Here is a 115,343-nt window from a genome sequence, read left to right as displayed (position 1 = left end):
ACACGCTTAACGCGAAGAATCTGCAGCCGCTGTATCCGCGTTGGCGCGAATTTGTCGACGTACGTCAGGCGCTGGATCCGAGCGGACGCTTTCTCAATGCGCATCTGTCGTCAATTCTGGGGGTGAGCTGATGGCGGTCAATCGACGCAATTTCATGCTGGGCACGTTGGGCGTCGGCGCTTTACTGGTGGGCGTGGGCGCCTGGCTGCGACCGGGTGATCGAGGTGCGCCGTACAGTGAATATTTCCGCGCGCTGAATAATGAACTGAAAGACAAAGGCCCGATGCGCCCGGTGCTGTTGATCGATCTGGATCGCCTCGATCACAACATCGACGTGGTGATGCAGTCGGCCAAACGCGGCGGCAAGCAATTGCGTCTGGTGGAAAAGTCCCTGCCGTCGCCGGGGCTGTTGAGCTACATCGCGCAACGGGCCGGGACGCAAAAACTCATGTCGTTTCACCAGCCGTTTCTCAATCACGATGCGGTCACGTTTCCGCAGTCCGACATCCTGCTCGGCAAGCCGTTGCCGGTGCGTTCAGCCGAGCTGTTTTATCAAAACCACAAAGGCTCGTTCGATCCTTCCAGGCAACTGCAATGGCTGCTCGACGGGCCTGTGCGGCTGCAGCAATACCTGGCGTTGGCGCAAGGGCTGGGCACGCGGATGCGCATCAACATCGAACTGGATGTCGGCCTGCATCGCGGCGGGGTCAGTGATGTGAATGTGTTGGGGCAGATGCTCACGCTGATCAGCGCCAATCCACAGCATCTGCAGTTCGCCGGGTTCATGGGCTACGACCCGTTCGTGGGCATGGGCGTGCCGGGGATTCTCGGTACGCCCGAGGAACTGTTCGCCAAGGTGATGGTGATTTATCAGCGCTGCGTCGATTTCACCCGCCTGCAGTATCCGACGTTGTGGAATGACAACCTGTGTCTGAACACCGCCGGCAGCCCGAGTTACCGCATCCATGAAAACGAGCAGATGAGCACCGAGGTTTCGGTGGGCACGGCGATGCTCAAACCGACGCACTACGACCTGCCGTCGCTGGTCGATCACGTGCCGGCGACCTACATCGCCACGCCTGTGTTGAAGAGTACAGGGGCGGTCAACATTCCGGCGCTGGATGACAAGTCCAAATTGTTTTCGTGGTGGGACCCGAATCAGCGGCAGACTTATTTCATCTACGGCGGCAACTGGATGGCCGAGTTCGAATCGCCGCCAGGGTTGCTGAGCAATGGGGTGTACGGGCGCAGTTCGAATCAGGAGATGGTCAACGGCTCCAACGCCGTGGGCCTGACCATCGAAGATCAAGTGTTCCTGCGCCCGACCCAGACTGAAGCCGTCCTCCTGCAATTCGGTGATCTGCTGGCGGTGCGTGGCGGCAAGATTGTCGACACCTGGCCGGTCTACACCTGACCCAAAAACACCTCAGATACCCCTGTGGGAGCGGGCTTGCTCGCGAAAGCGTCCTGTCAGTCAGCATCTATTTGACTGGCACACCGCATTCGCGAGCAAGCCCGCTCCCACAGGGTTTTGTGTTGTCTGTCAAATCCCGATCAATTTCTGTAATGAAGCTTTTATGACAAAAGTTCGGTAGCACATAGCCAGTCCGGTCATGCCTATGTAACGCGCTTGAGGGGCCCAACGGGGCGCTTTTCACAAGCCGAGGCGGGACGCCGGGAGTGAGGCAATGGGGACTATGGAACGCTACTCGAAAGTGGGCATGCAGGAGCTCGATCAGCGCCTGTCGAAGATCGTCGAGGCCGCGCGCAAGAAGCCGGTTTCGGTATATCGCTACGGCGCGCCGTGGGTCTGGATCGTGTCGCAGGATGACTGGCAGGGCGCCTTGAAAGAGGTCTCCAGCTACATTCCGCCCGGCCATTCGCTGGTGTTGCTGCGCCCGCAGATTGATGACTTGCTCGACGCCCACCAAGGCCTGCTGCACGAGCTCAATGTCGAGCCGGGCATGCTCATCCCCGCGCAAACCGTCATGCACATCCTGCTCCTGCAACTGCTGTATTCGGTGCCCAGCGAGCAGCAACTGTATGAGCAACTCAATTACAACCTGCTGTTCCGCTGGTTCGTCGGTCTTGGCCTGAACCAGAAAGTCTGGAGCTTCAACGTCCTCAGTCGCGACATCGCCACGCTGCTCAACAACCCGCGTGCGGTGCAGCTCATCCAGAAAATCATCGGCGAAGTGTTCTGCGGTGCCTTGCTGCAAATGCCCGAGTTCTCGTTGAACTTCGCGCTGCTGCACACCTGGCTCGGCAAGCACAGCGGTGTCTCGACAGTCAGCAACTGACGCAACACACAAGGCGCGCAACAGCGCCAACAGGTCATCGCGAATTCAGGGGGTAGTGTGGATCAGATTTTCACGTCACGGCTGGCGCTGTGGGGCTGGCTGCTGGTGACGGCCGGCGCGCAACCGGCATTCGCCGAAGAGGCCGCCCAAGGCGCCGCGCCGCAACGTCTGGTGGACGTCAACGAATACTTCGTGCGCGGCAACACCGTGCTCGACGCCAGGGCCATCGAAGAAGCGGTGTACCCGTTTCTCGGCCCGCAAAAAGCCATGACTGACATCGAAGGCGCCCGCGATGCCCTGCAGAAGGCCTATCAGGAGCGTGGCTACCAATCGGTGTTCGTCGAGTTGCCGGAGCAATCGGTGGCGGACGGCATCGTCTATCTGCAAGTCAGCGAAACCAAGGTCGGCCGGGTGCGCGTGGTCGGCGCCAAACACTATTCGCCGCTGGACATCCGCGACAACGTCCCGGCGCTGAAAGAAGGCGAGGTGCCGGACTTCGCCAAGGTTCAGGGCGAACTGGCGCAGCTCAATAAAACCCCGGGCCGCCAGGTCATGCCGCTGGTGCGCGAAGGTCAACGCCCCGGCACCATGGACGTCGATTTGCAGGTCGAAGACCAGAACCCGTGGAGCGCCAGCGTCGGCCTCAACAACGATTACAGCGCCGACACCGAGAAGCTGCGCGCCGTGACCAGTCTCGGCTACAACAACCTCTGGCAGCTCGGCCACAGCATCAACCTGACATTCTTCACCGCGCCGCAAGACACCGACAACGCCAAGGTCTGGTCGGCTTCCTACACAGCGCCGTTGAGCGAGCGCTGGAGCGTGCAGTTCTCCGGTTATCAGTCCGACAGCAACGTCGCCACCATCGGCGGCAGTAACGTGTTGGGCAAGGGGCACTCCTACGGCGTGTCGGCGATCTACACGTTGCCGTCCAGTGGCAACTGGTCGAACTCGCTGTCGGCCGGTATCGACTTCAAGGACTTCGACGAGCGCCTGACCCTGTCCGGCGAGAGCGACAAGGTGCCGCTGAAATACGCGCCGTTCACCTTCGCCTACAACGGTTTCCGCTACACCGAAAAGAGCCAGCTCGGCCTCGGTCTGAGCCTGGTTGCGGCCACCCGCAGCATCTTCGGTTACGGCAGCTCCGACGAAGACTTCGACTACAAACGCTACCGGGCCAACCCGAGTTTCGCCGTGCTCAAGGGCGACAGCAACTTCACCTGGACCTTCGACAACGACTGGCAGAGCGCGAGCAAAGGCGCGTTCCAGCTGGCGTCGGGGCCACTGGTGTCCAACGAACAGTTTTCCGCTGGCGGCGCGACCTCGGTGCGCGGCTATCTGGCCGCCGAGCGCACCGGTGATGACGGCGTGCTGCTCAGTCAGGAGCTGCGCACGCCGTCGCTGGCGAAATACGCCGGCAGCTGGATGCAGGAATGGCGCTTCTACGCCTTCGCCGAAGGCGCGCAACTGTATCTGCGTGACGAGTTGCCGGACCAGGACGCCAGTTACGCCCTGGCCAGCGTCGGCCTCGGCACCCGCGCCAGCCTGAGCAAATGGCTGTCCGGCAGCCTCGACTGGGGCTACCCGTTACTCGAAGGGCCGAACACCTCGAAGCAGGAGTCGCGCCTGCACTTCAACCTTCAAGCCACTTTCTAAAGGAGCACGTTCATGCAGCGCCTCATTCTTTCGTTGTTGATCTGCCTGGGCTTCGTGCTCCCGGCCACGGCGCAGGCCTGGTGGCAGGACGACTGGCATTACCGCAAACAGATCGCCGTCGACACCACGCCGCAGGGCGCCGGGATTAATCAGGCGCTCGGCCGCACCGCGCTGCTGGTGCGCCTGCACACCGGCAACTTCACCTTCGACGGGGTCAAGGAAGACGGCGCGGATTTGCGCTTCGTCGCCGCCGATGACAAGACCGTGCTTAACCACCAGATCGAAAGCTTCGATGCGCTGATGGGCATGGCGCTGATCTGGGTCGATGTGCCGAATGTCGAGGGCGGCCAGCGTCAGGACATCTGGATGTACTACGGCAATCAGAAGGCGCCGGCGACCGGCAACGGCCAGTTGACCTTCGATCCGAATTACACCGCGCTGTACCACTTCGACGGCACCACCGGCACCCCGGCCAAGGACACCACCGCTTACGGCAACACCGCACAAAGCGCCACCGGCGCGGCGATTGACGGCGTGGTCGGGCGCGCCTTGCAGTTCAGCGGCCAGCCGTTGCTGCTGCCGGCCAGCCCATCGTTGCAGCACAACGCGGGCAGCGCGTTCACCTTCAGCGTCTGGCTGCGTCTGGATCAGGCCAATGGCGAGCAACTGATCCTTGCCCGCCGCGAAGGCGCCAACAGCCTGCTGGTCGGGGTCAATCAGGGTGTGCCGTTTGTGGAGATCGACGGCCAGCGCGCCGTGGCCACTCAGCCGCTGAATCCAGGCCAATGGCAGCACGTCGCGCTGACCGCCGAAGGTTCGAAAGTCAGCTTGTACATTAACGGTCGTGAGGGCGCGTCCCTCGCTCAAGCGATGCCGGCGTTCAATTCGGTGATGGCGATTGGCGGCGATCTGACCGCTGGCCCGTTCCAACCGTTCGTGGGCGCCATCGACGAACTGCGCCTGTCGAAAGTCGCGCGTCCGGCGCCGTTGCTGCTGGCTGACGCCACCGCGCAAGGCGCCGAGTCGAAACTGGTGGCCTACGGCGTCGACGAAGAACAGTCCGGTTTCGGCTTCGGCAGCCTCGGTTTCCTGCTCAACGCGGTACCGGTGGACGCCTGGGTGATCATCGCCGTGCTGGTGCTGATGATGTTCCAGTCGTGGATCATCATGCTGCGCAAGAACCGCACCCTCAGCCGCGTGAGCAAGGCCAACGAGGATTTCCGCGAGCAGTTCGCCAAGGTCGGTACCCGTCTGGAGATGTTCGCCGACGACGCGCAACTCGCTCAGCGTCTGCAGCACTCGCCGCTGTGGCGCCTGTACTCGGTGGCGGTCAAGGAAATCCGTACTCGCCGCGAGCAGGGCGCCGATACCTCTTCGGTGTCGGCGGCAACCATCGAAGCGATCCGCTGCTCGATGGACGGCGTGCGTACCCGTGAGAACCAGGCGCTCAGCTCGAAACTTTCGACCCTGTCCAACGCCATCGCCGGCGGCCCGTACATCGGCCTGCTCGGCACCGTGCTGGGGATCATGGTGGTGTTCCTCGGCACCGCCATGGCCGGCGACGTCAATATCAACGCCATCGCGCCCGGCATGGCCGCCGCATTGCTGGCCACCGCCATGGGCCTGTTCGTCGCGATCCCGGCGCTGTTTGGCTACAACCGCCTGATCACCCGCAACAAGGAAGTCAGCGCCGACATGCGCGTGTTCGTCGACGAGTTCATCACGCGTCTGGCGGAGATGCACGGCGAGAGCCAGTTCAGTGAGTCGTCGCATCAGCGCGGTCATCACGCCAACCACTCCGTACCGGCCTGAGGAGCACTGCCATGGCGTCCGTAAATGCCTCCCACGACGATGACGAAGATGCAGCGGTGGACAGCATCAACATCACCCCGCTGGTCGACGTGCTGATGGTGGTGCTGGTGATGTTTATCCTCACCGCCACCGCGCAGGTCTCCGGGATCCAGATCAACCTGCCCAAGGCCAGCGCCTCGGTGTCGCTGTCGGAGGCCAAGACCAAAGCGATTTCGGTCAACGACGGCGGTCAGGTGTTCCTCGACGCCTACCCGGTGACCCTTGCGGAGCTGGAAGAGCGCCTGCGTATCGAGAAGGCGCAGAGCCCGGACTTCCCGGTGATCGTGCGCGGCGACGCCACGGTGCAGTACCAGAAGGTCATTGAAGTGCTGGATCTGTTGCGCCGGCTCGAACTGTCTCAGGTCGGTCTGGTGACCGGCAAACCGACGCAGGGCTGAGTGATGACCGCACAACTTCCGATCGAGCCCTTGCCGGTGAAGAAATCACCACTGCGCTACGTGAAGTGGGGCGCCGGGCTGCTGCTCGGCGCGCTCGCCGCGTGGTTTCTGTGGCAGTGGGCCAATGACATGAGCGGCGTGCGCCGTGAAGCGCCGAAGTTGCCGACGATCATTCCGTTGCCGCCACCGCCGCCGCCACCTCCGGAAAAACCACCGGAGCCGGAAACCCCGGTGGAAGAAAAAGTCGTCGAGCCCGAACCCACGCCCGAGCCGCAAGAGGTCAAGCCCGAGGAAGAGGCGCCGCCATCGCCGGCGGACGATCTGGCCAACCCGATGCAAATGGACGGTGACGCGCAGAGTGGCAACGACGCTTTCAACATCGGCGCCGGCAAGGGTGGCGGCATGGCCGGTGCGGGTGGCGGACGCCTGGGCACCGGCACTTACAGCCAGTTCCTCGCGTTCACTTTTCAGCGCTTGCTGCGCGAGAACTCCGATCTGCGCAACCTCGCATTCTCGCTGCAGGCCGATGTGTGGCTGAGCAGCGTCGGCGAAATCACCCGGGTCGAGCTGGTCAAGTCCAGCGGCAAGCCCGAGATCGACACTCAGGTGCTGGCCGCATTGCGTAACGCGCCCCATCTGAGCGAACGGCCACCGGCCTCCATCACTTTGCCTGTGCGCCTGTCCCTGCAAGGGCGGCGTCCGGGTTAACCCACTTATTCATTGCCAAGCATTCAAGCTTTGCCAAAAGGAGTTGTGTGCAGATGATTTCCAACGTGAATCGATTGTCCCTGGCGGTCGGCATGGTCATTGCGACCCTGGTCGGTCAGGCCGCGGCAGCGCCTGCGCCCTCGGAGAACGCCACGATCAATCTGATCCGCTTGCTGGTCGAGCAGGGCATTCTGAAACAGGACAAGGCTGACGCGCTGATCGCCCAGGCGCAGAACGAAGCCGCCCAGGCCAAGCAGGCAGCGGCTTCGACAGCCGTAGCGGCCGGACCGGTGGCGGCACCGGGCGATGTGCGCGTGCAGTACGTGCCAGCGGCAGTGCGCGACCAGATCCGCGATCAGGTCAAAGCCGAAGTCATGGCCACCGCCAAGCAGGAAAACTGGGCGGCGCCCAACACCTTCCCGGACTGGGCTTCGCGCATCAGCTTCGATGGCGACATCCGCCTGCGCGACGAATCGCGCTACTACTCGGGCAGCAACAGCAACGAAATCGTCGACTTCGCCAAACTCAACAACAACGGCCCGTACGACGTGAACCCCAACAGCAGCACCAGCCTGCCGCCGTTGCTCAACACCCGTGAAGACCGCACCAACCAATTCCGCCTGCGCGCACGGCTGGGCATGAAAGCGGTGATCTCGCCGGAATGGACCGCCGGCATCCGCATCGGCACCGGCTCGGACAACAACCCGGTGTCGACCACGCAGAACCTCGGCGGCGGCTTCGCCAAGAAAGACATCTGGCTCGATCAGGGCTACCTGAACTGGAAGCCGACCGATGAGCTGACCCTGACCGGCGGGCGTTTCGCCAACCCGTTCATGTCCACCGACATGCTCTATTCCAACGACCTGAATTTCGACGGCGTGGCGGCGATTTTCGACCACAAGCTCAACCGCGACTGGGGTGTGTTCGGCACCGTCGGCGCGTTCCCGGTGGATTACACCAACGACACCACCACCAGCAACGGTTTCGACAAGGAAGAAAGCGACAACAAGTGGCTGTACGGCGCGCAGCTCGGCGCCAAGTGGGCGATCAACAGCAACAACCGCCTCAAGGGTGCGTTGGCCTACTACCGCTTCGACGACATTCAAGGCCAACGCTCCAGCCCTTGCGAACCGTGGGCCGGCGCCCCGGGCTGCGACACCGATGGCACCCGTGCGGCGTTCATGCAGAAGGGCAACAGCGTGTTCCTGCTGCGCGACATCACGCCGAACCCGGCCAACCCGACCACCACGCCGCAGCCGCAATTCGTCGGCCTGGCGTCGGAGTTCAACCTGCTCGACCTGAACCTGGTGTGGGATGCCGATCTGCCAGAGGACTTCAAGCTGCGCAGCCAGGGCAACTACATCCACAACCTCGGTTACGACGAAGGCGACATGCGCAAGCGCGCCGAGGGGCAGATCGTCAACAACCTCAACAGCAACGGCGAGATCGAAAGCGGCGCCGATGCGTGGATGGTGCAGTTCACCCTCGGCAACGCGCTGGACCTGAAGAAGCAGGGCGACTGGAATATGTTCGCCGGCTACAAGTACATCCAGCCGGACGCCTTGCCCGACGGCTTCAACGATTCCTCGTTCCACCTCGGCGGCACCAACGCCAAGGGCTATTTCCTCGGTGGCAATTACGGTCTGGCGAAGAACGTCTACGCCACCGGCCGCTGGCTGAGCACCGAGGCGGTGTACGGCGCGCCGTTCGACATCGATGTCTTGCAGCTTGAGATCAACACGCGCTTCTAAGGCGCCGGGAGTACGGTCATGCACGCACGAGTTTTACTGTTGGGGCTGAGTTTTTTCATTGCACATGGCGCGCACGCCGAAGGCATGGAGGAGCGTCTGCGTACCCAGTTGCGCAGCACCACTCAGCAGTTGCAGGCCCTGCAAAGTCAGCAGGCCCAGGCCAGCGCCGCGCAACTGGCGGCGCAGAACGAGGCCAAGGCTGCGCAGGCGCAGATCAAGCAATTGACCGCTGAACTGGCCAAGGCCAAAGGCGTCGCCGAGCAGTTGGCCGGCCAGCAGCAAAGCCTGCACAGCCAGGCGCAAGCGCAAGTCGCCGCCAGCAGCGAACAGGTCGGCAAATTCAAGAAGGCCTACGACGAGTTGCTGGTCATGGCCCGTGCCAAAGAGGCAGAACGGTCTAAGCTTCAAGCGCAATTGGCTGAACGTGACACACAAGTGCAGCAATGTTCAGTCAAGAATCAGCAGATGTACGGCGTCGCCAAGCAGATTCTCAGCGCTTACGAAAACATCGATGTCGCCGAGGTGATGAAGATCCGCCAGCCCTTTGCGGGCAGCGCCCGGGTCAAGTTCGATGAGCTGGCCCAGGGGTTTGGTGACGAGCTTTACAAGACTCAATTCGACGCGCCGCAAGCCGCGCTCTCGCACCGATAAACAAGGAAGAAGTCATGACTCAATTGATCAGCCATGTGTCCCCACAATCCCTGACCGACGTCCTGCAAGCGGCCGGTTATCGCGTCAACCAGACCGAACAGAACGGCATCGTACAGTTGCTCAGCGCCAGTCAGGGGATCGGTTATGCCGTGCGTTTCGGCAACCCGGCGGTGGAGCAGGGCAGCTACGTCGATTTCACTTTCAGCTGCGCGCTGCGGGTGCAAGGTGAGTTGCCACAGGGCGTGGCCGAACAGTGGAACGCCACCCGGCGTTTTGCGCGGTTGTCGTTGCAGGGCGAGTTTCTGGTGATGGAGATGGACGTGGTGCTGGCGGCCGGTGTGAGCCACGATCACCTGCGCGGCAATCTGGAATTGTGGGATCGCCTGTTGCAGGAGTTCATCGTCTACCTGCGTGATTTCAGCCAGGCCGCACAAGCTTCGACAGCAAAAGTCGCCACCGCTGAGCAAGAGGAAGTCGCGCTGTGAAAAAGCCTGCCATGGTGATCGGCGCCGGGGCAGTGGCGCTGTTGGTGGTAGCCGTGGCGCTGGTGCTGCGACCGGGTGCTGACCCGGTCGCAGCCCAGCAATCGTCGCCGTTGGCGGCGGTTGCTGCGGGGCCTGCGGTAGCGCGGTTGGGCAATCAGCAGGTGACGCCGCAGGAATTGCAGGCGCTGCTGGCGACCGTCCCGCCGGCGACTCGCGAGCAATTGCGCGGCAACCGTGAAGCGCTGGAGCGCTGGATTCGTACGCGATTGGCGGAGAAAGCCGTGCTGGAACAGGCCGATGCCCAGGGCTGGGCGCAGCGTCCGGACGTGGTGCGGCAAACCCGCGCGGCCACTGAGCAGATCGTCTTTCGCGATTACTTGCGCTCGGTCAGCACGGTGCCGGCGGACTACCCGAGTGCGGCCGAGTTGCAGCAGGCGTATGGCGCCGGCAAGGGCAACTGGCAGACTCCGGCGCTGTACCGGGTGAGCCAGATTTTCCTCGCTGTGCCGGATGCCCAGAGCCTGGAAGCCGTGCGCAAGCAGGCCACCGAGCTAAGCAAGAAGGCCCAGAGCACGCCGGGGGATTTTGCCGCGCTGGCGACTCAGTATTCGCAGGACCGGCAGACTGCCGAAGGTGGCGGCGACACCGGGCTGCAACCGTTGCAGCAACTGGTGCCGGAGGTAAGGGGTGCGGTGGCGAAATTGAAGGTCGGTGCGGTGTCCGATCCAGTGCAGAGCGCGGCCGGCTTCCATGTGATCAAACTCACTGAACAGCAACCGGCACGTACTGCGACCCTCGACGAACTGCGCGACCAATTGACTCAAGCCTTGCGTGCGCAACGTCAGGAGCAGATTGCCCAGGCGTATCTGGACGGGATGCTCAATACCGCGACGTTGAGTATCGATGGGGCCGAGCTGAACAAGGTCCTCGAAGAGAAACGCTGATGGTGATTCACCGCAGATCCCGGGTGGGAGCGGGCTTGCTCGCGAAAGCGGTGGGTCATTCAACAAACAAGTTGGCTGGCATGGCCCCTTCGCGAGCAAGCCCGCTCCCATATTAGAACCGTGGCGTTTTCCAAAATACAAAGATCGACAGGGAGTCATCGATGTCATTCACCGAACCCGCAGGACGACAGGGTAGCCCCGACTATCGCTGGGCACAGGGCGAGCGCGAACCATGGCTGGCGCAAGCCGCGACCATCGATGCCGAGGTCGCGCAATATTTTCTGGTCAGTGCCCGCTGCGGTTGCTTCATGCAGGCCGCGCGCAGCCTCAACGTGCGCTCGACCTTGCTGCGCAAGCAGTTGGCGCAGCTTGAGCAGGAACTGCAGCACTCGCTGTTCAGCTTTCAGGGCAGCGCCCTGAGCCTGACCCGTGAAGGTCAGCAGTTGCAGGCGCAACTGGTGGCGCTGGCCCACGAACGCAAACTGCCGGTGGTCGAGCAGCCACTGGTGCGTTTGGCGGTAGCCGAATCGATCCTGCATGACATCCTCGGTCGCGACCTGATCGCGTTGCTGCGGCGCAATGCCAGCGTGCGCCTGGAGATCATTGCGCTGGACAGCGAACTGGCGCTGCGAGCGGTCAGTGCCGACGTGGTGCTGTGGCTGGCCCACGGCGAAACCTCCAGCCCCGGCCCGACCTTCGCCACCAGTCAGCCGCAGGCCCTGGCGCGTCTGGATTACCTGCCGCACATCGCCAAACGCTATTCCCGCGTCACCGCGCGCCCGGCGAGTGCCGACGACCTCAGCGATTTCATGCTGGTGCAATGGCAGCACGACCGCCAGATCGACAGCTTCCGGCCGTGGAATGAACTGGTCGAACAACGTTTGGCCGGCGTGGTGCAGATGCAATCCTATGAGCTGATGCTGGAAATGATCCGCTGCAGCGCTTGCATCGGGTTGCTGCCGGCGTACATGAGCCGTTTCGATCGCGGGCTGATTGCGCTGCCGGGGTTGTTTGACGAGCCGATGCAGTTGCAGGCATGGCTGGCGGTCAACGCTGATTCCCGGGACGTCGCCGAAGTGCAAACCCTGGTCGAACTGATCCAGCACACCTTCAACGAACGCCAGGAATGGTTCCAGACCTGATCTTCCCAACACCCCCAATCCACTGTGGGAGCGGGCTTGCTCGCGAAGGCGGTGTGTGAGGCAACAGAAGTGCTGAATTTCAGACCGTATTCGCGAGCAAGCCCGCTCCCACAGTTTGAAACCTCGCCAAATTGATAACCGGCAGTTTAGAGTGATCAGCCACACATCGATCCAGGAAGGATCCGCCATGCCCGACCACAACCCCGCCATCACCCTCGAACGCTTCAACGAATCCCATATCGAGGCCGTTACCGCGCTGTACAACGATCCGGCCGTGACCCGGCAGGTGTTGCAGATGCCGTTTCAGTCCACCGAGATCTGGCGCCAACGGCTGCTGGCGGAGAACGAGCGGATGGTCAAACTGGTGGCGCTGCATCAGGGCGCGGTGGTCGGTCATCTCGGGCTGGAAAACTATTCGCGGATTCGCCGCGCGCACGCCGGCAGTGTCGGTATGGCGGTCGCCGTGGCCTGGCAGGGCAAGGGTGTCGGGTCGAAACTGCTGGCGTCGGCGCTGGACGTCGCCGACAACTGGATGAACCTGCACCGGGTCGAACTCTCGGTGTACGCCGACAACGAGGCGGCTATCGGTCTGTACCGCAAGTTCGGCTTCGAGAACGAAGGCCTGTTTCGTGACTACGCCGTGCGCGACGGGCAATGGGTCGACACCCTGAGCATGGCCCGTCTGCGTCGTCGATAAGCCAAAAAATCCTGTGGGAGTCAGTTGCCCAGAGCGAACGCCACCGCCGACTGCGCATGCAGCTCGGTGGTGTCGAGCAGGGGCAGGGCGCTGTGTTCGGGTTTGACCAGCAGGCCGATTTCCGTGCAGCCGAGGATGATCGCCTGGGCGCCGCGCGCGGTCAGCGCTTCGATCACCCGTTGATAGATTTTGCGTGATTCGTCACTGATCACCCCGACGCACAGTTCGTCATAGATGATCCGGTGCACGTCCTTGCGTTCGGCGTCGTCCGGCACCAGTACCGTCAGACCCTGCGCAATCAGGCGCTGCTTGAGAAAATCCTGCTCCATGGTGAACGCCGTGCCGAGCAGACCGACCGTGCGCGCATCGATGGCCAATGCTGCCTGCGCCGCCGGTTCGGCGATGTGCAGGAACGGAATGCTGATCGCTGCCTGAATCTGCGCCGCGACCTTGTGCATGGTGTTGGTACACAGCACCACGCATTCGGCGCCGCCGGCCTCGAGCCTGCGCGCGGCATCCACCAGAATCGCCGCCGCATCGTCCCAGCGCCCGGCGTGCTGCGCCTGTTCGACCGGGCCGAAGTCGACGCTGTACATCAGGATTTGCGCCGAGCGCAGCGAGCCGAGCCGGTCACGAACCTGTTGATTGATGAGACGATAATATTCCGCGCTGGATTCCCAGCTCATGCCGCCGATCAGGCCGATGGTGCGCATTGAAATTCCTCGAACAATGGCCCGTATTGGAAAAGTCGGGCTCCGGCCGAGTGTCCATCGGTTCAATGACGGATGCCAGTACAAAGCAACTGTACCGTTGATCCTGTTGCCAAGTGTCCCGGTGCCGGCGATCGAGGTTTAACGTACGCCGGCGCCTCGATCTGTCACTATCGACTATCGCAGGCTCTCCCCGAGGAACGTACCGATGAACGACGTACAACAACTGGGCGAAATGCTTCGTCACTATGCCGAGAGTGAAGCGCACAAGAAGCAATTGTTCGAAACCCAGTCACAGGCGTGGGCCAGCCGCATCACCGAGCTGTTCGGCCAGATCCGGCAATGGCTGGAACCGGTGCAGGCACCGAACCTGCTGGAGGTGAGCCGCGAGGCTTACGTCGCATTCGGGCCGAGCACGCCGGTGGAAACCTCGACCTTCAAGACTGAAAAACTGAGCATCGTGATCGCCGGCAAAGCGGTGGAGTTCGTGCCAGACGTGATGGGCAGCACCGGGCAGATTTCCCTGGCGGTGATGGGGCTGACGGCGGCGCGCTATGGCAGCATTTCGCTGGTCGGGCTGCCGAACGGCGAGTGGCAATGGCGCAAGACCAATGGCCTGAAGGATCCCGACACCTTTGTGTTTGATGCGGATTTTCTCGCGCAGCAGTTGCAGAGCCTGATTCCACGCGATCGCAGCTGATATCAGGGCTTCACCCATTTCCCATTGTGGGAGCGGGCTTGCTCGCGAAGGCGGCAGCCCATTCGACATTGATGGCGACTGATAGACCGCTTTCGCGAGCAAGCCCGCTCCCACAGTGGATTGAGGGTGATTCTACATCTTGAGGTTGACCCAGCCCGGCTTCGCCTCTTCCGGCGCCACGGCTTTCACGGTTTTACCGGTGGCCAACTCAACCCGCCGTGCCACCTCCGGATCATCAGCAAACGGCACCATGCTCGCATCGTCGAGGCTCTCTGAAGTCTGATGGCGCAGGCAGTACTCTACCGCCAGCCACAGAAACACCACCCCCAGCACATTCAAGAAAATATCCATCCTCTGCGGCTCCCTGCCTCAGGCGATCTGCGCCTGGCTGCGTGCCAGCGCCACGTCGGCGACCCGCACCGTGCGCCAGACGTTGTAGGCCATCAGCAGCATGCCGCTGAGGAAGAACACCCCGCCGGCAAAGCGCACGATGAACCCAGGATGACTGGCCTGCAGTGCTTCGACGAAGGAGTAGGTCAGCGTGCCGTCCTCGTTGATCGCTCGCCACATCAGGCCCTGAGTGATGCCGTTGACCCACATCGAGGCGATGTACAACACGGTGCCGATGGTCGCCAGCCAGAAGTGCAGGTTGATCAGCGGCGTGCTGTACATCTGCTCGCGGCCAAAGACTTTCGGCACCATGTGATACGTCGCGCCGAAGGTGATCATCGCCACCCAGCCCAAAGCCCCGGCGTGAACGTGGCCGATGGTCCAGTCGGTGTAGTGGGAGAGAGCGTTGACCGTCTTGATCGCCATCATCGGGCCTTCGAAGGTCGACATGCCGTAGAACGCCAGCGACAGCACCAGGAAGCGCAAAATCGGGTCGGTGCGCAACTTATGCCAGGCACCGGACAAGGTCATCATGCCGTTGATCATGCCGCCCCAGCTCGGCGCCAGCAGGATCAGTGACATGGCCATGCCCAGCGACTGCGCCCAGTCCGGCAGTGCGGTGTAGTGCAAGTGGTGCGGGCCGGCCCAGATGTACAGGGTGATCAGCGCCCAGAAATGCACGATCGACAACCGATACGAATACACCGGGCGATTCACCTGTTTTGGCACGAAGTAATACATCATTCCGAGGAAGCCGGTGGTCAGGAAGAAACCCACCGCGTTATGGCCGTACCACCACTGCACCATGGCATCGGTGGCCCCGGAATACACCGGATAGGATTTGAACCAGTCCACCGGGATCGACAGGTGATTGACCACGTGCAGCATGGCGATCACCAGAATGAACGCGCCGAAGAACCAGTTGCCGACATAGATGTGTTTGGTCTTGCGCTGCACCACGGTGGTGAAAAACACGATGGCGTACGCGACCCAGACCACCGCCATCCACACCGCGCCGGAGAATTCGATCTCGGCGTATTCCTTGGTGGTGGTGTAGCCCAGCGGCAGGGTGATCAGCATGATCACGATCACCGATTGCCAGCCCCAGAAGGTGAAGGCCGCGAGCTTGTCCGAATACAGCCGCACCTGGCAGGTGCGCTGCACCGCGTAGTAACTGGCGGCGAATTGCGCGCTGCCGGCGAAACCGAAAATCACCAGGCTGGTGTGCAATGGCCGCAAGCGGCCGAAGGTGGTCCAGGGCAGGTCGAGGTTCATGTCCGGCCACACCAGTTGCGAGGCGATCCAGACCCCCATCGCCATGCCGACAACACCCCAGAAAACCGTCGCGATAACGAATTGGCGGACGACCTTGTAGTTATAAGCCTGTCCGATTGTTGCTGTGCTCATGGTCAGTTCATCCACGGTTGCAAAGTCTTGCCAGGCCACCCTGGTCTGGCACGAGCTGCACTGTAGGAACAGCGTCGGAAACAAAACAGGCTCAGGAATCTTTCATTTGTACGGATCAGATTGAAGTGCTGCCTGCGGCGTTCTGCCGCGCCCTGATATGGTTTTTATGACTTCAGGTGAATCTGTCGCGTGCTGCGCTGCTCGTCCATAGTCGGGGAAAATCCTGTGGGAGCGGGCTTGCTCGCGAAAGCGGTGTGTCAGTCAACAAGTCAGTTGCCTGACACACCGCTTTCGCGAGCAAGCCCGCTCCCACAGTTTTGAATTTGTGTTCAAACCTGATGAGGTGGCTGCTGCATGTATCAATACGATGATTACGACCGCGCACTGGTGTTCGAGCGCGTTGCGCAGTTTCGCGATCAGGTCGAGCGCTTCATGGCCGGAGAGTTGAGCGAGGAGGAGTTCCTGCCGCTGCGCCTGCAAAACGGCCTGTACCTGCAGAAGCACGCCTACATGCTGCGAGTGGCGATTCCTTACGGCACCCTGAGTGCCGAACAGATGCGTACGCTGGCGAGCATTGCCGCCGATTATGATCGCGGCTACGGCCACTTCACCACGCGGCAAAACCTGCAATTCAACTGGATCGAACTGGCGCAGGTGCCGGACATCCTTGAACGCCTGGCGCAGGTCAACATGCACGCGATCCAGACCTCCGGCAACTGCGTGCGCAACATCACCACCGAGGCGTTTGCCGGGGTCGCGGCGGACGAGTTGATCGACCCGCGCCCGCTGGCCGAGATCTTGCGGCAATGGTCGACGATCAACCCGGAGTTCCTCTTCCTGCCACGCAAGTTCAAGATCGCCATCTGCTCGGCGAAGCAGGATCGCGCGGCGATCATGATGCATGACATCGGCCTGTATCTTTATCCGGGGCGCGACGGGCAGATGCTGCTGCGGGTGATCGTCGGTGGCGGGTTGGGGCGCACGCCGATCCTCGGTCTGCAGATCCGCGAAGGCTTGCCGTGGCAGCATCTGCTGTCCTACGTCGAAGCGATCCTGCGGGTCTACAACCGCCATGGCCGGCGCGACAACAAGTACAAGGCGCGGATCAAGATTCTGGTCAAGGCGCTGGGCATCGAGGCGTTCGCCAAAGAGGTCGAGGAAGAATGGCAACACCTCAAGGACGGCCCGGCGCAGCTGACCGAGGCTGAATATGAGCGGGTCGCCAGTGCCTTCGTGCCGCCGATCTATCACACCCTGGCCGACACCGATCTGGACTTCGGCACGCGTCTGGCCGAAAGCCCGGCGTTCGCCCGCTGGGTTGCGCGTAACGTGCAGCCGCACAAGAAACCCGGTTACACCAGCGTGGTGCTATCGACCAAACCGGGGCTGAGCGCGCCGCCTGGTGATGTCACCGGGTTGCAGATGCTGGCGGTGGCCGACTGGTCGGAGCGTTTCGGTTTTGGCGAAATTCGCATTGCCCACGAGCAGAATATCGTCCTGCCCGATGTACGAAAGTCTGACCTGTACGAACTCTGGCAGCTTGCCTGCGAGCGCAATCTGGGCAGCCCCAACGTCGGCCTGCTGACCGACATCATCGCCTGCCCGGGCGGCGATTTCTGTGCGCTGGCCAACGCCAAGTCGATCCCGATTGCCCAGGCGATTCAGGCGCGTTTCGACAACCTCGACTACCTGCACGACCTGGGCGACATCAGCCTGAACATCTCCGGCTGCATCAACGCCTGCGGCCACCACCACATCGGCAATATCGGCATCCTCGGCGTCGATAAGAACGGCAGCGAGTGGTACCAGATCACCCTTGGCGGCGCGCAGGGCAAAAACAGCGCGTTGGGCAAAGTCATCGGCCCATCGTTCAGCGCGGCCGAAGTGCCGCAGGTGATCGAGCGGATCATCGGTACGTTTGTGCGTTACCGCGAAAGCGAGGAGTTGTTTGTCGACACCGTGGCGCGCATTGGTCTGGAGCCGTTCAAGGAACGCGTCTACCCGAAAGTGCTGGAGGCGTCGGCATGAACAATCTGCTGCGTCTGGAGCAAGGTGTCGCACGCCTGATCGAGGACGACCCATGGACGCTGGTTCGCGAGCCGGAGCAGGGCAGGCCGCAAGGATTGTTGATCCTGCCGCTGGCGCACTGGCTGCAATCGCCCTCGACCCACGCGGTGTGGCTGGGGCCGGACGATGAAGTTGAAAGCGTGGTGCCGTGGCTGGCCTCGCTGCCGCTGATTGCCCTGGACTTCCCGAGCTTTCGCGACGGTCGCGCCTACAGTCAGGCGTATCTGCTGCGCAGCCGGTTTGGCTGGGCCGGCGAGTTGCGGGCGATTGGCGATGTGTTGCGCGATCAGCTCAGCCATATGCGTCAGTGCGGGTTCGACAGTTTTGCGGTGCGCGAGGACAAATCGGCTGAAGATGCATTGAAGGGCCTAGCCGGCATGAGCGTGCTGTACGGCCGCTCGGTGATCGAGCCACGCCCGCTGTTTCGTAGACGCTGAATATCCATTGCTTGATAGATACTTTGTGGTGAGGGGATTTATCCCCGATGGGCTGCGAAGCAGACCTAAAATCTGCCGAAGCATTTCTTCAGCTAAAACCTGTTGGCTGGTTCTGCGGCCGCCGCGCAGCCGGTCGGGGATAAATCCCCTCACCACAATTGCCTAGCGGCCCCTTCTCTACAGGGGAAACCCTTACATCCCGCACCATTCCCGGATTTTTCCTTGGGTCGATGCTGGCCTTTTGGTAGAGTCCCCGTCGCCAGCGGGTTTTCGGCTGGACGACGGAACGAAGAAGGGAGTCTGGGTAGTGAGTGCGGGCAAAAAGATTTTGGGCCTCACGGCGTTGCTGTTGATGCTGACGCTGTGGGCCAGTTACTTCTATGTGTTCAAGGAAAACCGCGACGGCCAGTTGGGCGGCGCCGGTGAAAGCACCGCGTGGTGCGGCGCGCCGCCGTCCACCGAAGCGGCGCTGTTGGGCAAGGATCAACTGACCTTGCGCGTCACCAACAACCTGCGCGGCGAGTTCATGCTCAGTGGCTCGCTGGTGGTCTCCGAACGCACCTTCAACCGTTACGATCTGGGCCGCAACGAACTGCGTCTGCGCCTGGAACCGTTGCAGTGGTCGTACGGCGTGACGCCGATCTTCCTCGAACAGGTCAAGGTTCAGCCGCTGAGCCGCAACCTCGCGTCTCCAACGAAAAGCGCCTACGCCGAGCTTGAGCCACGGCCGATCGGCGTCCAGGGCCAGGTCACCGACTTCCCCTTCGACACCTATCGCTACGGCTACAAACCGGTGCTGTATTACCTCAAGGGCAGCGAGCGCATCGACCTGCGCTTCAAGAACATCACCACGCTGATGGAGATGTCCAACACCTTCACGCCGATCCAGAAGTACAACCGCGTCGAGTACATCAACGAGAAAAACTCGATGATCCGCGACGAGGATTACAAGGCCTACGGCCCGCACGAATGCGCGTTCAGCGTCGAGCGCAAAGGCTCGTTCAAGGTCGTGGTGCTGTTGTTCCTGCTGGTGCTGTGCCTGCCGCTGTTGCACGTGTTCTATCGTGACGAGCCGGGGATCGACTTCCTCGCCACGCTGGTGACGATTGCCGTGGTGCGGGTGCTGCTGGTCGGGCCGGTGCAGGACTTCCAGCTGTACAACATCGACTTCCTGTTCGGCGCTGCGATTCTGCTGGTGGGCTCGGTGTCGCTGATCAAGGCGATGCGCGCCAACAGCCGGCGCGAGATGGCGTTGAAGAGCGGGGCGACGTCTTCCTGGTAATACTCAGTGTTCGAGACCAACACTGACCCTGTGGGAGCGGGCTTGCTCGCGAATGCGGTACATCAGTCACCCTTGATGTTGGCTGAGGGAATGCATTCGCGAGCAAGCCCGCTCCCACAAGGGATCAGCGATCACTTCAACGCCGGATCGCTCATGTTCATTTTCTTCCAGCCTTAAGTGGTATCTGCATCTGTGGCTTAAATGAGGTTTGCCAAGCCGCGCGGGGTCTCGTATGAATTTTGTGGTTTTGCAACGCAATCGCCGCGCTTTTAGCTATACCTGTAACTCCCCCATACGCACATTCAGGCCTTCTGACAGGAGTTACAGCATGAAGCTAGCAGTAATGATGGGCGCCCTTTGCATCGCCACCCTTGGGGTGGTGGGTTGCTCCAGCAAAACCGTCGCTCCCGATGAGTATTCCGGCTTTCTCAAGGACTACAGCCAGCTCAAGGAGGCCAAATCGCCGTCCGGCGCCGAGGTGATGCGCTGGATCGATCCGAAGGTCGACATCAGCAAGTTCACCAGCGTGTACATCGAGCCAACCCAGCTCTATCCAAAGCCGCAACCGACCGCGAAGATTTCGCAGCAGACCCTCAACGGCATCACCTCCTATTACGATCAGGCGCTCAAGCGTGAAATCAGCAAGGATCTGCCGTTGGCCAACGGCCCCGGCCCAGGAGTGATTGTGGTGCGGGCGGCGATCACTGCCGTGAGCAGCAAGACCGAAGGCCTGCACGCGTATGAAGTGATCCCGGTCGCTCTGGTCGCGGCAGCGGTCAGCACTGCCAGCGGTATCCGCGATCAGGAAACCACCCTGGCCACCGAAGCGGTGTTCCTCGACGGTGCGAGCAACAAGGTGGTGGCGCAAGTGGTGCGCAAAGGCACCGGTAAACCGTTGGAAAATGAAACTCAAGCGATGAAGGCCTCCGACGTCAAACCTGTCATCGACGGCTGGGCCAATGACATGCGTCAGATGTATGTGAAGCTCAAGTCCAAATAAGCTGGGGCCTTTGTAGGAGCAGCCGCAGGCTCGGGCCGCGATCGGACGATCTTTTGACTTTGATTTTTTAAAAGCCAGATCAAAAGATCGCAGCCTTTGGCAGCTCCTACAGGGGGCAGGGATTACAGGTTTTTCTTCGCTTGCTCGCGAACACGTTCTTCCTGCGCCCGCGCCTCAGGCGTGAATTCGGCACCGAAATCCTCGGCGGAGAATATCTGCCGTATCTCGATATCAGAGTCGCCCGGCATCGGGTTCGGGCAGCGCTTGACCCATTCGATGGCTTCTTCCTTCGATTTGACTTCCCAGATCCAGTACCCGGCCACCAGCTCCTTGGTCTCGATGAACGGGCCGTCGATGACGCTGCGCTGGGCGCCGGAGAAATGCACGCGGACGCCTTTGCTGCTCGGGTGCAGGCCATTGCCGTCGATGAGGATGCCGGCCTTGACCAGTTCTTCGTTGAAGTTGCCCATGGCGGTGATCAGTTCTTCGCTGGGCATGATGCCGGCTTCGGAGTCGACGCTGGCTTTGACAAGGATCATGAATCGCATGGTGGTTTCTCCAGGGAATGGGGTTGATTCACTGCTTAGTCGAACGGGCACCTCACGAATCGACAGAACTCCTAAGTAAATGATGCAAACTCGAGCTCCGCGAAGATCACTGTGGGAGCGAGCTTGCTCGCGAAGACGGCGGCACATTCAGCATAGCGTTGACTGGCAGATTGCTTTCGCGAGCAAGCTCGCTCCCACAGGATTTGCGGTTGTATACAATTTTTTGCGCAGGCCCCTGACAATTTTCATGCAGGGCATAGGTCGTCGGACAATTTCGTGGTTAACTTCGGCCTCTTGCATGCTCAATCACCACGTTAAGAAGGACTAAAGTCATGGCTCAAGTCACCCTCAAAGGCAACCCGGTTCAAGTCAACGGCCAGTTGCCACAAGCCGGTTCCAAGGCGCCAGCCTTTTCTCTGGTTGCCGGCAATCTGTCCGACGTTACCCTGAAAGACTTTGCCGGCAAGCGCAAAGTGCTGAACATCTTCCCAAGCGTCGACACTCCGACCTGCGCCACTTCGGTACGCAAGTTCAACGCTCAGGCCAACGAACTGGCCAACACCGTGGTGCTGTGCATCTCGGCTGACCTGCCATTCGCCCAGGCCCGCTTCTGCGGCGCCGAAGGTCTGGAAAACGTGCAGAACCTGTCGACCCTGCGCGGTGCCGAATTCATCGAAAACTACGGCGTAGCCATCGCTGACGGCCCGCTCAAAGGCCTGACCGCCCGTGCCGTGGTGGTGCTGGACGAGAACGACAACGTCCTGCACAGCGAACTGGTCAAGGAAATCGCTGAAGAGCCGAACTACGACGCAGCACTCGCCGTTCTGAAATAAGCGCTTTTACAATTGTTAACGGCCTGGCCCTGTCCAGGCCGTTTTCATTTGTGTATCAGTGTTTTGCCTCACACCTTGAAACGTAAGTTGAAGGTAAATTGCCGGTAAAGCTGCTTTGCTTAAATCCGATCAGTGCTTATCGTTCAGCCTCCCGTAAAAGAAGCCCACGCGCCCAATGGTTAATCAATCCATGCAATCGTCCCCTCGCAACTCCCGTCGCTGGCTGATCAGCCTGCTCGTCCTGTTGGTCATCGCCGTCCTGTGCTGGAAATTCTGGCCCGCCGGTTCGGCCCACAAGGAGGGCGCCGACAAGGCGGCGAGCGGCCATGCCGGACGTTCGGGGATGATGCGGCCAGGCTTCGGCGGTGCGGCCGGGCCGATTCCGGTGCGTGTGGCGCCGGCGGTCACGGGCGACTTCCCGCTGTATTACAAGGCACTGGGCACGGTGACTGCGCTCAACACCATCAACGTGCGCAGCCGGGTCGGCGGTGAACTGGTGAAGATCAATTTCGAGGAAGGGCAGATGGTCAAGGCCGGCGACCTGCTGGCAGAGATCGATCCGCGTCCGTACCAGAACGCCTTGCTCCAGGCTGAAGGCACCTTGCTGCAGAATCAGGCGCAGTTGAAAAACGCACAGGTCGACGTCGAGCGTTATCGCGGCCTGTACAAGGAAGACAGCATCGCCAAGCAGACCCTGGACACCGCCGAAGCACTGGTCGGCCAGTACCTGGGCACGGTCAAGACCAATCAGGCGGCGGTCAACGACGCCAAGCTCAATCTCGAATTCACCAAGATCCGCGCACCGATTGCCGGTCGCGTCGGTCTGCGTCAGGTCGACGTCGGCAACCTCGTCGCGGCCAACGACACCACGTTCCTTGCGGTCATCACTCAGACCCAACCGATCAGCGTGGTCTTCACCCTGCCGGAAAACAGTCTCGAAACCGTATTGGCGCGCTACCACAGCGGCGCGAAACTGCCGGCCGAGGCATGGGATCGCGGCGATACCAAGATCCAGGCCAGCGGCGTGCTGCAAAGCCTCGACAACCAGATCGACGTCGCCACCGGCACCCTGAAATTCAAGGCCCGTTACGATAACCGCGACCAGTCGCTGTTCCCCAATCAGTTCGTCAACGTCCATCTGCTGGCCGATACCTTGAAAGGCGTGGTACTCGCACCGTCGGCGGCGATTCAGTTCGGCACCAACGGCACGTTCGTTTACGCATTGGACGGCGACAAGAAAGTCACCATCCGCCAACTGAAGATCGGCGCCAGTGACGGTACCAACACCGTGGTCACCGAAGGCCTCGCCGCGGGCGACCGCGTGGTGCTGGAAGGCACCGACCGCCTGAAGGAAGGCAGCGAAGTGGAAGTGGTCAACGACAGCAATGACGTGCCGACCACCCCGACCGGCCACCTGCAGGGCAAACCCGCCGCCAGTGCGCCGGACGCCGCCACGGCTGACAAGGCCAAGAAGGGCGCATGAACATTTCGCGGCTGTTCATCCTCCGTCCGGTAGCCACCACCCTGAGCATGCTGGCCATTGTTCTGGCCGGCCTGATTGCCTATCGCCTGCTGCCGGTCTCGGCCTTGCCGCAGGTCGATTATCCGACCATTCGCGTCATGACCCTGTACCCCGGCGCCAGTCCGGACGTGATGACCAGTGCTGTTACCGCGCCGCTCGAACGCCAGTTCGGGCAGATGCCGGGCCTGACGCAAATGGCCTCGACCAGCTCCGGCGGCGCTTCGGTGCTGACCCTGCGTTTCAGCCTCGACATCAACATGGACGTCGCCGAACAGCAGGTGCAAGCCGCGATCAACGCCGCGACCAACCTGCTGCCGACCGACCTGCCGGCGCCGCCGGTGTACAACAAGGTCAACCCGGCGGATACCCCGGTGCTGACCTTGGCGATCACCTCGAAAACCATGCTTCTGCCCAAGCTTAATGATCTGGTCGATACGCGCATGGCGCAGAAGATCGCCCAGATCAGCGGCGTCGGCATGGTCAGCATTGCCGGCGGTCAGCGGCAGGCGGTGCGGATCAAGGTCAACCCGGAAGCCCTCGCGGCGAACAGCCTGAACCTTGAAGACGTGCGCACCCTGATCGGCGCGTCCAACGTCAACCAGCCGAAAGGTAACTTCGACGGCCCGACCCGGGTCTCGATGCTCGACGCCAACGACCAGCTGACGTCGCCCAAGGATTACGCCAACCTGATTCTCGCCTACAAGAATGGCGCGCCGCTGCGCCTGAAGGATGTGGCGGAAATCGTCGACGGTGCGGAGAACGAACGTCTCGCCGCGTGGGCCAACCAGAATCAGGCAGTGCTGCTGAACATCCAGCGTCAACCGGGCGCCAACGTGATCGAGGTGGTCGACCGGATCAAGGCCTTGCTGCCGAGCATCACCGACAACCTGCCGGCCGGCCTCGACGTTACCGTGCTCACCGACCGCACCCAGACCATCCGCGCCTCGGTCACCGACGTACAACACGAACTGCTAATCGCCATTGCGTTGGTGGTGATGGTGACGTTCCTGTTTCTGCGGCGTGCCAGTGCGACGATCATCCCGTCGGTTGCGGTGCCGCTGTCGCTGATCGGTACGTTTGGCGTGATGTACCTGGCCGGCTTCTCGGTCAACAACCTGACCTTGATGGCGCTGACCATCGCCACCGGTTTTGTGGTCGATGATGCGATCGTGATGCTGGAGAACATCGCGCGTTTCATCGAGGAGGGTGATAGCCCGATGCAGGCGGCGCTGAAAGGCGCCAAACAGATCGGTTTCACTTTGATTTCGCTGACCCTGTCGCTGATCGCGGTACTGATTCCGCTGCTGTTCATGGCTGACGTGGTCGGGCGGCTGTTCCGTGAGTTCGCCATCACCCTGGCGGTGGCGATCCTGATTTCCCTCGTAGTCTCTCTGACCTTGACGCCGATGATGTGCGCGCGCTTGCTCAAGCGTGAGCCGCAAGCGCACGAGCAGGGCCGCTTCTACCGGGCCAGTGGCGCGGTCATCGACTGGATGATCGCCGCGTACGGGCGCAAGTTGCAGTGGGTGCTCAAACACCAGCCGCTGACCCTGTTGGTGGCTATCGGTACGCTGGCGCTGACGGTGTTCCTTTATATGGTGGTGCCCAAGGGCTTTTTCCCGGTGCAGGACACCGGGGTGATCCAGGGCATTTCCGAGGCGCCGCAGTCGATTTCCTTCGCGGCCATGGGCGAGCGTCAGCAGGCGCTGGCCAAGGTGATTCTCGAAGATCCGGCGGTGGAGAGCCTGTCGTCCTACATCGGTGTCGACGGCGACAACGCCACGCTCAACAGCGGTCGCTTGCTGATCAACCTCAAGCCGCATGGCCAGCGTGACCTGAGCGCCACCGAGGTGATCGCGCGCCTGCAACCGCAACTGGACAAACTGGTCGGCATCCGCCTGTTCATGCAGCCGGTGCAGGATCTGACCATCGAGGATCGGGTCAGCCGCACCCAGTACCAGTTCAGCATGTCCTCACCGGATGCCGAACTGCTCAGCCAGTGGAGCGAGCGTCTGGTCGAAGCCCTGGCCCAGCGCCCGGAACTGACTGACGTTGCCAGCGACTTGCAGGACAAGGGCTTGCAGGTCTATCTGGTGATCGACCGCGATGCGGCCTCGCGCCTCGGCGTTTCGGTGCAGAACATCACCGATGCGCTGTACGACGCCTTCGGCCAGCGGCAGATTTCGACCATTTACACCCAGGCCAGCCAGTACCGCGTGGTGCTGCAGGCGCAGGCCGGGGAGAAGATCGGCCCGGCGGCACTGGATCAGATTCACGTCAAGACCACCGACGGTGCACAGGTGCGCCTGTCGAGCCTGGCCCATGTCGAGGAGCGTCAGGCGCAACTGGCGATCACCCACATCGGCCAGTTCCCTGCGGTGATGATGTCGTTCAACCTGGCTCCCGGTGTGGCGCTGGGACATGCGGTGGATATCATCGATCAGGTGCAGAAGGACATCGGCATGCCGATTGGCGTGCAGACCCAGTTCCAGGGCGCGGCCGAAGCGTTCCAGGCGTCGCTGTCGAGCACCTTGCTGCTGATTCTGGCGGCGGTGGTGACCATGTACATCGTGCTCGGCGTGCTTTACGAAAGTTACATCCACCCGATCACCATTCTCTCGACCCTGCCGTCGGCGGCGGTCGGCGCCTTGCTCGCGTTGCTGCTCAGCGGCAATGACCTGGGGATGATCGCTATCATCGGCATCATCCTGCTTATCGGTATCGTCAAGAAGAACGCGATCATGATGATCGACTTCGCCCTCGACGCCGAACGCACCCAGGGCATGGCGCCGGAGCAGGCGATCTATCAGGCGGCGCTGCTGCGCTTCCGGCCGATTCTGATGACCACCTTGGCCGCGCTGTTCGGCGCCGTGCCGTTGATGCTCGCCACCGGTTCCGGGGCTGAGTTGCGTCAGCCACTGGGTCTGGTGATGGTCGGCGGTCTGCTGGTGAGCCAGGTGCTGACCCTGTTCACCACGCCGGTGATCTATCTGTACTTCGACCGTCTGGGTCGGCGCTTCGGCAAAACCAATGCCGAAGAGGTACCGGTATGACTGTCTGGACACATTCCCCCTGTGGGAGCGGGCTTGCTCGCGAAAGCGCTGTATCAGGCGACATGAATGTTGAATGTCAGACCGTATTCGCGAGCAAGCCCGCTCCCACAAGGGACTGGTGTGATGTTGGGGATTGCGGTCAATGAACCTCTCCGGTCCTTTCATCAAGCGCCCGGTCGCGACCATGCTCCTGAGTCTGGCGATCATGCTGCTGGGCGGTGTCAGTTTCGGTCTGTTGCCGGTGTCGCCGCTGCCGCAAATGGATTTCCCGGTGATCGTGGTCCAGGCCAGTCTGCCCGGCGCCAGTCCCGAGGTGATGGCGTCCACGGTGGCGACGCCGCTGGAGCGCTCGTTCGGAGCGATTGCCGGCGTCAACACCATGAGCAGCCGTTCCAGCCAGGGTTCGACCCGGGTCATTCTGCAATTTGACCTCGACCGTGATATCAACGGCGCGGCGCGGGAAGTGCAGGCGGCGATCAACGCTTCACGCAACCTGTTGCCGAGCGGGATGCGCAGCATGCCGACCTACAAGAAGGTCAACCCGTCGCAGGCGCCGATCATGGTGCTGTCGCTGACGTCGGATGTGCTGGAAAAAGGCCAGCTCTACGATTTGGCCTCGACCATCCTCTCGCAGAGCCTGTCCCAGGTGCAGGGCGTAGGTGAAGTGCAGATCGGCGGCAGTTCGCTGCCGGCGGTGCGTATCGAACTTGAACCGCAGGCGCTTAACCAGTACGGCGTGGCGCTCGACGATGTGCGCAAGACCATCGCCGGGGCCAACGTGCGCCGGCCCAAGGGCTCGGTCGAAGACGGCGAGCGCCTGTGGCAGATCCAGGCCAACGACCAGTTGGAGAAAGCCAAGGATTACGAGTCGCTGATCATCCATTACAAGGACGGCGCGGCCCTGCGCCTGAAGGACGTGGCCAAGGTCAGCGACGGCGTCGAAGACCGCTACAACAGCGGTTTCTTCAACGATGACGCGGCGGTGCTATTGGTGATCAACCGCCAGGCCGGCGCCAACATCATCGAGACGGTCAACGAGATCAAGGCGCAGTTGCCGGCTCTGCAAGCGGTACTGCCGGCCAGCGTCAAACTGAACCTGGCAATGGATCGCTCGCCAGTGATCAAGGCCACGTTGCACGAAGCGGAAATGACCCTGTTGATTGCCGTGGCGCTGGTGATTCTGGTGGTGTTCCTGTTTCTCGGGAATTTCCGCGCCTCGCTGATTCCGACGCTGGCAGTGCCGGTGTCGCTGGTCGGCACCTTTGCGGTGATGTACCTCTATGGCTTCTCGCTGAACAACTTGTCGCTGATGGCGCTGATTCTGGCTACCGGACTGGTGGTGGACGATGCCATCGTGGTGCTGGAGAACATCTCCCGGCACATCGACGAAGGCGTCAAACCGATGCAGGCTGCCTACCTCGGGGCCAAGGAAGTCGGTTTCACCTTGCTGTCGATGAACGTGTCGCTGGTGGCGGTGTTCCTGTCGATCCTGTTCATGGGCGGGATTGTCGAGAGCCTGTTCCGTGAGTTTTCCATCACCCTGGCAGCAGCCATCGTGGTGTCGCTGGTGGTCTCGCTGACCCTGACGCCAATGCTCTGCGCCCGCTGGCTCAAGCCGCACACGCCGGGCCAGGAAAACCGCCTGCAACGCTGGAGCCGCCGCGCCAACGACTGGATGGTCGGCAAATACGCGACCAGCCTCGATTGGGTGCTGCGCCATCGGCGTCTGACCTTGCTCAGTCTGATCATTACGGTCGGGGTCAACGTTGCGCTGTACGTGGTGGTGCCGAAGACGTTCATGCCGCAGCAGGACACCGGCCAGTTGATCGGTTTCGTCCGGGGTGACGACGGTCTGTCGTTCAGCGTGATGCAACCGAAAATGGAAACCTTCCGCCGCGCCGTGCTCAAGGACGAAGCAGTGGAAAGCGTCGCCGGGTTCATCGGCGGCACCAACGGCACCAACAACGCGTTCATGCTGGTACGCCTGAAGCCGATCAAGGAGCGCAACCTGTCGGCGCAGAAAGTCATCGAGCGCCTGCGCAAGGAAATGCCCAAGGTGCCCGGCGCCCAGTTGATGCTGATGGCCGATCAGGATCTGCAATTCGGCGGTGGTCGCGAGCAGACCACCTCGCAATACAGCTACATCCTGCAAAGCGGGGATCTGGGGGCGTTGCGCGAGTGGTACCCGAAAGTGGTGACCGCGCTGCGCGCACTGCCCGAGCTGACCGCCATTGATGCCCGCGAGGGGCGCGGCGCGCAGCAGGTGACGTTGATTGTCGACCGTGATCAGGCCAAACGCCTCGGGGTCGACATGAACATGGTCACGGCGGTGTTGAACAATGCCTACAGCCAGCGGCAGATTTCGACGATCTACGACAGCCTCAACCAGTATCAGGTGGTGATGGAGGTCAATCCGAAATACGCGCAGGATCCGGTAACGCTCAATCAGGTGCAGGTGATTACCGCTGACGGTGCGCGGATTCCGTTGTCGACCATCGCCCATTATGAAAACAGCCTGGAAGACGACCGCGTCAGCCACGAAGGCCAGTTCGCCTCCGAAAGCATCGCGTTCGACATGGCTGAAGGCGTGACCGTGGAGCAGGGCAGTGCCGCGATCGAGCGGGCGATTGCCAAGGTCGGTCTGCCGGAAGACGTGATCGCGAAAATGGCCGGCACCGCCGATGCCTTTGCCGCCACGCAGAAGAGTCAGCCATTCATGATCCTCGGTGCGCTGCTGGCGGTGTATCTGGTGCTCGGTGTGCTGTATGAAAGCTACATTCACCCGCTGACGATTCTCTCGACCTTGCCGTCGGCCGGGGTCGGTGCGCTGTTGTCGATCTATGCGCTGGGCGGCGAGTTCAGCCTGATCTCCCTGCTCGGATTGTTCCTGCTGATCGGGGTGGTGAAGAAAAACGCGATCCTGATGATCGACCTGGCGCTGCAACTGGAACGCCATCAGGGCCTGTCGCCGCTGGAGTCGATCCGCAGCGCCTGCCTGCAACGGCTGCGGCCGATTCTGATGACCACCCTGGCGGCGATCCTCGGCGCCTTGCCGTTGCTGCTCGGCCGCGCGGAAGGCGCAGAAATGCGCCAGCCGTTGGGCCTGACCATCATCGGCGGCCTGATCTTCAGCCAGGTCCTGACCCTTTACACCACGCCTGTGGTTTACCTCTATCTCGACAAGCTGCGCCACCGCTTCAACAAGTGGCGTGGCGTGCGTACTGACGCCGCTCTGGAAACTCCGCTATGACTGACCGTTCGCTTCTCAATCTGGCCACTGCGCGCGGTTCGCGCCTGTTGAGTCTGTCACTGTGCGTGGCGATGCTCAGTGCCTGCGCTGTGGGCCCGGACTATCAGCGTCCGCAGACCGCCGAGGTCGCGCAATACAAAGAGGCCAAAGGCTGGCGTCAGGCCAATCCGAGCGATTCGCTGGCGCGCGGTGCCTGGTGGGAGTTGTATGGCGATCAGCAACTCAATGGTCTGATCGAAAAACTCAACAGTTCCAACCAGACCGTGGCGCAATCCGAAGCCCAGTTTCGTCAGGCCCAGGCCTTGGTGCGGAGTGCCCGTGGAGCGTTTTATCCCAGTGTCGACCTGAGCGTGGGCAAGACCCGCTCCAGCCAGGGCACCGGCAGCAGCAGTTCGAGCCTGAGCAGTTCCGCCAGCGGCATTCGCGACACCTACAACGCGCAGTTGGGCGTGAGTTGGGAAGCGGATATCTGGGGCAAATTGCGCCGAGGCCTGGAAGCCGACCAGGCCAGCGCCCAGGCGAGTTTTGCCGATCTGGCCGCGATGCGCCTGAGTCAGCAGTCGGAACTGGTGCAGAACTACCTGCAATTGCGGGTTATCGATCAGCAGAAGCGTCTGCTCGAAGCCACCGTCGCGGCCTACGAAAAATCCCTGCAAATGACCCAGAACCAGTACCGCGCGGGGATATCCGGGCGCGATGCGGTGGCGCAGGCGCAGACCCAGTTGAAAACCACCCAGGCCGATCTGGTCGACCTGATCTGGCAACGCGCGCAGTTTGAGAATGCCATCGCCGTGCTCACCGGGCAGGCGCCGGCCGAATTCAGCATCGCTGAAACGCAGAACATTCCGAACCTGCCGCAGATTCCCCTGAGCCTGCCTTCGCAGTTGCTGGAACGGCGCCCGGATATTGCCTCGGCGGAACGCTCGGTGATCGCCGCCAACGCCAATATCGGCGTGGCCAAGGCCGCGTACTACCCGGATCTGACCTTGAGCATGAGCGGCGGCTACAGCAGCAGTACCTCGAAAAATCTTTTAACGCTACCGAACCGTTTCTGGTCGGTCGGGCCAAAGCTGGATCTGCCGATCTTCGATGGTGGCATCCGTTCGGCCGAGGTTGACCGTACCGAGGCGGTCTATGACCAGACCGTCGCCAAGTACCGCCAGACCGTGCTCGACGGCTTCCGTGAAGTGGAAAACTATCTGGTGCAATTGAAGGTGTATGAGGACGAGGCGGCCGTGCGTCAGGAAGCACTGGATGCCGCGCGCGACTCGCTGCGCCTGACCCAGAACCAGTACAAGGCCGGCTTGATTGCCTACATCGATGTGGTCGTGGTGCAGGCCACGGCGCTGAGCAACGAGCGCACTGTGCTGAACATTCTGCAGAACCGCTTGATCGCCAGTGTGCAATTGATTGCGGCGCTGGGTGGCGGCTGGGACGGACAACTCGATGTCAGCGACAATCGCTGATCCGTTGGAGCGAGCCTGCTCGCGAAGCCGTCAGTTCGGTCGATATCTGCGATGAACGTGCTGGCTTTTTCGCAAGCAGGCTCGCTCCCACATCAATCGCGCTGATTGCCGGAATCCTGGGAACGAGGCCCGGGCCAGAGCCTCGCAAAACCATCAAACAAGCGTTTCATCGGGTTGATGGCAAAATGATTACTTTGTCAGTGCGTTCTTCCGCGCAATCAGTACAATCGCCGCATTTGCCCAGCCGAGAATGGACGCAGTACGGCGCGGGTGGTCGCGAGAATCTTCATGCTCATCGGTAATTATTCCTTCACCCTGGTTTTCATTTCTTTGTGTGTGGCGATCCTCGCGTCCTACACCGCGCTCGATCTGACCGGGCGCATCGCCAGCGCCCGTGGGCGCGCAGTGCATTTCTGGACGGCCGGCGGTGCACTGGCGATGGGGGTCGGCGTCTGGTCGATGCACTTCATCGGCATGTTGGCCTTCAAGCTGCCGATCGACCTGGGCTACGACATTGCGATTACCGCGCTGTCGCTGCTGATTGCCGTGCTGTCCTGCGGGTTTGCCCTGTGGCTGGTCAGCCAGCCGAAACTGCCGATTTTGCAATTGGCCTTTGGCGCTTTGGTCATGGGCGCCGGCATCAGTGCAATGCATTACACCGGCATGGCCGCGCTGCGCATGACGCCTGGCATCGATTACGACCCGACCCTGTTCGGCGCCTCATTGCTGATCGCGGTCGGGGCCTCGGCGGCGGCGTTATGGATCGCCTTCCGCCTGCGCCAGCACTCGCCTTATGTACGTCTGATTCGTGGTGGTGCGGCAGTGATCATGGGCATCGCGATTGTCGGCATGCACTACACCGGCATGGCCGCCGCGCAGTTTCCTGATGGCAGTTTCTGCGGCGCAACGCTCGACGGCCTAAAAGGCAACGGCCTCGACAATCTGGTGCTGATCACCACGCTGGCGGTGCTGTCGATCGCCTTGCTCACTTCGATTCTCGATGCGCGCCTTGAAGCGCGTACCGCCGATCTGGCGCATTCGCTGACCCTGGCCAACCGTGAACTGACGCAACTGGCATTGCACGACACCCTGACCGGTCTGCCGAACCGTATGCTGCTGGACGACCGGATTAATCAGGCGATGAAGAAGGTCGAGGAGCAGGGCGGTTGTTTTGCGTTGATGTTCATCGATCTGGACGGTTTCAAACCGGTCAACGATGCCTTCGGCCACCACATGGGTGACCAGTTGCTGCGTGAAGTCGGGGTGCGCCTGCGCGAAGATCTGCGCAGTCAGGATACGCTCGCGCGAATTGGCGGCGACGAGTTCGTGCTGCTGGTGCGTCTGAGCGAACCCGACGATGCTCTGGGACTGGCTGCGCGTCAGGTCGGGTTGCTCGGTCAGGCGTTCCGCGTGGCCGAGCACGACTTGCAGATTTCTGCCAGCGTCGGCATTGCCCTGTACCCGGGCAACGGCCTGAGCGCCCAGGAACTGCTGATGAATGCCGACGCGGCGATGTATCACGCCAAGGGCAGCGGCAAAAACGGTTACAGCTTCTTCGATGCTTCGATGAACAGCAACGCGCGCAAGCAGCTGCAGCTATTGCAAGATCTGCGCGCCGCGCTGGAACACAGTCAGTTCAGCCTGTATTTCCAGCCCAAATTCGACGCCATCAGTGGTCGTCCGGTCGGTGCCGAAGCGCTGCTGCGCTGGCAGCATCCGACCCAGGGCATGTTGCTGCCGGACAAGTTCATCGATCTGGCGGAGAAGACCGGCCTGATCATCGCCATCGGTGAATGGGTGCTTAACGAAGCTTGCCGGCAGATGCGCGAATGGTACGTGCTCGGTTACACCGACTGGCGCATTGCGGTGAACCTCTCGGCCTTGCAGTTCTGCCACGCGGGGCTGGTGCAGAGCGTGGCCAAGGCGCTGGCGACCCACCACCTGCCGGCCAACAGCCTGACCCTGGAAATCACCGAAACCACGGCCATGAGCGACGCGGATGCGAGCATGAAGGTGTTGCAGGAGTTGTCCGACATGGGCGTCGACCTGTCGATCGACGACTTCGGCACCGGTTATTCGAGCCTGATGTACCTCAAGCGTTTGCCGGCCAACGAGCTGAAGATCGACCGCGGTTTTGTCCGCGATCTGGAGCATGACAGCGATGACGCGGCCATCGTCTCGGCGATCGTGGCGTTGGGCCAGGCACTCGGTTTGCGCATTGTTGCCGAGGGGGTGGAGACCGGCGTGCAGCAGGATTTCCTCACGCAGTTGGGTTGTGATTCGTTGCAGGGCTATCTGTTGGGGCATCCGATGCCGGCGGATGCGTTCATGCAGAACATTGCCCGTGGAGAGGCTTTGGCGGCTGTCTGACTGCATTCGGTGGCGAGGGAGCTTGCTCCCGTTGGGGCGCGAAGCGGCCGCGTTTTTACTCGGTTTTACTGTGTTGCCCGGCATCACGGCTGCTTCGCAGCCGAGCGGGAGCAAGCTCCCTCGCCACAAAAAACATCTCAGTCTCATGCAGGGTTTTGTCTTTGACAGAGCCCATGCAAAACCGCCCAATGGCGGTTATTCTTCAACCCGACTGTTACGTGTGCATTGGGGGGAAGGGCCAGCATGGATAAAGTCATGGTAATCACCGGTGGCGGGCGCGGAATTGGCGCCGCTACGGCGTTGTTGGCTGCCGGGCAGGGCTATCGGATCTGCATCAACTATCAGTCGGATGAACAGGCCGCGCAAAGCGTGCTGGAGCAAGTGCGGGCGCTGGGGGCGCAAGCCATTGCGGTACGCGCCGATGTCAGCATCGAAGACGAAGTGATCGCGCTGTTTCAGCGGGTCGACACCGAATTGGGGCGGGTCACCGCGCTGGTGAACAACGCCGGCACCGTCGGGCACAAGTCGCGGGTCGATGAAATGTCCGAATTCCGCATTCTCAAAATCATGAAAACCAACGTCCTGGCGCCGATCCTCTGCGCCAAGCACGCGATCCTGCGCATGTCGCCCAAACACGGCGGGCAGGGCGGCAGCATCGTCAACGTCTCCTCGGTCGCCGCGCGCCTGGGCTCGCCCAACGAGTATGTCGACTACGCCGCGTCCAAAGGCGCGCTCGACACCTTCACCATCGGTCTGTCCAAGGAAGTGGCGGGTGAGGGGATTCGGGTCAACGCGGTGCGTCCGGGCTATATCTATACCGATTTCCATGCACTGAGCGGCGATCCTGATCGGGTCAGCAAGCTTGAGTCGGCGATTCCGATGGCCCGGGGCGGGCGCCCGGATGAAGTGGCGGAGGCGATTGTCTGGTTGTTGTCGGACAAGGCTTCTTATGCGACCGGGACGTTTGTTGATTTGGGTGGCGGGCGCTGATCGTTGGGATTTGTGTTGCCTGATCTGGACTCTTCGCGAGCAAGCCCGCTCCCACAGTAGACCGCGTTTCTCCAGATGGAATGCGGTCTACTGTGGGAGCGGGCTTGCTCGCGAAGGCGTCATAAGCCCCAACATCTGTCTGTCAGAACGACCGCACAATCCGCCCCAACGTCTCCATCGCCTTCTCCGAATCCTCGGTCCACGGGCTGCCGTAATTCAGGCGAATGCAGTTCCTGAACCGCTGAGTCGGCGAGAAGATCGGCCCCGGCGCGATGCTGATGCCCTGCGCCAATGCCATCTGAAACAACTTCAACGAATCCATCTGCGGTGGCAGTTCCAGCCAAAGGAAGTAGCCGCCCGCCGGCTGGCTGACGCGGGTCTGCGCCGGGAAATAGCGGGCAATCGCTGCGAGCATCGCGCTTTGCTGTTCTTCCAGGGCGTAGCGCAGTTTGCGCAAGTGGCGGTCGTAGCCGCCGTGTTGCAGGTAGTCGGCGATGGCCGCTTGCGCCGGCATCGAGGCACAGAGCGAGGTCATCAGTTTCAGCCGTTCGATTTTCTGTGCGTAACGCCCGGCGGCGACCCAGCCGATGCGGTAGCCGGGGGCCAGGCTCTTGGCGAACGAACCGCAGTGCATCACCAGCCCTTCGGTGTCGAAGGCCTTGGCCGGTTTCGGTGCCTGCTGACCGTAATAGAGTTCGGCGTAGACGTCGTCCTCGATCAGCGGCACCTGATGCCGGCGCAGCAGTTCCACCAGTTCCTGTTTCTTCGCCTCGGGCATGGTCGCGCCCATCGGGTTCTGGAAACTGGTCATGCACCAGCAGGCCTTGATCGGATGGCGCTCCAGGGTCTGGGCGAGCACGCCGAGGTCGATACCGTCGCGCGGGTGCACGGGGATTTCCACGGCTTTGAGTTTCAAGCGCTCCAGCACTTGCAGGCTGGCGTAGAACGCCGGGGCTTCGATGGCCACCAGATCGCCCGGCTCGGTCACCGCTTGCAGGCACAGATTCAGCGCTTCGAGGGCGCCGTTGGTGATCAGCAGTTCTTCCATCGGCAGCATCAAGCCGCCAACCATGTAGCGCAGGGCGATCTGCCGACGCAGTTGCGGGTTGCCCGGCGACATGTCGGTGACCACCATGCGCGGGTCCATCTCCCGCGCCGCACTGGCCAGCGAACGTGACAGCCGTTGCAATGGGAACAGGGTCGGGCTGGGGAACGCCGAGCCGAAGGGCACGGTGCTCGGATCCTTGATCGATTCCAGCACCGAGAACACCAGTTCGCTGACGTCGACTTCGGTGGAGTCGTTGACGTGGCTGCTGATCACCGGCTCCGAGAACGGACTCGGTGCGTGGGTGTTGACGAAGTAACCGGAGCGCGGCCGCGCGCGGATCAGACCGCGACGTTCCAGCAGGTAATAGGCCTGGAACACCGTGGACGGGCTGACCCCGTAAGTCTGGCTGGCGTAGCGCACCGACGGCACCCGTTGCCCGGGGCCGAGTACGCCGGAGCGGATCAGTTCAGCGATGTCGTCGGCGAATTTTTCGTAGCGTTTCATCGGGGGCCTTGGTGCTGGTTGGATGTGTAGGGTGTCAGGGAAAGCCCCTCACCCTAGCCCTCTCCCGGAGGGAGCGGGGACTGATCGGGTTGTATGTTCGAGTTACGCCGACTTGAAAGCCCGGAGTCGAACTCGGGTTTGAACGCCACTGAGATCTGCTCCCTTTCCCCCCTCGCCCCCTGGGGGGAGAGGGCTGGGGTGAGGGGGAGGATTCTAACGGCTCAGCGATTCATCGGTGCCACAAACCTGCTTTTCGCCACGCTATAAATCTCGGGCTCGTCGCTGTCGGCGATCTTGAAGCTCAAGGTCTGCGAGCTGCTGGCCGGACGTTCGGTGGTCATCGCCACCGACACCGGCACATCGACAATCTCCCCCGGCGCCAGGCTCAGTTCGGTCTTGCCCTGCAACTGGAAGCCGTCGCCGTCCACCAGGCTCAGGTTGTAGTCCTGGCGCTGCTGGGTCTTGTTGATGACCTTGAGGGTGTAGATGTTTTCGATCTGGCCCTGACCGTTCTCGCGGAACAGCCCGCGATCCTTGGTCACATCCAGCGAGACCATGGGCCGTTCGACCAAGGCCAGCGCCAGTGCGCCGATCATCACCAGCAGCACCGCGACATAACCGATCAGCCGAGGCCGCAGCAGATGGGTCTTGCCGCCCTGCAATTCGCGTTCGGAACTGTAGCGGATCAGGCCGCGCGGGTAATTCATTTTGTCCATGATCGAATCACAGGCGTCGATGCACGCCGCGCAGCCGATGCATTCCATCTGCAGGCCGTCGCGGATATCAATGCCGGTCGGGCACACCTGCACGCACAACTGGCAATCGATGCAATCACCGAGGCCGGCTTCGGCGGGTTTCACGTCGCGTTTGCGCGGGCCACGGTTTTCGCCACGGGCGACGTCGTAGGAAATCGCCAGGGTGTCCTTGTCGAACATCACGCTCTGGAACCGCGCATACGGGCACATATGCATGCACACCGCTTCGCGCAGCCAACCGGCGTTGATGTAAGTGGCGGCGGTGAAGAACAACACCCAGAACAGACTGACCCCGCCGATCTGCAGGGTGAACAGCTCTTCGGCCAGCGGCCGGATCGGCGTGAAGTAGCCGACGAAAGTCAGCCCGGTCATCACGCTGATCGCCAGCCACAGGGTGTGCTTGGCCGCGCGCCGCGCCAGTTTGTTCAGGCCCCAGGGCGCCGCTTGCAGTTTGATCCGCTGGTTGCGTTCGCCCTCGGTGACTTTTTCGCACCACATGAAGATCCACGTCCACGAGCTCTGCGGGCAGGTGTAACCGCACCAGACCCGGCCGGCGAACACGGTGATGGCGAACAGACCGAACGCAGCAATGATCAGCAGCGCCGAGAGCAAGATGAAATCCTGTGGCCAGAAGGTCGCGCCGAAGATGTGGAATTTGCTTTCGGCCAAGTCCCACAGCACGGCCTGACGACCGCCCCAGTTCAGCCACACGGTGCCGAAGAACAGCAAAAAGAGAAAGCCCGCGCCGCTGATGCGCAAGGTGCGGAACAGGCCGGTGAAACTGCGGGTGTGGATGTGATTGTCGGTGGAGCCGGCCTTCGCCTTCATGGGGCGACCAGGCACATTTTTTATGGTGGGGCTTGCTTCTACGGTTCGGACGGGGATTTGTTCGCTCATGGTCATTCGCTCATCAGCCTCCATCAGGCGGACGAACTATGAGCGCCGATCTGTTTGCATAACAGACTCAGCTATTTGAATAAAAAGCGTATCAGATGGCGTTTAGTACACATCCTGCGACAACTTGAAGCAGCCCGCAGACGCAGGCGCAAACGCCTATCGCAGGCGTCTGCGCCGGATGTTGATCCGGGTCAGTCAAATCACCGAATCACTCTCGTCGGCCTTCAGGTGCTTGCGACCGTCTTTCGCGCCGGCGACGGTCAGGGCGTCGGCTTCTGCTTCGGTGATGTAAATGCGCCGGTTTTCAATCTCTACGAACGACATGGCTTTTTCGCTATCCGTTTTGACTTCCAGGGTGTCGCAGATACGAATTTCTTCTCCATTTTCAACGGTGAAAAAACACACTTTTGATTCGGGGTTGGATTCATCGATTCGAACGGGCATGAGGCTGTCCTTTTTTCATGGGTACCTGAAAGGTTAGGGCGCGCGCTTTGCCGATCGTTCTGCGCAACTGATTAATGGTCGCCGCTGTCCATCCACTAACGACAAATAAGAAGGACGGAGCGATGAACGCCTGGTGGCATGAAGTGTGGGTGACGCTGCAAGCGGAGTTCGCCGACGTCGGCGATGCCTCGCAACTGACGCGCATCACCGTGCGCCTGTTGATGGCGGCGGTGCTGGGCGGAATTCTCGGTTTCGAACGCGAGCACAAGGGCAAGGCTGCAGGAGTACGCACGCACATGCTGGTGGCGTTGGGGGCGGCGCTGTTTGTGCTGGTGCCGCAGACCTCAGGGGCTGAATCCGATGCGATGAGCCGGGTGTTGCAGGGAGTGATCGCCGGGATCGGCTTTTTGGGCGCCGGGACGATTCTGAAGAATCAGGAGGGTGACGAAGGGCACGTGAAAGGACTGACCACGGCAGCCGGGTTGTGGATGACGGCGGCGATCGGCGTGGCAGCCGGGTTGGGCAGGGAAGCGACGGCGCTGCTCAGCACTTTGCTGGCGCTGGGGATTTTCAGCGTGATGCCACGGGTGGTCAGGATGTTTGAGAAGGATGGGGAGAAAAACCAGCACCTGTAACCGATCGTTCCCATGATGGTGGGAACGATCGGCTGGGTGCTTAGACGATCACCGGTGGCATCGTCGTCGGCGGCTCTTCCTTCGGCGGTGGCGTGGTGCCTGGGGGTTCCTGCTCGGGGACCGGTTGTGGCTCGGTCTCGGGCAGGGTGGGTTTGTCGATGTTCGGATCAGGCGTTTCGGCCGGGATCGGGATGTTCATCTGTAGACCTCCGTGTGGCACATGGCGTGAGAAGTGCTTAAGTGGATTGACCACCGTGTGATGAATTCGATCCGCTTTTCTGACCAGACAAATCCCTGTGAACTTTTCCCCGCGCCGGTCGCTCGGAACCTAAGTGAGTTCAAGTCGGGGCGGGTGCCTCATTGTGAACACTGTTCCGGCACAAGAGCGTCCTTGGGGCGTTAAGGAGAGATGCTCGATGTCTGCTGAAAAACCTTCAGAGCAGAGCTACAACCCGCACATGCCGCTGTCGCAGGCGTTGCTGCTGCCGCGCATCGTGATCGAAAACACCATGCCGACCCTCGATGGCGGGCAGTTTGCCGTGAAGTCGATCGTCGAGCGTGACGTGATCGTCACCAGCAAGGTCTTTGCCGACGGCCACGACAAGCTGGCCGTGCGCATCCGCTGGCGTGCCGAGGGCGAAGAGTCCTGGCACAGCGAGGTGATGAACGAGCTGGGCAATAACAGTTGGCAGGGGCAGTTTCGTCCCGACCGCCAGGGGCGCTACCTGTACTGCATCGAAGCGTGGATCGACCATTTCGCCAGTTTCCAGTACGAACTGGAGAAAAAGCATAACGCCGCCGTCCCGGTGTCACTCGAACTGCAGGAAGGCCGCAGCATGGTGCAGCAGGCTGCCGAACGCAGCGAAGGTCAGCTCAGCGAGGAACTCGCTGCCTTGCATCACGAATTGTCCGGCCTGCTCGAAACCGAGCAGGTGGCGCTGTTTCTGCACTCGCGCAGTGCGCAATTGATGGCGCAGGCCGATCACCGCGCCTATCTGAGCCTGAGCGCTGAATTCCCGGTGGATGTCGAACGGGAACTGGCCGAGTTCGCCAGTTGGTACGAGCTGTTTCCACGCTCGATCACCGACGATCCCAAGCGTCACGGCACTTTCAACGACGTGCACTCGCGGCTGCCGATGATTCAGGACATGGGTTTTGACGTGCTGTACTTCACGCCGATCCACCCGATCGGCCGCGCCCACCGCAAGGGCCGCAACAATTCCCTGACCGCAGGTCCCGATGATCCGGGCAGTCCGTACGCGATCGGCAGTGAGGAGGGTGGCCATGAGGCGATTCACTCGCAGCTCGGCACTCGCGAAGATTTCCGTCGGTTGGTCGCCGCCGCCGCTGAGCATGGCCTGGAAATCGCCCTCGATTTCGCCATCCAGTGTTCGCAGGATCACCCGTGGCTCAAGCAGCATCCAGGCTGGTTCAACTGGCGCCCGGACGGCACGATCAAATACGCGGAAAACCCGCCGAAGAAATACCAGGACATCGTCAACGTCGACTTCTATGCGCCGGATGCGATCCCCAGCCTCTGGGTGGAACTGCGCGATATCGTCGTCGGCTGGGTCAACGAAGGTGTGAAAATCTTCCGCGTCGACAATCCGCACACCAAGCCGCTGCCGTTCTGGCAATGGCTGATCGCCGATGTGCGGGCGCTGCACCCGGAAGTGATCTTCCTCGCCGAGGCGTTCACCACGCCGGCGATGATGGCGCGGCTGGGCAAGGTCGGTTATTCCCAGAGTTATACCTATTTCACCTGGCGCAACACCAAGTCGGAGCTGGCGACTTACTTCACCGAGCTCAACGAGTCGCCATGGCGCGAATGCTACCGGCCGAACTTCTTCGTCAACACGCCGGACATCAATCCGGCGTTCCTGCATGAATCGGGGCGGCCGGGGTTTCTGATCCGCGCGGCGCTGGCGACCATGGGCTCGGGCCTGTGGGGCATGTATTCCGGTTATGAGCTGTGTGAGGCGGCACCGGTACCGGGTAAGGAGGAGTATCTCGATTCGGAGAAGTACGAGATCCGCGTCCGCGACTTCAATGCGCCGGGCAACATCATTGCCGAAATCGCCCAGCTCAACCGCATCCGCCGGCAGAACCCGGCGTTGCACACGCACTTGGGGCTGAAGGTCTACAACGCCTGGAACGACAACATTCTGTATTTCGGCAAGCGCAGCTTTGACGGCAGCAATTTCATTCTGGTGGCGGTGAGCCTCGATCCGCACAACGTGCAGGAAGCCAATTTCGAACTGCCGCTGTGGGAGATGGGCCTGCCCGACGACGCAACCACCCACGGTGAAGACTTGATGAACGGGCATCGCTGGGACTGGCATGGCAAGTATCAATTCATGCGCATTGACCCGGCGTACCAGCCGTTCGGGATCTGGCGGATTACTGCCGCGTAAGACCTTGCTCAAAAACTTGTGGTGAGGGGATTCATCCCCGACTGGCTGCGCAGCAGCCACAAAGAACAACCGGGTAAAACTGAATAAAAGCAGGGCCGCTTCGCAGCCCGTCGGGGATGAATCCCCTCACCACAGAGCCCCTCATCACAGGGCATCCGTGTGGTCTGACAGAATTGAACAGGAGTTTCACATGGCGAAGAAACCCAAGGCAGCCACCTTTATCAAAGACCCGCTCTGGTACAAGGATGCGGTGATCTATCAAGTTCACGTCAAATCGTTTTTCGACTCCAACAATGACGGGATCGGCGACTTTCCCGGCCTGATCGCCAAACTCGATTACATCGCCGAACTCGGCGTCAACACCATCTGGCTACTGCCGTTCTATCCGTCGCCACGTCGCGATGACGGTTACGACATTGCCGAATACCGCGGCGTACACAGCGACTACGGGACCATGGCCGACGCCAAGCGCTTTATCGCCGAGGCGCATAAGCGGGGTTTGCGGGTGATCACCGAGTTGGTCATCAACCACACCTCGGATCAGCACCCGTGGTTCCAGCGGGCGCGCAAGGCCAAGCCCGGTTCGGCGGCGCGCGACTTTTATGTGTGGTCGGATGACGACCAGAAATACGACGGCACCCGGATCATCTTCCTCGACACCGAAAAGTCCAACTGGACCTGGGACCCGGTCGCCGGCCAGTACTTCTGGCACCGTTTCTACTCGCACCAGCCCGACCTCAACTTCGACAACCCGCAAGTAATGAAAGCAGTGCTGTCGGTGATGCGTTACTGGCTGGACATGGGCATCGACGGCCTGCGTCTCGACGCGATTCCGTACCTGATCGAACGCGACGGCACCAACAACGAAAACCTGCCTGAGACCCACGACGTCCTCAAGCAGATCCGGGCCGAGATCGACGCGAATTACCCCGACCGCATGCTGCTGGCCGAGGCCAACCAATGGCCGGAAGACACCCAGCTGTACTTCGGCGACACCGATGCCGAGGGCGTCAATGGCGACGAATGCCACATGGCCTTTCACTTCCCGCTGATGCCGCGCATGTACATGGCGCTGGCCCAGGAAGATCGCTTCCCGATCACCGACATTTTGCGCCAGACCCCAGAGATTCCGGCCAACTGCCAGTGGGCGATCTTCCTGCGTAACCACGATGAGCTGACGCTGGAGATGGTTACCGACAAGGAGCGCGACTACCTGTGGAATTACTACGCCGCTGACCGTCGCGCGCGGATCAACCTAGGTATTCGCCGGCGTCTGGCGCCGTTGATGGAGCGTGACCGCCGCCGCGTGGAACTGCTCAATAGCCTGCTGTTGTCGATGCCGGGCACGCCGACCCTGTATTACGGCGATGAAATCGGCATGGGCGACAACATCTACCTCGGCGACCGCGACGGCGTGCGCACGCCGATGCAATGGTCGATCGACCGCAACGGCGGCTTCTCCCGCGCCGATCCGGCCAGCCTGGTGCTGCCGCCGATCATGGACCCGCAATACGGTTATCTGTCGGTCAACGTTGAAACCCAGGCCGGCGATCCGCATTCGCTGCTGAACTGGACGCGACGCATGCTCGCCGTACGCAAGCAGTCCAAGGCGTTCGGTCGCGGCACGCTGAAGATGCTCTCGCCGAGCAACCGACGGATTCTGGCGTACACCCGCGAGTTCACCGACGCCGACGGCAAGCACGAAATCATTCTTTGCGTGGCCAACGTCTCGCGCAGCGCGCAGGCGGCGGAACTCGATCTGTCGGCCTACGTCGGCATGGTCCCGGTGGAGATGCTCGGCGGTAATGCGTTCCCGCCGATCGGCCAGTTGAATTTCCTCCTGACCCTGGCGCCGTATGGTTTCTACTGGTTCGCCCTGGCTGCAGAAAACCAGATGCCGAGCTGGCACGTGGAACCGGCGCAGAGCCTGCCGGACTTCACCACGCTGGTGCTGAAAAAACGCATGGAAGAACTGCTCGAAACGCCGACCCGCAACACCCTGGAGCAGAGCATCCTGCCGAGCTGGCTGCAGAACCGCCGCTGGTTCGCCGGCAAGGACGCAGCCATCGAGCAGGTCAATCTGGCCTACGGCGTGCGCTTCGGCGATGCGCAGCATCCGGTATTGCTCAGCGAGATCGAAGTCACCAGCGCCGGGCAGACCAGCCGCTATCAACTGCCGTTCGGCTTCATCGCCGAAGATCAGGTCGGCCCGGCGTTGCCGCAGCAACTGGCATTGTCCCGTGTTCGTCGCGGGCGTCAGGTCGGTCTGATCACTGACGCGTTCAGCCTCGAAACGTTTGTCCACGCGGTGCTGCAAGGCATGCAGAGCAACACCGTGCTCAACTCCGAACAGGGCGAGATTCGTTTCGCGCCGACCGCGCAACTGGAAAAACTCGGCCTCTGTGCCGAATCCGAGGTGCGCTACCTGTCGGCCGAGCAATCGAACAGTTCGGTGGTGATCGGCAACAGTCTGGTGCTGAAGCTGATCCGCAAGGTCGCTTCGGGTGTACACCCGGAACTGGAAATGAGCGCGTACCTGACCGAGGCCGGTTTCGCCAACATCTCGCCGCTGCTCGGCTCGGTGATCCGCCGCGATGACGCGGGCGAAGACAATTTGCTGATGATCGCCCAAGGCTATCTGAGCAATCAGGGCGATGCCTGGGAATGGACGCAGAACAACCTCGAACGAGCGTTGCGTGATGAACTGGCGGACGCGATGTCCGAGCAGGAACAGCATTACAACGCCCTCAGCGAGCTTAAGGACTTTGCCGGCATGCTCGGCCAGCGTCTGGGCGAAATGCACCAGATGCTGGCGGCGCCAAGCGACAACGCTGACTTCGCCCCGCAAACAACTAGCGCCAAGGACGCCCAAGCCACTGGCAAGGACGTCGCGGCGCAGGTCGAGCATGCGTTGAAGCTGCTCAAGCAACATCAGAGTCACTTGAGCGCGGCGGATCAGAAAATGGTCGCGCGGCTGCTCGACAACAAAAAAGTCATCCTCGGCCATGTGCAGGAACTCGCGCAGAAAGCCGTTGGCGGTTTGCGGATTCGCGTCCACGGCGACCTGCACCTGGGTCAGGTGCTGGTGATCAAGGGCGATGCCTATCTGATCGATTTCGAGGGTGAACCGGCGCGGCCGCTGCACGAACGGCGCGGCAAACACAGTCCGTACAAGGACGTCAGTGGTGTGCTGCGCTCCTTCGATTACGCGGCGGCGATGACGATCAACGTGCACAACGTCGATCACAGTCCAGAGTCGGAAGCGGCCCGGCATCGGGTTGCCGAGCGCTACCTGCGCGAGGCGCGCGAGGCATTTGTTCAGGCGTATCGCCAAGCGGCAGCTAGTCTTGATCATGCCTGGCAGGATCCTGCAGGTGCCGACGCTGCGCTTGCGCTGTTCGGCCTGGAGAAGGCGGCCTATGAAGTGGCCTATGAAGCCGAAAATCGCCCCACGTGGCTGCCCGTGCCGTTGCACGGTTTGTATGGGCTATTGACGGGGCTTAAACCCTTTTCCGATCTTGGTGGAGAGTAGTCATGAGTTTCTCGAACAAGGAACAGGGTCACGCTAAAGAAGCGTTACTGCCGGCGGCGCGGGACATCGACGCCCTGGTGCGCGCGGAACACCACGACCCGTTTTCCATTCTCGGCCCGCACGGTGATGGTGCCGGTGGGCAGTTCATCCGCGCTTATCTGCCGGGTGCATTGAAAGTCGAAGTGCTGGACAAGGACAGCGGTGAAGAACGGGGCGAACTGCAAGCCACCGAAACGCCGGGATTGTTTGTCGGTCACTTCGATCAGGCGCGGCCGTATCTGCTGCGTACTCGTTGGGCCGGCGGCGAACAGGTCGCGGAAGATCCCTACAGCTTTGGCCAGTTGCTCGGCGAAATGGATTTGTATCTGTTCGCCGAAGGCAATCATCGCGACCTCAGCAGTTGCCTCGGCGCGCAACTGACCACGGTCGATGGTGTTGATGGCGTGCGATTTGCCGTGTGGGCGCCGAATGCTCGCCGAGTGTCGGTGGTCGGCGATTTCAACGTGTGGGATGGTCGTCGGCATCCGATGCGCCTGCGCCATCCATCCGGGGTCTGGGAATTATTCATTCCGCGCCTGCAAGCGGGAGAGTTGTACAAATACGAGATCCTTGGCACCCACGGCATCCTGCCGCTGAAGGCTGACCCGATGGCGCTGGCCACCAGTCTGCCGCCGGACACCGCGTCGAAAGTCGCCGCACCGCTGCAGATCAACTGGCAGGATCAGGACTGGATGAACGGCCGTCGCGAACGGCAGAAGCATTCAGCGCCGCTGTCGATCTACGAATTGCATGCCGGCTCGTGGCAGTGCGAACTGGACGATCTGGGCGAAGTCGCCCGCCAGTACACCTGGCCCGAGCTGGCCGAACGACTGATTCCTTACGTCAAGGAACTGGGTTTCACCCACATCGAACTGATGCCGATCATGGAGCACCCGTTCGGCGGCTCATGGGGTTATCAGTTGCTCTCGCAATTCGCCCCGAGCGCCCGTTACGGCACGCCGGAGCAGTTCGGCGAGTTCGTCGACGCCTGTCACCGCGCCGATATCGGCGTGATCCTCGACTGGGTGCCAGCGCATTTCCCTACCGATACCCACGGTCTGGCGCAGTTCGACGGCACGGCATTGTATGAATATGGCAACCCACTGGAAGGCTTCCATCAGGACTGGGACACGCTGATTTACAACCTTGGGCGCACCGAAGTTCACGGCTACATGCTGGCGTCGGCGTTGCACTGGTTGAAGCATTTCCACATCGACGGTCTGCGCGTTGATGCGGTGGCCTCGATGCTTTATCGCGACTATTCGCGCAAGGCCGGCGAATGGGTGCCGAACCGTCACGGCGGGCGCGAGAATCTGGAAGCGATCGATTTCCTCCGGCACTTGAATGACGTGGTCGAACTGGAAGCCCCGGGGGCGCTGGTGATCGCCGAGGAATCCACCGCTTGGCCGGGCGTCAGCCAGAGCACCCAGCAGGGCGGTCTCGGTTTCGCCTACAAATGGAACATGGGCTGGATGCACGACTCGCTGCACTACATCCAGCAGGATCCGGTGTACCGCGCGCACCATCACAACGAATTGAGTTTCGGTCTGGTCTACGCCTGGTCCGAGCGCTTCATCCTGCCGATCTCCCACGACGAAGTGGTGCACGGCAAGCACTCGCTGATCGACAAGATGCCCGGCGACCGCTGGCAGAAATTCGCCAACCTGCGCGCCTATCTGAGCTTCATGTGGACCCATCCGGGCAAGAAGCTGTTGTTCATGGGTTGCGAATTCGGCCAGTGGCGCGAGTGGAATCACGATCAGCAACTGGACTGGTACCTGCTGCAATACTCGGAACACAAAGGCGTGCAGAAACTGGTCGGCGACCTCAATCGCTTGTACCGCGAAGAACCGGCGCTGCACGACCAGGACGATGCGCCGCAGGGTTTCCAGTGGTTGATCGGCGATGATGCGATCAACAGCGTGTACGCGTGGCTGCGCTGGAGCAAGGACGGCAAACCGGTGCTGGTGGTGGCCAACTTCACTCCGGTGCCGCGTCAGTCGTACCGGGTTGGCGTGCCGTTCGCCGGGCGCTGGAACGAGCTGCTCAACAGCGATGCCGACACCTACGCCGGGTCCAATTATGGCAATGGCGGCGGGGCGTTTACCGAAGAGGTGCCGAGCCATGGCCAGTCGCTGTCGCTGGAGCTGAATCTGCCGCCGCTGGCGGTGTTGATTCTCAAGCCGGAGGGTTGATCCGCGACCGCGTCGCTGCCATCGCGAGCAGGCTCACTCCTACATTTGGAATGCGTCTCCCTGTAGGAGTGAGCCTGCTCGCGATGGCGTCAGCTCAGAGGCCATCGCCCCTCAAGCCGAAATCACCAACGCATCCGCACCCCCAGGCTGCCAATCAACCCGTTCAAGTCATTGTCATCCACATCACTGCTGTAATCGGCGCTGACATACAGGCTGACCGCCGGCGTCACCCGCGCCACCAATCCCAACCCTAATTCGACCGTCGATGATTTGCGGCTGCTGCTGATCTTGTCGACCTGATCGAGAGTCACCGTGTTGCCGGTGTAGACCGTGTGCCAGAGGTTGGTGCGCACGTAGGGTTCCACGGGCAGACCGTTCACATCGTAGCTACCCTTGAGGCGGGCGCCGACGCGGCCGCTCCATGCCGACAGATCCGATGACGACGCATTGCCGGAGCCCGCGTACGGCGTGTCGAGGGTGATGCGCTGATTGATCAGCTGCGCCTGGGGTTCAACCACCCAGTTGCCGCCCAGGCCGATCGGATACCCACCTTCGACCGAGAAGGTCATCGCACTGCCTTCGGTGGCCTGGCGCACGCCTTGTTCGTTGCGACTGAAACCGCTGACCCGGCCACCGCTGGCCGTCAGGTCGACATGCCAGCCTTGCGCGCCAGTCAGGCGGTAATAAGCGCCGAGGCTCTGTCCTTGCAGGTTCAGAGTGTCGACGGCCGGGTCGGCGAGGGCGCGGCTGTTGATCGGGCCGCCGCTGTTAGCCTGGATCTGGTTGTATCCGCCAATCAGGCCGAGGGTCTGAGTGTGGCCGCCGGCGCTTTGCACGGTGATTACTGGCGCGCCTTTGAAGTCGCCGTGGCCGGGCGTGGCAAAACCTGGCGACAGCACGTCGGTTTGCGCTCGCCGAGCGCTTTGCCCGTACAACTGATCCCAGGCCACCGGTGCCAGATCCTCGGTGATCAGGTCGGCGCCGCGCAGATCGGGACGGGGACTCAGGCGTTGGGGCCCGGGGGTAATAACGGTCGCCGGCAGGGTCAGGACGGGCACGTCCTAGCGATACCAGGGGGTGGTTTCATCCGCTGCAGGACCGGCCTGCGCCTCCATGGATGAGCACAGCAGAATCGAACTCGACACTGTGCAAAACGTCACTTTGATTTCTTGCGGGGTGAATGAGCTTTTCATGGAGGTCTACCTTGCAAGCGCATGCGGGCTCTCTTTTCTGGCGTCTCTCCTACCCCGAACGAGGGGCGACCGAATGGGGCGGGGCGAACCGCGGCGCTCGATTTCGCGAGTGCCGGAAGGGTCGCCCCGGTTAGTGATTCCGGGGGTAGTAAGGTAGAGATAAGAAGAGTGATGCCCATGCGTCAAGAAACTGAACGATGAGCGGTACGGCTAAATCAGGCGCTGCAAGTGTTTGTTTTTCTGCACATATCTAAGTCGTTGTCTGTGCTTACAAATGCACTTCGACCGCCAGCGGCAAATGGTCCGACAAGTGCGTCCACGGCTTGTTGCCGAGGATCTGCGGGTCGTGGCTGCTGGCATTGCGCAGGTAGATGCGGTCCAGGCGCAGCAGTGGAAAACGCGCAGGGTAGGTCTTGGCCGGGCGGCCGTGGTGGCGTTCGAAGGCTTCGTGCAGATAATCGCGGCGGGCGAGGGCGATATTGCCCTGCAACTGCCAGTCATTGAAGTCGCCGGCAATGATCACCGGTGCATCGTCGGGCAATGATTCGAGCAACTGGCAAAGCAACTGCAACTGCAATTGGCGGTGGCTTTCCAGCAGACTCAGGTGCACGCAGATCGCGTGGACTTCGGCGTGGCCGGGTACGTCCAGCACGCAGTGCAGCAGGCCGCGGCGCTCGGGGCCGGTGATCGACACGTCGAGGTTGCGGTATTCGCGGATCGGGTATTTCGACAGCAGGGCATTGCCATGATGACCATCGGGGTACACCGCGTTGCGCCCGTAGGCAAAGTCGCTCCACATGCTGTCGGCAAGAAATTCGTATTGCGAGGTTTGCGGCCACTCGTGGTAGCGATTGGAATGGCGCTCGTGTTCGCCCACCACCTCCTGCAGAAACACCAGATCGGCCGAGGTGCTGCGCACCGCTTCGCGCAGTTCCGGCAGGATGAAGCGCCGGTTGAGGGCGGTAAAACCCTTGTGAGTGTTGACCGTCAGCACGCGCAGGCGATGGATGACGGGGGCGTCTACGGCGTGACGCTTGGGATCGCTGGACACGTTCACTCCTCTGAAAAAACGGCTTCCTGTTCATGCGACTGGTCTGTGAGCGGGCAGTTCCTTCCAGATGCCTCAGGCCGTAATACAAATCACCAGAGCCGCCAGAAAACCTGTGGGAGCGAGCCTGCTCGCGAAAGCGGCCTCACAGTCGACCAATCTCCGACTGAATGCACTCGGTCAAATGGTGGGAGCTGGCTTGCCAGCGATGACGGCCTACAAGACGATCACCCTCCCAACTGAATGCACTCATTCCAACTGTGGGAGCGGGCTTGCTCGCGAAAGCGGCCTGCCAGACAGCATCAAAACAACAGGGTAACTCTCGATACCCCCGCGCATATAAACCTAACTCCGCAACCACGTTTAAAGTACACGAACCGTTACGCCATAACGGCTACAACGCCTTGCGCCGTTACCTACGCGTACGCCAGAATCCGCCGGCTTACACGGCTATGCGATGGGCTTATCGTTTCCCTGTCACTGGAAAACAGTGATCGGGTTTGGTAGCCCATTTCGGTACGGTCGTATGGCGTCACCTTATGCAGCCTCTTTTTGGGGCTCAGTTTTATGGTGGACATGCGTGGGGCTCATTCGTGAGCGCCGGGTTCCGTATCGACCGGTCTACCAACCCGCGCATGGCCGCCACCCATCGTTTGGTAGCGAGGGTGATGGCTCCTATTTCTCGATACGGAGTTTCATCCATGTTCAAAGCCACACCCAACCCCCCAGACACCTCGATCCCGTACGACCCAGCCCTCGACCCGCAGAAGATAAAAGCGGCAACCGACCGCGCCATCAACTTCTACCTCAACCCCGGCGCATTGAAGATCTCGATCCCTTCAACCTCGTCATGCAAGGCGAACAGAATCTTCCTCATCGACCCCACCGTGGACGAAGAAACCTTGCTCGTCGAAGCCTGCGAATCATTGGCCGCCGCCAGCGACATGGCCCGCGATATCGGCGACGTCGTCGACCACCCACAGCGCCGGGCCATGCTGATGCTGCATCAGGTGATCATGCTCAGTGAACTGATGGTCAACCGGGTACTGGACGGCCGCCGCGTCCCGAACTAACTGCCCGGCCCCCCCTGTAGGAGCTGCCGAAGGCTGCGATCTTTTGATGTTGCTTTTAAAAAACAAGATCAAAAGATCGCAGCCTTCGGCAGCTCCTACATGGAGTCATTCTTCCAAAGTACCTTGATCGGAGTTCCATCTGATGCCCGAAACCCCACCCAATCCACCAATCACAGACCCGCTATCACCCTGCGAATCCCTCAACTCCAGAAAACTCCACGAAGCCGCCGAACGCGCCCTCGACCATTACCTCGCGCCCGCAAACATCATGGCAACCCCCTACACCCCCAGCAGCATGTTCATGGTCAACCCGCAAACCGACACCGAATCCCTGCTGGCCAACGCCTGCGAATCCCTGGCGTCGGCCACGGTGATGCTCGGTGATTTCGCCGGGACGCTGGAGGGACCGAGTCGTAATACAGCGTTGGGCATTGCGCAGGTAGTGATGCTCGGGGAATTGGCGGTGAATCAGGTACTGGATAATGTTGTGCCCAAGGAATAGGCGCTGACAGTTCTGGCCTCTTCGCGAGCAAGCCCGCTCCCACAGTGGATCTGCGTTGGTCACAGGTTATGTGCCTGGCAAAGATCCCTTGTAGGCGTGAGGCTGTTCGCGATTGCCATTAAATAAATCAGTCCCCTTATCTTGCTGACCTAGAGCACCTACTGTTCACCTGCGCCTCTTTCACCGGCGTTTTGAAGGCGACATAAGTTTTTTAGTTTCTGAAAACGACCGTATAAATGGTTAACTGATGGCCATGATCATTCGGCTTTTCCGTCACCGAGAACCTGAGGGTATCGAACGTGTGGCCGTTGTTTGGGGCAACGTACTTTTCAAATCGAATTGGGTTCACACCGGGGCCTTCAAAGAGCACCATTGTGGACACCACCTCATCGCTTTTTAGAAATTCAAGCCGGAAGGGGCTACCCGGTTTCGAATAATATTCGCCTGTGATTGTCGCACTGCTGGCACTTGCATGCCTTAGTGCCAGGGAGAGCACAAGTGTGCCTGATTGGGAATACCCTGGATACAGAAGCGCCTTCATTTGCCGAGGATCAGAGTACGCCCCAGCATATGCGGTTTGCCCGATTCCTGTAATTAACGTTAGTTTGGTGTGCAACCCCTGCATGGACTCCCCTGGTTCGAGAAACTGGACGGGATATGACTGAAAGTCTTCGACGATGAACGCGGGAGCGTCTACGGTCACAGACCACTCCCCCGACTCCGTCCCGCTGCCATACAACGCCTTGGCTTTGAACACATGCTTCGTACGTGTCAGCCCGGTCAGTTCAACAGTCCATATACCTTTGTCATCGGCCTTGGGCTTTTTGCCAGTGGAGGTAGCACCGTCGAAGATTTCCACTTCCTGCCCTACAGCTGCAGTGCCCTCAAGCGTAATTGAGGTGTCGCCAGTCGTGCCGCCCGGAAGAACCTCATTCCCTTTGGAGTCTTCCACTCGGGTAATTTCTGGTCGCACATCCTCAAACGCTTTGATCGTGTAAGTGCGCACTGGAAACTCCACCGCCTCACTCTCCACCGTGCTCTGACCAAGCGCCGCTTTAAACGCCAATTCCAGGCTGCTGTCATCCAGCAGAGCGTTGAGCTCATCGGCTGGAAGCGAAACAGTGAAGAACCGGTCAGCAATCCAGTCGGGGTTGGTGAAGGCCGTCGGCGCACTCCAGATCTCGCGTGTGTAGGCGCTACCGTCGGCATTGGTCCCGTGCAGGCGCAACCAGACGTATTGGTTGAGGGCGATCAGCGGCCAGTCACCCATGCGTACGGAAGCTTGGGTCAGGTTGCCGGTATGCAGTTCCGGGCCGGCGCCGTCGTTGTCGGCCTGCTCGATGGTGGGGCTGGCCAGCGCGCTCTGCGGCATTGCTTGCACCGTCAGGTCAAATTCCCGGGACGGTGTCAGATGACCATCAATGATGACGACGTAGGAGATTTTTACCTGCTTACCCAGATTGAACGCCACCACGCTGTTGGGGATCGCAAACTCAAGCCCTTCGCTTACCGCACGCGGCACTGAGGTGTGCGACCCGCCGGCCGGTGTGCCGTCAGCGCCAGTCCAGGTGACGCTGATTGCATGGTTTGGCAGCAACGCGCTGTTGTCCGGCACCACGATGGTCAAGGTGTCCCTGACCAGCAGCGGGTTGAGTGCGCTGTCGCCGTTGTTCTCCTTGATCGAGGGGGCGAGCAGTTCCAGCGCGACGCCCACGGTGAACACCAATGGATTCGAAAGGCTGGTCTCATCTGTGGCATGGCGCCAGAGCTGGTAGCGGACGGTGATCTTGCCGCCGCGGTTCGGTTCGATGTGTTGGGCGACGAAGGCGGCGTCCAGGTTGATGACCCAGTCTTGTTGGGCGGTTACGGCATTGAATGTGCGGGACCCGGGTTCCTCGCCGGAGATGTCGCCCACCCACTTCCAGGTGGCCTCGTCGTTGGCTACCCATGGCTTCACCACAGGCCTGGGGATGGTCAGTTTACTGGTACCGCCGGGCAGTGTGGCCGGGTCGAGGAAGCCGTTCGCCACCCCGAGGACAATGGGGGCGTCCAGCTCGAATTTCGGTTCACCCACATTGAGCAATTTCGTGTGCAGCGATTCCCGTCTGAGGATCTCGTCGCCTTCGGCTATCAGCAGGTCGTACCACCCCTTCAGGGTTCCGCCGTCAAGGAGCTTGAGGTTGTAGTCATTGACGGTGATGACAAAACCTTCGGGATTCTCGACTTCATCCTCCTCCGGAATGTGCCACTCCAACTCAGGCAGGAAGGTGCTGCCGTCCGGACTTTTACCCAACAGGAACAGCTCAATGCCCATGCCGTACTCGATGGCCGGATCGAACGGAATGCGGACGTTGATGGGTGTCTTCGTGGGATCGATGAAGTCTCCCTCGGCTTCTTCGATGATCGGTGCGGCCAGGCGGTGGGCTGCGCCGGTGACTTGTACAAACTGCCTTTTTGAGCGTAACGGGTCACTGCTGCCGCTGCGTTCCAGCCGATAGAAGAAACTGACCTGGGTATTGACCAGTTTACGCACGGCCGCAATGGACAGCTTGAACTCGTAGTTATGCGGGATATTGTCGACGGTCTGGGGCAGGGCGGTGACTTCGACTTTTTCGCCCTCCAGGGTGGTGCCGAGCATGGTCAAGTGAATGATGTCACCCATCTCGAAGTCTGGCCGGGTGGCCGTGACATGCACCGTGATGTCGTTGTCGCCCTGTTTATCGGCGTCGAGCTTGTTGTTGACGGCCTCTTGAACGATAGGCGCGGCCAGCAGGTCGATGCCGGTGGTGACGACAATGCGGGTTTCCTTGCACCAGTCTTCCGATTCATTGCCGACGATGTCGCGCACCTTGAAGGTGACCGCCAGACCGGAGAGGTCGGTGTCACCAGCCTCTTTAATAGTGGCTTTGGAGACCGTGATTAATATCGGGTTTGCCGCTGGATCGTCGATCTGCGCCTGGGTCACCGGTGTGGAATACTCAAAAAAGCCACCCCAACTGAGATGAATGACGTCGTCCTTCGCGATGTCAGGGTAAGGCAAGCCGCTGCCGGACTCGGACCTGATGACAATCGGCACTCCCGCTTCGGCAACGTCTTTGTCCACACCGCCGTTGACGATTTCCGGGGGAATGTACATGTACAGGTTGGAGTGACCAGGGTCCGGGTCGATGTCCTGGCCACCGGGGAGTTCCAGTTTGACGAAGAGGTTGAGGGGCTTGTCCGGACGCTCTTCTTTTTGATTGGGCTGTTTGATTTCGTAGGTGAGTTGGTAAGGACCTGTCTGCAGATGACGGGGAGCCACCCACAAGAGGGTCGGTTGTTTGAGCTCGGTCTGGTCAATGATGGGACGCCCGTCGACCTCACGGTCATTGAGCAGCAGCTTGACGGTATCGCCGACAGCCTTGGTGGCCCAGACGGGGATGACGACAAGCAGGCCGAGGTCGGGAAAAGTGAACACCGCCGCCCGGTTGATCCCCCACTGACCGGAAGGCAGGAGGCGCCCGAGCACTATCGGGTCCAGCAGTGAATGGGGGGCAGAGATTTTCATCTTGGGCTGAACGAGCATGGACGGAACTCCGTGCGAACTGTCGGGAGACAAAGGGCGTGGAGTTATTCAGCGCTGAAGATGACGGCTCTGGCTACTGTCAGAAATTACAGGTAGGGAGGTATTTGCGATGAACGGTCGTGAGCCATAGCCACTGGCTCGCCGCATATCAATGTGGGAGCGGGCTCGCTCGCGAATAGGCCGGCACATTCAACATCACAGGTGACTGAACCGACGCTTTCGCGAGCAAGCTCGCTCCCACAGGGGATGGGTGTTTCAGATGAAGACAATTTCGTAGGGCAGGCGCATCCGCTCCAGGATCACCGGCGGTAGCATCGGCGCGATGCCGATCGCCGGTTCGCCCTTGAGCTGGCTGGCATAGGCGTGGGTGGCGTGACTTTTTCGCGCGACGGTCCAGGTGTCGAGGCGCAGTTTGCGTGCACGATCCCAGGGGATCAGGCTCTGTTCGCGCTCCGGCCAGTGCCAGGCCCAGACCGCCACGTCGTGATAGGTGGCTCCGGCTTGCGCCGCCGCTTTGGCACTCGCACGTCCGACCGCTTCGTGGTCGTCGTTGCCGTCGTTGCGCCAGGTGCTGAACACCACGTCGCCGGGGCGCAGATAACGCGCGATGAAGCTGGTGATTTCGGTCTCGCGTTCGAGCAGCGCGTTGTCGGTGAACCCGCCGCGCACCCATTTCAGACTGTGCATCGGCAGGCCGAGCCGACGCAGGGCTTCGACGCTCTCTTGCGGACGGAACACGCTCAGGCGTTTTTCCGACCACTGTCGCGAACCGGGATGGCTGGCGCTGCCGTCAGTGATCGACAGCAGTTGCAGCGGATGGCCAAGGCTGGAGAGCAATTGCAGGAGGCCGCCACAGGTCACCACTTCATCACCCGGATGCGGGGCGACGACGACGGCGCGAGCACCGCGGGGAACGAGGCTATGGGTGTTGATGACGGGAATGTTGTCCAGCTGCGGGGCACTGTTCCAGATCTGTACCGGCGGCGGGTTTTCGTTGAGGAATAACGGTTTCATGGGTGCTACGTCCTTGTCGAGTCAGGCCCTCAGCCGAATCTGCACCGTGCAAAAGCAGGTGCGCTCGACCCGTGAAGGCGAATGGATTGCTGTGCGACGCTCCCAACCCTGGATTGCCGCGCAGCAGAGTATTGCTCATGAAAACCGGTTCGTCGCGTTACAGATCAATCTGATCCGCTTTTTTTATGTCTAACTGTACCAATTTTCGCAGGTAGTCCCCGAAACCGCCCCGGGCACGGCTGTCCAGACGGGCGCTGGTGTGCACTTGCGGACGATGGCTCCAGGCAATGTCGGCACCGAGCAACTCCAGTTGCCGCACCAGTTGCACGTCCTCATCACAGGTCAAGGGGGCGAACCCCCCGGCCCAACGATAAGCATCGGCACTGACCCCGAGATTGGCGCCGTGGATATGGCGATGCCCGTCCCGCGCCTGATAGTGGCTGTGATAGCGGATTTGCGCGCTTTCGTCGAATGTCGGATCCCAATGTTCAACGGTCACCGTGCCGCACACCGCGTCCGCACCCAGACCCAACTGCGCCACCAGCCAGTCCTCGGCCACACGGCTGTCGGCGTCGGTGCAGGAGATCCAGCGCGCGCCACGCTCCAGCAACACCTGCGCGCCAGCGGCTCGGGCCTGGCCAACGTTGCGGGCGTCGATGTGCAGACTCAGTACCGGAAAGCCGCTGACGATCTGTGCCGAGCGATCGGTGCAGCTGTCGAGCACCACCAGCACTTCAACCGGCTCGCCGGCCAGCAGCCCGTGTTTACTGGCGCGCACGGCGGCCGTCAGGCACTGTTCCAGCAGGTCTTGCTCGTTGTGCGCGGGAATCAGAATGCCGATCATCGCAGGCCCTCCAATGCGGCCACCGAGCGCGGCTCACGGCTCCAGACTTCAAGGATAAAGTCGGACTCCTGATGCAGCGCCAGACGCGGTAGCGGTAATTGCTCGTGAATCAGGTCATGTACCTGCCGCGCGTTGAGCGGGCAGCCATCGATGGGCGGGCGCCAGTGGCAGGCCAGCAACTGGCCGTCAGCCGTCAGGGATTCATTGATGCGGCGGATCACTTCTGTCAGATCCTGGGCATCGAGGTAGTAGCCGATTTCGCTAAATACAATCAGGTCGAATTTTTCCTCCGGCCAGTCACCGGGCAGGCGACTTTGGCGCACTTCGGCGTGGTCAAACAGGCTCAATCGGGTACGCGCCAGATTCACCGCGGCACTGGCGGTGTCGCAACACAGCAGGCGGTCGCAGCGCTCGGCGAGCTCGGCGCTGAGTTCGCCATTGGCGCAACCGGGTTCGAAGATCGCCCGATAATGCGCGCGAGGCAGGGCGGCGAGGGTGATCGCGCGTTTGCGCTGTTCGTACCAGCGCTCACGGAAGGCCCAGGGATCGTCATTGGCGCTGAATAATCCGTCGAAGTAACGATCGTCGACGCTCATAGAAACACCACTTCGAAAGGTTGCAGCAGGCGATCCAGCACGTACGGCGCCAATACCGGTTGCAGCCCGGCTTGCGGGTCGCCCTCCAACTGACTGGCGAAGGCATGGATCGCGTGGCGTTTGCGCGCCACTTGCTCGGGTGACAACAGAATCTTGCGCGCGCGCTGCCATGGCACTGAGGCGTCTTCGGGGGAGGCCCAGTGCCAGGTCCATACCGGCAATTCGTGGCAGGTGGCGCCGACCCGCCGCGCGGCTTCGATACTCGCGCGGCCGGCAGCTTCGTGATCGCAGTGGCCGTCCTCGCACCAGGTGCTGAACACCACGTCGCCGGGGCGCAGGTGGCGTTCGATGAACGCTACCAGCGACGGCTCATCCGCAGCGACCTGGCTATCGCTGAAACCGCCGCGCAGCCATTTCATCCGGTGCAGCGGCACGCCGAGGCGGCGCAGGGCTTCGGCTGATTCCTGCGGCCGCACCACGCTCAGACGCTCCACCGGCCAGCGCTCGGAGCCGGGGTGACTGGCGCTGCCATCGGTGACCGAGATCAACTGCAACTGACGCCCGGCGGCGGCCAGCAACTGCAACATCCCGCCGCAGCCGAGCACTTCGTCGTCCGGGTGCGGGGCGACAATCACCGCCCGCGCGCCCGGTGGCACCAGACTGAGGACATCGACGCTGTCCAGCGCCGCGAGGTGCCGGGAATGTTGCCATTGCAGCAGCGAAGTGCCTTGGTGGCCGATGATCGGATCGGGTTTGTTCACGGCATTCATAGCGTCCAGGCCTCCTCGGGGTGTTCAGCCAGCGTTTGGCCAAGGGCCGCCAGATCACGCTCGGCATGGCTCTGGCGCAGGAACACCGGCAGATCGGCGCTCAACCGGGCGAAGTGCCGATCCTTGCAGAACGGAGCGGCACCCAGTGCCCGACCGGTCTCGCGCATCACTTGTTCAGCCGATTGCTCGACCACGGCGCGGGCACGCCGGGCCAACAGTTCGGCATCGGCTTCGGGATGCGCATCAATGTGCAAGGTACTGAAGCGCAGCACATTGGCTGCCGCGTACAGCGCTGAATCGACCGCACCGAGGTGGGCGAGGGCGTGCGGCTCCTCGCGTTGTGCGCAGTGTTGACGCAGCACCTCGGCGATCTGCCGCGCCGCGCCGTACCAGCACGCGGCGATGCCGATCCCGCCTTGCCAGAAACCCGGACGATTCAGGTAGTCACCGGGTTCGCCGATGGCCTGGGCTTCAGCGCCGTCGAACAACACTTCGACGCTGCCGGTGGCACCCATGCCGACCGCTTGCCAGCCCTGATCGGTGATGGTCACGCCCGGTTGATCCAGCGCTACCGCGACCAGTTGCTGACGGTCTTCGGCGTCCCACGCGGTGAGCAGCGCATGGCTGAGCACCGCCGCCCCGGAACACCAGGCCTTGCGCCCGTCGAGGCGCACCATGTGCCCGGCCGGTCGCACCTGCACCCGAGCCTGCGGTGGTTCAGCCGCCCACATGCCCCAGGTGCTGCCCGGGGTGGGCGAACCTCCGAGCTGTTCGATGATCGCCAGTGCGTCGGTGTGGCCTTCGTAGAGTTTGCACAAACCCAGATCATGCCCGCCGACTTCGGCCAGACGTTGAAAACGCTCCAGCGTGCGGCCGCTGCCCGGTAACGGCAACTGATCCAGACCGGCCTCGACCAGCGCCCGCAGGCAATGGCCGAGTGCGGCGGTGTCGCGATAGTCGGGCGGGCGGCGCGCCAGATAACTGTGCAGGTCCATATCAGTCTTCTTCTTCGCGTTGCAGTTCGAACAGCAGCAGCGAACGCCCGGTGACTGAATACTCATGGCCGAACTCGAAGCGTTCCTGACCGCGAATCGACGGCTGATTGGTGTCGATCATGCAGGTCCAGAAACTGCCTTCCGGCACTTCAGGCAGGCTGAAGTTGACGATGTCGTGGTGGGCGTTGACCACCAGCAGCAACGTCGCATCGGCGCCTTTGCGGCGGATCCCGGTTTCCTGCGCGCGACCATCAAGGAGCATGCCCAGGCAACGGTTGTGCGCGTCATGCCAGTGCTCGGTGGTCATCTCGGTGCCGTCCGGCGCCAGCCAGGTGACGTCCTTGACGCCGATGTCCTCGTTGTATTCGCCGACCAGGAAGCGCCCGCGGCGCAGGATCGGATAAGCCATACGCAACTTGATCAGGCGTTTGACGAATTTGAGCAGCGCCTTGCCGTCCTCGCTCAGGTCCCAGTTGACCCAGCCGATCTCGCTGTCCTGGCAATAGGCGTTGTTGTTGCCGTCCTGCGTGCGGGCGAATTCGTCGCCGGCAACGATCATCGGTGTGCCCTGCGACAGCAGCAGCGTGGCGAAGAAGTTGCGCATCTGCCGATGGCGCAGCGCATTGATCTCGGGATCGTCGGTCGGGCCTTCGACGCCGTGGTTCCATGACAGGTTGTTGTTGCTGCCGTCCTGATTGTTCTCGTCGTTGGCTTCGTTGTGCTTGTCGTTGTACGACACCAGATCGTTGAGGGTGAAGCCGTCATGCGCGGTGATGAAGTTCACCGACGAGTACGGCCGCCGTCCACGCTGATTGAACATCTCGCCGGACGCGGTCATGCGGCTGGCGAAGTCGGCGACCTGGCCGTCATCGCCCTTCCAGAACGCGCGCACGGTGTCGCGGAATTTGTCGTTCCACTCGACCCAGCCCGGCGGGAAGTGGCCGACCTGATAGCCACCGGGGCCGCAGTCCCACGGCTCGGCGATCATTTTCACCTGACGCAGCACCGGGTCCTGACGGCAGGCGACGAGGAAGCTGTGACGCTCGTCGAAACCGTCGTGATAGCGCCCGAGAATCGTTGCCAGGTCGAAGCGGAAGCCGTCCACGTGCATCTCGCTGGCCCAATAGCGCAGCGAGTCGGTGACCATTTGCAGCACGCACGGGTGACTGAGATCGAGGGTGTTGCCGGTGCCGGAGTCGTTGATGTAATAGCGCTTGTCGTCCGGCATCAGGCGATAGTAGGAGGCGTTGTCGATGCCGCGCATCGACAGGGTCGGGCCTTGCTCGTTGCCCTCGGCGGTGTGGTTGTAGACCACGTCGAGGATCACTTCCAGATTGGCCTCGTGCAGGTGCGCGACCATCTCCTTGAACTCGGCGATCTTGCCGCTGGCCAGATAGCGCGGGTCCGGAGCAAAGAAGGCGATGCTGTTGTAGCCCCAGTAGTTGGTCATGCCCTTGTGCAGCAAATGCTGGTCGTTGACGAAGGCATGGATCGGCAGCAATTCCACACTCGACACGCCGAGTTTGCGGATGTGTTCGAGCACGTCGTCGACCATCAGGCCGGCAAAGGTACCGCGCACGTTCTCCGGCACCGATGGGTGACGCATGCTGATGCCGCGTACGTGGGTTTCATAGATGATGGTTTTGTCCCACGGCACGCTGACGCGGTGGTCGTTGCCCCAGGTATGCGCCGGGTCGATGACCTTGCACTTGGGCACAAACGGCGCGCTGTCGCGTTCATCGAAACTGAGGTCGGCGTCGGGGTGGCCGATGGTGTAGCCGAACAGCGCCTCGGACCATTTCAACTCGCCGACCAGCTGTTTGGCGTACGGGTCGATCAACAGTTTGTTGTGGTTGAAGCGATGGCCGTTCGCCGGGTCATACGGGCCATACACGCGGTAGCCGTAGATCAGCCCCGGGTGGGCGTCGGGCAGATAGCCGTGATAGATCTCGTCGGTGTATTCCGGCAGTTCGATGCGTTCGAGTTCGACTTCGCCGGCATCGTCGAAAATGCACAGTTCAACCTTGGTGGCATTGGCGGAAAACAGTGCAAAGTTAACCCCCAGACCATCCCAGGTCGCACCGAGCGGGAAGGGCAGGCCTTCACGGATTCTCGAAGGTTCAGCGTGCGCTGCGGGCTCGGCTTTTTTTGGACTGGACATGATTGCTCCTGCAAAACGGGTTGGTTCGAATATCGGATCAGCTGTGGGGACAGAATCTGTGGTGAGGGGATTTATCCCCGATGGGTCGCGCAGCGGCCCTGCGACTGCTTCGCAGCCGATCGGGGATAAATCCCCTCACCACAGACATCTGTCCCTGACAGGGGGTGTTTGAGGTTTCTTCAGGACGAGTTGTCCCTGTGTGGCGAGCGAACCCGCCACACGGTCATTCAGTTCAATAATCCGGGTGTGTCAGTTGGCCGGGGGCTTGCGTGGGGCGCGCGGCTTTTTCTCGGCGGCTTTTTCGCCCGGTGGAATCACTTTGGCGGCGCTGGAAGGCTTGGCTTTGGCGTCCGCAGGCGCCTTGGGCTTGGCCGCCGGGGTCTTGCTTTCGGTGGCTTTGCCGGTCGCAGTCTTGCCGGCAGTTTTGCTGCCCGCAGCCTTTGGCGACTTCTTCGGCGCGAGGGCCTCGGCTTCGGCCAGTTTGCGTGCCATTTCCCAATGACGCGCTTCATGACCTTCAGGTTTGCCCTCCGATTCCCAGATCTGATAGGCGAACTCGCGGATGCGTTTATCGTCGGTACTCATCGCAATGCTCCTGAACTGAACTCGTCGTTACGTAAAGAGTTGGATAAACAGATTGACCGGGAAATCCCCCAGCGCGGCGCTGACGTTCAGCTCCCTGTTTTTTGTGACTGCGCTGCTGTGAAAAAGTCCCTTCAGGTTTGTGTCAGAGGCGGCGAACGGTAAAACCACCCGTGTATCGCCCCAGCGCAGCGCATCCACCTGTGGCTCGGCACTGTTTTCCAGCAACGTCGCGCAGCGGATCGGCACGATCACGATGGCGTAGCGGCCCTCGTGCTCACGGGCGAATGCGAGCACGTTGTGCGCCTGCTCGCCCAGCACCTCCAAGGCCTGATACGTGCCCCGGCGAAACAGCTCGGCGTGTTCGGCGCGCAGGTTCAATACCTCGGCGATCAACGCTTGCTTGATGCGCCCGTCACGCCAGTTCGCCAGCAGCTCCGGGAGCGGCGCGTGTCCGTCCAGAGCTTGCGCGCGCGCGGCGTAATCCACCGGCCGGCGGTTGTCCGGATCGACCAGGCTGAAGTCCCAGAACTCGTTGCCTTGATACAGATCCGGTACCCCCGGCACGGTCATGCGCAGCAAGGTTTGCGCCAGACTGTTAAGGGCGCCGGCTGCCGCGATGCTGTTGACGGTCTTGCTCAGTGCTGCGCGCAGCAGCTCACCTTCGTCACCGGTGAGCAGGCGTTGGGTGAACGTCTGCGCAGCGTTTTCATAGGCTTCATTCGGCGCACTCCAGCTGCTTTGCAACTTGGCTTCTCGCAGGGCTTTCTGTTGCCACTGCCAGATGCGCTCGGCGTAGTCGCTGAAACCTGCCTGATCGTCATCACGCAATAGCAGCGGCCAACTGCCGAGCAACGCCTGATACAGGATCAGTTCATCGCCGGACGACGGCACTTGATCATCGTCGCGCAGCGGCCGGGCGAGGGCGCGCCACAACTCGACCTGTTCGGCATACCAGTGGCTGCGTTCGCTGAGCACTGCCAGTCGTGCACGGGTGTCTTCGCCACGTTTGTGGTCGTGGGTCGCAGTGGCCAGCAAATTGTCGGGAAACGCATCCAGGCGTTGCTGATTGACCGCATGGAAGTCGCTGACCGGCGCGCTGAACTGCTCGGTGTTGTAGCCGACGTCATTGCGCGACAGCAGCACCGCCGAGCGATACAACGCGGTGTCTTCCACGGCTTTGGCCGCTGCCGGCGACGTCAGTTGCTGGAAACGCACGCAGGCGTGCTTGAGAATTTTGCGCGAGCGCCCGCGCGGCTTTTGCCGCCAGGGCGTGCCACCGAGCCAGGCCGCCACACAGTCAAGCACCGGCCAGTCGCCTTCGCCCAGCGTCTGCCGCGCGCCGTCCATGGCCTGCTGGAAGAACTGTTCATCCTGAGCCGCGCGACCCAGCGCATTGATGTAAGTGCGATACACCGGGAAATGCACGATCAGCGCCTGCAACACCCGGCGAATTGCGCCGAGAGTCAGGTCGCGGGTCATCAGGTCATCGCGGGCCACTTGCAGCAGCGCCTGGGCGACGCTTTCGAAGTCACTGGCCAGCGAGCCGTTGAGGATCTGTTGCCTCGCCAGTTGCGCTTCTTCAATGAACGCCGCCGGACGCTCGGTGCGTCGCTGCCAGAGGTCGCCGAGTACATGTTCGCCATCGGGGTCGTGTTGCAGCAACGACAGCTGATTCATGAACTCGTAACCGGTGCTGCCATCCACCGCCCAATCGGTACGCAGGTTTTCGCCGGCACCGAGAATCTTCTCGACATAGATCGGCAAGTGCCGATCCGGCGCAAGCAAGTCGAGGCGCCGCCGCAGCTTGCGGCAATAGCCACGCGGGTCAGCGAGACCGTCGATGTGGTCGATGCGCAAGCCGTCGACCAGGCCTTCGCTAATCAACTGAAAGATCTTGCCGTGAGTGGCTTCGAACACGGCCGGGCGCTCGACGCGCAGGCCACCGAGCTCGTTGATGTCGAAAAAGCGCCGCCAGTTGATGTCGTCTGCTGCGGTGCGCCAACTGGCCAAGCGGTAGCTTTGACGTTCGAGCAACTGATGCAGCTTGTCGAAGCCTTCTGCTGTCGTGGAGTCGTAATGCGCGAGACTTTCCTCGATCGCGGCGAGAATCTGCGGATCGCTTGCCAGCTCTTTCAGTTCAGCCTTGAGCGGCATCGCCAGCGCATGCGCGTCGGTCTGGTAGCTGAGGGTGCTGAAACGATCGGCCAGGGATTTCAGCGCTTCGACCGGTTTGAGCAACTCGCCGTAGTCATTCGGGCAGATCGGGAAGTGATGCTCGTAATGCTCGACGTGGAAGCGACCTTGCTGCGCATCGAAGCGCAGTTTCAGCGTGCCTTCCTGCAGCGCGACGCCGTAATCGCTGCCGAGAAACGGCAGCAACAATTGGCCTTCCATCAACGGGTCCGGCGAGTGCCACTGGATGTCGAAGAACTCGCCATAGGGACTCAGGCGGCCCCACTCCAGCAGGTCCAGCCACCACGGGTTGTCACCGCCACCGACGGCCATGTGGTTGGAGACGATGTCGAGGATCAAGCCCATGCCGTGTTCGCGCAGGGTGCTGACCAGACGCCGCAGCGCCGGTTCGCCGCCGAGTTCCGGATTGACCTGGGTCGGGTCGACCACGTCGTAGCCGTGCATCGAGCCGGCGCGGGCCGCGAGCAGCGGTGAGGCATAGATGTGGCTGATGCCGAGGCGGGCAAAGTACGGCACCAGCGGCACCGCCTGTTCCAGAGTAAAACCCTTGTGAAATTGCAGGCGCAGGGTGCCACGCAACGGTTGGTTGAACGATGAATTCATTGGTCACGCTCGGCAGCTTGCAGGCGGGCGCAGGCCAGCAGTTCGAGGCGGCGCGCGGCATCGGCGCCATCAAACAAGGCTTCGCTGTTGCCGGGCAGGCGTCGCGACCAGTTCGGGTGGCTGTCGATGGTGCCCGGCAGGTTGGCCTGCTCGTCGATGCCCAGCGCATCCTCTAGCGGCAGCAACACCAGCGGTGCACGGGTGTGGCCGAGGAAACGCACGCTGGCATCGACCACTTGATCGGCTTCGTGGGACTCTTCGCGAAAATTTTGCGGGTCCTGACTCAAGGCCCCGCGCAGGCCTTCGCGCTCGCGCTGGCGATGGCGGCGCCATTCGATTTCACCATTGGCGTCGACAAATTCCAGACGCGCGTTCCAGTCGATGTCGCGGCCATGCCACCAACCGTTGAGCGTCGGCAGATCGTGGGTGCTGGTGGTCGCCAGCGCGTTGTCCGGCCAGTCGAGGATCGGTTTGAAATACGTGTTGTCCTGTTCGAACAGCAGCACGCGCATGCCAAGAATCGCCCGCGCACTGAGTTTTTCGCGCAGACCGTCGGGCACGGTGCCGAGGTCTTCGCCGAGGACGATCGCCTGATGTCGATGGGACTCAAGGGTCAGCAGGCGCAGCAGATCGTCAAACGGGTAATACAGATAGGCGCCATCGGCCGGCGCCGCGCCGTTGGGGATCACCCACAGGCGTTGCAGGCCCATGACATGGTCGATGCGCAGCCCGCCAGCGTGGGCGAAGTTGGCGCGCAGCATGTCGATGAACGCACGAAAGCCGTTGCGGATCAGACCTTCGGGGGAAAACGCGGAAATCCCCCAGCCCTGGCCGGAGCGGTTGAGGATGTCGGGTGGTGCGCCAACGGTCAGCGAGGCGAGCAATTCGTCCTGAAAGCTCCAGGCCTGACTGCCGGCACCGTCGGCACCGACCGCAAGGTCAGCGATCAGGCCGATGCCCATGCCGGCGCTGCGCGCAGCCGTTTGCGCGCGCTCCAGGCAGCGGTGGATCAGCCATTGGCAAAAGGCGAAGTAAGCGATGCGCTCCGCGTATTCCTCGGCAAACGCTTCGAGGGCGGCGCCGCGCGGGTCGTGCCAGTGTTCCGGCCATTCGCGCCAATCGAGGCTTTCGCCACGGGCAGCGCGCATTTCCTGAATGGCTTCGAAGCGGCAATGGTTTTCCAGGGCTTCGCCACCGGCATGGCGGAAACCGGCGAAGTCCGGATGCAACGGATGCTCGCCCGCGACGAAGCCGTCGTACAAGGCTTGCAGCAATTTCTGTTTGGCGTCGGCGGCGGTGGGCCAGTCGATCAGCTTCAAGTCTTCCAGTTGCCGGAATTGCTCGGCCAGACCGCTGGCGTCGATCGCATCGCGCAAGGCCCGTTCGCCAAGGATGGCGCCCGGTGCGGCATACAAGGCGTTAAGAAACAGGCGGCTGGACGGCGAATACGGGCTGTAGCGCCCGGTGTCGGCGCTGAACATCGCATGCAGCGGACTGATTGCCAGCGCATCGGCGCCACGCTCGCCAGCCACCCGCACCAGTTCTTCCAGCGCCTGAGTGTCACCAAAACCGCCATCGCCGGGGCGGCGCAGACTGTACAGTTGCGCGCTTAATCCCCAGACGCGAGGGATCGGGTTGTCTACCGCATCGCCGACGCTGAAGCAGCGTTCGGGGGCCACGGCCAGGGTGAAATATTGATCGGCGATGTGCACCTGTTGATAGCCGACCGGGATCAACCCCGGCAGTCTGGCTTCGGCATCGAGCTTGAGGTTAAGGCGTGAACCGTCTTCAAGGTGGATTTCGCAAGGCGTTTCAGGCTCGAAATAGCGGGCCAGATCAACGCTGATTCCGACATCTGCGGTCAATAGCGGCGGCAGGTGGCGATCCTGTTGCACCTGTTGCAGTTGCAGCAGGCTGGCGTCGATTTCCTGCGCGGTATTGGCCGGATGACCCAGGCCGGTGAGAACATTGCGCAGCACCGCCGGGGCGACTTTCTGCGGGCGGCCGTTGGCGTCGATCCAGTCGACGGCGAGGCCGGCGCGGCTTGCGAGTATTTCCAGTTGCGCATCGCTCATAGGCGCTCTCCATCCAGAGGTTGCAAGGGGGTTGCGGCCGTGAGGCTGACAAGCGCGCAATACGCGGGCAGTACGCCCGGTTCCGACAGGGCAACGGCGGGCGGCTGTTGAAACAGCCACACGGCGTCGGTCTGTGCAGGGTTGACCACTGGCGTATCGCTGAGGTTCAGGTCAATTCGCAGCTCACTGCCATCGCCCAGGCGCCAGCGTGCACTGACCGCACCGAAGCCGAGCATGTGCGCCCCAAGCGCCTGGGTGCCGGACAGATTGGGAATGATGTAGCGGTGGCGCAATTGCAGCAGTTGCCGGTACAGCGCGAGGGTTTCCTGCTGTTTTGCGCTGCCGCTGCCGACCAGGCGAGGCTGCGAGGCGTGGAAGGTCTGCTCGGCATTCGGATCGGGAATTTTTTCGCGTTTGTGCGGATCGGCGAAGGCGCTGAACCCGGCGAATTCATTGCGCCGACCTTCGCGCACCAGATCCGCCAGTTCACCGTGGTGACTGGTGAAAAACAGAAACGGTTGCTCGGCGGCGTACTCATCGCCCATGAACATCAGTGGAATCATCGGCGACAGCAATAACAGCACGGTGGCGGCCTGCACGGCGCGTGGATCGGCCAGTTGATGCAGACGTTCGCCGAAGGCGCGGTTGCCGATCTGGTCGTGGTTCTGCAGGAACAGGATGAAAGCGGTGGAGGGCAGGTGTTCGCTGGGCTCGCCGCGCGGTTCGCCGTGGCGGGTGATGTGGCCCTGAAACACGAAGCCCTGGCTTAGGCAGCGCACCAGTTGTTCGGTGGGTTGCAGCGCATAGTCAGCGTAGTAGGCGTCGGTTTCGCCGGTCAGCAGCACGTGCAGGGCGTTGTGGCCGTCGTCGTTCCACTGCGCGTCGTAATCCTCTTCAAGCAGGCTCGACTGGTTGAGCTCGTTTTCGACGGTCAGCCAGACGTGGCGGCTTGGATCGATCTGCTGACGAATACGCTGCGCCAGTTCGGGCAGGAAGTCCGGGCTTTCGATGGCGTGCACCGCGTCCAGGCGCAGTCCGTCGAAGCGGTATTCGAGCACCCACATCAGCGCGTTTTCAATGAAGAAGTCCCGCACTTCACGGCGGCGGAAATCGATCGCCGCGCCCCAGGGCGTGTGCTTGTCTTCGCGGAAAAAACCTTTGGCGTAGCGTCCGAGGTAATTGCCGTCGGGGCCGAAGTGGTTGTAGACCACGTCGAGAATCACCGCCAGCCCATGGCCGTGGGCGCTGTCGATCAGGTGTTTGAGTTGTTCCGGGGTGCCATAGGAGGCTTGCGGTGCGAAAGGCAGCACGCCGTCATAACCCCAGTTGCGCGTGCCGGGAAACTGCGCCAGGGGCATCAGTTCGATGGCGGTGATGCCCAGCTCGACCAGACGCGCCAGATGCTGCTCGACTTCGGCAAAGCCGCCGAGCGCGCCGACGTGCAGCTCGTAGATCACCGCTTCGCTCCAAGGCCGGCCGTGCCAGGTGGTGTGGCGCCAGTCATAGGCCAGCGGATCGACCACCACACTGTGGCGGTCAAGGTCGCCGTCCTGGGCGCGGGAGGCCGGGTCGGGCACCTCCAGTTCACCATCGATGTTGAAGCGGTAGCGGGTGCCCGCCGGGCACCGGGTCTTGATCACGAACCAGCCATCGGCCTGCGGTAACATCGGCAAGGACTGGCCGTCTTCAAGTTCGACACTGACGTAAAACGCATCCGGTGCCCACAGCGCAAACTGAGTGTGTTCGGCGTCCTGCATGATCGCGCCGTGGGGCCAGTTTTCTTGGGTCCGTAACGGCATTGTGAAAAGCTCCCTGAGTTATTTGTGGCCGGCTTTACCCAGCGCCTTGGCGACCAGTTGTTCGTAGAGTTCGGCGTAGGGTTCGACCGCTTTGCACCAGTTGAACGGCGCGGCCATCGCTCTGCAGCGCATGGCGTTGAGCAGGTCGGGGAAGGCGAATACCTTGAACGCGCGGCTCAGGGCTTCGCGGTAGCTCTCGACAGTGGACTCGTCGAAGAGGAAACCGGTGACACCGTTTTCGATGGTGTCGGCCAGGCCGCCGGTATTGCGCGCCACGGGCAAAGAGCCGAAGCGCTGGGCGTACATCTGGCTCAGGCCGCAGGGTTCATAACGCGACGGCATCAGCAGGAAATCGCTGCCGGCGAACATGCGGCGGGCGTCGGTTTCATTGAAGCCGATGCGCACGCCGATCTGCCCGGGAAAGCGCAGCGCCAGTTCACGCATGGCCTGTTCTTCTTCCGGCTCGCCACGGCCGATGATTGCGATCTGGCCGCCGTTCTGCACGATGTATTCGGACACCGCTTCAGTCAGGTCCAGACCTTTCTGATAAACCAGACGCGAGACCACGGCAAACAGCGGGCCGCTGGAATCGTTCAAGCCAAACAGTTCACGCACGTGGGCGGCGTTCACCGCTTTGCCTTCCCAGTCGCCGATGGCGAACGGCGCGAACAGGTGCGGATCAGTGGCCGCGTCCCAGCTCTCGTCGATGCCGTTGGGGATGCCGCTGAGCAAGCCTTGCTGGGTTTTGGCGGCGAGAAAACCGTCGAGACCGCAGCCGAAATCCGGGGTGGTGATTTCCTGCGCGTAGGTGGCGCTGACCGTGGTGATGTGGCTCGAATAGGCCATGCCGGCCTTGAGGAACGACATCTTGCCGTAGAACTCCATGCCTTCCTGTTGCAGGGCGTGGGTCGGAATACCCAGCTCCGGGCACGAGCCGAGGCTGGTCACGCCTTGATAGGCGAGGTTGTGAATGGTGAACAGGGTTGGCGTGCGCTGCCCGCGCCAGTGCATATAGGCAGGGGCCAGACCGGCGGGCCAGTCATGGGCGTGCACCAGATCCGGGCACCAGTGAATTTGTGCGAGGTTGGCGGCGATGTCGGCAGCGGCCAGGCCCAGGCGGGCGAAACGAATATGGTTGTCCGGCCAGTCGCGGCCGTTGTTGGCACCGTACGGCGAGCCTTCACGCTCATACAGCTCGGGGCAGATCAGCACGTAGATCACCAGCCCGTCCGGCATGTCCATGCGCCCGATCTTGCATGGAGGCAATGCAGCATGGCCGCCGAGTTCGCCGATGATGTGGATCGGGTTTTCGCTGTGCATCACCTGCGGGTAACCGGGGATCAACACCCGCACATCGTGCAGGTGCGCCATGGCGCGGGGCAGGGCGGCGGAGACGTCGCCCAGACCACCGGTCTTCACCAGATCGGCGATTTCCGAGGTGACGAACAATACTTTCTTCTTGTTGGGATTCTGGCTGGCGACCGGCGTCAGCGTTTTGGTGCCCGGGACGTTGATCGACCGGCTGCCGGGAAGACTCACCGTGCTCGATTCACCAACCGCCTGCTGAGCACGCTCTCCCTGAATATCCAATGCCGCACTGATCATATGAATCTCCCGTGTCGTTGATCTGATTCTTGTATCGAACAAGCTGTGGCCAAATCCTGTGGCCGGGCGCAAACGCGCCACGCATCGGTGAGCAAACGCTACCCAACACGTGCAAGCAGAATGGGTGAAGGGGCCGTTGCAAGGATTGCACCAGTCGCGTTGACCCTGCCTTTCAGATGACCCGCCGCCATCTGCAAAAGTTTCGACAATTTTTCGGGTTTGTGACTGGCCGGTTTTAATCCGCGAAAGTCAGTCTAGGCCAGATCCTAGAGCGGGCGAGAGCAAACGGGTAAATTGTTCGACAATCGGTTTGCAGGCAGCGAAATCCGTGGTGTGCAAGCAGGAACGCACCGACGAAGGGCAGGTTTTTTTGAGGGAGAGGGCTAAAACGGTGACTAGTTGGTCACGATTTTGTGCTAGTGGAGAGGCAGGGCGCACTGTTGTGGTGCGGGCAGTTTGTTGATGTGTTGTCTATTCAGGCCCCTTCGCGAGCAAGCTCGCTCCCACAGTTGATTCGGGTACGACACATTTCCAATGTGGGAGCGGGCTTGCTCGCGAAGGCGTCAGTCAATTCACCGCAGTCGAATAGTTGTGATCAATTCAACAGGCGCAGCGGGCTCCCGGCGGCCCAGCCTTGAATATCCTCGATCATCTGCGCAAAGAACTGCGCATAGTTCTGTCGGCTTACATACCCCACATGTGGCGTGGCCAACACATTCTCCAATGTGCGAAACGGGTGCAGTTCAGGCAGCGGCTCCTGATCGAACACATCCAGCGCCGCGCCGGCGATCTTCTGTTTCTGCAACGCCTTGATCAGCGCCGCCTCATCGACGATCGGCCCGCGGGCGGTGTTGACCAGCAACGCGGTGGGTTTCATCCAGTCCAGCGCCTGTGCGTCGACCAGCCCGCGGCTGCGCTCGCTGAGTACCAGATGCACCGACAGCACATCGGCCTGTTCGAACAGTTGCTGCTTGCTTACCCAGGTCACCCCGGCTGCTTCAGCGCGTTCAGCGGTGAGGTTTTCGCTCCAGGCAATCACGCGCATGCCAAACACCTGACCGAATTGCGCGACCTTCTGGCCGATGCTGCCCAGACCGAGAATGCCCAGGGTCTTGCCGTGCAAATCACCGCCCAGCCCTTGCTGCCAGCCGCCGGCGCGCAGGGAATTGGCTTCATTCACCAGATTGCGCGTAGCGGCCATGATCAGCGCCCAGGTCAGTTCCGGCGCCGCGTGTTTGTAGCTGTCGGTGCCGCAGACCTTGATCCCGAGGCCAGCGGCCGCCTGCATGTCCAGCGCCGCGTTACGCATGCCACCGGTGACCAGCAGCTTGAGGTTCGGTAGACGCTGCAGCAGCTCCTGATCGAAACGCGTGCGCTCGCGCATCACGCAGATCACCTGGTACTGGCTCAATCGTTCTGCCAGCGTGACATTGTCCGCCGGGTAGTCATGCACAAACGTCACGTCGCCGATGCTGTCGAGCACCGACCAGTCGACCACGTCCCGCGCCACGTCCTGCCAGTCATCGATCACTGCAATCTGCACCGCCATCAGCCTTACCTCATCAACGAACGGGATTGGTGTTGTTCAGCCAGCCGAGCAGGGCCTGGTGAAATTTCGCCGGTTCTTCCATCTGCGGCGCGTGGCCCATGCCGGGAAACTCCACCAGCGTCGATTGTGGAATCAGCTTGGCGACCTGCTTGCCGAGCACCTCATAGTGGCCGATTTTCGCCTTGACCTCGGGGGACGCGAGGTCCTTGCCGATGGCCGTGGTGTCGGACGTGCCGATCAACAGCAGGGTCGGCATCTTCAGGTCCTTGAACTCGTAGTACACCGGTTGGGTGAAGATCATGTCGTAGATCAGCGCGGAGTTCCACGCCACCTGGGTTTTGCCCGGGCCGTTGCTCAGGCCGGCGAGCATGTCGACCCAGCGGTCGAATTCGGGTTTCCAGCGGCCGTCATAATAGGTGTTGCGCTCGTAGTCGCGAATGCCTTGGGCGGTGACTTTGAGTTCGCGCTGATACCACTGATCCACGGTGCGGTACGGCACGCCGAGGGCTTTCCAGTCTTCCAGGCCGATCGGGTTGACCAGCGCCAGTTGTTCGACCTGATCCGGGAACAGCAGCGCGTAGCGAGTGGCGAGCATGCCGCCGGTGGAATGGCCGAGCAGGGTGGCTTTCTGAATGCCCAGGGCCTTGAGCAGCTGTTGGGTGTTGGTCGCCAGTTGCTGGAAGCTGTACTGGTAGTGATCGGGTTTGCTGGAGGTGCAGAAGCCGATCTGATCCGGCGCGACGACCCGGTAACCGGCCTCGCTCAAGGCCTTGATCGAACTGTCCCAGGTGGCGGCGCAAAAGTTCTTGCCGTGCATCAGCACCACGGTGCGCCCGTTGGCCTTGCCGTGGGCGGCGACGTCCATGTAACCCATTTGCAGGGATTTACCCTGAGACTGAAAGGCAAAGTGTTTAAGCGTGTAGGGGTATTGGAAACCTTGCAGCTCCGGGCCATAGGTCTGGCCATCGGCGGGTGCAGTTTCAGTGGGCGCAGCAGCGTGGGCGAACAGCGGCAGCGCAGCAGTCAGGACCAGGCCAGGCAGCCAGCGGGATAGCGTGACGGACATAAGGGCAAACTCCATGGAAATCGGCCGATGCTGGAACGCCCGGATTAGGGCGACGTTAACCACAGGCAACGCCATGGCTGGAATGTTCAACCGAGCCAGCCCAGGGTCAGCATCGCCACCACGGCGTAACGCGCAGCTTTGGCCAGCGTGACGATCAGCAGAAAGCGCCCGAGCGGCTCGCGCATGACGCCGGCGATCAGGGTCAGCGGATCGCCGATCACCGGCAGCCAACTCAGAAGCAGCGACCAGTGACCATAGCGCTCGTAGTGTTTGCGCGCGGTGGCCATGTGGTTCGGGCTGACGGGGAACCAGCGTCGATCCTGAAAGCGTTCGAGGCCGCGCCCCAGCCACCAGTTGACCAGCGAACCGAGGACGTTGCCCAGCGTCGCTACGCCCAGCAGGCCCCAGAGCCAGTAACGGTCGCTGGCGATCAGCCCGACCAGCAGCGCTTCGGATTGCAGCGGCAACAGCGTCGCAGCGCCGAACGCCGCCGCGAACAGCCCGACGTAACCGGCAGCCATCAGTGGGCCGGGTAGTCCGCCACCACCACATCCGTGCCGTCCTTTTTCAGGCCGATCACTTGATAGGCATCGCTCATGCCGTCCATTTCCATGCCCGGTGACCCCATGGGCATGCCCGGCGCGGCGATACCCAGCAGATCGTCACGCTTGCTCAAGGCCAGCACCTGTTCAGGCGGCACATGGCCTTCAACGAACTTGCCGTTGATCAGCGCGGTATGGCACGAGCCCAGGCGCGGTGGCACGCCGTGTTGCTGCTTGAAGCTGCTCATGTCGCTTTCGACATGGTCTTCGACTTTGAAGCCGTTGGCTTCGAGGTGGCTGATCCATTTCTTGCAGCAGCCGCAATTGGCGTCGCGGTGCACTTCGATCGGGATCAGCTCGGCGGCCTGGGCCAGGGAGGACAGGAGCAGGGCGCTGAGGGCGGCCAGTCGCAGGGAGGTTCGCATGGTGGGCTCTCGACAAGGATGACGGTCAAAAAGGAAAGTATTTTGACCGGATTATCCTGCCGGGCATCAACGGAGTGTTTCAAGTTGATACAAGGCAGGCTGGCAGGATGATCCTGGATCAAGCCTGACAGCCTGCTGAGCGGGAGATTACAAATCTGTCAGGCTCAACGAACCTTGAACCGCCCCATGATCGCGCTCACCCGGTTGTTGGCTTCCAGCAACTGGCGGGTGTTGAGTTCGCTGGCCTGGCCGCTGTGCACCAGTTCTTCGACCATGTGGCGGATCTGCACCATGCTGCGGTTGATCTCTTCGGTGACCGCACTCTGCTGTTCGGCAGCGGTGGCGATCTGGGTGCTGAGGCTGTTGATGTGGCTGACCGAGCCGGCCATTTCATCCAGACCGGAGTTGACCCGCGCCGTGGCGTCGGCGGCGGACTGGCAGCTGGCCTGAGTGTTTTCCATGGCGCTGACCGACGAGCTCACGCCTTGGGTCAGGCGGGTCAACATCTCGTTGATTTCCGAGGTGCTGGCCTGGGTGCGAGCGGCGAGGGCGCGGACTTCGTCGGCGACCACGGCAAAGCCGCGACCCTGTTCACCGGCCCGGGCGGCTTCGATGGCGGCGTTGAGCGCCAGCAGGTTGGTCTGCCCGGCGATTGCGCCGATCACCCCGAGAATCTCGGTGATGCGCTGCGCGTCCTGCTGCATGCTCTCGACTTTCTGGGTGGCGCTGGCCACTTCGTCGATCAAGGCCACCACGCTGTTGGTGGCTTCACCAACCACCACCCGTGAGCGATCGGCGTTTTCGTTGGCGCGCTGGGTGAACGCAGCGGTTTCTGCGGCGTTCTGCGCGACGCTTTCGGCCGTCGAGCTCATTTCGGTGATGGCGGTAACGGTCTGATCGGTTTCCGAAGCATGGCGCAGCAGAATCTGGCTGGTGTTGGCCGACGTACGCTGCAGGTCATCGAGGCTCGAGGCCATGGCGCCGGTGGCCTGGGTCACTTCACCGATCATGTTTTGCAGGTAGGCAATAAAGGTGTTGACCGAGTGGCCGATGGCGCCCAGCTCGTCTTCGGCACGGATGGTGATGCGTCGGGTCAGGTCGGCATCGCCGCTGGACAGCAAGTCGATGTTGGCCTTCAGCGCTTTCATGCGCGACACCAGTTGGCGGATCGCATACACCTGCAACAGCACCAGCAGGATCACCAGTGGAATCTGCAGCAGGCTCAGGCTGCTGAGCACGTCGTCACGCTGGGCGGTGAGCATTTTCGTTGGCAGGGCGGTGGCCAGGAACCACGGCGTGCCTTCGATCGGGCGCATGAAGAAGGTGCTGGCTTCGCCGTTGTTGTCGAACTCGACGCGTTGCGCCTGATCGCGGTTCTGCAGGCCGGCCTTGACCTGACTGGCGAAGGTCGAACCGGCGGCCAGTTCGCTGATGTTCTTCAGTACGATCGGGCCGCTGATGCGCGAGCTGTTGCTGATGATCTTGCCGTCGGCCTCGACGATCAGCATTTCGGCGTTGAGGTCTTTTTCCTTGCGCGCCACCAGATCGTTGAAGAAGCCCAGCGTCACGTCGATGGTCGACACGCCCCACGCGGCACCGTTTTTCTGAATCGCCATGGCGCAGTTGGTGCGCGGCTCGGCACTCGCGTCATCTTTATAGGCCGCAGCCCAGGCACATTGGCCGCGCGGGGTCTGCATGCCGCCCTTGTACCAGCTCTGGTCGTAATAGTTGGGCGCCGCGTCGCTGTTCCAGAAGGTATTCACCGCCAGTTTGCCCGAGGCGTCGCGGTGCCAGAAGGTGCTGAACTTGTTGCGCCCGGCCTCACGCTGACCCGGCAGTGGCCAGATCCCGCCACCGAAGACTTTCAGTTCGCCGTACTGATCCACCAGGCCCGGCAACACTGTGTCGATGGCCGCGCTGTCGAGCAGGGGAATGGTCTGGGTGATGCTGCGCTGTTGCGCCTGGACTTTGTTCAGTTCGCCCTGAATCTGTTCGGCGACTTCGGCAATCCGGTTGAGCACCACCTGTTCTTCGGTATGCCGCAGCTTGGGGGCAACCAATTGGCTGATACCGACCACGGTCAGCACCGACAGCAGCAGGATGAACAGAACCAGAAATAACGTGTAGCGAGCCTGAATGGTGCGGAATGCGGGCATGGATACCGGTCCTTGAGCTGCGATTCTTATTGTGGGGTCGAGGGAAAAACGGCGGGGTCACACCAGCGTATCGTCGGCGAACGGGGAAGCTTTAAGTACTTTGGTGCAAGAAAGTGTCGGGCTGACGGAAGGGGCGTGTCGACTCCGATACAAATGGATCGACCCTCTTGTCAGCCAGCGCAAAAAAAGCTTCGCGAGCAATCGTCAAACTGCCATGAAACCGCGACACCGTGAGCTTCTGGCAATTTGTATCGAGAATGTACAAAAATTGTAAGCGGCTGCACTAAAAGGGTTGGTGCCACCAGTTCGCCGGTAGATACTTCCCGGCATTCAAGTAGTCCAGCAAGGACATTTCATGGTTATTTCACAGGGAGTCTTCTCATGACGATCGGCATTGTCGGCGGCTGGGAGAGCAAGGCAGGGGTGCTGGTTCGCAATACAGGCGCGAAGAAGGAGGTCAAGCAAAGCCTCAAGGTGCAGCAGATGCTCGCCAAGGTCGGCACCAATCCTAACGCGCTGAACACAGCCGAAATGGACAAGCAGGGCCTGCGCAAGAACATCAAGGGGTTCGATCCGGCGAATGTCTCGGTCAAGCAACTGAGCAATCTGAGTGTTTTTCTGCGTGAACGCGGGCTGATTTCCGACATCACCTCCTTTACATTGCTCAATGCCGGCGACAAGTTCGACCGTTTCGGCGTGACCAAAGACCCTGATGCAAAATTCAATGCGCTGGAGTATTTCGCCACCCAGCTCGACGCCATTCAGAACAATGGCCTCAATGGCAATGCCTACGGCAAGAACCTGATCCCCGAATACAAAAAGGCGATCTACGTGCTGCAGAACCTGAAAACCTACGGTGAAGGCAACGCGGCGAAACCTGTCGATCAAGGCGTCAAGTCCAAGGCCTGAGCCGGTCACCCACGGCCCACCCATTGATTGGGTGGGCCGTTTTCGTTTTTAGTCCTGATACCTTTCGCCGGCCTGCTGCGCCTGATCCTGCAGGTGCTGCATGTGTGGACAGTGCAGACTCAGCGTGGAGGCCTGGTAGCCACGATGAAACAGGGCCAGCCAGCCGTCGCTGTGGTCATCGGGGACAATCCCGGTGAAAGCGAAACCGGCATCGGCCAGTTTGCGCAGCGCGCTGGAAAACCCTTGGGCGAGTCTGAGTCTGATCGAAATCAGCCAGTGCGCCGGCAGTTGTCCCAATTGCTCGAGCAGGTTGTCATCGAGGGCCTTGAGCAGCAGGTCGTAGCGCCCGGATACGTGATCGAAGCGGATCTTCGGGCCTTTCCATGGCACGGTATGGTCGGTGGTACCAAACACCGCCTCCAGACGCGACATCAGCTCGCGGCAATCCTGCGGCCAGGCGAGTGCCGGCAGCGGGCGCCGATGACCGTCGATGCTGCAGTGACCCACAACAATCGTCTCCCGCCCGGTTCCACCGAACGGCGAAGGCGCGTAATCGGGCAACAGACCACAGCTGTGAAACCCCAGGCCGGCGGCCATGCGCTGCGTATACGGGTGGTGCGTGACCTGCTTGATCGTCACGCCTCGGCAATCCAGCGCCTGGGCATGAATCAGCAACTGCTGGCCCAACTGGGTGGCGATGTTTTGCCCGCGAGTGTCCGGGTGCACCACGGTCAGTGCCAGCTCCGCCAGTGCGGTTCGGCCAGATTGGCGAAACAACGTGGCATGCCCGCAGATATGCTCGTTTACCACCGCCACCAGCGAGTGCCAGCGACCGACACTGTGGTTCTGGCTGATCATCCAGGGCAAATACACGTGGGGTTGAGGATAATGAACGCCGTAGATTTCTTCGAACAGGCGGCTGACTGCCGGCGCATCGGCGACGCGATAGCGGCGGATGGTTGTCGTGTCCATCACGCTTGCCCCTGCTGCGGATGGTCATAAAGCCGTCGATCCACGACCCGCTGATGTTTGCCGGAGCGTGGATGACAGGTCAGTTCATCGTTCGCACAGGCGATCACGTTCAGCTCCAGCAATTGATCGGACTGCAGCTTCTCGATCAGCGGGTATTGGTTGATCAGCGCACGGCGCAGGGTTGAGCTTGCCTGGCTGATGTCAGCCGTTCGCGTGCAGGGTACCCACTTGAGGCTCAGCAGATCTTTGCTTGCTCGCTGTTCGATGAGCAGTTGCCAGCCATCGCTGGCGGCGATCTTGCGCACCAGCTCGCCGATGTCACCGGTATCCAGACTCAACACGCTCACCCGCACGCGCTGGCTGTTCATGCTGCGGCCCATCAGGGCGAACTTGCGCATCGGCGTCCCTGCCGGTTCACGCCAGCAGGCGAGGTCGCCGACCGGATAGCGGATCACCGGCATCAGGCGCCGGGTGAGATTGGTCAGGACCAGCCTGCCGTTACGGTTGCACTCTTCGATGACGTCACCGCTCACCTCATCGATGATCTCCAGCACGCTGTGCCGCTCCAGCATCCGGTGTTCGCCCAAGCTGCAATCGCGGGTGCTGACGCCGATCAGTCCGGCATCGACACTGGCGTAGCCGATAGAGGCAATGCGTGCGTTCGGGAACACCCGCTGGAGCGTTTGCAGTTGGGCGGCGAACAGGCTTTCGCCGCCGTAGAGCAGGGTTTCGACGCCCTCCAGGATCCGTGACTGGCGTTCCAGCCAGGCGGCGAATTTGAGCATTTGCGCCGGCAGACCGGCCAGCACATTGATCCGGTACGCAACGATCGACTCGGCCAGTACGGCGCTGTCGACGGCCCCGGTGAAGGGAAATTCGCTGACGGGAGTCTGGACATGGGCCAGCGCGTCGTGAAGAAAAATGAAGCTGGCATACAGGTCGCCGACGAAGAACAGATTGGCGACCCGGTCGCCGGGGTTCAGTTGCGCCGTGAGTTGGCTGCCGAAATCGCGCACCAGGGTTTGCCATTCTGCGCGGGTGAACAGCGAGAGTTTTCCTGAGCCGGTGGTGCCCCCGGTCTTGAAGACCATCGCGTCTTCCAGCGGGCCTGACAACACTGGCCATTGGTGCGGATGCTGACTGTCACGCCAGTATTGTTCAGGGTCGATCAGGGGCAGTTCGGTCAATGAGCTGATGGGTGCCGCGACATCTCTGAAGTGTTCGCGGCAATAGGCCGAATGTTGGCGGGTGTAACCGAGCAAATTGTTCAATTCAACGATCGTGTTCATGATTTTTTCTTGTATGAAGTGGCGATGGGCCGCGTGCAGATAGCTGCTGTCAGCGGCGCGTATCAATCAATAGGGGCGTCTTGCCGCTGTGCCGGTTTCGGGCGAACTGCTCGACGGCACACTGCTCGACGTCGAGCGTGAGCAAACCGGTCTGCACCAGCGTGATCAGCGTCGAATAATTCTGCAGTCGGCGGTGGGCCTCGGCCGGCTCCAGAGGGCAGTGCAGGCGCATGCGTTCCAGGCCGTCAGGGCCGTGATCGAGGACCAGTTGAAACGGCATCTGAAGGTGCTGCTCCAGGATCGCCAGCGAAATAAAATCGGTGCCGATGCGCAGCAGGTTGCCGTGGCGTTGCAGCAGTTCGAAGCGCGGCGAAGTCAGACCGCAGGCACACGGGCCGGGTAACCAGCGTCCGCTGTCGCCAATGTCATAGCGCTGCACGGACTGACCCTGACGCTCGCGGGAGGTCACCAGCAGACGACCGGATTCGCCGTCACCGACCGGCACGTCATGCTCGAAATCGACAATTTCCAGGTGCTGGATGTCGCTCATCAGATGGAAAACGCCATCTGCCGTGGCCCGGCAGGCATGGCCCAGGGGACCGGCATCGACGCTGCCGTAAATCGCCGAGCGGATCAGGCTGACGCCGCAACTTTGCAAGAGCTCGCGGGTTTGCTCACTCAGGTGTTCGCCACCGAGAAAGACCTTGGCGACGCCACCATAGCGCCGCAGTATTTGTTGTTCGTTGATAAACAACCGGTGCAGGGTGCCGGGCATGCCGATCAGCACGGTGATCCGTTGAGCCTCGATCATCTGCGCGATCTCGTGGTAATCGTCGTCCGCCGGGGCGCCCATCGGCCAGTGTCGGGCCTGCAGTTGTTCCAGCACTTTGGCAAAACTGGAGAAGCCGCCGTACAGTCCGCCGCTGAAAAACAGGTTCATGACCCTGTCCTGCGCCGGATCCAGTCCGGCCGCCAGCAAGCCATCGGCGGCCGCCTGCATCTGGCGCTGGAAGTCGTGGTAACTGAAGCCGGAAAGCACAGGTGCGCCACTGCTGCCGCCGGAGCGAAAGAACAGCTGCGCGGCTGAAGTCGGCGGCTGGCGGACGAATTGTCCCTTGTCCATGATCGCCAGTCCGGTCAGTGGTGGTGGGGCAGGCAGCTGATCAAGCGTGGAGTGGCTGGTCAGCACGTTCGCCGGCAGACTGACCGACACGCGTCGACTCAGGCGCTGCAGCGCATAAACACCGTCGTGGGGTTCGCCGTCGTAGCCATCGTGAATAGTCTCGATCGGGGTAATGCGCGTCACACCGGCGACAATCAGCGTTTGCGCCAGTTCAGCGATCTGCGCCTCGGGGCACAGCAAGGCGCAGCTCTGCAGCACGTTGCGCCAGGGCAGCAACGTGGCGCTGAGCCGCTCGCGGGGCATTGGTTTGAGCAACAGGCTGCGAAACAGCGCAGAAGGTTCGAGCTGGCGATCATGGCTCCAGATCACCCGCCAGCCCGACGCACTCCAGACCCGGCCGGTCTGCCCGGCAAAACTCTGGGCCAGCCGGGCCATTGCCGTGCAGGTGGTGATTTGCGAAGCCTCTTCAAGCGTCGGTGCAAGGGCCGGCCATTGACCGGCACGGCGCTCGAACGCGGCGGCCAGTTGTGCCCCGATATCGTTCAGTACGCGCGCGTCGTCGCTGTCCACCAACAACCATTGCGGGCTGGAGCAGGCTTGCTGATCGAGGCGGCAGACTTCATCGACAATCGCATCGAGGACGGCGGGCGATGCGGCGTCCGGGGTCAGGTAGGCGAAGCTGATGCGGTGCCCCCAGTCGATCCAGCGACAGCCTGGCGGGATCTGCTGGCGGATGGCTTGCAGCGCAGTTTCGCCACCCCACGCCGCGACACCGTTGGCGTGCCTGCACAACTGGCCGATTTGTTCGGTGCGGGTCGGCAGCACCGCCACGTAACCATTGAGTTGTCCGCTCGGGTCGCATGCAACCAACGCCTGAAGCAGGCGCGCGGTGAAGCCCGCGTCACTGCTGCTGGGACGCAGCCAGTTGACGTTGCCGCTCAGCAGACTCTCGATCACCGCACAGAACGCCAGCAGCGGCGCGTTGGCCGGAGTGATATGCACCACCAGGCCCAGCGGACTCCAGCGCTCGAAGCGTGATTGTCGATAGTCGATACGGCGCAGCGATTCGGGGCGCAGGCCCAGTTCACGATCCAATTTGGCTTGCAGGGCGGCAGGCTGGCAGAAATCGATGAGTGCCTCGCGCTGACCGGGAGCCAGTGGCAGTTCCGTTTTTTCTTGTTGCAGACGTTCGGCGAAGGCCTTGGCAGTGGCGAGCAGCGTGCTGGTTTGCAGTGGAATCTGCAGCCTTCGTGGCAACTCCCGCTGAAGTTGGTGCAAGGCGCTGTCGAGGCTGCACTCGGTGTGCAACTGACCGTTGATCAGGTACATATCAGTGCCTCCCCAGCAGTTCGGACGCGGCCATGGCACAGCTCCTCGCGGCCGTGGTGCCGGCGCGGCCATGCAACTGGAACCAGTCGCTGGCCAGACCGCAGGCACAACGGGTGCCCGGATGCAGCGTGGCCAGATCGCTCATGACCACGGCATGGGCCGGGCTTGAGGAAATGTAGGGCGAGACCAGACTCAGCAGGCCGCGCTGCCCATAGGGCAAGACCGAAAAATCCACCGGGCAGCGTACGTACACTTTCGCGTAGACCGGTACGTGAAAGTGATGGTGGGCGCATTCGACGTAAGGCACCGCGTGTTCGACGGCGCCGTAACCGTCGCGACAGTCTTGGGTCGCGATGCCCAGTTGTTGCTGGATCCGTGCATACAAGGCTTGTCTGGGGACTTCTTCGGCGGCGCGGGTTTTCCAGCCGCCGCCGAAAAATGCCAGCGATCCAGCTGGCAGTTGCAGGTCCGCCACGCCGGTGGCGCGCATGCGTTGCAGGGTTTCCCAGAGAAAGGCGGGAAAGCCGAAGATGCGCACCGGCAGACCTTCTTCGGCAAAGGCCTGCAAGGCGCTGATCACGCCGAACAGATCAAACTGGTGGCCGTCACCAGTGCGACGCAGGGCGTAAACCACCCGATTGGCGGGAGCAAAACTGCACAGGAACTGATCGGTGAAGGATGTGCCCAAGGTGTTTTTCTGCTCCGGCTCATAGCCGAGCAACAGGTAGTTGCACGGCGCATGCGGGGCAATCCAGCCATATTGGACGAAAATCCGTTCGACCATGTACTGCGCGGCGCCGAGGCTGCGCGCGTCGTAGCGCATGCGGCTCTTCTGCCCGCTGGTGCCGGAGGAAGTCAGTTCCAGGGCGTCTTCGCCCGTCGGACTGAGCAGCATCTGTTGCTTGAAGAAACTGGCGAAAATCGGTGGCAATTGCGACCAGTCGTCGAGCTCGTCCAGGTCATCGACAGCGATTGCATGGGCGTTCAGCCAATGGCCATAACCGGGCGTATGGCGAGCGTGAAACCGGGTGATTTCGCTCATGGCCAGATTGAACAGCCCTTTGGGGACGGCCTCCTGGCAATAGGGCTGCGGCAATGCGCAAAGCGCATCGCTGTGGGGGAACAGAGTCATCGAATATCCTTATTGATGTGTGGTGGACGCGGCGGGTGCCGCAGAAGGCGGTAGAGCAGGGGCAGGCACAGCAGGCCGCCGAGGCCGGCGAGCAGGGAAAAGGATTGCAGGTTCGAGCCACCGCCGATGATGGCGATGAGCGAGCCGCCGCTGCCCATCACGGCAATCGACAGCATGCCGATCATGGCCGAGACCAGCCCCTTGCCCGCATCGCTGGAGAACAGCGCGAGGCGGTACAGCGCGGCGTTGCTCATACCAAGCCCCAGTGCATACACGGCCAGTGCGCAAACGGCCAATGGCAGCGCAGCCGAACTCAGGGCAGCAGCGATCAGCCCCAGCAGTCCGAGGCAAAACGGCCACAGGGCCAGACCGATCACCTGGGCGAGCGTGTGCCCGACGAGCAATCGATCCAGTAGTAAATTACCGAGGATCACCGCCGCAAACACCGGGATTTGCCACAGGCCATATTCCAGCGCAGACAGCTCCAGGCGTTGCATGAGCAGCACCGGCGCCAGTCCGATCCAGGCAATCAGCGGCAGGCTCATCAGGCCCAGTGTCAGACTGGCGCCGATGAATCGGCGGTTGCGCAGCAGCGCGAGGTAACCCAGGCCGATCTGCCTGAGCGAAAACGCCACTGGAGCCTGTCGCTGGCCGTCACGGCGCACGACGTCGATCGTTTCCGGCATCCAGACAAACAGAGCGAGCCAGACAACCACACTCGTTGCCGCCAGCCCCAGAAACATCTGTCGCCAGCTCAGCCATTCCAGCAGCAGGCTGCCGAGTAAAGGGCCGAGCAGCGGCGACAGTAGCGCCACGTTGCCCAGTAATGCCATGAGGCGCACGGCATCGGCCTCGCAGAACACTTCCTGCAGGGTCGGGTAGCTGACGGCGACCACAAAGCCCAGGCCCATGCCCTGGATCAGGCGCAACGCATTAAAGGCTTCAATGCGCTGCGTTATGACTGCGGCGCTGCACGCCAGGCCGAACAGCGCACAACCGAGCAACAGCAGGCGACGCCGGCCGTAGCGGTCGGAAAGGGGGCCGATCAGCCATTGCAGGCACACGCCGCCAATCAGATACAGGTTGAAGGCGTTGGCTACATGCCGGGTATTGGCGTTGAACTCGCCGGTCACCGTCAACATGGCCGGCATGATCATGTCGCTGGCCATATAGGTGAGCAGTTCAAAAGCGGTAATGGCCAGGCAGAATCCGATAATCTGCACGGGCGTCATTACGATCAAGGTTCTCTGCATAAACATCCCTGTTTCAGTAAGCGAGAAAAGTTCGCAGAGACTAGAGGCAGAGTTGTCGCGGCAGCCAATCCTTTGCTGCGACATGAAATTTCAAATACTTACAGCGTATTTACTGCCCCCCGCAGGCTGATCGAAAAGGCATTTGCGAGGCACAGGCGCGCCAACAAAAATGCCCGCTGGCGGGCGGGCATGGTTGGCATTGAAAAGGCTGGTGAGGTATCCCGACCGGTATTTCAGGCGCACCGGCGGGCGAACGATCCTGTTTTATCGATGGTAATAACCGGGGCCTTCCTGATAACGATGGTGGCCATCATGCCAGCCGCCGTGGGGGAAAATGATGCAGCCGCTCAAGGTCAGAACGGCAAGGACAGGAATCAGCCAGGTGATTCGACGGAACATTTCAAAGATCCTCATGGTTACGCCGGCATGAAGCCAAAACTCTTCATCGGCTGTAACATGAGACCGCGTTCAGCCAGGCCCATCCCCGCAACACGGTATGTGCATGGCATGCAACCGGATACAAACCGGATACATTTGAAAGTTTCAGGAACCTGCAATGACCCAGAAGCAACGTTTGAAATACTCGATCCTGATCGCCCTGTCGGTGTTGGCGATCATGCTCGGCCTGTCCTGGCTGCAAAATGCCGGGATGATCAGTCAGAAGATGTTCCAGTACATCGCCATGGGTGTGGCGGTGGTCGTGGTGGTGATCAACGGGGTGATGCGCCGCAAGGTCAAGCCCTGACGGCGATCGCGGGACGCTTCAATCGTGATTGAGCACTGCAGCAGCCTGTGGATGCAGGCTGTAACTCTTGTCCGGGTTGAAGGTGACCACCCCTTCGGCGCATAGACGCTTCAACACTTCGCGCACGCTGAGAAAGGACAACGGAATATCCAGGTCCAGCAGTTGACTGTGCACGCCGCGCACGCCCAGGCGTCGATCACTTTGTGCGGCGACCAGCAGGGCGTCGATGACTTTCAGACGAATCAGACTGGTGCGCAGGCCGAAGCTTTTCAGCAACAGACGAATACGCTCATTGCCCTGACGCTCGGGGCTGGGGGCGAAGCTGCTCGCGCGGGAACTCATGGAAGCTCCTTGTGACGCCTGGCTACCATCCATTGGTAGTTGCGAGTTGTACATGGGGTTACTCCTTTTCAGAGCCCGATCAGGAAACGTTTTGACTGCTCTCAGTAAACAAGACGTTTCAGCACGACAAATCATGAAAGGAAATATGTAGAAATTTTGTCGGTTATTCGTTGTTTTCCCGTAATCAGTGAATTTCACCTTCCTCAATCTGGCTAAATTTTTTTTCTCGCATTCGTTTCCTGAACAGCCGTCTTGCGCCCAGGCGCATGAATCAATTTCAGAGTGGATCCGGCGCAAGCGCCGATCCTTGTCTTGTCGTTCAGGAGCGAGTGTGATTATTTCCCGACAGTTAACCGGACTGGCCCTCGCCGGTGCGTTTCTCGGACTCAGTCTGTCCGCCCATGCGTTCAGTCCCGCTGCACAAGCCAGTGCCGATATCCGCCGCACCTCCTTTGGCGTGCCGCACATCCGCGCGGAAAATGAACGCGGACTGGGTTTCGGCATTGGTTACGCCTACGCGCAGGACAACCTGTGCCTGCTGGCCAACGAGATCGTCACGGTCAATGGCCAGCGCTCGCGTTATTTCGGGCCGGAGCAGTTCACCGTCGAACAACGCGAGAATCGCGTCAGCGACCTGTTCTTCACCTGGCTCAACACTCCCGCAGCGGTGAAAGCCTTCTGGGACGCGCAACCGGCGCAGGTGCACGATCTGGTGGAAGGTTATGCCGCGGGCTATAACCGTTATCTCGCCGAACGCCGCCAGCAGGGTCTCCCGCAACAGTGCCAGGGTGAGTGGGTGCGTGATATCAGCGCCGAAGATCTGGTCAAACTCACTCGGCGCCTGCTGGTCGAGGGCGGGGTCGGACAGTTCGCCGAAGCCCTGGCTGGCGCGACGCCGCCGCAGGCCACGGCGCAGCTCGGCAGCGATGCCCGGGCCTATCAGTTTGCGGACGCGCGCCTGCAGCGCTTCGCTCTGGATCGCGGCAGCAATGCCGTGGCGGTCGGCAGCGAACGCTCGTTCAACGGACGCGGCATGCTGCTGGCCAACCCGCATTTTCCATGGGTTGGCGGCATGCGCTTTTACCAGATGCACCTGACCATTCCGGGCAAACTCGACGTCATGGGTGCAGCCTTGCCGGGGTTGCCGATGATCAACATCGGTTTCAACCAGCATCTGGCCTGGACCCACACGGTGGATTCATCCAAACATTTCACCCTGTATCGTCTGCAACTCGACCCGAAAGACCCGACCCGCTACCTGCTCGACGGCAAGTCGCTGCCGTTGAACAAGCAGACGGTCACTGTGCAGGTCAAACAGGCGGACGGTCAGGTGGTGCCGGTCTCGCGCGATGTCTACAGCTCGCAGTTCGGCCCGATCGTGCAATGGCCGGGCAAACTCGACTGGGATCATCAGTACGCCTACAGCCTGCGCGACGCCAACCTGGACAATGATCGCGTGCTGACGCAGTGGTACGCGATGAACCAGGCGTCGAGCCTCAAGGCTCTGCAGGATTCGGTGCACAAGCTTCAGGGCATCCCCTGGGTCAACACCCTTGCCGTGGATGACAAGGGGCAGACGCTGTACATGAACCTGTCGGTGGTGCCGAACGTCAGCGCCGACAAACTGGCCAAGTGCAGCGACCCGCGCATCGGCTTGCAGATGATCGTGCTCGACGGTTCCAACAGCGCTTGCGCCTGGGATATCGATCCGCAAGCTGCGCAGAAGGGTATCTATGCCGCCAGCCAGCTGCCGCAACTGTTGCGCAAGGACTTCGTCCAGCATTCCAACGATTCCGCGTGGCTGGCGAACCCGGCACAACCGCTGACCGGGTTCTCGCCGCTGATCAGTCAGGACGGCCAGCCGCTGGGCCTGCGATCAAGATTTGCGCTGGAGCGCCTGAACACACTCGGCAAAAAAGGGCCGCTGGCGGTGAAGGATCTGCAACAGATGGTGATGGACGACAACGTCTATCTGGCGACTCAGGTGCTGCCTGATCTGCTGAAGTTCTGCGCTGCGGATCTGGGTGCGGACGCGGCCGCGTTGAAGCCGGTTTGTGCCAGTCTCAAGGGTTGGGATGGCCGGGCGAATCTGGATTCGGGCATTGGTCTGGTGCATTTCCAGAACATCATGCAGGCGCTGCAAGCGTCGCCGGATGTCTGGCGTGTGCCGTTCGATCCAAAAGACCCGCAACACACGCCACGCGGGTTGGCGATCGAGCAACCGGCCGTGAGCAAGGCACTGCGTGAAGCGCTGCTGGCGTCGGCTGCCACTGCGCAGAAAATGGGTCTCAAGCCTGAAACCCGCTGGGGCGATATTCAGGTGGCGAGCAGCGGCGCTCAACAAACCGCAATTCACGGCGGGCCGGGAACGCTGGGGATCTACAACGCGATCCAGAGCGTGCCGCGTGAAGACGGCAAACTCGAAGTGGTCAGCGGCACCAGCTACCTGCAAGTGGTGACCTTCGACGACAAGGGCCCGCACGCTCAAGGGCTGCTGGCGTTCTCGCTGTCCAGTGACCCTGAGTCGAAACACTCCCGGGATCAGACCGAGGCGTTTTCGAAAAAGCAGTGGAGTGTGTTGCCGTTCACTGAGCAGCAGATCGCTGCCGATCCGCAGTATCAGGTGCAAACGGTTCGCGAGGTGGCTGGCAAAACTGCCGGAGTAGCTGCGCAGTAGGTTGCCCTGAACGAAAAAGCCGCTGCTCCTTGACGGGAACAGCGGCTTTTTTGTGCCCTGAGTCAGCCATGGCCGACGGGAACCGCTTTCAGGTTTTTGGTGGCTGCCGCGGCATCGAGTTGATCACCGGATCACCCTCGGTATTGCGCGTAAGGTAGACCGGCAGCACCTTGGGCAGGGTGTTGACGAGGCCGCCGAGCTCTTTGATGTTGTAGACGCCGCCGACACGGATTGCGCCGGTACTGGCGTCGGCCAGTTTCAGCGGTTTGCTCAGGTAGCGATTGATCAGCGGCAAGGCTTCGTTGAGTGCCAGGTTGTCGAGTACCAGTTTGCCGCTGCGCCAGGCCAGGGCGTTATCGTTGGCGTAGGTCTGGCTGATCTGTGGCGTGTAGTCGCCATGCCTGTACTGCGCCTGCATGGCCGGCCCCAGGCGCAGACCGTCGCCGGGCAGGGCGGCGTTGCTGGTTACCAGAACCGAGCCTTCGATCAGATTGACCCGTACCTGATCTTCGTAGAGCCAGACATTGAAGCGGGTGCCGGTCACGCGAATCTTGCCTTCGCCAGCCCTGACCACGAACGGGTGGGAGAGGTCGTGGCTGACTTCGAAAAACGCCTCGCCTTTTTTCAGGGTGACTCGGCGTTCGTCCTTGTAATTGCTGAAGGTCAGCTCAGTGTTGAGGTTGAGCTCGACCTGACTGCCATCCTTCAAGGTGACCTGACGGACATTGTCGGTGGCTGCGAAATGCTGATAGCTGTTGGGCAACCAGCCCAGATTCCAGCCACCGTACGCCGCCAGTGGCAAGGCCAGGGCGCAGACGCTCGCGGCAATTGCGTAGCGCCGCCAGGCGGGCACCGCAGCGGTCAGCGGCACATTGAGCGTTGGGGGTAGCGGCGGACGCGGCAGATGTTCGGCAACGTCCCAGATCTCCAGCATCGCTTCGTATTCGAATGCATGCAGCGGATGCGCATCGCGCCATTGCTCGAAAGCCAGACGCTCCTCGGCGGAGCAGTCTACGGCGTGCAGACGCATGCACCAGTGCGCGGCGGCATCGGTGATCGCATCGTATTCGGCTTCCGAGAGGGATTCTTGGGTCATTGACTCGTCCTGATTTGCTGCATTCTAACCTTGCGGGCGTTGCGCCGAGAACATCCGTCATGGCAATTGCCCATCAAAGTGGAACTTATTTTTCCGTCAGACGCCCAAAAACAGGACATCAGAGGAACATCATCCACAAATGGAGTGAAAAAATGATCAAAAAAACCTTAGCCGCTGCAATCGCCACCGCCGCTTTGTTCAGCGCCGGTGCCGCCATGGCTGATCGTCCCGGTGCGGGCTGGGTCACCATCGAAAAGGCTATCGAGATCGTGAAAACCAAGGCCGGTTACGTCGAAGTCTATGAAATCGAGGCCGACAATGACGGCTACTGGAAAGGCGAGGGCCGCAAGGCCGACGGTTCGGTGTATGAATTCCGCATCGATGGCGCCTCGGGCAATGTATTGCGTGACCAGAAAGACTGAGTTCACCCAGCGATGAACCATGCGCAGGCCAACCGCCTGCGCATTTTTTTTATCTCAGTTGAGCCCTCCGTGAGGTTGGGTTACCGGATCCAGCTGGCGGCCCATTTCGCAAATCAGAAAGGCGATCGAATCGGCATTGCGCAATATGGTGTCGATGCGTGGATGCGGGTTGGTCGGGCTGAGAAATGCCGTTCGCGCGTCCTCGAGATTCCTCGTCCCCGTGGTCTTGAGAACTTCCCTGCGCACATGTTCCATGCCCTCAAACTCGTCGATATCGAGCCACTCCTGAAGGTTGTCGCTCCAGCGCGAAAACAGCTCTTCACGGCGCGTGGACAGTGACAGTGCTTCGCGCTGAAATCGTGTCTGTACCTGTTTTCGGGCAGCTCCGTAACCGGTCACCGTAGCAATCAAGTCGGCAAACGGGCGCCGCGCTTCCAGGGAGGCGATGTCGACGGTCTTGCTGAACTGATGGGAAAACTCGTGGATCAGCGTCGCTGCCCGTGCATGCCCGTCAACATTGAACGGTTCGGTCAGGCCTGTGTTGTACCAATCCAGCCCTTGATTGAAGAACTTTTCGGTGAAATGGACTTTCTTGAGTAAATCGCCACCCAGCACAAAGGCGATTACACCCGAGCTGCTGTGTCTGTTCGAGCCGACCACAAAGCGACTGGTATTCAACAGGTCTTCTGTTGGATCGACCAAGGCATCACAGATCGGCACGATGGCCTGCTTCAGCTTGTCGAGAATGTCGGCATCAATCCGTTGCACGTCAAAAAAAGACTTGAGAAAAGTATCGAGGCGGGTGCCCGGCACATAGTTTCTCAGCTGCGCAAGATTGTGCAGGCTGTTGAACGCGTAATGCCGGGCCAGATCAATTGCCTCGATCAACATGCGGGCTTTCTCCGGATGGCGGGCGCGGATTTCTTCCATGCCTTGCGCTTCGATATTCAGCATGTACCGCGCCTGGCGATGGGTGGCGTAATGGTTGAACATCGTCGACATGGCCTTGCCGAAATGCACGGTATGGCGATCCGGGTCCAGCACCAGTTGCCGGGAAGCGGTGTGTTGCAACACCGGGCCTGGCTGCTCGGCGCCTTTGATCTGCCAGACGGCTCCCGGCCGCTCCACGGGATAGACTTTGCCGGCGATAGGGGCGTAAGTCGCTTTGGTTGTCAGATCCTGATACGTGCCCTCGGCAGCATCGTGAGTCAGATCCTTCAGGGCGATCGTCGGAGCTTCGAATGTCTGCAGCGAGGTGCGCAGCGGATCGGTCGGCTTTGTTTCTGCAAGGACGGGAGCGCTCAACGTGGTTGGCTGCGGTGCTTGCGGCGCTGCCACGACTTGAGATTCCAGACGTGACTCCAGCGCCAGTCGCCCGAGACTGATCATCTGCGCTGCGCCGGCGACAAAGGTTTCCAGCGCACGTTTCCAGTGGTGATCCTGCAACGCTTCGGCCGAACCCATGAAGTCCTTGAAGCTTTGCCAGAGAAACTGCACATAGGCGAGTTTGCCCGGCAGCAGGCCCCGGATCCGCTGGAAGCCTGAACTGAACAGGTGCTTCGCGGCGTCCCAATCCGCCTGCGCCGATGGCAGCGAATGGCTGCTCAGCAAGTGTGGCAACAAGGCCAGATTGTCGTCGAACAACTGCAGCAGCAAGTTGCCGTCGACCGGGGTAGTGGCCAGGGTCATCTCGCTCGTCTGGCCGCTGCTCGCCTTGAACAACGCGCTGAAGATCGAACGTTGATTTTCCGGCAAGCGGCGCAGCAACAGGTCCTGCAGTGAGCCCGGCGTATTCAGCGCGGCGATCACTGCTGCCTCGTCCTCGAACTCACTGAATGCGTGCTCTCCATGGTAGGGCGCATAAAGCACCTGAGGGCCGGATTTTTCCGCAGGGCCGATCAAGTACAGCCCCAGCGCCTTGATCGCGGATGCCCCGGCGGTCTTGATCAGCGCCAACGGCCGGACAATCGCATCGGCCCCTTGCACGGTCGCACGAGCGACGGCATCGGGCATGTCGAGCACCTGCGAAATCAAGTCGAAGGCCTTCGGCGACAAGCGTTGTTGAAGTTGTAACTGGTGGGCATGTTGCAGCAATTGCCAGGGTAGTTGCTGGATGAAACGCAGCTTGCGTTGTTCGGCGTCGACGTCATTCGCGGACAACACCGTGGTGATTTTATCGGCAAATGTTGTCGCAACGTTCAAGGACAACAGCAGGCTCCTGACCGCTTGTTGGTCGAGTCCGGTCGGCAGCGCCCGGTCGGTGCTCGAGCTGAGGGAGAATGCAGTGTCCTGGGCAATATGCGCATGGTTCAAGGCGTAATCGGTCAGGCTCATTGCAGACCCGATCAGGCTCAGCGCGGGAGTGACGGTGATCTGTTCGGGGTCGAGATCCTGCCTGTGCAAGCGGGTGCTCAGCAGCGTCTTTAGGGTCTGCCGGATGTAATCACGCAAGGTTGGCAGCGCGTGGAGATAATCCTCATCGTCGATGACGCTGTGACGCCACTGTTCCAGCAACTCCAGGTGCAACTGCTGATCTTCAAGCCTGGCCATTCCCAGCCAGGCAGGCAGTGAATGCTGCTTGCCGAGTGCCATCGCCAGAGCGGTGGCGCGTTGCAGGTTGGTCTCCACGACTTGCTCACTCAACGTCTTGAGGATCTGATTTTCCCGTGGCTTTGGCCATTGGCGGCCCCGCACCTGTTCACAGCGCTGGAGAAAATGTTCGATCGTTGATTCGGTGCGATCCTGCAAGACATTGCCGCTGATCAGCTGTAACCGTCCCAGTGTGTAGTGTTGATGGAACCTCTGGTGCAGGGGTGAAAGGTTTTCCAGCAGCGCCAGGCGTTTTTGCGGATCCAGCAGCCGCTGGCTCAAAACCTGTCTGGCGTGCTCGATCGAGCGGAAGACTTCCAGGCCCAGAGCCGGTGTCCACAAGATCGCGCGTCCGGAGTGCTGCGTATCGAGGCCACCGCGTTCCGTGAGCAGGACGCAGTTGGCCAACGGCAGCACTTCGCTCTCACCGGCGACCTGTAACGTCAATGACCAGGCATCCGGCCGAATCCCGTTGAGTGCCTTGCGGCGGCTGCGATCCGGGTGATCCGGATTGAACACGGTGTCGACCAGGGTTTGCGCATGACGGCTTAGCGTTCCGTCCAGGACTCTCAACCGTGCTTCGCCATTGATGCCGACAGACAGGGCGTGCGCCAGCTTCGCTACGATACCTTGCAGGTAGGTACGCTGCAGCGCTGTGACGGTCAACGGCTGAGCGGCGAAGTCTGCGGCGATGGTTGGCATGATGCTGGCGAACTTGCGCACTTCGGCTGCGGCGGTGTCCGCCAGCACCCTTGAAGGCAATGGGTTGCCGGTGAGCATCGGCCGGGTGCTCCAGCGCCCGCGAGCATCCAGGGTGACAAGGCGCTCGTGGAGCATCGAGCGGATGTCCAGGGCCTTATCGAACAGTGCGCGGATATCCACGACGCCGTCGCTGTGCCGGTACAACTGCAAGGCATAGTCGATGTTCTGTCGTTGCTTGGTGATGATCAATTCGAGCAGTACGCTGAACACGTCTCCGGCGATCGATTTGCCGGAAACCTGCGGCCGGTCGAAACCGAGGAAGCGCTGGCGCTCGTCGAGACTCAGCAGACCATAGAGTTCGTCTTCGTGCCCGGGGCTGGCGAACTTGCCGAGCAGCATGGATTTTAGATCTGCGTAGTCCTTGAGCACTTGCAAACCGTGCGTCGGGGTATACAGGCAGCTGTCGGAGTGGCTGATCATCAGCGCACCGGCCAGTTCCACGAAGTTTGCCTGGTGCTCCCATAAACGCACGGTTTCCACGGCCGCGCGAGGTGCCAGACTTTCACTGAAACCCAGCGACGTCAGCAGGCTGTCGAATTGGCGCTGATCGATGATGCCAGCCTCGCGTTTGAGCAAAAAGTCCGCCAGCGCCTGCTGCCGAATGATCTGCGCCAATACGTCGCGCCGCGAGGCCCCGTTAGCACTGGGCCCATTCCAGTAGCGCTCCATTTGCTGGTACAGCAACACCAGCAGTTTGCCTGATGCCGTGGTGACGGCTGTCTCCCAGTGTTGCTGATCACTGGCCAGGAATGTCCGACTCGGGTGCGAAAACTCATGGGTCTGGCCAACCGGCCATCCGGTGTGGCGATAGTGCAACAGCAGCGCATCGCCAAGCGACAGCGCTTCAAGCCCGTGCCGCGAAGCGAGGTCTGCCGATGCCGGGCCGGTTGCGGTCGTGGTCGCGTACAGGTTCACGCGCGTGTGTGTCTGGTCGACGCCGCGCATCGTCGGCGTCAGAAGTTCGTCGGTAATGGTCTGAAGCAGGCTGCCAAGTTCGGGCAGTTGCATCAATTCATCAAGCATCGCTTGCGTGTTGAGCTGCTGGCAATGCTCGATGGCGACGCGTTGATCCTCGAAGATATCGCCTTCGACGAGCTGGTAGGTCACGCTGATGCCGTGCTGTTCTGCCAGTCGCTTGCGTTGGGAAAAGGCGAGGAACGCCAGCAGTCGGTCGTCCTCGCTGGCGTTGTTCAGATGCTGTTCCAGGTGCGCGGTCAGGGCGGTGAGGCTGGCATGTTTTTTCAGCCCGGCGAAAGGTGTGTACAACAGGATCCCGTGATCATCCGGGGTGGCACTGAGTATGAAACTGCCGGCTAGAGGCACCGCTGGCGCACCATTGGTATTGAGCAGGATGCGCTGGGCAAGCATGGGCGGGGTCTGCTGACTGCGCAGTGCGTGGGTCGCCAGTTGCACGTGACTCAGCCATTGGAAGTCAGCAGTCGACAAGTGATGGAGATTGCCGAGTTCGCGCCACGATCCGGGGGAGTTGAGGATGGGCTGGAACAGCAGGGGAGGAATGGGAGCAGGCATCATCGGGTCTCGTTCAGGGCACCGTCCGGTGCACCGGTAAATTGAGACATGAGACTAAAGACCGGATCGATAACAGAGGTGGTACATAGTTACCGCACCAGCGGCAGCGCAATGTGCTAGCCGCGACAAGCCGGCACCACAACGGTTGACAGCACCCGTACCGGGCGTGGTTAATCGCTGGGCAAGCTGTTCGTACGCTGTTGTTCCCTCCAATAATTAGTCTGGAGCTTCAGATGTCTGCGCCACACGATTCCGTGTCTTCCTCCGTTGCGTCCACACTCTCGCTCGAAGCGCTGACGCAATTGCTTGAAAAAATTTTCCTGCGCCACGGTACGTCGGCGTCCGTCGCCCGCACTCTGGCTGCCAACTGCGCCGGTGCCGAACGCGACGGTGCGCACAGTCATGGCGTGTTCCGTATCCCCGGATATGTTTCGACCCTCAATAGCGGTTGGGTCAATGGACAGGCTGTGCCGCAAGTCGAGGACGTAGCCTCGGGTTTCGTGCGAGTCGATGCCGGCAACGGTTTCGCCCAGCCCGCGCTGGCCGCTGCTCGTTCGTTGCTGGTGGAGAAGGCGCGCAATGCAGGAATTGCGGTGTTGGCGATTCGCAACTCGCATCACTTTGCGGCGCTGTGGCCGGACGTCGAGCCGTTTGCCGAAGAAGGGCTGGTGGCGCTCAGCGTGGTCAACAGCATGACCTGCGTGGTGCCGCATGGCGCCGATCGGCCGCTGTTCGGCACCAACCCGATTGCCTTTGCCGCGCCGCGTGCCGGTGGTGCGCCGATTGTCTTTGATCTGGCGACCAGCGCCATTGCTCATGGTGATGTGCAGATCGCGGCGCGCAAGGGCGAACGTCTGCCCGCCGGAATGGGCGTGGATGGTCTCGGTCAGGCGACGCAGGATCCGAAGGCCATTCTTGAGGGCGGCGCACTGTTGCCATTCGGCGGCCATAAAGGTTCGGCATTGTCGATGATGGTCGAGCTGCTGGCGGCGGCGTTGACCGGGGGCAATTTCTCCTTCGAGTTCGACTGGTCGAACCATCCCGGGGCCAAGACCCCGTGGACCGGGCAGTTGCTGATCGTCATCGACCCGAGCAAGTCCGCCGGGCAAAGTTTTGCCGAGCGCAGCGAAGAACTGGTGCGGCAGATGCATGGGGTGGGGTTGAAGCGCTTGCCGGGTGATCGTCGGCATTTGCAGCGGGCCAGGTCGCTGGCCGAGGGGATTGTGCTGGAGGAGCAGACACTGGCGCAGTTGCGCGAGTTGGCCGGGGAATAATTGTCAGATAACCCATGTGGCGAGGGAGCAAGCTCCCTCGTCACAGGTTTTTTGTCAGACGTCGATCAACGACGACCGAGCAGCAGGCCCACCACCAGACCGAAACCGGCGGAAATCGCCACGGTCTGCCATGGATGGCCGCCAATGTAGCTCTCGGTGGCCTCGACCGCCGGTTTGGTGCGCTCACGCACGCTCGAAACAGAATCCAGCGCCTGTTGCAGTTTCAGGGCGATTTGTCCGCGCAGGGTCTCGGCTTCTTCGCCCACCAGTGAGGCGCTGCTCTTGAGCAGTTTGTCGGACTCTTCGATCAAAGCCTGAAGTTCGCTGAAGGCTTGATCCTTGATTTGGTCTTCGACGGCTTGCACGCGGGATTTGCGGGCCATTGGGTGACTCCTTGCAGATGGATGAACAGTGATCAATGGAGTGTGGCGCTGACTGAAAAGTTGCACTGATTTTAGGTGCGAAAGAAAAACCTGCGCGGGAGATTTCCCTCCAGCGTGTAAGATGTCGCCATTTTACGCAGCAGGTATTTCCCCATGAGTTTCAATCTGGCCGACAAATCCCTCGCCGAGCGCGCTGCGCTGGAAGACGAGAAATCCCGTCTGTTCGAACTCTGGCAGAACAATCTGGGCAAAGCCAAAGGCGAAGCCGCGCGGTTGTTCGGCGAACGCTCCAAGCGCAAGGGCAAATGGGCCGAGTGGGTGCGCGCCGAGCTGGATGGCATGTCCCCGCCGGAGTTCGCCAACATGGTGCGCAGTGAGGTCAATCGCCTGATGGCAGCCAACAAGTAACACCCGCCTCAGTCCGCATTGAAACATCCGACAATCGCCTCACGCACCTTGATCACCACCGGATCGATCTGCGTGCTGGTGCGCCAGCCCAGTTCGATCGGGTAGCGCGGCAACGCCAGCGGGCAGGGCAGCAGCGCCAGCCCGCTGAGCTCGGCAATGGCCTGAGCGGCATGGCGGGGGATGGTTGCCACCGCGCCGCTGCCCTTGAGCAGATGCGGCAGCGCGGCAAAGTGCGTGGTCGAGGCGCAGACTCGCCGGCTCAGACCCAGCGCCGCCAGGCCTTCATCGGTGATGCCGATAAAGCCGCCCGAGGACACCAGAATGTGCTCGCGCGCGACGAACTCCGGCAAGTCGATGTTCTGTTGGCCGGGCGCCAGACTGCCCGGATCGACCAGGCACGCATAATCCCCTTCACCCAACACCTGACGACTGAGCAGACGCTCGGCGAACCCACCGGCGGTGATCGCCAGGTCGATGCTGCGCTCCATCAGGGCGCGGGCGACGATCTGGCTGTGGGTCTGGCGGAAGATCAGCCGCAGCTTGGGCGCGCTGCGAGCGATGGCTTCGATCAGGCGCCGGCCATAAGCGATTTCGAAATCATCCGACAGGCCCACGGTGACTGATCGGCCGTCATAGTGGTGGGCCGCCGGATCGACCATCGCCAGGCTCTGCCGACATTTGTTCAGCGCTTCACTGACCACCGGTTTCAGTTGATTGGCCTTGAGCGTCGGCGCCAACCCGCGACCAGTGCGCACGAACAATTGATCGCCATACACCTCGCGTAACCGGCGCAACGCCGCGCTGACCGCCGATTGCGTCACGCCCAGACGCAGCGCCGCACGGCTGGCGCTGGACTCCTCATGCAGGGCTTCGAAGACTTTCAGCAGGTTGAGGTCGACGGTTGCGATATTCATTTGGCTCATATCATTCAGCAGTGAATCGGTGTTTATTCATGATCCCGCGCCGCCGCAGAATCGGCAACACTTGAACCCGATGGAGTGACCGCAATGCCCAAATCAATCGTCGCCGCCCTGCAGATTGGCGCCTTGCCCGGTGGCAAGGGTGAAACTCTGGAACAGATCCTGAGCTGGGAAGACGCGATCAGCGAGTCCGGCGCGGCACTGGTGGTGATGCCTGAAGCGTTGCTCGGTGGCTATCCGAAAGGTGAGGGCTTCGGCACGCAGTTGGGCTATCGCTTGCCCGAGGGGCGTGAGGCCTACGCCCGCTACTTCGCCAACGCCATTGACGTGCCGGGGGCAGAAACCGAGGCACTGGCCGGTTTGTCGGCGCGCACCGGGGCCAATCTGGTGATCGGCGTGATCGAGCGTGCCGGCAGCACGTTGTATTGCACGGCGCTGTATTTCGATCCGCAGGCGGGGCTGGTGGCCAAGCATCGCAAACTGATGCCGACCGGCACCGAACGGCTGATCTGGGGCAAGGGTGATGGCTCGACGCTGCCGGTGCTCGACACACAGGTCGGCAAACTTGGTGCGGTGGTGTGCTGGGAAAACATGATGCCGCTGCTGCGCACGGCGATGTACGCCAAGGGCATTGAAGTCTGGTGCGCGCCGACCGTGGACGAGCGCGAGATGTGGCAGGTCAGCATGCGCCACATCGCCCACGAGGGCCGTTGCTTTGTGGTCAGCGCCTGTCAGGTGCAGGCCTCGCCGAACGAGCTGGGCGTGGAGATTGCCAACTGGCCGGCGGATCGGCCGCTGATTGCCGGCGGCAGTGTGATTGTCGGGCCGATGGGCGATGTGCTGGCCGGGCCGTTGCGCGGGGAGGCCGGGTTGCTGACGGCTGAGATCGATACTGATGAGCTGGTGCGGGCGCGGTACGACTATGACGTGGTCGGCCACTATGCGCGGCCGGATGTGTTTGAGCTGAGTGTCGATGAGCGGGCCAAACCCGGCGTACGCTTCACCGCATAACTTCCGCGCCGACACAAAACCTGTAGGAGTGAGCCTGCTCGCGATGGCGTCAGATCAGCCAACACCTTTATTGACTGACGTGACGCTATCGCGAGCAGGCTCACTCCTACAGGAGACTTGTGTGTTTAGTGGGTTACCACGTCGCAGCAGTGGCCTTCGGCAAACTCAGCTTGCCACTGTCGACAAATCGCATGGTGCCGAACACGCCGCCCGCGAGTTTGCCGCGCAGTACGTAGGGCAGGTTGTCGAGGGTTTGTGTCTGGCTCAAACCCAGAGTCTGGCGCAGTACCGAGAACGCGGAAACGCTGACCGGCACGCTGACCACGGTTTCCGAGAAGCGCGGGATCGAGCCGACCTGATCGCTGACGCCCGAGGCCAGTGGTCGGCCATTGACCTCCAGATCCAGGGCGATGCCGTTGTAATCGATGGCCGTCTCATTGGGGTTCTGCACCCGCAACTTGATCGCGAAACGCACTTCCAGATCCTGGCTCGGCAACGGTTCGAGGCCGACCACGTTGATGTTCACCGGATCGCGGTTGGGAAACAGCGCGCAGGCGCTCAGGGACAACAGTAGCAGGGACAGGATGACGGCGTGGACGCGGCGCATAAACAGTCTCTCAACGAAAAAGGGCTGAACCGTTGCCGGCTCAGCCCTTTTTTCATGGCGCAGCGTCAGCGGTTCAACTGTGCGACCGCCGCGGCCGTTGCAGGTTCAGCTTTGGCCGGCAGATCGGGGTTTTCCATGACCTGCAGAATCGACGCTTCCGGATCGAAATCGTCTTCTTCCAGCTCAATGAATTCTTCCGGCAGGAAGATATTCAGCACGATAGCGCACAACGCACCGACGGTGATCGGCGATTCGAAGATGTTACGCAGCGCTTGCGGCAACTCGCGCAGCACTTCCGGCACCGCGGCGATGCCCAGGCCCATGCCCAGGGAGATCGCCACGATCAACATGTTGCGCCGATGCAGGCCGGCCTCGGCGAGGATTTTGATCCCGGCCACGGCCACGGTGCCGAACATCACCAGTTCAGCGCCGCCGAGCACCGGTTTAGGCATCAGTTGCAGCACCGCGCCGATCATCGGGAACAGCCCCAGCAGTACCAGCAGGCCGGCGATGAAGAACGCCACGTAGCGGCTGGCCACGCCAGTCAACTGGATCACGCCGTTGTTCTGCGCGAACGTGACCATCGGCATGCTGTTGAACACCGCCGCCATCGCCGAGTTGAGGCCATCGGCGAGCAGACCGGATTTGATTCGGCGGATGTACAGCGGACCTTTGACCGGTTGCCGCGAGATCATCGAGTTGGCGGTCAGGTCACCGGCTGCTTCCAGCGGCGAAACCAGGAAGATCACCGCCACCGGCACGAACGCCACCCAGTCGAAATTGAAGCCGTACTTGAACGGCACCGGCACGCTGACCAGCGGCACTTCGGGCATCGAGGCGAAATCCACGGTGCCCATCAGCCAGGCAACCACGTAGCCGAGGGTCAGGCCGATGACGATGGCGCCCAGGCGCAGAAACGGCACGTCGACACGGTTCAGCACAACGATAGTGCCGATTACCAACGCGGCCAGAAACACATGGCTGGCGGCGCCCAGATCGGGCGCGCCGAAGCCGCCGGCAATGTCGGTCATCGCCACTTTGATCAGCGACAGGCCCATCAGGGTGATGATGGTGCCGGTGACCACCGGGGTGATCAGCATCCGCAGTTTGCCGATGAACTGGCTCAGCACCACTTCGATGAACGCGGCGAAAAAGCACACGCCGAAAATCGTCGAGAGGATTTCATCGGTGCCGCCGCCCCGGGCCTTGACCATGAACCCGGCGCTGAGAATCACGCTGATAAAGGAAAAACTGGTGCCTTGCAGGCACAGCAGACCGGAACCGACCGGGCCGAAACGCTTGGCTTGAACGAACGTGCCCAGACCGGAGACGAACAGCGCCATGCTGATCAGGTACGGAATTTCACTTTGCAGACCGAGGGCGCCGCCCATGATCAGGGTCGGGGTGATAATGCCGACGAAGCTGGCCAGCACGTGTTGCAGCGCAGCGAAGACGGTGGCGGTGAGGTGCGGACGGTCGTTGAGGCCGTAGAGCAGATCGTTGTTGCGCGGGACTTTTTCAGAGGCGGTCATGGTGTTTTGCGCGCCGCGAGGCGGGGCCGGGTCAGAAAATGGAGGCGCAGGATGCCGGAAGAGGACGGCGAGGGCAACGAGCAAAAATTGCCTGAAAGGTCAAGAAATACGGGGTTTGAACTGGTTGCTGTTTCTGTGGTGAGGGGATTTATCCCCGATGGACTGCGTAGCAGGCCCAGCTCCTGAATACCAAAGAGCCGGGCCGCTTCGCGCCCATCGGGGATAAATCCCCTCGCTACAGGGTTATTTGCTGGCAGAAATTTTTCAGGTGAAGGCTGCGAGCAAATCCTCCTCAAACGCCTTCTGCGCATCCCCTGGCACCTGCGCGCGATGCCGGGCCAGATGAAATGCCACTTCGAAACTCAATTCTCCGGGCCGCAGCGCGCGCAGCAAGCCCTTGTCCTCCCAGACGCGCGCGTAGTGATCGGGCAGATAATCGACATGCTTGCCGGAAAGAATGAAGGCGAGGGTGCCTTCGACCTGCTCCGAACGCGCGGAAAAGCGCTTGTCCGGAAACGGCTCGCCACTGCGCATGAACCGATACGGATGATCCACCCGGTCGCAGGCCCGCAACGCCGCGTCATCCGGCTCATCCACGCGGAACAGCGGATGCCCCTGCGCGCAATACAAATGCTGGGTTTCCCGGAACAGTTCGCGGTAATCGAACGCGCTCTGCACTTGAGAGAAATAACCAATGGCCAGATCCAGTCGCTGTTGCAGCAGCAGGCGCTCCATCTCGCCGGGCATCGCGCTGATCAACTCGATGCGCACCGACTCATCGCGCTCGCGAAAGCGCCGGATCGCATCTGCCACCCGCAGCAGCACCGACTGATCAACTGCCTCGGACAGGCCCAACCGCACCTCACCGATCAGCCGTCCAGCGACGCCGTTGGATTGATGACGGAAAGTCTCGATGGACTGGAACAGGGCGCGAATCGCGATCAGCAGGTGCTCACCCTTGGGCGTGAGGTTGAAACCGCCTTTGCCGCGGCTGCACAGGCGATAACCGAGACGGGTTTCCAGTTTGGCCATTTGCTGGCTGATGCTCGACTGGCTCAGGCCCAGCTCACCTTGCGCCGCGCTGAAGCCGCCACATTCCACGACCCGCACAAACAGGCGCAGCAAATGCAAATCGAGGTCGTGAAGCTGACCGAGCATTACATTACTCCGGGATAAAGTCAGGTTAACAAACTTGATATTTCTGCAATGTATCCGACGGCGCATCCTGCCACCACTTCCTCCGGTCAGGTGTTCGTCATGGTTCCCGTGTCCAAGCTGTGTTTTCCCGCGCTGTTGCTGTCCGTGGCCCTCAATGCCCAGGCGGAGGACAAAACCCTCAATCTTTACAGCTGGGCCGATTACGTGCCGGCGCAGACGCTGCAGCGTTTCGAGCAGGAGACTGGCATTCATGTGCGCTACGACACCTTCGATACGTCCGAGGTGCTGGAAACCAAACTGCTGACCGGCGGCAGCGGTTATGACGTGGTGGTGCCGTCGTCCAGCGTGCTGGCCCGGGGTTTGGCAGCGGGCGCGCTGAAGGAAATCCCGCATGAAGGCCTCCGGGGCTACGCCAATCTTGATCCCGATCTGCTGGAAAAACTCGCCGCCGTCGATCCCGGCAATCGCTACGCCGTGCCTTATACCTGGGGCACACTCGGTTTGGGGCTGAACGTCGAAGCGGTGAAAAAGCGCTTGCCGGACGTGCCGCTGAACAGCCTTGATCTGCTGTTCAAACCCGAGTACGCGAGCAAACTCAAGGACTGCGGGATTGCCGTGCTCGATTCGCCGCAGGAAGTCATCGGTCTGGCGCTGCATTATCTCGGCAAGGATCCCTACAGCACCGACAAGCATGATCTGGCCGCCGCCGAAGCCTTGTTGCAGAAGCTCCAGCCGTCGGTGCTGTATGTCGCCACCGGCCGGCAGATCAACGATCTGGCCAATGGCGGTGTCTGTCTGGCGCTGACCTACAACGGCGACGTGAGCATGGCCGCCGATCAGGCGCACAAAGCTAACAAACCCTACGAAGTCGCCTACCGGATTCCGCGCGAAGGCACGTTGATCTGGCAGGACAATCTGGCCATTCCCAAGGACGCGCCAAACCCGCAAGCGGCGCGGTCGTTCATCGAATTCATGCTGCGCCCCGAGTCGGTGGCCGAGCTGACCAATACGCTGTTTTTCGCCACCGCCAACCAGGCCGCGACGCCGCTGGTGGATGAGGCGGTGCGTAACGATCCAGACATCTATCCACCCGCCGAAATGCGCGATCGCTTGTACGCCGACCGCAGCATGAGCCTCAAGGACATGCGTCAGCGCACGCGTCTGTGGACCACTTTCCGTAGCCATCAATAACAAAAGGAGCACACCGATGGACGTGCCGATGCTCAACGACCAAGCCCTGACCCGTGACAGCCTGTACGGCACTGCCGCCGAAAGCACCTACGCCGGGATCACCAGTTTCATGCGTCGCCGCTACAGCCGTGATTTGCGCGGCGTCGACGTGGCGGTTAGCGGGGTTCCGTTCGACACCGCCACCAGCAACCGCTCGGGCGCACGCTTCGGCCCACGGGGGATTCGCGCGGCATCCACCGGGATCGCCTGGGAACGGCACTGGCCGTGGGCGTTCGATCCGTTCGATCATCTGGCGGTGATCGACTACGGCGACTGCGATTTCGATTACGGGTCGCCGCACACCATCCCGGAAAGCATCGAGGCCCACGCAGAGCGCGTTCTTCAAGCTGGCAGCGCCATGCTGACGTTTGGCGGCGACCATTTCATCACCTATCCGCTGCTCAAGGCTCATGCGCGCAAACACGGCGCACTGTCGCTGATCCACTTCGATGCGCACAGCGACACCTGGCCGGACGAGGGCGGCAAACGTGTCGATCACGGCACCATGTTCTGGCACGCGGCCAGGGAAGGGCTGGTCGATCCGGCGCGCTCGGTGCAGATCGGTTTGCGCACCACCAATGACGATCATCAGGGCTTTGCCGTGCTCGACGCCCGCCAGGTGCATCGGCGTGGCTGCGAGGCGATTGTCGAGGCGATTCGCGCGCGGGTCGGCGATCACCCGGTGTACCTGACGTTTGATATCGATTGCCTGGATCCGGCCTTTGCCCCGGGCACCGGCACTCCCGTGTGTGGCGGGCTGAGCACGTTGCAGGCGCTGGAAATCCTCGGCGGTTTGCGCGGGATCAATCTGGTGGGCATGGACGTTGTGGAAGTGGCTCCGGCTTACGACCATGCGGACGTGACGTCGCTGGCAGCGGCCACCCTGGCAATGGAAATGCTCTGCCTCTACGCCGCCCGACACAAAGTCGACCTTTAAAACACCGCAAAGCCAATGTGGGAGTGGGCTTGCTCACGAAAGCGGTGTGTCATACAACGATGCTGCTGGCTGACCTGACGCCTTCGCGAGCAAGCCCGCTCCCACAGGAGGTTGTATTCCAGGCAGTTGCTGCACGCTGTTTTGAGGTCGCGAGATATACAGTCGATCTTTGCCCCCACAAAACCCATGTGGGAGTGGGCTTGCTCACGAAAGCGGTGTGTCATTCGACGGTGATGTTGGCTGACTTGACGCCTTCGCGAGCAAGCCCGCTCCCACAGGGGGTTGTATTCCAGGCAGTTCCTGCACGCTGTTTTGAGGTCGCGAGATATACAGTCGATCTTCGACTCCCCACAGAACCCATGTGGGAGTGGGCTTGCTCACGAATGCGGTGTGTCATTCGACGGTGATGTTGGCTGCCCCGACACCTTCGCGAGCAAGCCCGCTCCCACAAAAGGGCACCTGTTTTTCAGGGACATCGTGGCATACTGCCGCGCATGACTTTCGACTCTCCTTTAAGCGCCTGGCAACACGCGATCGAGCACAAGGGTTTCATCCAGGATGAAGCCCAGGAGCATGCGGTCTGGGCCTTGCAAAAATGCCATGAAGCCTTGCATGCCGGTGCCCGTTCGGTCACTGGCGTGTACTTGTGGGGTCCGGTCGGGCGCGGCAAGACCTGGTTGATGGATCAGTTCTATCAGAGCCTGCGGGTGCCGGCGCGACGGCAGCACTTTCATCATTTCATGGGCTGGGTGCACCAGCGCTCGTTCCAGCTCACCGGCATCGCCGACCCGTTGCGGGCGCTGGCCAAGGAGCTGGCGGCGGAAGTGCGGGTGCTGTGTTTCGACGAGCTGTTCGTCAATGACATCGGCGATGCGATCATTCTCGGGCGGCTGTTTCAGGTGATGTTCGACGAAGGCGTGGTGGTGGTCTGCACCTCCAACCTGCCGCCGGATGAGCTGTACGCCGACGGCTTCAACCGCGACCGGTTTGTCCCGGCGATTGCCGCGATCAAGGCGCACATGCAAGTGGTGGCGGTGAACGGTGCCGAGGATCATCGCCTGCATCCGGGCGCGGGTCAGCAGCGCTATTTTGTCGCTGCGCCGGGACTGGGCAGTGCTCTGGAGCAGGTCTTCCAGTCACTCAACGCCGGGCAGCCCGCCAGCGCCGAGCCGGTGCCCGTCGGCCATCGTGTGCTGAACGTGGTGCAAGCCAGTGCGACGGTGCTCTGGTGCCGCTATGCCGATCTCTGCGAGCAACCATTTGCCGCGATGGATTTCATCGCACTGTGCGACAACTATCGATCTATTCTGTTGAGCGACGTGCCGAACCTCAGCGCGCAGAAACGCGAAGGGCGCATCGCTCGCGGCACCGAGGACGGCTCGGCGCAGGTGGTGGCCGGTGACCGTGAGTTGCCGCAACTGTCGGTGCACGACGACGGTGTACGCCGTTTCATTGCCTTGGTCGACGAGTGTTACGACCGTAAAGTGCCGCTGTACATCGAGGCCCTGGTACCGATGGAGGCGCTGTACACCGAGGGTTATCTGGAATTCCCGTTCCGGCGCACCCTCAGCCGTTTGCAGGAGATGCAGTTGCAGCGTTTTGCCGAATCCTGAGCGAAGAGGGCGCGAGTATGAGCCAACCGCTGTCGCATCATTTACTGACCATGGCCTACCAGAACGCGTGGGCCAATCATCGCCTCGGCAAAGCCTGGAATCAGCTCGACGCCACTGAGCTGGCGGCGCCGCGAACGAGCTTCTTTCCGAGTATCCGCCTCACCCTCAATCACATACTGACGTGCGACTGGTTCTACGTCGACGCTCTGGAACGCGAGTTGCGCGGTGACGAACCGCATCCTGATTGCTATGTGTTTTTCAACCATGACGAACCGTTTACCGAGGCCGCAGCGCTGCGTGAAGAGCAGGCGCACGTCGATCGTCGACTGATCGCTTATTGCGAACAACTGCGCGATGCCGATCTGGGGCGGATCGTCACCATCGCCCGGGAAACGCCGCAGCATGACAGTCGCTTGCGTATGCTGTCGCACCTGTTCGAGCACCAGATTCATCATCGTGGGCAGGTGCACGCGATGCTCAGCGCGACCACGGTGAAACCGCCGCAACTGGATGAGTTCTTCTGCGCCGGCGAGAGCGGGTTGCGTGCTCAGGATTTTGCCGAGTTGGGCTGGACCGAAGAGCTGATCTGGGGGCGTTGATGCCTGGAAATCAAAAGATCCGGTTGTGGCCCGCAACATCCTCGCGGTAAGGTCGAACAGCCTTTCAGGTGCGCACTTTGCACGCCGGGGCCATGATCGGGGATGGAAATGGATTCCGCAGAAATTCTTGTGCTGCAAGCCAGTTACACCAATCCACTGCACGCCGAAGCCATCGGCATCGTGCTCAATCATTACGCAGAAGATCCCATGGGCGGCGGCCATTCGCTTGACCCGGAACTGTTGCGTCGCGTGCCGGAAGAACTTGCGCGCAGGCCTCATGCGTTCAGTGTGCTGGCGTTCGTCGGTGGCGAGCCGGCAGGGCTGGTGAACTGCTTTGAAGGTTTCTCGACGTTCGCCTGCAAGCCGCTGGTCAATGTCCATGACGTGGCGGTCGTGAGCAAATTTCGCGGCCTCGGCCTGAGTCAGAAAATGCTGCGCAAGGTCGAGGAAATCTGCCGTCAGCGCGGTTGCTGCAAGATCACCCTGGAAGTGCTCGAAGGCAACGACGTGGCACAGAACTCCTACCGCAAATTCGGCTTCGCCCCCGGCATGTTCGACCCGGAACATGGCCGTATGCTGTTCTGGATCAAGGATCTGCAGGCATAAAAAAAGGCGCCCCGGACAGGGCGCCCAACTGTCGTCTCCGAGGCCAGAGCGGAGCCATCGGAGGTCCATCGGTTGCTCGGTGAATCAGTCGCGATAAGACTCGGTGACTTGCGCGGTCTGATCGTTCGGAACCTTCAGTTCCGCTGCTTTGCTATCGGTCGGCTGTTCGCTTGGCGCGTGGTGGACCGGGAAGTTGTCGTAGTAATGCCGCATGCGTTCGGCGCCGCCCTCGGCAAAGGCGCTGGCGGAACCGAGGGCGAGTAGCCCGGCAAGAATGGCGGTGGTGGTTTTCATGGTGCCTCCTACTGAAAAACGTGGGAGCCGTTCGTCCATGAAGCAGATCTCGGGGCACAGTGTCCCGGCGGGGAATTAACTCGGGGTTAACAGCGGTGGCGAGGGGATTTGGTGACGCATTGCGCGTCACCGAGAGAGTGGGGCCGCTTCGCGACCCATCGGGGATGAATCCCCTCACTACAGGGGTTTTGTTGGACCGGTGCGCTCAGAGCTTCCAGTCCAGGCTCAGCGTCACTGTGCGCGGGTCGCCCCAGTACACGCCGTTGTAGAAGCCGACGTTGTCGTAATACTTCTTGTCGAACAGGTTATCGACGTTCAGCGACGCCGACAGATGCCTGTCGAACTCATAGCGCGACATCAGCTTGACCACGGTGTAGGCCTCCTGGTTGATCCGCGCCGGTTCGGTGATGATCCGGCCGTTGGCGCCGCGCCCGACCGGGCGGTTAGCCGCGCCATAGACGTCGCTCTGCCAGTTCACCGCGCCACCCACGGTCAATGCGTGCCAGTTGCCCGGCAGGCGATAGGCCGTGGACAGCCGCAGCATGTTCAGTGGTTGAGCGGTGTTGCTGCGCTGTTTTTCGCCGTCGACGGAATGGGTGTAGGTGTAGCCGGCGGTCATGTTCCAGCCGCTGAGAATTTCCCCGGACACTTCGGCCTCGAAGCCATTGACCTTGTTACCCTTGCCGCCGGACTTGAAAAACTCCTCGCCGCTCACCGGGTCCGGGGGGGCCGAGTTGTCACGCTCGGCGACGTTGTCCTGTTTGCTCCAGAACACTGCCGTCGCCAGGTTCAGGCGTTCGTCGAGCAGGCTGCCTTTGAGCCCGACTTCATAGTTGCTGCCGATCACCGGGTCGAGGTAATTGCGTTTGCTGTCGCGCTTACTCTGCGGTTTGAAAATGTCGGTGTAGCTGGCGTAAACCGTGTACTCCGGCGTCAGGTCGTAAAGCAGGCCGGCGTAGGGCGTCCAGATATCATTCTGGCGTTGATGGGTGGCATCGGTGCTGGTCAGTTTTTGCTGCGCGTCATAGTAGTAATCGGTGCTGGATTCGTTCCAGCTGCCATAGCGGCTGCCGAGTACTGCATGCAGCTCATCGGTCAGGCTCAGACGGGTCGCGAGGTAACCGGCCTTTTGCCGAGTGATGCCTCGCGCGCCCGGCAGGCCGGTGACAGTGTCGGCGAATTTGCCGATGTCACCCATGTATTTCCAGTCGCGGATCTTGCCGTAGTCGGCGGCTTGGGGACTGTTGAAGGCGTAGGGCGAAGTCGAGCGGTTTTCCGCCTCGCCGTAGCCGAACATCATCTCGTGTTCGCGGCCGAACAGTTGGTACGGCCCCGACAGGTTGAAGTCGTACACGCTCATTTTCTGCGTGCCGAGCATGTGCCCCATGTAGGCCGTCATGCCGCTGCGGTCGGCCTCGGGAAAACCGGAGCCGCCGTAATAGACCTTGCCGTCGGTATCACTTTCGCGGTGGGTGTAGGCGGCCTTCAGCTTCCAGCCATTACCCAGTTGCTGGTCAAGGGTGACGAACGCGGTCTTGTCCTTCAGCGGCCAGGAACTCCAGGATGTCGCCATGTTGGTCGACCGTCCGAGGCCGGCCTTGCTGCCGTCGGCGTTCCAGTACGGCACGGTGCCCCAGGAGGTGCCCTGAACCTGCTTGTCCTGATAGTCGTATCCGACGGCAAGCACCGTGGAGTCGGTCAGATCAGCTTCGAGAATGCCGTAGCCGACCTCGCGCTGCAGCGCGTATTTGTCGCGGAACGACTGGCTGTCGCGATAGGCCAGCACCGTACGCCCGCGCAGCCGACCATCGAAGGCCAGCGGCCCGCCGACATCGACATAGCTGTAGTAGTTGTCGTAGCTGCCGCCACTGACCCCGGCCAGTGCCTGCCACTGGGCAGTCGGGCGCTTGCGCACCATGTTGATCGTCGCTGAAGGATCACCCGCGCCGGTGGTCAGGCCGGTGGCGCCGCGTACCACTTCGATGCGGTCGTAGATGATGGTGTCCGAGTCTGACTTCATGCGCCCGAAGGTGTTGAGCATTCCGTCGATCTGGAAATTGTTGATCGGGTAACCCCGCGCCGAATAGCTGACCCGATCCGAGTCGTTGTGTTGCACGACGATGCCGGTGGTCTGGCGCATGGCTTCGGACAAGGTACCGAGCTTGAAATCATCCATCTGCTGGCGCGTGACCACGGACACCGATTGCGGGGTTTCCTTGATCGACAGGTTCAGCCGCGTCGCGGTGCTCATTGCGCCAGTGGTGTAGGAATCAGTGTTTTCAGTGTTAACGCCGAGGCCTTCGGCGCTGACGCTGGTGGCGTCCAGTTCCAGCGCCTGGGCGGCGGATTGTGGCGCTGTTTCAGGATCGGTTTCAGCCAGCAGATCGGGACTCAACGCCATGCTGAACAAGCCGACAGTCAGGGTCATGGAACGGGTAATGGGCGCGAACATCGCAGCCGACTCCTTGTCTTCGAGGGAAAAAATCCATTGGTTCAAAGACGAGACGCAGCACGACGATTTAGTAACAAACAAGAAATATTATTATTTGGAGATATTTCCCGACTTCGCCGAGACGGGCGAAAAGCTGCTCACGGCGCTTGCCCAATAGACGGCGGCGGGTATGCTGTTGGCCTGCCGAGGAGATAGCAATGGCCTACGATTTTGACCTTTATGTGATTGGTGCCGGTTCCGGCGGTGTACGTGCAGCGCGCTTCGCCGCCGGTTTCGGCGCGAAAGTGGCGGTGGCCGAGAGCCGTTACCTGGGCGGCACCTGCGTCAACGTCGGCTGCGTGCCGAAGAAACTGCTGGTGTACGGCGCGCATTTCGCCGAAGACTTCGAACAGTCGTCCGGTTTCGGCTGGAGTCTGGGTGAAGCAAATTTCGACTGGACGACCCTGATCGCCAACAAGGACCGCGAGATCAATCGCCTCAACGGCATTTATCGCAACCTGCTGGTCAACAGCGGCGTGACCCTGCACGAAGCCCACGCGAAGATCGTCGGCCCGCACGAGGTCGAGGTCAACGGTGAGCGCTTCACCGCGAAAAACATTCTGATTGCCACGGGTGGCTGGCCGCAGATTCCGGAAATCCCGGGGCACGAACACGCGATCAGTTCCAATCAGGCGTTTTTCCTCAAAGAGCTGCCGAAGCGGGTACTGGTGGTCGGTGGTGGTTACATCGCTGTCGAGTTCGCCGGGATTTTCCACGGTCTGGGCGCGAACACTACGCTGCTGTATCGCGGTGATCTGTTCCTGCGTGGTTTCGATGGCTCGGTGCGCAAGCATCTGCAGGAAGAGCTGACCAAGCGCGGCATGGATCTGCAATTCAACGCCGACATCGCGCGCATCGACAAACAGCCTGACGGCAGCCTGAAAGCGACCCTCAAGGATGGTCGCGTGCTGGAAGCCGATTGCGTGTTCTACGCCACGGGCCGGCGTCCGATGCTGGACAACCTTGGGCTGGAAAACACCGATGTGCAGCTCACCGACAAGGGCTTCATCAAGGTCGACGAGCAATACCAGACCAGCGAGCCGTCGATTCTGGCGCTGGGTGATGTGATCGGTCGGGTGCAACTGACGCCAGTGGCACTGGCCGAAGGCATGGCGGTGGCGCGGCGCTTGTTCAAGCCTGAGCAATACCGTCCGGTGGATTACAAGATGATCCCGACCGCCGTGTTCAGTCTGCCGAACATCGGCACTGTCGGCTTGACCGAAGAAGAGGCGCGGGAAGCGGGGCATGAAGTGGTGATTTACGAGAGCCGCTTCCGCCCGATGAAGCTGACGCTGACCGAGTGTCAGGAGAAAACCCTGATGAAACTGGTGGTCGACGGCAAGACCGACAAGGTGCTCGGTTGCCACATGGTCGGTCCGGACGCGGGGGAGATTGTCCAAGGCTTGGCGATCGCGCTGAAGGCTGGCGCGACCAAGCGTGACTTCGACGACACGATCGGGGTGCACCCGACGGCCGCCGAAGAGTTCGTCACCATGCGTACGCCGGTCGGCGCTTAAGCGTCCTTCGCTTTGGCTGTGTCTGGCGCTGCCGCAACGGTAGCCGCCAGACGCAAGCTGTCCTCGAGGCTGGCCTGAGTCTTGGTCAGTTCCTTTTCCAGTGACTGATTGAGCTGCCGCTGTTCGTCGGCATCCTGTTTCAGCGTCTGACTTTCCAGCAGGGCCACGCGCAGGCGTTCCTGGAGGAGGGTGCGTTCGTTGTCGACGCGAGTGGCTTGCTCCAGCAACTGATCCTGACGCTGGTTGCTGTGCTTGAGCTGATCCTGCATCAGGCTCAGTTCGCGCTGAGTGCCACGGTTTTCCGTGAGCAGGCGTTCGTTATCGCGATGCAACTGAGTGATCTCGTCCTGACGCACCAGTGCACTTTGTTGCGCCTGGCGCAATTCCATCTGCAACTGCTGCAGCTGTCCTTCGTGACGGGCCTGCTCCTGCTCGCGCTGCTCTTTAGTGGCGTTGCGGTAGTGCTCCAGAGCATCACGGGCGTGCAGGTGTTTCTCTTCCAGCGAGCGGATCTGCTCGTCCTTGTCCTGCAGGCGCAATTCGAAATCAGCCAGCGCCTGATTGAGTCCGGCGTTGCGGGTTTGCTCGGTCTGCAGCATCGAGCGGGTTTCTTTTAGCGCTTCGGATTCCTTGGCCAGCGCCGCGCCTTGAATGTCGTGCTGTTGTTCCAGTTGCTCAAGTGCCTGGCGCACCTGCTTGAGTTCCGCTTCCAGGGTTTCGCGCTGCTCTTCGAACTGCTCGCGCGCTTGTTCGATCGGCTCTTGCGCCTGTTCTTTCAGGCGCTGGGCGAGACGCGAGACCAGTGCGGTCAGTTCGTCATTGATCGGTTCCGCGGACGCTTCGACCGGTTGGCTGCCGTCATCCAGCTCTTTCAGATAGCGATGGATCGTGGTTTTCGAACCGGTGTTGCCCAGTTCGATGCGTACTGCATCGATGCTGGGGTGTTCGCCTCGGGCCAGAATCGCTGAGCGCGCGATCTGCACCACTGCTTTATTAACGCCACCACGGGCCATTTTAACTCCTACCATTACGTACTGTGGTACATGCCACCAAAGTACGCAGTGTACCACGCTGAAAATAAAGTTAAATGCTTGATTATTCACAGGCGGGATATACTGGTATTACCCAATGTCAGACCCCTGAATCGGTTTTTTCATCCAGCAATCAGTACGCCTGCGAGAACACTGCCCATGAGCGAGATCGATCGCTATCTGCAAGCCGCCACCCGTGACAACACCCGCCGCAGCTATCGTTCTGCGATCGAGCATTTCGAAGTGAAGTGGGGCGGCTTCCTGCCAGCGACCGCCGACAGCGTGGCGCGGTATCTGGTCGAGCATGCCGGGGTGCTGTCCATCAACACACTGAAACTGCGGCTGTCAGCGCTGGCGCAGTGGCACAACAGTCAGGGTTTTGCCGATCCGACCAAGGCGCCGGTGGTGCGCAAAGTGTTCAAAGGCATTCGCGCACTGCATCCGGCGCAGGAAAAACAGGCCGAACCGTTGCAATTGCACGATCTGCAGCAAGTGGTCGACTGGCTGGAACAGGAAGCCAGTAGTGCCAGGCAGAATCAGGATCGTCCGCAGTTGCTCAAGGCCTATCGCGATCGGGCGCTGATTTTGCTGGGCTTCTGGCGGGGCTTCCGCAGTGACGAGTTGTGCCGTCTGCAGATCGAGCACGTGCAGGCGCACGCCGGCAGCGGCATCACCCTCTACCTGCCGCGCAGCAAGGGCGACCGCGACAACCTCGGGCAGACGTATCAGGCGCCGGCGCTGCTCAAGCTGTGCCCGGTGCAGGCTTATATCGACTGGATCACCGAGGCAGCGCTGGTACGCGGTCCGGTGTTTCGCGGCGTTGACCGCTGGGGCCATCTGAGCGAGGAGGGCTTGCACGCCAACAGCATCATTCCGCTGTTGCGTCAGGCGCTCGAGCGCGCCGGCATCCCGGCCGAGCGTTACACCAGCCATTCCCTGCGCCGCGGCTTTGCCACGTGGGCGCATCAAAGCGGCTGGGATCTGAAATCGCTGATGAGTTACGTCGGCTGGAAGGATATGAAGTCAGCCATGCGCTATGTTGAAGCCAGCCCCTTTCACGGGATGGCTCGGATTACGGATAAGCCGGCTTCGTCGTAGATATGGTTTTCTTCTATTAATACAGTCCGCTAATAGCGAAAACAAATCAGCAGCATCAGGTTTGCCAATGAGCCATCCGTCGAATGAGTGGGTAGGATTCACCCATCGAATTCACAACCCTGACGGAGAGTCATCAATGCCTATCATCAACAGCCAAGTAAAACCGTTCAAAGCTACCGCATTCAAAAACGGCGACTTCGTACAAGTCTCGGACGCTGACCTGAAAGGCAAATGGTCCGTAGTGTTCTTCTACCCAGCCGACTTCACCTTCGTGTGCCCAACCGAGCTGGAAGACCTGGCCGACAACTACGCTGCGTTCCAGAAACTGGGCGTGGAAATCTACAGCGTTTCGACCGACACCCACTTTGCTCACGCTGCCTGGCACAACACCTCGCCAGCGATCGGCAAAATCGAATACACCATGATCGGCGACCCGACCCACGTCATCTCCCGCAACTTCGACGTGCTGATCGAAGAAGCTGGCCTGGCTGACCGTGGCACCTTCGTGATCAACCCTGAAGGCCAGATCAAAATCGTTGAACTGAACGATGGCGGCGTTGGCCGTGACGCTTCCGAGCTGCTGCGCAAGATCAAGGCTGCTCAATACGTTGCTGCTCACCCAGGCGAAGTTTGCCCGGCCAAGTGGAAAGAAGGCGAGGCCACTCTGGCTCCGTCCCTGGACCTGGTCGGCAAGATCTGAGTCTGTGAGACACGCAACACAGGGCGGGACTCCGCACCTACTTCAGTAAGCTGCACCGCCCATTGAAAAAGCCCGGGCGAGATTCGCTCGGGCTTTTTTTCGCCTCGAATAAAGACACAGGAGATCGCCCGTATGTTGGACGCCAATCTTAAAGCCCAGTTGAAATCGTACCTGGAACGGGTTACCCAGCCGATCGAGATCGTTGCTTCCCTCGACGACGGTGCGAAATCCCGGGAAATGCTTGACCTGCTGAAAGACGTTGCCAGTCTTTCGAGCCAAATTACTCTGATCGACAGCGGCACCGATGCCCGCAAGCCGTCGTTCTCGATCAATCGCCCGGGTGCCGACATCAGCCTGCGTTTCGCCGGCATCCCGATGGGCCATGAATTCACCTCGCTGGTGCTGGCCCTGTTGCAAGTCGGCGGCCACCCATCGAAAGCCAGTGCCGAAGTGATCGAACAGATCCGCTCGCTCAAGGGTGAGTTCAGTTTCGAAACCTACTTCTCGCTGTCGTGCCAGAACTGCCCAGACGTGGTCCAGGCGCTGAACCTGATGGCCGTGCTGAATCCGAACATCCGTCACGTCGCCATCGACGGCGCGTTGTTCCAGGACGAAGTCAACGATCGCAAGATCATGGCCGTGCCGAGCATCTATCTTAACGGTGAAAACTTCGGCCAGGGCCGTATGGGCCTGGAAGAAATCCTCGCCAAACTCGACACTGGCGCCATCGAGCGTCAGGCCGAGAAAATCAGCGCCAAACAAGCCTTTGATGTGCTCGTAGTTGGCGGTGGCCCGGCCGGTGCGTCGGCCGCTATCTATGCTGCCCGTAAAGGCATTCGCACCGGTGTTGCGGCTGAGCGCTTCGGCGGTCAGGTGCTGGACACCATGGCCATCGAGAACTTCATTTCCGTGCAGGAAACCGAAGGCCCGAAACTGGCGACGGCGCTGGAAGAACACGTCAAGCAGTACGACGTCGATATCATGAACCTGCAGCGCGCCGACAAGCTGATTCCCGGCAAGAATGGCGAGTTGCACGAAGTCCACTTCGCCAGCGGTGCGACCCTGAAAGCCAAGAGCGTGATCCTGGCGACCGGCGCACGCTGGCGTGAAATGAACGTGCCGGGCGAGCAGGAATACCGTAACAAGGGCGTAGCGTACTGCCCGCACTGCGACGGCCCGCTGTTCAAAGGCAAGCGCGTGGCGGTGATCGGCGGTGGTAACTCCGGCGTTGAAGCGGCCATCGACCTGGCCGGTATCGTTGCCCACGTGACACTGCTGGAGTTCGACGTGCAACTGCGTGCCGACGCGGTACTGCAACGCAAACTGCAAAGCCTGCCAAACGTCACCGTGATCACCAGTGCGCAAACCACTGAAGTCACCGGTAATGGCGAGAAGGTCAACGGCCTGCGTTACAAGGATCGCAATACTGACGAACTGCGCAGCGTCGAGCTGGAAGGGATTTTCGTACAGATCGGTCTGCTACCGAACACCGACTGGCTCAAAGGCACCATTGAGCTGTCGCCGCGTGGTGAAATCATCGTCGACAACCGTGGCGAGACCTCGATCCCGGGGATCTTCGCGGCCGGCGACGTGACCACTGTGCCGTACAAGCAGATCGTGATTGCAGTGGGCGAGGGCGCCAAGGCTTCCCTCAGTGCGTTCGATCACTTGATCCGTACTTCGGCGCCGGCGTAAAACGGCAGTCGCTGAAATGAAAAACCCATGAGCGATCATGGGTTTTTTTATGCCTGACACAATCCAATTGTAGGAGTGAGCCTGCTCGCGATGGCGGCTGCACATTCAAAACATCATGGCCTGACACACCGCTATCGCGAGCAGGCTCACTCCTACAGGAGAAATTTGCAGTGAGTTATAGGGGCGCAGGCTGGATGATTTCAACCCAGTAGCCATCCGGGTCCTTGATGAACGCCAGGCTTTTCATACGGCCATCAGTCAGGCGCTTCTGGAAGTCACAGCCCAGCTCTTCAAAACGTGCGCACGCGGCAACGATGTCCGGCACCGAGATGCAGATGTGGCCGAAACCGCGTGGGTCGGTGTTGCCATTGTGATAGGCGAAGTCGGCGTCGTTTTCGGTGCCGTGGTTGTGGGTCAGTTCCAGAATGCCGGGGATCGACTTCATCCATTCGGTGCGGGCGGCGGCGTCGGCCGGGATCTGCGCCTTGTCGACCAGCGCGAGGAAGTACAGGCTGAATTCGGCTTCCGGGAAATCACGCTTTTCAACCAGCGAGAAGCCCAGTACGCGGGTGTAGAAATCCAGCGACTTGGTGATGTCCTTTACACGCAGCATGGTGTGGTTAAAGACGAAGTTGCGGG

General features: G+C 61.2%; 93 protein-coding genes and 1 pseudogene (2 of these 94 cut by a window edge). 49 read left to right on the top strand and 45 right to left on the bottom strand.

Features of this window, described 5'->3' with window-relative positions; all coding sequences use genetic code 11:
• The 13 genes from KCG87_RS09170 to KCG87_RS09110 all read left to right on the top strand — a co-directional run.
• A protein-coding gene (locus KCG87_RS09170; protein ID WP_210557417.1) for a D-arabinono-1,4-lactone oxidase crosses the window boundary here: on the top strand, window positions 1–131 show its final stretch. 1,198 nt of this gene lie to the left of the window's left edge; the window shows 131 of its 1,329 coding nt (coding positions 1,199–1,329); the start codon falls outside the window, past its left edge; it ends in the stop codon at window positions 129–131.
• Window positions 132–205: 74 nt separating this feature from the next.
• The gene (locus KCG87_RS09165; RefSeq protein WP_210557418.1) at window positions 206–1,414 is read left to right on the top strand and encodes a DSD1 family PLP-dependent enzyme; all 1,209 of its coding nucleotides are present in this window, start codon (window positions 206–208) and stop codon (window positions 1,412–1,414) included.
• Between the two features lie 274 nt (window positions 1,415–1,688).
• Window positions 1,689–2,300: a transposase gene (locus tag KCG87_RS09160; protein ID WP_098963896.1), complete on the top strand. Its 612-nt coding sequence runs from the start codon at window positions 1,689–1,691 to the stop codon at window positions 2,298–2,300.
• 57 nt (window positions 2,301–2,357) lie between these two features.
• Window positions 2,358–3,956, top strand: a complete 1,599-nt coding sequence (locus KCG87_RS09155; protein ID WP_134786265.1) for a ShlB/FhaC/HecB family hemolysin secretion/activation protein — start codon at window positions 2,358–2,360, stop codon at window positions 3,954–3,956.
• A gap of 12 nt (window positions 3,957–3,968) precedes the next feature.
• Entirely contained in the window at window positions 3,969–5,768 is a 1,800-nt protein-coding gene (locus KCG87_RS09150; RefSeq protein WP_210556973.1) for a MotA/TolQ/ExbB proton channel family protein, read from the top strand.
• An 11-nt stretch (window positions 5,769–5,779) separates the two neighbouring features.
• Window positions 5,780–6,205, top strand: coding sequence for a biopolymer transporter ExbD (locus KCG87_RS09145; RefSeq protein WP_003224462.1), 426 nt, complete (start codon window positions 5,780–5,782; stop codon window positions 6,203–6,205).
• A 3-nt stretch (window positions 6,206–6,208) separates the two neighbouring features.
• A complete protein-coding gene (locus KCG87_RS09140) occupies window positions 6,209–6,913 on the top strand; it encodes an energy transducer TonB (protein WP_210556974.1) in 705 nt (234 codons plus the stop codon).
• 53 nt (window positions 6,914–6,966) lie between these two features.
• On the top strand, window positions 6,967–8,664 hold the full coding sequence (locus KCG87_RS09135) for a putative porin (protein ID WP_210556976.1): 1,698 nt from the start codon (window positions 6,967–6,969) through the stop codon (window positions 8,662–8,664).
• Window positions 8,665–8,682: 18 nt separating this feature from the next.
• Window positions 8,683–9,315 (top strand): DNA repair protein, encoded by a 633-nt coding sequence (locus KCG87_RS09130; protein WP_098963900.1) that lies wholly within the window; start codon window positions 8,683–8,685, stop codon window positions 9,313–9,315.
• Window positions 9,316–9,329: 14 nt separating this feature from the next.
• Window positions 9,330–9,800 (top strand): YbjN domain-containing protein, encoded by a 471-nt coding sequence (locus KCG87_RS09125; RefSeq protein ID WP_098963901.1) that lies wholly within the window; start codon window positions 9,330–9,332, stop codon window positions 9,798–9,800.
• On the top strand, window positions 9,797–10,744 hold the full coding sequence (locus KCG87_RS09120; protein ID WP_098963902.1) for a peptidylprolyl isomerase: 948 nt from the start codon (window positions 9,797–9,799) through the stop codon (window positions 10,742–10,744). Before KCG87_RS09125 ends, KCG87_RS09120 begins: the two co-directional genes overlap by 4 nt.
• Before the next feature lie 161 nt (window positions 10,745–10,905).
• On the top strand, window positions 10,906–11,886 hold the full coding sequence (locus tag KCG87_RS09115) for a LysR family transcriptional regulator (protein WP_210556978.1): 981 nt from the start codon (window positions 10,906–10,908) through the stop codon (window positions 11,884–11,886).
• Between the two features lie 187 nt (window positions 11,887–12,073).
• Complete coding sequence (locus tag KCG87_RS09110; RefSeq protein WP_210556980.1) at window positions 12,074–12,583, top strand: GNAT family N-acetyltransferase; 510 nt, start codon at window positions 12,074–12,076, stop codon at window positions 12,581–12,583.
• A 20-nt stretch (window positions 12,584–12,603) separates the two neighbouring features.
• Here the strand turns inward: KCG87_RS09110 and KCG87_RS09105 are convergent, their stop codons facing one another.
• Complete coding sequence (locus KCG87_RS09105; RefSeq protein WP_098963905.1) at window positions 12,604–13,296, bottom strand: aspartate/glutamate racemase family protein; 693 nt, start codon at window positions 13,294–13,296, stop codon at window positions 12,604–12,606.
• 205 nt (window positions 13,297–13,501) lie between these two features.
• On the opposite strand from KCG87_RS09105, the gene KCG87_RS09100 reads away from it, so the two are divergent.
• Entirely contained in the window at window positions 13,502–13,993 is a 492-nt protein-coding gene (locus tag KCG87_RS09100) for a hypothetical protein (protein WP_210556982.1), read from the top strand.
• A gap of 132 nt (window positions 13,994–14,125) precedes the next feature.
• Here KCG87_RS09100 and KCG87_RS09095 read toward each other — a convergent pair whose 3' ends face one another.
• On the bottom strand, window positions 14,126–14,344 hold the full coding sequence (locus KCG87_RS09095; RefSeq protein WP_210556984.1) for a cbb3-type cytochrome c oxidase subunit 3: 219 nt from the start codon (window positions 14,342–14,344) through the stop codon (window positions 14,126–14,128).
• 18 nt (window positions 14,345–14,362) lie between these two features.
• Window positions 14,363–15,790, bottom strand: a complete 1,428-nt coding sequence (gene ccoN / locus KCG87_RS09090) for a cytochrome-c oxidase, cbb3-type subunit I (protein WP_047294666.1) — start codon at window positions 15,788–15,790, stop codon at window positions 14,363–14,365.
• Between the two features lie 189 nt (window positions 15,791–15,979).
• Between ccoN and KCG87_RS27435 the strand changes: the two are divergent.
• From KCG87_RS27435 to KCG87_RS09070, 5 genes and pseudogenes are all read left to right on the top strand, one after another.
• Window positions 15,980–16,105: pseudogene (locus KCG87_RS27435) on the top strand (DUF4381 domain-containing protein); the annotation flags it as partial.
• A 39-nt stretch (window positions 16,106–16,144) separates the two neighbouring features.
• Entirely contained in the window at window positions 16,145–17,818 is a 1,674-nt protein-coding gene (locus tag KCG87_RS09085) for a nitrite/sulfite reductase (protein WP_210556990.1), read from the top strand.
• Window positions 17,815–18,294, top strand: coding sequence for a DUF934 domain-containing protein (locus tag KCG87_RS09080; protein WP_096797324.1), 480 nt, complete (start codon window positions 17,815–17,817; stop codon window positions 18,292–18,294). The genes KCG87_RS09085 and KCG87_RS09080 overlap by 4 nt, the downstream gene beginning before the upstream one ends.
• A 307-nt stretch (window positions 18,295–18,601) precedes the next feature.
• On the top strand, window positions 18,602–19,576 hold the full coding sequence (locus KCG87_RS09075) for a hypothetical protein (protein ID WP_135295697.1): 975 nt from the start codon (window positions 18,602–18,604) through the stop codon (window positions 19,574–19,576).
• Between the two features lie 328 nt (window positions 19,577–19,904).
• Window positions 19,905–20,576: a DUF3313 domain-containing protein gene (locus tag KCG87_RS09070; protein WP_134786277.1), complete on the top strand. Its 672-nt coding sequence runs from the start codon at window positions 19,905–19,907 to the stop codon at window positions 20,574–20,576.
• A 122-nt stretch (window positions 20,577–20,698) separates the two neighbouring features.
• On the opposite strand, the gene KCG87_RS09065 is transcribed toward KCG87_RS09070, so the two are convergent.
• The gene (locus KCG87_RS09065; RefSeq protein WP_134786278.1) at window positions 20,699–21,124 is read right to left on the bottom strand and encodes a YciI family protein; all 426 of its coding nucleotides are present in this window, start codon (window positions 21,122–21,124) and stop codon (window positions 20,699–20,701) included.
• Window positions 21,125–21,456: 332 nt separating this feature from the next.
• Between KCG87_RS09065 and tpx the strand changes: the two genes are divergently transcribed.
• From tpx to KCG87_RS09030, 7 genes are all read left to right on the top strand, one after another.
• A complete protein-coding gene (gene tpx / locus KCG87_RS09060) occupies window positions 21,457–21,957 on the top strand; it encodes a thiol peroxidase (protein ID WP_007968505.1) in 501 nt (166 codons plus the stop codon).
• Between the two features lie 175 nt (window positions 21,958–22,132).
• Window positions 22,133–23,440 (top strand): MdtA/MuxA family multidrug efflux RND transporter periplasmic adaptor subunit, encoded by a 1,308-nt coding sequence (locus KCG87_RS09055; protein WP_210556992.1) that lies wholly within the window; start codon window positions 22,133–22,135, stop codon window positions 23,438–23,440.
• Window positions 23,437–26,532: an MdtB/MuxB family multidrug efflux RND transporter permease subunit gene (locus KCG87_RS09050; protein ID WP_210556994.1), complete on the top strand. Its 3,096-nt coding sequence runs from the start codon at window positions 23,437–23,439 to the stop codon at window positions 26,530–26,532. Before KCG87_RS09055 ends, KCG87_RS09050 begins: the two co-directional genes overlap by 4 nt.
• A 142-nt stretch (window positions 26,533–26,674) precedes the next feature.
• Window positions 26,675–29,782 carry an efflux RND transporter permease subunit gene (locus tag KCG87_RS09045; RefSeq protein ID WP_027613729.1) on the top strand — a complete coding sequence of 1,036 codons (3,108 nt, stop codon included), beginning with the start codon at window positions 26,675–26,677 and terminating at the stop codon, window positions 29,780–29,782.
• On the top strand, window positions 29,779–31,248 hold the full coding sequence (locus KCG87_RS09040; RefSeq protein ID WP_098963916.1) for an efflux transporter outer membrane subunit: 1,470 nt from the start codon (window positions 29,779–29,781) through the stop codon (window positions 31,246–31,248). Before KCG87_RS09045 ends, KCG87_RS09040 begins: the two co-directional genes overlap by 4 nt.
• Window positions 31,249–31,536: 288 nt before the next feature.
• Window positions 31,537–33,618, top strand: coding sequence for an EAL domain-containing protein (locus tag KCG87_RS09035; protein ID WP_134786281.1), 2,082 nt, complete (start codon window positions 31,537–31,539; stop codon window positions 33,616–33,618).
• Window positions 33,619–33,861: 243 nt separating this feature from the next.
• On the top strand, window positions 33,862–34,608 hold the full coding sequence (locus KCG87_RS09030; protein WP_007968514.1) for an SDR family oxidoreductase: 747 nt from the start codon (window positions 33,862–33,864) through the stop codon (window positions 34,606–34,608).
• Between the two features lie 142 nt (window positions 34,609–34,750).
• Here the strand turns inward: KCG87_RS09030 and mapR are convergent, their stop codons facing one another.
• The 3 genes from mapR to KCG87_RS09015 form a co-directional block, all read right to left on the bottom strand.
• A complete protein-coding gene (mapR, locus tag KCG87_RS09025) occupies window positions 34,751–36,160 on the bottom strand; it encodes a GntR family transcriptional regulator MpaR (protein WP_008087199.1) in 1,410 nt (469 codons plus the stop codon).
• Between the two features lie 221 nt (window positions 36,161–36,381).
• Window positions 36,382–37,812, bottom strand: coding sequence for a cytochrome c oxidase accessory protein CcoG (gene ccoG / locus KCG87_RS09020; protein ID WP_097090108.1), 1,431 nt, complete (start codon window positions 37,810–37,812; stop codon window positions 36,382–36,384).
• A 195-nt stretch (window positions 37,813–38,007) separates the two neighbouring features.
• A complete protein-coding gene (locus KCG87_RS09015; protein WP_135295705.1) occupies window positions 38,008–38,256 on the bottom strand; it encodes a DUF3203 family protein in 249 nt (82 codons plus the stop codon).
• Between the two features lie 122 nt (window positions 38,257–38,378).
• On the opposite strand from KCG87_RS09015, the gene KCG87_RS09010 reads away from it, so the two are divergent.
• Window positions 38,379–38,891 carry an MgtC/SapB family protein gene (locus KCG87_RS09010; protein WP_027613723.1) on the top strand — a complete coding sequence of 171 codons (513 nt, stop codon included), beginning with the start codon at window positions 38,379–38,381 and terminating at the stop codon, window positions 38,889–38,891.
• Window positions 38,892–38,931: 40 nt separating this feature from the next.
• Here KCG87_RS09010 and KCG87_RS09005 read toward each other — a convergent pair whose 3' ends face one another.
• A complete protein-coding gene (locus KCG87_RS09005) occupies window positions 38,932–39,090 on the bottom strand; it encodes a hypothetical protein (RefSeq protein WP_007966757.1) in 159 nt (52 codons plus the stop codon).
• A 217-nt stretch (window positions 39,091–39,307) separates the two neighbouring features.
• Between KCG87_RS09005 and KCG87_RS09000 the strand changes: the two genes are divergently transcribed.
• The 3 genes from KCG87_RS09000 (at window position 39,308) to glgB (ending at window position 47,071) form a co-directional block, all read left to right on the top strand.
• The gene (locus KCG87_RS09000; protein WP_210556996.1) at window positions 39,308–41,305 is read left to right on the top strand and encodes an alpha-1,4-glucan--maltose-1-phosphate maltosyltransferase; all 1,998 of its coding nucleotides are present in this window, start codon (window positions 39,308–39,310) and stop codon (window positions 41,303–41,305) included.
• Between the two features lie 190 nt (window positions 41,306–41,495).
• A complete protein-coding gene (treS, locus tag KCG87_RS08995; protein ID WP_210556997.1) occupies window positions 41,496–44,837 on the top strand; it encodes a maltose alpha-D-glucosyltransferase in 3,342 nt (1,113 codons plus the stop codon).
• A gap of 2 nt (window positions 44,838–44,839) precedes the next feature.
• On the top strand, window positions 44,840–47,071 hold the full coding sequence (gene glgB, locus KCG87_RS08990; RefSeq protein ID WP_210557000.1) for a 1,4-alpha-glucan branching protein GlgB: 2,232 nt from the start codon (window positions 44,840–44,842) through the stop codon (window positions 47,069–47,071).
• 122 nt (window positions 47,072–47,193) lie between these two features.
• Here glgB and KCG87_RS08985 read toward each other — a convergent pair whose 3' ends face one another.
• A complete protein-coding gene (locus tag KCG87_RS08985; protein ID WP_348983725.1) occupies window positions 47,194–48,129 on the bottom strand; it encodes an autotransporter outer membrane beta-barrel domain-containing protein in 936 nt (311 codons plus the stop codon).
• A gap of 403 nt (window positions 48,130–48,532) precedes the next feature.
• On the bottom strand, window positions 48,533–49,315 hold the full coding sequence (locus tag KCG87_RS08980) for an endonuclease/exonuclease/phosphatase family protein (protein WP_210557002.1): 783 nt from the start codon (window positions 49,313–49,315) through the stop codon (window positions 48,533–48,535).
• Between the two features lie 698 nt (window positions 49,316–50,013).
• Here KCG87_RS08980 and KCG87_RS08975 point away from each other — a divergent pair.
• Together KCG87_RS08975 and KCG87_RS08970 are read left to right on the top strand one after the other, a co-directional pair.
• Window positions 50,014–50,385, top strand: coding sequence for a hypothetical protein (locus tag KCG87_RS08975; protein WP_135295709.1), 372 nt, complete (start codon window positions 50,014–50,016; stop codon window positions 50,383–50,385).
• Window positions 50,386–50,527: 142 nt separating this feature from the next.
• Window positions 50,528–50,887: a DUF6124 family protein gene (locus tag KCG87_RS08970; RefSeq protein WP_210557003.1), complete on the top strand. Its 360-nt coding sequence runs from the start codon at window positions 50,528–50,530 to the stop codon at window positions 50,885–50,887.
• 211 nt (window positions 50,888–51,098) lie between these two features.
• Here the strand turns inward: KCG87_RS08970 and KCG87_RS08965 are convergent, their stop codons facing one another.
• From KCG87_RS08965 to KCG87_RS08885, 17 genes are all read right to left on the bottom strand, one after another.
• Entirely contained in the window at window positions 51,099–54,452 is a 3,354-nt protein-coding gene (locus KCG87_RS08965; protein WP_210557004.1) for a hypothetical protein, read from the bottom strand.
• Window positions 54,453–54,707: 255 nt separating this feature from the next.
• A complete protein-coding gene (locus KCG87_RS08960; protein WP_095135586.1) occupies window positions 54,708–55,466 on the bottom strand; it encodes a PIG-L family deacetylase in 759 nt (252 codons plus the stop codon).
• Between the two features lie 157 nt (window positions 55,467–55,623).
• Window positions 55,624–56,310, bottom strand: a complete 687-nt coding sequence (locus KCG87_RS08955; RefSeq protein ID WP_097089608.1) for a glycosyltransferase — start codon at window positions 56,308–56,310, stop codon at window positions 55,624–55,626.
• Window positions 56,307–56,906: an SAM-dependent methyltransferase gene (locus tag KCG87_RS08950; protein ID WP_210557005.1), complete on the bottom strand. Its 600-nt coding sequence runs from the start codon at window positions 56,904–56,906 to the stop codon at window positions 56,307–56,309. The genes KCG87_RS08955 and KCG87_RS08950 overlap by 4 nt, the downstream gene beginning before the upstream one ends.
• Window positions 56,903–57,676 (bottom strand): PIG-L deacetylase family protein, encoded by a 774-nt coding sequence (locus KCG87_RS08945; protein ID WP_095135593.1) that lies wholly within the window; start codon window positions 57,674–57,676, stop codon window positions 56,903–56,905. Before KCG87_RS08945 ends, KCG87_RS08950 begins: the two co-directional genes overlap by 4 nt.
• A complete protein-coding gene (locus tag KCG87_RS08940) occupies window positions 57,673–58,671 on the bottom strand; it encodes an acyl-CoA dehydrogenase family protein (RefSeq protein ID WP_210557008.1) in 999 nt (332 codons plus the stop codon). Before KCG87_RS08940 ends, KCG87_RS08945 begins: the two co-directional genes overlap by 4 nt.
• 1 nt (window position 58,672) lies before the next feature.
• Entirely contained in the window at window positions 58,673–60,832 is a 2,160-nt protein-coding gene (gene glgX / locus KCG87_RS08935) for a glycogen debranching protein GlgX (protein ID WP_139055875.1), read from the bottom strand.
• A gap of 249 nt (window positions 60,833–61,081) precedes the next feature.
• Window positions 61,082–61,417, bottom strand: coding sequence for a DUF2934 domain-containing protein (locus tag KCG87_RS08930; RefSeq protein WP_047602241.1), 336 nt, complete (start codon window positions 61,415–61,417; stop codon window positions 61,082–61,084).
• Window positions 61,418–61,444: 27 nt separating this feature from the next.
• Window positions 61,445–64,213: a malto-oligosyltrehalose synthase gene (locus KCG87_RS08925; RefSeq protein WP_210557009.1), complete on the bottom strand. Its 2,769-nt coding sequence runs from the start codon at window positions 64,211–64,213 to the stop codon at window positions 61,445–61,447.
• Window positions 64,210–66,288, bottom strand: coding sequence for a 4-alpha-glucanotransferase (gene malQ, locus KCG87_RS08920; protein WP_210557010.1), 2,079 nt, complete (start codon window positions 66,286–66,288; stop codon window positions 64,210–64,212). Before malQ ends, KCG87_RS08925 begins: the two co-directional genes overlap by 4 nt.
• A complete protein-coding gene (treZ, locus tag KCG87_RS08915) occupies window positions 66,285–68,087 on the bottom strand; it encodes a malto-oligosyltrehalose trehalohydrolase (RefSeq protein ID WP_210557012.1) in 1,803 nt (600 codons plus the stop codon). The genes malQ and treZ overlap by 4 nt, the downstream gene beginning before the upstream one ends.
• Before the next feature lie 18 nt (window positions 68,088–68,105).
• Complete coding sequence (gene glgA, locus KCG87_RS08910) at window positions 68,106–69,692, bottom strand: glycogen synthase GlgA (RefSeq protein WP_210557014.1); 1,587 nt, start codon at window positions 69,690–69,692, stop codon at window positions 68,106–68,108.
• Window positions 69,693–70,287: 595 nt separating this feature from the next.
• On the bottom strand, window positions 70,288–71,241 hold the full coding sequence (locus tag KCG87_RS08905; RefSeq protein WP_210557016.1) for a D-2-hydroxyacid dehydrogenase family protein: 954 nt from the start codon (window positions 71,239–71,241) through the stop codon (window positions 70,288–70,290).
• 13 nt (window positions 71,242–71,254) lie between these two features.
• On the bottom strand, window positions 71,255–72,307 hold the full coding sequence (locus KCG87_RS08900; protein WP_134786295.1) for an alpha/beta hydrolase: 1,053 nt from the start codon (window positions 72,305–72,307) through the stop codon (window positions 71,255–71,257).
• An 86-nt stretch (window positions 72,308–72,393) separates the two neighbouring features.
• The gene (locus KCG87_RS08895) at window positions 72,394–72,828 is read right to left on the bottom strand and encodes a YqaA family protein (protein WP_097089622.1); all 435 of its coding nucleotides are present in this window, start codon (window positions 72,826–72,828) and stop codon (window positions 72,394–72,396) included.
• Window positions 72,828–73,274: a DUF411 domain-containing protein gene (locus KCG87_RS08890; RefSeq protein ID WP_135295721.1), complete on the bottom strand. Its 447-nt coding sequence runs from the start codon at window positions 73,272–73,274 to the stop codon at window positions 72,828–72,830. The genes KCG87_RS08895 and KCG87_RS08890 overlap by 1 nt, the downstream gene beginning before the upstream one ends.
• A 164-nt stretch (window positions 73,275–73,438) precedes the next feature.
• A complete protein-coding gene (locus KCG87_RS08885) occupies window positions 73,439–75,430 on the bottom strand; it encodes a methyl-accepting chemotaxis protein (protein ID WP_027612033.1) in 1,992 nt (663 codons plus the stop codon).
• Window positions 75,431–75,811: 381 nt separating this feature from the next.
• Here KCG87_RS08885 and KCG87_RS08880 point away from each other — a divergent pair, with 381 nt between their 5' ends.
• Complete coding sequence (locus KCG87_RS08880; protein ID WP_098963937.1) at window positions 75,812–76,339, top strand: hypothetical protein; 528 nt, start codon at window positions 75,812–75,814, stop codon at window positions 76,337–76,339.
• Window positions 76,340–76,387: 48 nt separating this feature from the next.
• On the opposite strand, the gene KCG87_RS08875 is transcribed toward KCG87_RS08880, so the two are convergent.
• The 6 genes from KCG87_RS08875 to KCG87_RS27560 form a co-directional block, all read right to left on the bottom strand.
• A complete protein-coding gene (locus tag KCG87_RS08875) occupies window positions 76,388–77,311 on the bottom strand; it encodes a GNAT family N-acetyltransferase (protein ID WP_098963938.1) in 924 nt (307 codons plus the stop codon).
• The gene (locus tag KCG87_RS08870; protein ID WP_210557018.1) at window positions 77,311–78,600 is read right to left on the bottom strand and encodes an AMP-binding protein; all 1,290 of its coding nucleotides are present in this window, start codon (window positions 78,598–78,600) and stop codon (window positions 77,311–77,313) included. Before KCG87_RS08870 ends, KCG87_RS08875 begins: the two co-directional genes overlap by 1 nt.
• A 49-nt stretch (window positions 78,601–78,649) precedes the next feature.
• Window positions 78,650–81,052 (bottom strand): aldehyde dehydrogenase family protein, encoded by a 2,403-nt coding sequence (locus KCG87_RS08865; RefSeq protein WP_210557019.1) that lies wholly within the window; start codon window positions 81,050–81,052, stop codon window positions 78,650–78,652.
• Window position 81,053: 1 nt separating this feature from the next.
• Complete coding sequence (locus KCG87_RS08860; protein WP_210557021.1) at window positions 81,054–82,184, bottom strand: acyl-protein synthase; 1,131 nt, start codon at window positions 82,182–82,184, stop codon at window positions 81,054–81,056.
• Entirely contained in the window at window positions 82,181–83,437 is a 1,257-nt protein-coding gene (locus KCG87_RS08855; protein WP_098968406.1) for an MdfA family multidrug efflux MFS transporter, read from the bottom strand. The genes KCG87_RS08860 and KCG87_RS08855 overlap by 4 nt, the downstream gene beginning before the upstream one ends.
• Before the next feature lie 264 nt (window positions 83,438–83,701).
• Complete coding sequence (locus KCG87_RS27560) at window positions 83,702–83,836, bottom strand: hypothetical protein (RefSeq protein WP_256578470.1); 135 nt, start codon at window positions 83,834–83,836, stop codon at window positions 83,702–83,704.
• A gap of 157 nt (window positions 83,837–83,993) precedes the next feature.
• On the opposite strand from KCG87_RS27560, the gene KCG87_RS08850 reads away from it, so the two are divergent.
• The gene (locus KCG87_RS08850; protein ID WP_007961862.1) at window positions 83,994–84,182 is read left to right on the top strand and encodes a hypothetical protein; all 189 of its coding nucleotides are present in this window, start codon (window positions 83,994–83,996) and stop codon (window positions 84,180–84,182) included.
• An 18-nt stretch (window positions 84,183–84,200) separates the two neighbouring features.
• Here the strand turns inward: KCG87_RS08850 and KCG87_RS08845 are convergent, their stop codons facing one another.
• Complete coding sequence (locus tag KCG87_RS08845) at window positions 84,201–84,578, bottom strand: fe2+ zn2+ uptake regulation protein (RefSeq protein WP_027612026.1); 378 nt, start codon at window positions 84,576–84,578, stop codon at window positions 84,201–84,203.
• Window positions 84,579–84,855: 277 nt separating this feature from the next.
• On the opposite strand from KCG87_RS08845, the gene KCG87_RS08840 reads away from it, so the two are divergent.
• The gene (locus KCG87_RS08840) at window positions 84,856–87,201 is read left to right on the top strand and encodes an acylase (RefSeq protein WP_210557022.1); all 2,346 of its coding nucleotides are present in this window, start codon (window positions 84,856–84,858) and stop codon (window positions 87,199–87,201) included.
• A gap of 88 nt (window positions 87,202–87,289) precedes the next feature.
• On the opposite strand, the gene KCG87_RS08835 is transcribed toward KCG87_RS08840, so the two are convergent.
• Window positions 87,290–88,297: a FecR family protein gene (locus KCG87_RS08835; protein WP_098963943.1), complete on the bottom strand. Its 1,008-nt coding sequence runs from the start codon at window positions 88,295–88,297 to the stop codon at window positions 87,290–87,292.
• Window positions 88,298–88,449: 152 nt separating this feature from the next.
• Here KCG87_RS08835 and KCG87_RS08830 point away from each other — a divergent pair, with 152 nt between their 5' ends.
• On the top strand, window positions 88,450–88,719 hold the full coding sequence (locus KCG87_RS08830; protein WP_007961867.1) for a PepSY domain-containing protein: 270 nt from the start codon (window positions 88,450–88,452) through the stop codon (window positions 88,717–88,719).
• Window positions 88,720–88,773: 54 nt separating this feature from the next.
• Here KCG87_RS08830 and KCG87_RS08825 read toward each other — a convergent pair whose 3' ends face one another.
• The gene (locus KCG87_RS08825) at window positions 88,774–93,603 is read right to left on the bottom strand and encodes a DUF6543 domain-containing protein (protein WP_210557024.1); all 4,830 of its coding nucleotides are present in this window, start codon (window positions 93,601–93,603) and stop codon (window positions 88,774–88,776) included.
• Between the two features lie 230 nt (window positions 93,604–93,833).
• Between KCG87_RS08825 and KCG87_RS08820 the strand changes: the two genes are divergently transcribed.
• On the top strand, window positions 93,834–94,874 hold the full coding sequence (locus KCG87_RS08820) for an Ldh family oxidoreductase (protein ID WP_210557026.1): 1,041 nt from the start codon (window positions 93,834–93,836) through the stop codon (window positions 94,872–94,874).
• Between the two features lie 65 nt (window positions 94,875–94,939).
• Here the strand turns inward: KCG87_RS08820 and KCG87_RS08815 are convergent, their stop codons facing one another.
• Window positions 94,940–95,257, bottom strand: coding sequence for a DUF883 family protein (locus tag KCG87_RS08815; protein ID WP_007961870.1), 318 nt, complete (start codon window positions 95,255–95,257; stop codon window positions 94,940–94,942).
• Between the two features lie 153 nt (window positions 95,258–95,410).
• Here KCG87_RS08815 and KCG87_RS08810 point away from each other — a divergent pair, with 153 nt between their 5' ends.
• Window positions 95,411–95,665 carry a hypothetical protein gene (locus KCG87_RS08810; RefSeq protein ID WP_003224595.1) on the top strand — a complete coding sequence of 85 codons (255 nt, stop codon included), beginning with the start codon at window positions 95,411–95,413 and terminating at the stop codon, window positions 95,663–95,665.
• An 8-nt stretch (window positions 95,666–95,673) separates the two neighbouring features.
• On the opposite strand, the gene KCG87_RS08805 is transcribed toward KCG87_RS08810, so the two are convergent.
• Entirely contained in the window at window positions 95,674–96,588 is a 915-nt protein-coding gene (locus tag KCG87_RS08805; RefSeq protein ID WP_210557028.1) for a LysR family transcriptional regulator, read from the bottom strand.
• 84 nt (window positions 96,589–96,672) lie between these two features.
• Here KCG87_RS08805 and KCG87_RS08800 point away from each other — a divergent pair, with 84 nt between their 5' ends.
• Window positions 96,673–97,596 carry a carbon-nitrogen hydrolase family protein gene (locus KCG87_RS08800; protein ID WP_097089638.1) on the top strand — a complete coding sequence of 308 codons (924 nt, stop codon included), beginning with the start codon at window positions 96,673–96,675 and terminating at the stop codon, window positions 97,594–97,596.
• Between the two features lie 133 nt (window positions 97,597–97,729).
• Here the strand turns inward: KCG87_RS08800 and KCG87_RS08795 are convergent, their stop codons facing one another.
• The 3 genes from KCG87_RS08795 to KCG87_RS08785 all read right to left on the bottom strand — a co-directional run bounded on the left by KCG87_RS08795 (window position 97,730) and on the right by KCG87_RS08785 (window position 100,893).
• Window positions 97,730–98,203, bottom strand: coding sequence for an LEA type 2 family protein (locus KCG87_RS08795; protein ID WP_007966053.1), 474 nt, complete (start codon window positions 98,201–98,203; stop codon window positions 97,730–97,732).
• A gap of 65 nt (window positions 98,204–98,268) precedes the next feature.
• Window positions 98,269–99,735: a nucleobase:cation symporter-2 family protein gene (locus KCG87_RS08790; protein ID WP_210557030.1), complete on the bottom strand. Its 1,467-nt coding sequence runs from the start codon at window positions 99,733–99,735 to the stop codon at window positions 98,269–98,271.
• Window positions 99,736–99,999: 264 nt separating this feature from the next.
• On the bottom strand, window positions 100,000–100,893 hold the full coding sequence (locus KCG87_RS08785) for a LysR family transcriptional regulator (protein ID WP_210557032.1): 894 nt from the start codon (window positions 100,891–100,893) through the stop codon (window positions 100,000–100,002).
• A 99-nt stretch (window positions 100,894–100,992) separates the two neighbouring features.
• Between KCG87_RS08785 and KCG87_RS08780 the strand changes: the two genes are divergently transcribed.
• From KCG87_RS08780 to KCG87_RS08760, 5 genes are all read left to right on the top strand, one after another.
• On the top strand, window positions 100,993–102,084 hold the full coding sequence (locus KCG87_RS08780; protein ID WP_210557034.1) for a polyamine ABC transporter substrate-binding protein: 1,092 nt from the start codon (window positions 100,993–100,995) through the stop codon (window positions 102,082–102,084).
• Between the two features lie 16 nt (window positions 102,085–102,100).
• Entirely contained in the window at window positions 102,101–103,060 is a 960-nt protein-coding gene (gene speB / locus KCG87_RS08775) for an agmatinase (RefSeq protein ID WP_210557036.1), read from the top strand.
• A 494-nt stretch (window positions 103,061–103,554) separates the two neighbouring features.
• Window positions 103,555–104,673 carry a cell division protein ZapE gene (gene zapE / locus KCG87_RS08770; RefSeq protein ID WP_210557037.1) on the top strand — a complete coding sequence of 373 codons (1,119 nt, stop codon included), beginning with the start codon at window positions 103,555–103,557 and terminating at the stop codon, window positions 104,671–104,673.
• A 17-nt stretch (window positions 104,674–104,690) separates the two neighbouring features.
• A complete protein-coding gene (locus KCG87_RS08765; RefSeq protein WP_098963951.1) occupies window positions 104,691–105,272 on the top strand; it encodes a DinB family protein in 582 nt (193 codons plus the stop codon).
• Between the two features lie 108 nt (window positions 105,273–105,380).
• Window positions 105,381–105,878: a GNAT family N-acetyltransferase gene (locus KCG87_RS08760; RefSeq protein WP_210557038.1), complete on the top strand. Its 498-nt coding sequence runs from the start codon at window positions 105,381–105,383 to the stop codon at window positions 105,876–105,878.
• A gap of 84 nt (window positions 105,879–105,962) precedes the next feature.
• Here the strand turns inward: KCG87_RS08760 and KCG87_RS08755 are convergent, their stop codons facing one another.
• Together KCG87_RS08755 and KCG87_RS08750 are read right to left on the bottom strand one after the other, a co-directional pair.
• Window positions 105,963–106,172: a hypothetical protein gene (locus KCG87_RS08755; protein WP_097089648.1), complete on the bottom strand. Its 210-nt coding sequence runs from the start codon at window positions 106,170–106,172 to the stop codon at window positions 105,963–105,965.
• A 205-nt stretch (window positions 106,173–106,377) separates the two neighbouring features.
• A complete protein-coding gene (locus KCG87_RS08750) occupies window positions 106,378–108,624 on the bottom strand; it encodes a TonB-dependent siderophore receptor (protein ID WP_210557039.1) in 2,247 nt (748 codons plus the stop codon).
• Between KCG87_RS08750 and KCG87_RS08745 the strand changes: the two genes are divergently transcribed.
• Both KCG87_RS08745 and gorA read left to right on the top strand, forming a co-directional pair.
• Window positions 108,611–108,781 (top strand): GPO family capsid scaffolding protein, encoded by a 171-nt coding sequence (locus KCG87_RS08745; RefSeq protein ID WP_143503118.1) that lies wholly within the window; start codon window positions 108,611–108,613, stop codon window positions 108,779–108,781. The two genes, KCG87_RS08750 and KCG87_RS08745, sit on opposite strands and share 14 nt — an antisense overlap.
• Window positions 108,782–108,821: 40 nt before the next feature.
• Entirely contained in the window at window positions 108,822–110,180 is a 1,359-nt protein-coding gene (gorA, locus tag KCG87_RS08740) for a glutathione-disulfide reductase (protein WP_134786312.1), read from the top strand.
• Here gorA and KCG87_RS08735 read toward each other — a convergent pair.
• Entirely contained in the window at window positions 110,177–111,193 is a 1,017-nt protein-coding gene (locus KCG87_RS08735; RefSeq protein ID WP_103368981.1) for a DNA-binding protein, read from the bottom strand. The two genes, gorA and KCG87_RS08735, sit on opposite strands and share 4 nt — an antisense overlap.
• Window positions 111,194–111,370: 177 nt before the next feature.
• Between KCG87_RS08735 and KCG87_RS08730 the strand changes: the two genes are divergently transcribed.
• The 3 genes from KCG87_RS08730 (at window position 111,371) to ahpF (ending at window position 114,704) form a co-directional block, all read left to right on the top strand.
• Window positions 111,371–112,309, top strand: coding sequence for a site-specific integrase (locus KCG87_RS08730; protein WP_007963337.1), 939 nt, complete (start codon window positions 111,371–111,373; stop codon window positions 112,307–112,309).
• 136 nt (window positions 112,310–112,445) lie between these two features.
• Window positions 112,446–113,009 (top strand): alkyl hydroperoxide reductase subunit C, encoded by a 564-nt coding sequence (gene ahpC, locus KCG87_RS08725; protein WP_003224621.1) that lies wholly within the window; start codon window positions 112,446–112,448, stop codon window positions 113,007–113,009.
• A 132-nt stretch (window positions 113,010–113,141) separates the two neighbouring features.
• The gene (ahpF, locus tag KCG87_RS08720; protein WP_210557040.1) at window positions 113,142–114,704 is read left to right on the top strand and encodes an alkyl hydroperoxide reductase subunit F; all 1,563 of its coding nucleotides are present in this window, start codon (window positions 113,142–113,144) and stop codon (window positions 114,702–114,704) included.
• 175 nt (window positions 114,705–114,879) lie between these two features.
• On the opposite strand, the gene gloA is transcribed toward ahpF, so the two are convergent.
• Window positions 114,880–115,343, bottom strand: the 3' portion of a protein-coding gene (gloA, locus tag KCG87_RS08715) for a lactoylglutathione lyase (protein ID WP_007963339.1). The gene runs 58 nt beyond the window's last position; the window shows 464 of its 522 coding nt (coding positions 59–522); its start codon lies off the right edge, out of view; it ends in the stop codon at window positions 114,880–114,882.

The sequence above is a fragment of the Pseudomonas sp. MWU347 genome (genome assembly GCF_017947305.1).
Taxonomy (GTDB): Bacteria; Pseudomonadota; Gammaproteobacteria; order Pseudomonadales; family Pseudomonadaceae; genus Aquipseudomonas; species Aquipseudomonas putida_A.
Note: the sequence above shows the minus strand (reverse complement) of the source record. Positions and strands in the feature narration are given on the sequence as shown.

What these genes read in the sequence shown, in the direction of transcription:
- zapE (WP_210557037.1), top strand. Translation starts at nt 103,555, where the DNA reads ATGACTTTCGACTCTCCTTTAAGCGCCTGGCAACACGCGATCGAGCAC.
- KCG87_RS09140 (WP_210556974.1), top strand. Translation starts at nt 6,209, where the DNA reads ATGACCGCACAACTTCCGATCGAGCCCTTGCCGGTGAAGAAATCACCA.
- KCG87_RS08820 (WP_210557026.1), top strand. Translation starts at nt 93,834, where the DNA reads ATGTCTGCGCCACACGATTCCGTGTCTTCCTCCGTTGCGTCCACACTC.
- gorA (WP_134786312.1), top strand. Translation starts at nt 108,822, where the DNA reads ATGGCCTACGATTTTGACCTTTATGTGATTGGTGCCGGTTCCGGCGGT.
- KCG87_RS08755 (WP_097089648.1), bottom strand. Translation starts at nt 106,172, where the DNA reads ATGAAAACCACCACCGCCATTCTTGCCGGGCTACTCGCCCTCGGTTCC.
- KCG87_RS08845 (WP_027612026.1), bottom strand. Translation starts at nt 84,578, where the DNA reads ATGTACAACTCGCAACTACCAATGGATGGTAGCCAGGCGTCACAAGGA.
- KCG87_RS09070 (WP_134786277.1), top strand. Translation starts at nt 19,905, where the DNA reads ATGAAGCTAGCAGTAATGATGGGCGCCCTTTGCATCGCCACCCTTGGG.
- KCG87_RS08780 (WP_210557034.1), top strand. Translation starts at nt 100,993, where the DNA reads ATGGTTCCCGTGTCCAAGCTGTGTTTTCCCGCGCTGTTGCTGTCCGTG.
- KCG87_RS08830 (WP_007961867.1), top strand. Translation starts at nt 88,450, where the DNA reads ATGATCAAAAAAACCTTAGCCGCTGCAATCGCCACCGCCGCTTTGTTC.
- KCG87_RS08745 (WP_143503118.1), top strand. Translation starts at nt 108,611, where the DNA reads ATGGGCGCGAACATCGCAGCCGACTCCTTGTCTTCGAGGGAAAAAATC.
- KCG87_RS08760 (WP_210557038.1), top strand. Translation starts at nt 105,381, where the DNA reads ATGGATTCCGCAGAAATTCTTGTGCTGCAAGCCAGTTACACCAATCCA.
- KCG87_RS08900 (WP_134786295.1), bottom strand. Translation starts at nt 72,307, where the DNA reads ATGTCCGTCACGCTATCCCGCTGGCTGCCTGGCCTGGTCCTGACTGCT.
- tpx (WP_007968505.1), top strand. Translation starts at nt 21,457, where the DNA reads ATGGCTCAAGTCACCCTCAAAGGCAACCCGGTTCAAGTCAACGGCCAG.
- KCG87_RS08765 (WP_098963951.1), top strand. Translation starts at nt 104,691, where the DNA reads ATGAGCCAACCGCTGTCGCATCATTTACTGACCATGGCCTACCAGAAC.
- KCG87_RS08890 (WP_135295721.1), bottom strand. Translation starts at nt 73,274, where the DNA reads ATGCGAACCTCCCTGCGACTGGCCGCCCTCAGCGCCCTGCTCCTGTCC.
- KCG87_RS09085 (WP_210556990.1), top strand. Translation starts at nt 16,145, where the DNA reads ATGTATCAATACGATGATTACGACCGCGCACTGGTGTTCGAGCGCGTT.
- KCG87_RS08850 (WP_007961862.1), top strand. Translation starts at nt 83,994, where the DNA reads ATGACCCAGAAGCAACGTTTGAAATACTCGATCCTGATCGCCCTGTCG.
- KCG87_RS09000 (WP_210556996.1), top strand. Translation starts at nt 39,308, where the DNA reads ATGTCTGCTGAAAAACCTTCAGAGCAGAGCTACAACCCGCACATGCCG.
- KCG87_RS08855 (WP_098968406.1), bottom strand. Translation starts at nt 83,437, where the DNA reads ATGCAGAGAACCTTGATCGTAATGACGCCCGTGCAGATTATCGGATTC.
- KCG87_RS09040 (WP_098963916.1), top strand. Translation starts at nt 29,779, where the DNA reads ATGACTGACCGTTCGCTTCTCAATCTGGCCACTGCGCGCGGTTCGCGC.
- KCG87_RS09080 (WP_096797324.1), top strand. Translation starts at nt 17,815, where the DNA reads ATGAACAATCTGCTGCGTCTGGAGCAAGGTGTCGCACGCCTGATCGAG.
- treS (WP_210556997.1), top strand. Translation starts at nt 41,496, where the DNA reads ATGGCGAAGAAACCCAAGGCAGCCACCTTTATCAAAGACCCGCTCTGG.
- KCG87_RS08870 (WP_210557018.1), bottom strand. Translation starts at nt 78,600, where the DNA reads ATGAACACGATCGTTGAATTGAACAATTTGCTCGGTTACACCCGCCAA.
- KCG87_RS08795 (WP_007966053.1), bottom strand. Translation starts at nt 98,203, where the DNA reads ATGCGCCGCGTCCACGCCGTCATCCTGTCCCTGCTACTGTTGTCCCTG.
- KCG87_RS27560 (WP_256578470.1), bottom strand. Translation starts at nt 83,836, where the DNA reads ATGTTCCGTCGAATCACCTGGCTGATTCCTGTCCTTGCCGTTCTGACC.
- ahpC (WP_003224621.1), top strand. Translation starts at nt 112,446, where the DNA reads ATGCCTATCATCAACAGCCAAGTAAAACCGTTCAAAGCTACCGCATTC.
- KCG87_RS09110 (WP_210556980.1), top strand. Translation starts at nt 12,074, where the DNA reads ATGCCCGACCACAACCCCGCCATCACCCTCGAACGCTTCAACGAATCC.
- KCG87_RS09095 (WP_210556984.1), bottom strand. Translation starts at nt 14,344, where the DNA reads ATGGATATTTTCTTGAATGTGCTGGGGGTGGTGTTTCTGTGGCTGGCG.
- malQ (WP_210557010.1), bottom strand. Translation starts at nt 66,288, where the DNA reads ATGAGCGATGCGCAACTGGAAATACTCGCAAGCCGCGCCGGCCTCGCC.
- KCG87_RS08865 (WP_210557019.1), bottom strand. Translation starts at nt 81,052, where the DNA reads ATGTACCTGATCAACGGTCAGTTGCACACCGAGTGCAGCCTCGACAGC.
- KCG87_RS08835 (WP_098963943.1), bottom strand. Translation starts at nt 88,297, where the DNA reads ATGACCCAAGAATCCCTCTCGGAAGCCGAATACGATGCGATCACCGAT.
- KCG87_RS09130 (WP_098963900.1), top strand. Translation starts at nt 8,683, where the DNA reads ATGCACGCACGAGTTTTACTGTTGGGGCTGAGTTTTTTCATTGCACAT.
- KCG87_RS08815 (WP_007961870.1), bottom strand. Translation starts at nt 95,257, where the DNA reads ATGGCCCGCAAATCCCGCGTGCAAGCCGTCGAAGACCAAATCAAGGAT.
- KCG87_RS08965 (WP_210557004.1), bottom strand. Translation starts at nt 54,452, where the DNA reads ATGCTCGTTCAGCCCAAGATGAAAATCTCTGCCCCCCATTCACTGCTG.
- KCG87_RS09050 (WP_210556994.1), top strand. Translation starts at nt 23,437, where the DNA reads ATGAACATTTCGCGGCTGTTCATCCTCCGTCCGGTAGCCACCACCCTG.
- KCG87_RS08925 (WP_210557009.1), bottom strand. Translation starts at nt 64,213, where the DNA reads ATGAATTCATCGTTCAACCAACCGTTGCGTGGCACCCTGCGCCTGCAA.
- KCG87_RS09105 (WP_098963905.1), bottom strand. Translation starts at nt 13,296, where the DNA reads ATGCGCACCATCGGCCTGATCGGCGGCATGAGCTGGGAATCCAGCGCG.
- KCG87_RS08825 (WP_210557024.1), bottom strand. Translation starts at nt 93,603, where the DNA reads ATGATGCCTGCTCCCATTCCTCCCCTGCTGTTCCAGCCCATCCTCAAC.
- treZ (WP_210557012.1), bottom strand. Translation starts at nt 68,087, where the DNA reads ATGCCGTTACGGACCCAAGAAAACTGGCCCCACGGCGCGATCATGCAG.
- KCG87_RS08970 (WP_210557003.1), top strand. Translation starts at nt 50,528, where the DNA reads ATGCCCGAAACCCCACCCAATCCACCAATCACAGACCCGCTATCACCC.
- glgX (WP_139055875.1), bottom strand. Translation starts at nt 60,832, where the DNA reads ATGTCCAGTCCAAAAAAAGCCGAGCCCGCAGCGCACGCTGAACCTTCG.
- ccoN (WP_047294666.1), bottom strand. Translation starts at nt 15,790, where the DNA reads ATGAGCACAGCAACAATCGGACAGGCTTATAACTACAAGGTCGTCCGC.
- KCG87_RS09030 (WP_007968514.1), top strand. Translation starts at nt 33,862, where the DNA reads ATGGATAAAGTCATGGTAATCACCGGTGGCGGGCGCGGAATTGGCGCC.
- glgB (WP_210557000.1), top strand. Translation starts at nt 44,840, where the DNA reads ATGAGTTTCTCGAACAAGGAACAGGGTCACGCTAAAGAAGCGTTACTG.
- KCG87_RS09015 (WP_135295705.1), bottom strand. Translation starts at nt 38,256, where the DNA reads ATGCCCGTTCGAATCGATGAATCCAACCCCGAATCAAAAGTGTGTTTT.
- KCG87_RS09005 (WP_007966757.1), bottom strand. Translation starts at nt 39,090, where the DNA reads ATGAACATCCCGATCCCGGCCGAAACGCCTGATCCGAACATCGACAAA.
- KCG87_RS08800 (WP_097089638.1), top strand. Translation starts at nt 96,673, where the DNA reads ATGCCCAAATCAATCGTCGCCGCCCTGCAGATTGGCGCCTTGCCCGGT.
- KCG87_RS08860 (WP_210557021.1), bottom strand. Translation starts at nt 82,184, where the DNA reads ATGACTCTGTTCCCCCACAGCGATGCGCTTTGCGCATTGCCGCAGCCC.
- KCG87_RS09055 (WP_210556992.1), top strand. Translation starts at nt 22,133, where the DNA reads ATGGTTAATCAATCCATGCAATCGTCCCCTCGCAACTCCCGTCGCTGG.
- speB (WP_210557036.1), top strand. Translation starts at nt 102,101, where the DNA reads ATGGACGTGCCGATGCTCAACGACCAAGCCCTGACCCGTGACAGCCTG.
- mapR (WP_008087199.1), bottom strand. Translation starts at nt 36,160, where the DNA reads ATGAAACGCTACGAAAAATTCGCCGACGACATCGCTGAACTGATCCGC.
- KCG87_RS08975 (WP_135295709.1), top strand. Translation starts at nt 50,014, where the DNA reads ATGTTCAAAGCCACACCCAACCCCCCAGACACCTCGATCCCGTACGAC.
- KCG87_RS08880 (WP_098963937.1), top strand. Translation starts at nt 75,812, where the DNA reads ATGACGATCGGCATTGTCGGCGGCTGGGAGAGCAAGGCAGGGGTGCTG.
- KCG87_RS08785 (WP_210557032.1), bottom strand. Translation starts at nt 100,893, where the DNA reads ATGCTCGGTCAGCTTCACGACCTCGATTTGCATTTGCTGCGCCTGTTT.
- KCG87_RS09150 (WP_210556973.1), top strand. Translation starts at nt 3,969, where the DNA reads ATGCAGCGCCTCATTCTTTCGTTGTTGATCTGCCTGGGCTTCGTGCTC.
- KCG87_RS08790 (WP_210557030.1), bottom strand. Translation starts at nt 99,735, where the DNA reads ATGACCGCCTCTGAAAAAGTCCCGCGCAACAACGATCTGCTCTACGGC.
- KCG87_RS09125 (WP_098963901.1), top strand. Translation starts at nt 9,330, where the DNA reads ATGACTCAATTGATCAGCCATGTGTCCCCACAATCCCTGACCGACGTC.
- KCG87_RS09035 (WP_134786281.1), top strand. Translation starts at nt 31,537, where the DNA reads ATGCTCATCGGTAATTATTCCTTCACCCTGGTTTTCATTTCTTTGTGT.
- KCG87_RS08930 (WP_047602241.1), bottom strand. Translation starts at nt 61,417, where the DNA reads ATGAGTACCGACGATAAACGCATCCGCGAGTTCGCCTATCAGATCTGG.
- KCG87_RS08810 (WP_003224595.1), top strand. Translation starts at nt 95,411, where the DNA reads ATGAGTTTCAATCTGGCCGACAAATCCCTCGCCGAGCGCGCTGCGCTG.
- KCG87_RS08960 (WP_095135586.1), bottom strand. Translation starts at nt 55,466, where the DNA reads ATGAAACCGTTATTCCTCAACGAAAACCCGCCGCCGGTACAGATCTGG.
- KCG87_RS08895 (WP_097089622.1), bottom strand. Translation starts at nt 72,828, where the DNA reads ATGGCTGCCGGTTACGTCGGGCTGTTCGCGGCGGCGTTCGGCGCTGCG.
- KCG87_RS09045 (WP_027613729.1), top strand. Translation starts at nt 26,675, where the DNA reads ATGAACCTCTCCGGTCCTTTCATCAAGCGCCCGGTCGCGACCATGCTC.
- KCG87_RS08730 (WP_007963337.1), top strand. Translation starts at nt 111,371, where the DNA reads ATGAGCGAGATCGATCGCTATCTGCAAGCCGCCACCCGTGACAACACC.
- KCG87_RS08945 (WP_095135593.1), bottom strand. Translation starts at nt 57,676, where the DNA reads ATGAATGCCGTGAACAAACCCGATCCGATCATCGGCCACCAAGGCACT.
- KCG87_RS08950 (WP_210557005.1), bottom strand. Translation starts at nt 56,906, where the DNA reads ATGAGCGTCGACGATCGTTACTTCGACGGATTATTCAGCGCCAATGAC.
- KCG87_RS08735 (WP_103368981.1), bottom strand. Translation starts at nt 111,193, where the DNA reads ATGGCCCGTGGTGGCGTTAATAAAGCAGTGGTGCAGATCGCGCGCTCA.
- KCG87_RS08940 (WP_210557008.1), bottom strand. Translation starts at nt 58,671, where the DNA reads ATGGACCTGCACAGTTATCTGGCGCGCCGCCCGCCCGACTATCGCGAC.
- KCG87_RS09100 (WP_210556982.1), top strand. Translation starts at nt 13,502, where the DNA reads ATGAACGACGTACAACAACTGGGCGAAATGCTTCGTCACTATGCCGAG.
- KCG87_RS09135 (WP_210556976.1), top strand. Translation starts at nt 6,967, where the DNA reads ATGATTTCCAACGTGAATCGATTGTCCCTGGCGGTCGGCATGGTCATT.
- KCG87_RS08805 (WP_210557028.1), bottom strand. Translation starts at nt 96,588, where the DNA reads ATGAGCCAAATGAATATCGCAACCGTCGACCTCAACCTGCTGAAAGTC.
- KCG87_RS08875 (WP_098963938.1), bottom strand. Translation starts at nt 77,311, where the DNA reads ATGGACACGACAACCATCCGCCGCTATCGCGTCGCCGATGCGCCGGCA.
- KCG87_RS08905 (WP_210557016.1), bottom strand. Translation starts at nt 71,241, where the DNA reads ATGGCGGTGCAGATTGCAGTGATCGATGACTGGCAGGACGTGGCGCGG.
- KCG87_RS08885 (WP_027612033.1), bottom strand. Translation starts at nt 75,430, where the DNA reads ATGCCCGCATTCCGCACCATTCAGGCTCGCTACACGTTATTTCTGGTT.
- KCG87_RS09160 (WP_098963896.1), top strand. Translation starts at nt 1,689, where the DNA reads ATGGGGACTATGGAACGCTACTCGAAAGTGGGCATGCAGGAGCTCGAT.
- ahpF (WP_210557040.1), top strand. Translation starts at nt 113,142, where the DNA reads ATGTTGGACGCCAATCTTAAAGCCCAGTTGAAATCGTACCTGGAACGG.
- KCG87_RS09115 (WP_210556978.1), top strand. Translation starts at nt 10,906, where the DNA reads ATGTCATTCACCGAACCCGCAGGACGACAGGGTAGCCCCGACTATCGC.
- KCG87_RS09145 (WP_003224462.1), top strand. Translation starts at nt 5,780, where the DNA reads ATGGCGTCCGTAAATGCCTCCCACGACGATGACGAAGATGCAGCGGTG.
- KCG87_RS09010 (WP_027613723.1), top strand. Translation starts at nt 38,379, where the DNA reads ATGAACGCCTGGTGGCATGAAGTGTGGGTGACGCTGCAAGCGGAGTTC.
- KCG87_RS08750 (WP_210557039.1), bottom strand. Translation starts at nt 108,624, where the DNA reads ATGTTCGCGCCCATTACCCGTTCCATGACCCTGACTGTCGGCTTGTTC.
- glgA (WP_210557014.1), bottom strand. Translation starts at nt 69,692, where the DNA reads ATGATCAGTGCGGCATTGGATATTCAGGGAGAGCGTGCTCAGCAGGCG.
- KCG87_RS08955 (WP_097089608.1), bottom strand. Translation starts at nt 56,310, where the DNA reads ATGATCGGCATTCTGATTCCCGCGCACAACGAGCAAGACCTGCTGGAA.
- KCG87_RS09065 (WP_134786278.1), bottom strand. Translation starts at nt 21,124, where the DNA reads ATGCGATTCATGATCCTTGTCAAAGCCAGCGTCGACTCCGAAGCCGGC.
- ccoG (WP_097090108.1), bottom strand. Translation starts at nt 37,812, where the DNA reads ATGAGCGAACAAATCCCCGTCCGAACCGTAGAAGCAAGCCCCACCATA.